General features: G+C 65.0%; 108 protein-coding genes and 4 tRNA genes (2 of these 112 only partly in view). 32 read left to right on the forward strand and 80 right to left on the reverse strand.

All coding sequences use genetic code 11. The annotated features are described in order from the left end of the window. Nucleotides 1–424 carry the 5' portion of a 23S rRNA (guanosine(2251)-2'-O)-methyltransferase RlmB gene (gene rlmB, locus ROZ37_RS10755; protein ID WP_312659472.1) on the reverse strand. Its footprint begins 299 nt before the window's first position, so only the first 424 of its 723 coding nucleotides appear in the window; its start codon is at nucleotides 422–424; its stop codon lies beyond the left edge, outside the window. A 208-nt stretch (nucleotides 425–632) separates the two neighbouring features. Next, nucleotides 633–3,797, reverse strand: a complete 3,165-nt coding sequence (rnr, locus tag ROZ37_RS10760) for a ribonuclease R (RefSeq protein WP_312659346.1) — start codon at nucleotides 3,795–3,797, stop codon at nucleotides 633–635. A 37-nt stretch (nucleotides 3,798–3,834) separates the two neighbouring features. On the opposite strand from rnr, the gene ROZ37_RS10765 reads away from it, so the two are divergent. Further along, nucleotides 3,835–3,919, forward strand: a tRNA-Leu gene (locus tag ROZ37_RS10765). A gap of 178 nt (nucleotides 3,920–4,097) precedes the next feature. Beyond that, nucleotides 4,098–4,182 (forward strand) — tRNA-Leu (locus tag ROZ37_RS10770). A 67-nt stretch (nucleotides 4,183–4,249) separates the two neighbouring features. On the opposite strand, the gene ROZ37_RS10775 is transcribed toward ROZ37_RS10770, so the two are convergent. From ROZ37_RS10775 to ROZ37_RS10865, 19 genes are all read right to left on the reverse strand, one after another. Continuing rightward, nucleotides 4,250–5,560 (reverse strand): adenylosuccinate synthase, encoded by a 1,311-nt coding sequence (locus ROZ37_RS10775; RefSeq protein WP_312659347.1) that lies wholly within the window; start codon nucleotides 5,558–5,560, stop codon nucleotides 4,250–4,252. Nucleotides 5,561–5,565: 5 nt separating this feature from the next. Further along, nucleotides 5,566–6,723, reverse strand: a complete 1,158-nt coding sequence (locus ROZ37_RS10780) for an ATP phosphoribosyltransferase regulatory subunit (protein ID WP_312659348.1) — start codon at nucleotides 6,721–6,723, stop codon at nucleotides 5,566–5,568. A 5-nt stretch (nucleotides 6,724–6,728) separates the two neighbouring features. After that, nucleotides 6,729–6,914 (reverse strand): DUF2065 domain-containing protein, encoded by a 186-nt coding sequence (locus ROZ37_RS10785; protein ID WP_312659349.1) that lies wholly within the window; start codon nucleotides 6,912–6,914, stop codon nucleotides 6,729–6,731. A gap of 4 nt (nucleotides 6,915–6,918) precedes the next feature. After that, nucleotides 6,919–7,800, reverse strand: coding sequence for a protease modulator HflC (gene hflC, locus ROZ37_RS10790; RefSeq protein ID WP_312659350.1), 882 nt, complete (start codon nucleotides 7,798–7,800; stop codon nucleotides 6,919–6,921). Beyond that, on the reverse strand, nucleotides 7,800–9,056 hold the full coding sequence (gene hflK / locus ROZ37_RS10795; RefSeq protein WP_312659351.1) for an FtsH protease activity modulator HflK: 1,257 nt from the start codon (nucleotides 9,054–9,056) through the stop codon (nucleotides 7,800–7,802). The genes hflC and hflK overlap by 1 nt, the downstream gene beginning before the upstream one ends. 14 nt (nucleotides 9,057–9,070) lie before the next feature. Then, nucleotides 9,071–10,225, reverse strand: a complete 1,155-nt coding sequence (gene hflX, locus ROZ37_RS10800) for a ribosome rescue GTPase HflX (RefSeq protein WP_312659352.1) — start codon at nucleotides 10,223–10,225, stop codon at nucleotides 9,071–9,073. A 44-nt stretch (nucleotides 10,226–10,269) separates the two neighbouring features. Then, on the reverse strand, nucleotides 10,270–10,515 hold the full coding sequence (gene hfq / locus ROZ37_RS10805; protein ID WP_312659353.1) for an RNA chaperone Hfq: 246 nt from the start codon (nucleotides 10,513–10,515) through the stop codon (nucleotides 10,270–10,272). 89 nt (nucleotides 10,516–10,604) lie between these two features. Then, on the reverse strand, nucleotides 10,605–11,933 hold the full coding sequence (der, locus tag ROZ37_RS10810) for a ribosome biogenesis GTPase Der (RefSeq protein ID WP_312659354.1): 1,329 nt from the start codon (nucleotides 11,931–11,933) through the stop codon (nucleotides 10,605–10,607). Between the two features lie 14 nt (nucleotides 11,934–11,947). Next, entirely contained in the window at nucleotides 11,948–13,087 is a 1,140-nt protein-coding gene (gene bamB / locus ROZ37_RS10815) for an outer membrane protein assembly factor BamB (protein WP_312659355.1), read from the reverse strand. 3 nt (nucleotides 13,088–13,090) lie between these two features. Continuing rightward, nucleotides 13,091–13,738 (reverse strand): tetratricopeptide repeat protein, encoded by a 648-nt coding sequence (locus ROZ37_RS10820; RefSeq protein WP_312659356.1) that lies wholly within the window; start codon nucleotides 13,736–13,738, stop codon nucleotides 13,091–13,093. Then, on the reverse strand, nucleotides 13,725–15,023 hold the full coding sequence (gene hisS, locus ROZ37_RS10825) for a histidine--tRNA ligase (protein WP_312659357.1): 1,299 nt from the start codon (nucleotides 15,021–15,023) through the stop codon (nucleotides 13,725–13,727). The genes ROZ37_RS10820 and hisS overlap by 14 nt, the downstream gene beginning before the upstream one ends. A gap of 28 nt (nucleotides 15,024–15,051) precedes the next feature. Beyond that, entirely contained in the window at nucleotides 15,052–16,308 is a 1,257-nt protein-coding gene (gene ispG, locus ROZ37_RS10830) for a flavodoxin-dependent (E)-4-hydroxy-3-methylbut-2-enyl-diphosphate synthase (protein ID WP_312659358.1), read from the reverse strand. 7 nt (nucleotides 16,309–16,315) lie between these two features. Further along, complete coding sequence (locus ROZ37_RS10835) at nucleotides 16,316–17,242, reverse strand: helix-turn-helix domain-containing protein (RefSeq protein WP_312659359.1); 927 nt, start codon at nucleotides 17,240–17,242, stop codon at nucleotides 16,316–16,318. After that, nucleotides 17,239–18,039, reverse strand: a complete 801-nt coding sequence (gene pilW / locus ROZ37_RS10840) for a type IV pilus biogenesis/stability protein PilW (RefSeq protein WP_312659360.1) — start codon at nucleotides 18,037–18,039, stop codon at nucleotides 17,239–17,241. Before pilW ends, ROZ37_RS10835 begins: the two co-directional genes overlap by 4 nt. After that, the gene (gene rlmN, locus ROZ37_RS10845) at nucleotides 18,036–19,262 is read right to left on the reverse strand and encodes a radical SAM protein (RefSeq protein WP_312659361.1); all 1,227 of its coding nucleotides are present in this window, start codon (nucleotides 19,260–19,262) and stop codon (nucleotides 18,036–18,038) included. Before rlmN ends, pilW begins: the two co-directional genes overlap by 4 nt. An 84-nt stretch (nucleotides 19,263–19,346) precedes the next feature. Continuing rightward, nucleotides 19,347–19,772: a nucleoside-diphosphate kinase gene (gene ndk / locus ROZ37_RS10850; RefSeq protein WP_312659362.1), complete on the reverse strand. Its 426-nt coding sequence runs from the start codon at nucleotides 19,770–19,772 to the stop codon at nucleotides 19,347–19,349. A 134-nt stretch (nucleotides 19,773–19,906) separates the two neighbouring features. Next, nucleotides 19,907–20,800, reverse strand: a complete 894-nt coding sequence (sucD, locus tag ROZ37_RS10855) for a succinate--CoA ligase subunit alpha (protein ID WP_312659363.1) — start codon at nucleotides 20,798–20,800, stop codon at nucleotides 19,907–19,909. Nucleotides 20,801–20,811: 11 nt separating this feature from the next. Then, nucleotides 20,812–21,972, reverse strand: coding sequence for an ADP-forming succinate--CoA ligase subunit beta (gene sucC, locus ROZ37_RS10860; RefSeq protein ID WP_312659364.1), 1,161 nt, complete (start codon nucleotides 21,970–21,972; stop codon nucleotides 20,812–20,814). A 244-nt stretch (nucleotides 21,973–22,216) separates the two neighbouring features. Beyond that, nucleotides 22,217–22,768, reverse strand: a complete 552-nt coding sequence (locus ROZ37_RS10865; RefSeq protein WP_312659365.1) for a DUF2889 domain-containing protein — start codon at nucleotides 22,766–22,768, stop codon at nucleotides 22,217–22,219. A 256-nt stretch (nucleotides 22,769–23,024) separates the two neighbouring features. Here ROZ37_RS10865 and ROZ37_RS10870 point away from each other — a divergent pair, with 256 nt between their 5' ends. Further along, nucleotides 23,025–24,692, forward strand: coding sequence for a hypothetical protein (locus ROZ37_RS10870; RefSeq protein ID WP_312659366.1), 1,668 nt, complete (start codon nucleotides 23,025–23,027; stop codon nucleotides 24,690–24,692). A 20-nt stretch (nucleotides 24,693–24,712) separates the two neighbouring features. Here the strand turns inward: ROZ37_RS10870 and ROZ37_RS10875 are convergent, their stop codons facing one another. Beyond that, nucleotides 24,713–25,459 (reverse strand): Nif3-like dinuclear metal center hexameric protein, encoded by a 747-nt coding sequence (locus ROZ37_RS10875; protein ID WP_312659367.1) that lies wholly within the window; start codon nucleotides 25,457–25,459, stop codon nucleotides 24,713–24,715. Between the two features lie 72 nt (nucleotides 25,460–25,531). Between ROZ37_RS10875 and ROZ37_RS10880 the strand changes: the two genes are divergently transcribed. After that, a complete protein-coding gene (locus ROZ37_RS10880; RefSeq protein ID WP_312659368.1) occupies nucleotides 25,532–26,704 on the forward strand; it encodes a Do family serine endopeptidase in 1,173 nt (390 codons plus the stop codon). Between the two features lie 135 nt (nucleotides 26,705–26,839). On the opposite strand, the gene tatC is transcribed toward ROZ37_RS10880, so the two are convergent. The 10 genes from tatC to hisB all read right to left on the reverse strand — a co-directional run bounded on the left by tatC (nucleotide 26,840) and on the right by hisB (nucleotide 32,424). Further along, nucleotides 26,840–27,622 carry a twin-arginine translocase subunit TatC gene (gene tatC, locus ROZ37_RS10885; protein WP_312659369.1) on the reverse strand — a complete coding sequence of 261 codons (783 nt, stop codon included), beginning with the start codon at nucleotides 27,620–27,622 and terminating at the stop codon, nucleotides 26,840–26,842. After that, nucleotides 27,619–28,170: a Sec-independent protein translocase protein TatB gene (tatB, locus tag ROZ37_RS10890; protein ID WP_312659370.1), complete on the reverse strand. Its 552-nt coding sequence runs from the start codon at nucleotides 28,168–28,170 to the stop codon at nucleotides 27,619–27,621. Before tatB ends, tatC begins: the two co-directional genes overlap by 4 nt. A 101-nt stretch (nucleotides 28,171–28,271) precedes the next feature. Next, entirely contained in the window at nucleotides 28,272–28,499 is a 228-nt protein-coding gene (gene tatA, locus ROZ37_RS10895) for a Sec-independent protein translocase subunit TatA (RefSeq protein WP_312659371.1), read from the reverse strand. An 11-nt stretch (nucleotides 28,500–28,510) separates the two neighbouring features. After that, complete coding sequence (locus ROZ37_RS10900) at nucleotides 28,511–28,858, reverse strand: histidine triad nucleotide-binding protein (RefSeq protein WP_312659372.1); 348 nt, start codon at nucleotides 28,856–28,858, stop codon at nucleotides 28,511–28,513. 7 nt (nucleotides 28,859–28,865) lie between these two features. Beyond that, the gene (locus ROZ37_RS10905) at nucleotides 28,866–29,192 is read right to left on the reverse strand and encodes a phosphoribosyl-ATP diphosphatase (RefSeq protein ID WP_312659373.1); all 327 of its coding nucleotides are present in this window, start codon (nucleotides 29,190–29,192) and stop codon (nucleotides 28,866–28,868) included. Then, nucleotides 29,189–29,590: a phosphoribosyl-AMP cyclohydrolase gene (gene hisI, locus ROZ37_RS10910; protein WP_312659473.1), complete on the reverse strand. Its 402-nt coding sequence runs from the start codon at nucleotides 29,588–29,590 to the stop codon at nucleotides 29,189–29,191. The genes ROZ37_RS10905 and hisI overlap by 4 nt, the downstream gene beginning before the upstream one ends. An 11-nt stretch (nucleotides 29,591–29,601) precedes the next feature. Next, complete coding sequence (gene hisF / locus ROZ37_RS10915) at nucleotides 29,602–30,363, reverse strand: imidazole glycerol phosphate synthase subunit HisF (RefSeq protein WP_409449957.1); 762 nt, start codon at nucleotides 30,361–30,363, stop codon at nucleotides 29,602–29,604. After that, nucleotides 30,360–31,109 carry a 1-(5-phosphoribosyl)-5-[(5-phosphoribosylamino)methylideneamino]imidazole-4-carboxamide isomerase gene (gene hisA, locus ROZ37_RS10920; RefSeq protein WP_312659375.1) on the reverse strand — a complete coding sequence of 250 codons (750 nt, stop codon included), beginning with the start codon at nucleotides 31,107–31,109 and terminating at the stop codon, nucleotides 30,360–30,362. The genes hisF and hisA overlap by 4 nt, the downstream gene beginning before the upstream one ends. A gap of 46 nt (nucleotides 31,110–31,155) precedes the next feature. Further along, nucleotides 31,156–31,794 (reverse strand): imidazole glycerol phosphate synthase subunit HisH, encoded by a 639-nt coding sequence (gene hisH / locus ROZ37_RS10925; RefSeq protein WP_312659376.1) that lies wholly within the window; start codon nucleotides 31,792–31,794, stop codon nucleotides 31,156–31,158. Nucleotides 31,795–31,836: 42 nt separating this feature from the next. Then, complete coding sequence (gene hisB, locus ROZ37_RS10930) at nucleotides 31,837–32,424, reverse strand: imidazoleglycerol-phosphate dehydratase HisB (protein ID WP_312659378.1); 588 nt, start codon at nucleotides 32,422–32,424, stop codon at nucleotides 31,837–31,839. A gap of 179 nt (nucleotides 32,425–32,603) precedes the next feature. On the opposite strand from hisB, the gene hisC reads away from it, so the two are divergent. Then, nucleotides 32,604–33,674, forward strand: coding sequence for a histidinol-phosphate transaminase (hisC, locus tag ROZ37_RS10935; protein WP_312659379.1), 1,071 nt, complete (start codon nucleotides 32,604–32,606; stop codon nucleotides 33,672–33,674). A gap of 185 nt (nucleotides 33,675–33,859) precedes the next feature. On the opposite strand, the gene hisD is transcribed toward hisC, so the two are convergent. Both hisD and hisG read right to left on the reverse strand, forming a co-directional pair. Beyond that, nucleotides 33,860–35,173, reverse strand: a complete 1,314-nt coding sequence (gene hisD / locus ROZ37_RS10940; protein ID WP_312659380.1) for a histidinol dehydrogenase — start codon at nucleotides 35,171–35,173, stop codon at nucleotides 33,860–33,862. Further along, complete coding sequence (gene hisG / locus ROZ37_RS10945; protein WP_312659381.1) at nucleotides 35,170–35,811, reverse strand: ATP phosphoribosyltransferase; 642 nt, start codon at nucleotides 35,809–35,811, stop codon at nucleotides 35,170–35,172. The genes hisD and hisG overlap by 4 nt, the downstream gene beginning before the upstream one ends. A 133-nt stretch (nucleotides 35,812–35,944) precedes the next feature. Between hisG and rnk the strand changes: the two genes are divergently transcribed. Continuing rightward, nucleotides 35,945–36,352, forward strand: a complete 408-nt coding sequence (rnk, locus tag ROZ37_RS10950; RefSeq protein ID WP_312659382.1) for a nucleoside diphosphate kinase regulator — start codon at nucleotides 35,945–35,947, stop codon at nucleotides 36,350–36,352. Nucleotides 36,353–36,525: 173 nt separating this feature from the next. On the opposite strand, the gene murA is transcribed toward rnk, so the two are convergent. The 11 genes from murA to ROZ37_RS11005 all read right to left on the reverse strand — a co-directional run bounded on the left by murA (nucleotide 36,526) and on the right by ROZ37_RS11005 (nucleotide 45,653). Further along, nucleotides 36,526–37,776, reverse strand: coding sequence for a UDP-N-acetylglucosamine 1-carboxyvinyltransferase (gene murA, locus ROZ37_RS10955; RefSeq protein WP_312659383.1), 1,251 nt, complete (start codon nucleotides 37,774–37,776; stop codon nucleotides 36,526–36,528). Nucleotides 37,777–37,783: 7 nt separating this feature from the next. Further along, nucleotides 37,784–38,041, reverse strand: coding sequence for a BolA/IbaG family iron-sulfur metabolism protein (locus ROZ37_RS10960; RefSeq protein ID WP_312659384.1), 258 nt, complete (start codon nucleotides 38,039–38,041; stop codon nucleotides 37,784–37,786). Nucleotides 38,042–38,053: 12 nt separating this feature from the next. Continuing rightward, nucleotides 38,054–38,824, reverse strand: a complete 771-nt coding sequence (locus ROZ37_RS10965) for an ABC transporter permease (protein ID WP_312659385.1) — start codon at nucleotides 38,822–38,824, stop codon at nucleotides 38,054–38,056. Next, a complete protein-coding gene (locus ROZ37_RS10970; protein ID WP_312659386.1) occupies nucleotides 38,817–39,713 on the reverse strand; it encodes an ABC transporter ATP-binding protein in 897 nt (298 codons plus the stop codon). The genes ROZ37_RS10965 and ROZ37_RS10970 overlap by 8 nt, the downstream gene beginning before the upstream one ends. Nucleotides 39,714–39,716: 3 nt before the next feature. Next, nucleotides 39,717–39,989, reverse strand: coding sequence for an STAS domain-containing protein (locus tag ROZ37_RS10975; protein WP_312659387.1), 273 nt, complete (start codon nucleotides 39,987–39,989; stop codon nucleotides 39,717–39,719). Beyond that, a complete protein-coding gene (locus ROZ37_RS10980) occupies nucleotides 39,986–40,618 on the reverse strand; it encodes an ABC transporter substrate-binding protein (protein WP_312659388.1) in 633 nt (210 codons plus the stop codon). The genes ROZ37_RS10975 and ROZ37_RS10980 overlap by 4 nt, the downstream gene beginning before the upstream one ends. Before the next feature lie 93 nt (nucleotides 40,619–40,711). Further along, nucleotides 40,712–41,464, reverse strand: a complete 753-nt coding sequence (locus tag ROZ37_RS10985) for a VacJ family lipoprotein (protein ID WP_312659389.1) — start codon at nucleotides 41,462–41,464, stop codon at nucleotides 40,712–40,714. 23 nt (nucleotides 41,465–41,487) lie between these two features. Next, entirely contained in the window at nucleotides 41,488–41,955 is a 468-nt protein-coding gene (mlaD, locus tag ROZ37_RS10990) for an outer membrane lipid asymmetry maintenance protein MlaD (protein WP_312659390.1), read from the reverse strand. Then, the gene (mlaE, locus tag ROZ37_RS10995; protein WP_312659391.1) at nucleotides 41,952–42,746 is read right to left on the reverse strand and encodes a lipid asymmetry maintenance ABC transporter permease subunit MlaE; all 795 of its coding nucleotides are present in this window, start codon (nucleotides 42,744–42,746) and stop codon (nucleotides 41,952–41,954) included. Before mlaE ends, mlaD begins: the two co-directional genes overlap by 4 nt. Continuing rightward, nucleotides 42,743–43,564 (reverse strand): ABC transporter ATP-binding protein, encoded by an 822-nt coding sequence (locus tag ROZ37_RS11000; protein ID WP_312659392.1) that lies wholly within the window; start codon nucleotides 43,562–43,564, stop codon nucleotides 42,743–42,745. Before ROZ37_RS11000 ends, mlaE begins: the two co-directional genes overlap by 4 nt. A gap of 118 nt (nucleotides 43,565–43,682) precedes the next feature. Continuing rightward, nucleotides 43,683–45,653 (reverse strand): cation:proton antiporter, encoded by a 1,971-nt coding sequence (locus tag ROZ37_RS11005; RefSeq protein WP_312659393.1) that lies wholly within the window; start codon nucleotides 45,651–45,653, stop codon nucleotides 43,683–43,685. Nucleotides 45,654–45,800: 147 nt separating this feature from the next. Between ROZ37_RS11005 and ROZ37_RS11010 the strand changes: the two genes are divergently transcribed. From ROZ37_RS11010 to ROZ37_RS11035, 6 genes are all read left to right on the forward strand, one after another. Then, a complete protein-coding gene (locus tag ROZ37_RS11010) occupies nucleotides 45,801–46,796 on the forward strand; it encodes a KpsF/GutQ family sugar-phosphate isomerase (protein ID WP_312659394.1) in 996 nt (331 codons plus the stop codon). After that, entirely contained in the window at nucleotides 46,796–47,317 is a 522-nt protein-coding gene (locus ROZ37_RS11015) for a phenylphosphate carboxylase subunit delta (protein WP_312659395.1), read from the forward strand. Before ROZ37_RS11010 ends, ROZ37_RS11015 begins: the two co-directional genes overlap by 1 nt. A 9-nt stretch (nucleotides 47,318–47,326) precedes the next feature. Continuing rightward, on the forward strand, nucleotides 47,327–47,908 hold the full coding sequence (gene lptC / locus ROZ37_RS11020) for an LPS export ABC transporter periplasmic protein LptC (protein WP_312659396.1): 582 nt from the start codon (nucleotides 47,327–47,329) through the stop codon (nucleotides 47,906–47,908). After that, nucleotides 47,905–48,480, forward strand: coding sequence for a lipopolysaccharide transport periplasmic protein LptA (gene lptA, locus ROZ37_RS11025; RefSeq protein ID WP_312659397.1), 576 nt, complete (start codon nucleotides 47,905–47,907; stop codon nucleotides 48,478–48,480). Before lptC ends, lptA begins: the two co-directional genes overlap by 4 nt. Before the next feature lie 29 nt (nucleotides 48,481–48,509). Further along, the gene (locus tag ROZ37_RS11030; protein WP_312659398.1) at nucleotides 48,510–49,286 is read left to right on the forward strand and encodes an enoyl-CoA hydratase; all 777 of its coding nucleotides are present in this window, start codon (nucleotides 48,510–48,512) and stop codon (nucleotides 49,284–49,286) included. A 345-nt stretch (nucleotides 49,287–49,631) separates the two neighbouring features. Next, entirely contained in the window at nucleotides 49,632–50,192 is a 561-nt protein-coding gene (locus ROZ37_RS11035; RefSeq protein WP_312659399.1) for a phasin family protein, read from the forward strand. A gap of 105 nt (nucleotides 50,193–50,297) precedes the next feature. On the opposite strand, the gene ROZ37_RS11040 is transcribed toward ROZ37_RS11035, so the two are convergent. The 11 genes from ROZ37_RS11040 to miaB all read right to left on the reverse strand — a co-directional run bounded on the left by ROZ37_RS11040 (nucleotide 50,298) and on the right by miaB (nucleotide 63,215). Beyond that, a complete protein-coding gene (locus ROZ37_RS11040) occupies nucleotides 50,298–51,515 on the reverse strand; it encodes a PilT/PilU family type 4a pilus ATPase (protein WP_312659400.1) in 1,218 nt (405 codons plus the stop codon). Between the two features lie 170 nt (nucleotides 51,516–51,685). Continuing rightward, a complete protein-coding gene (locus ROZ37_RS11045) occupies nucleotides 51,686–53,386 on the reverse strand; it encodes a histidine kinase (protein WP_312659401.1) in 1,701 nt (566 codons plus the stop codon). A gap of 102 nt (nucleotides 53,387–53,488) precedes the next feature. Beyond that, nucleotides 53,489–54,232, reverse strand: a complete 744-nt coding sequence (locus tag ROZ37_RS11050; protein WP_312659402.1) for a lysophospholipid acyltransferase family protein — start codon at nucleotides 54,230–54,232, stop codon at nucleotides 53,489–53,491. Between the two features lie 7 nt (nucleotides 54,233–54,239). After that, nucleotides 54,240–54,773, reverse strand: a complete 534-nt coding sequence (gene gmhB, locus ROZ37_RS11055) for a D-glycero-beta-D-manno-heptose 1,7-bisphosphate 7-phosphatase (RefSeq protein ID WP_312659403.1) — start codon at nucleotides 54,771–54,773, stop codon at nucleotides 54,240–54,242. Nucleotides 54,774–54,792: 19 nt separating this feature from the next. Beyond that, nucleotides 54,793–56,880: a glycine--tRNA ligase subunit beta gene (gene glyS, locus ROZ37_RS11060; protein ID WP_312659404.1), complete on the reverse strand. Its 2,088-nt coding sequence runs from the start codon at nucleotides 56,878–56,880 to the stop codon at nucleotides 54,793–54,795. Further along, nucleotides 56,880–57,800: a glycine--tRNA ligase subunit alpha gene (gene glyQ / locus ROZ37_RS11065; protein WP_312659405.1), complete on the reverse strand. Its 921-nt coding sequence runs from the start codon at nucleotides 57,798–57,800 to the stop codon at nucleotides 56,880–56,882. Before glyQ ends, glyS begins: the two co-directional genes overlap by 1 nt. 116 nt (nucleotides 57,801–57,916) lie before the next feature. After that, nucleotides 57,917–59,440, reverse strand: a complete 1,524-nt coding sequence (lnt, locus tag ROZ37_RS11070; protein WP_312659406.1) for an apolipoprotein N-acyltransferase — start codon at nucleotides 59,438–59,440, stop codon at nucleotides 57,917–57,919. Between the two features lie 85 nt (nucleotides 59,441–59,525). Next, complete coding sequence (locus tag ROZ37_RS11075; RefSeq protein ID WP_312659407.1) at nucleotides 59,526–60,362, reverse strand: transporter associated domain-containing protein; 837 nt, start codon at nucleotides 60,360–60,362, stop codon at nucleotides 59,526–59,528. 26 nt (nucleotides 60,363–60,388) lie between these two features. Continuing rightward, nucleotides 60,389–60,904 carry an rRNA maturation RNase YbeY gene (gene ybeY, locus ROZ37_RS11080; protein WP_312659408.1) on the reverse strand — a complete coding sequence of 172 codons (516 nt, stop codon included), beginning with the start codon at nucleotides 60,902–60,904 and terminating at the stop codon, nucleotides 60,389–60,391. Further along, nucleotides 60,894–61,877, reverse strand: a complete 984-nt coding sequence (locus ROZ37_RS11085) for a PhoH family protein (RefSeq protein WP_312659409.1) — start codon at nucleotides 61,875–61,877, stop codon at nucleotides 60,894–60,896. Before ROZ37_RS11085 ends, ybeY begins: the two co-directional genes overlap by 11 nt. Then, entirely contained in the window at nucleotides 61,878–63,215 is a 1,338-nt protein-coding gene (miaB, locus tag ROZ37_RS11090; RefSeq protein ID WP_312659410.1) for a tRNA (N6-isopentenyl adenosine(37)-C2)-methylthiotransferase MiaB, read from the reverse strand. Between the two features lie 52 nt (nucleotides 63,216–63,267). On the opposite strand from miaB, the gene ROZ37_RS11095 reads away from it, so the two are divergent. From ROZ37_RS11095 to ROZ37_RS11105, 3 genes are all read left to right on the forward strand, one after another. Continuing rightward, a tRNA-Met gene (locus ROZ37_RS11095) sits at nucleotides 63,268–63,344 on the forward strand. An 87-nt stretch (nucleotides 63,345–63,431) separates the two neighbouring features. Continuing rightward, nucleotides 63,432–64,883: a site-specific integrase gene (locus ROZ37_RS11100; protein ID WP_312659411.1), complete on the forward strand. Its 1,452-nt coding sequence runs from the start codon at nucleotides 63,432–63,434 to the stop codon at nucleotides 64,881–64,883. Nucleotides 64,884–65,384: 501 nt separating this feature from the next. Further along, a complete protein-coding gene (locus tag ROZ37_RS11105) occupies nucleotides 65,385–66,242 on the forward strand; it encodes a hypothetical protein (RefSeq protein ID WP_312659412.1) in 858 nt (285 codons plus the stop codon). A 101-nt stretch (nucleotides 66,243–66,343) separates the two neighbouring features. Here the strand turns inward: ROZ37_RS11105 and ROZ37_RS11110 are convergent, their stop codons facing one another. From ROZ37_RS11110 to ROZ37_RS11125, 4 genes are all read right to left on the reverse strand, one after another. Then, nucleotides 66,344–67,399 (reverse strand): AAA family ATPase, encoded by a 1,056-nt coding sequence (locus ROZ37_RS11110; RefSeq protein ID WP_312659414.1) that lies wholly within the window; start codon nucleotides 67,397–67,399, stop codon nucleotides 66,344–66,346. A 601-nt stretch (nucleotides 67,400–68,000) separates the two neighbouring features. Further along, entirely contained in the window at nucleotides 68,001–70,619 is a 2,619-nt protein-coding gene (locus tag ROZ37_RS11115; protein ID WP_312659415.1) for a S8 family peptidase, read from the reverse strand. Nucleotides 70,620–70,733: 114 nt separating this feature from the next. After that, a complete protein-coding gene (locus ROZ37_RS11120) occupies nucleotides 70,734–71,747 on the reverse strand; it encodes an AAA family ATPase (RefSeq protein WP_312659416.1) in 1,014 nt (337 codons plus the stop codon). A gap of 121 nt (nucleotides 71,748–71,868) precedes the next feature. Continuing rightward, nucleotides 71,869–72,183 (reverse strand): DNA-binding transcriptional regulator, encoded by a 315-nt coding sequence (locus ROZ37_RS11125; protein ID WP_312659417.1) that lies wholly within the window; start codon nucleotides 72,181–72,183, stop codon nucleotides 71,869–71,871. Nucleotides 72,184–72,653: 470 nt separating this feature from the next. On the opposite strand from ROZ37_RS11125, the gene ROZ37_RS11130 reads away from it, so the two are divergent. Beyond that, a complete protein-coding gene (locus ROZ37_RS11130) occupies nucleotides 72,654–73,247 on the forward strand; it encodes a recombinase family protein (RefSeq protein WP_312659418.1) in 594 nt (197 codons plus the stop codon). A 179-nt stretch (nucleotides 73,248–73,426) separates the two neighbouring features. Here ROZ37_RS11130 and ROZ37_RS11135 read toward each other — a convergent pair whose 3' ends face one another. The 10 genes from ROZ37_RS11135 to ftsY form a co-directional block, all read right to left on the reverse strand. Then, nucleotides 73,427–74,611, reverse strand: a complete 1,185-nt coding sequence (locus ROZ37_RS11135) for a GIY-YIG nuclease family protein (RefSeq protein ID WP_312659420.1) — start codon at nucleotides 74,609–74,611, stop codon at nucleotides 73,427–73,429. After that, nucleotides 74,604–76,658 carry a DEAD/DEAH box helicase gene (locus ROZ37_RS11140; protein WP_312659421.1) on the reverse strand — a complete coding sequence of 685 codons (2,055 nt, stop codon included), beginning with the start codon at nucleotides 76,656–76,658 and terminating at the stop codon, nucleotides 74,604–74,606. Before ROZ37_RS11140 ends, ROZ37_RS11135 begins: the two co-directional genes overlap by 8 nt. Next, nucleotides 76,655–79,420: a DNA methyltransferase gene (locus ROZ37_RS11145; RefSeq protein ID WP_312659422.1), complete on the reverse strand. Its 2,766-nt coding sequence runs from the start codon at nucleotides 79,418–79,420 to the stop codon at nucleotides 76,655–76,657. Before ROZ37_RS11145 ends, ROZ37_RS11140 begins: the two co-directional genes overlap by 4 nt. A gap of 58 nt (nucleotides 79,421–79,478) precedes the next feature. Then, on the reverse strand, nucleotides 79,479–79,679 hold the full coding sequence (mads1, locus tag ROZ37_RS11150) for a methylation-associated defense system helix-turn-helix domain-containing protein MAD1 (protein WP_010378957.1): 201 nt from the start codon (nucleotides 79,677–79,679) through the stop codon (nucleotides 79,479–79,481). Nucleotides 79,680–80,184: 505 nt separating this feature from the next. After that, a complete protein-coding gene (locus tag ROZ37_RS11155; RefSeq protein ID WP_312659423.1) occupies nucleotides 80,185–80,307 on the reverse strand; it encodes a hypothetical protein in 123 nt (40 codons plus the stop codon). Between the two features lie 137 nt (nucleotides 80,308–80,444). Next, nucleotides 80,445–81,452, reverse strand: a complete 1,008-nt coding sequence (locus tag ROZ37_RS11160; protein WP_312659424.1) for a nucleoid-associated protein — start codon at nucleotides 81,450–81,452, stop codon at nucleotides 80,445–80,447. Between the two features lie 73 nt (nucleotides 81,453–81,525). After that, on the reverse strand, nucleotides 81,526–82,656 hold the full coding sequence (locus tag ROZ37_RS11165) for a radical SAM/SPASM domain-containing protein (protein WP_312659425.1): 1,131 nt from the start codon (nucleotides 82,654–82,656) through the stop codon (nucleotides 81,526–81,528). 281 nt (nucleotides 82,657–82,937) lie between these two features. Beyond that, nucleotides 82,938–83,840, reverse strand: coding sequence for a permease-like cell division protein FtsX (gene ftsX, locus ROZ37_RS11170; RefSeq protein WP_312659426.1), 903 nt, complete (start codon nucleotides 83,838–83,840; stop codon nucleotides 82,938–82,940). Further along, complete coding sequence (locus ROZ37_RS11175) at nucleotides 83,837–84,499, reverse strand: ATP-binding cassette domain-containing protein (protein WP_312659427.1); 663 nt, start codon at nucleotides 84,497–84,499, stop codon at nucleotides 83,837–83,839. The genes ftsX and ROZ37_RS11175 overlap by 4 nt, the downstream gene beginning before the upstream one ends. Then, on the reverse strand, nucleotides 84,496–85,692 hold the full coding sequence (gene ftsY, locus ROZ37_RS11180; RefSeq protein WP_312659428.1) for a signal recognition particle-docking protein FtsY: 1,197 nt from the start codon (nucleotides 85,690–85,692) through the stop codon (nucleotides 84,496–84,498). Before ftsY ends, ROZ37_RS11175 begins: the two co-directional genes overlap by 4 nt. Before the next feature lie 133 nt (nucleotides 85,693–85,825). On the opposite strand from ftsY, the gene ROZ37_RS11185 reads away from it, so the two are divergent. Genes ROZ37_RS11185 through ROZ37_RS11205 form a run of 5 tightly spaced genes read left to right on the forward strand, consistent with a single transcriptional unit; the run spans nucleotide 85,826 to nucleotide 89,878 of the window. Beyond that, on the forward strand, nucleotides 85,826–87,199 hold the full coding sequence (locus ROZ37_RS11185; protein WP_312659429.1) for a pitrilysin family protein: 1,374 nt from the start codon (nucleotides 85,826–85,828) through the stop codon (nucleotides 87,197–87,199). 1 nt (nucleotide 87,200) lies between these two features. Further along, nucleotides 87,201–88,586: a M16 family metallopeptidase gene (locus ROZ37_RS11190; protein ID WP_409449955.1), complete on the forward strand. Its 1,386-nt coding sequence runs from the start codon at nucleotides 87,201–87,203 to the stop codon at nucleotides 88,584–88,586. Next, nucleotides 88,583–89,122, forward strand: coding sequence for a 16S rRNA (guanine(966)-N(2))-methyltransferase RsmD (gene rsmD, locus ROZ37_RS11195; RefSeq protein WP_312659431.1), 540 nt, complete (start codon nucleotides 88,583–88,585; stop codon nucleotides 89,120–89,122). The genes ROZ37_RS11190 and rsmD overlap by 4 nt, the downstream gene beginning before the upstream one ends. Beyond that, nucleotides 89,119–89,610 (forward strand): pantetheine-phosphate adenylyltransferase, encoded by a 492-nt coding sequence (coaD, locus tag ROZ37_RS11200; RefSeq protein ID WP_312659432.1) that lies wholly within the window; start codon nucleotides 89,119–89,121, stop codon nucleotides 89,608–89,610. Before rsmD ends, coaD begins: the two co-directional genes overlap by 4 nt. A gap of 13 nt (nucleotides 89,611–89,623) precedes the next feature. After that, nucleotides 89,624–89,878 carry a YfhL family 4Fe-4S dicluster ferredoxin gene (locus ROZ37_RS11205; RefSeq protein WP_312659433.1) on the forward strand — a complete coding sequence of 85 codons (255 nt, stop codon included), beginning with the start codon at nucleotides 89,624–89,626 and terminating at the stop codon, nucleotides 89,876–89,878. Between the two features lie 235 nt (nucleotides 89,879–90,113). Here ROZ37_RS11205 and ROZ37_RS11210 read toward each other — a convergent pair whose 3' ends face one another. Beyond that, the gene (locus ROZ37_RS11210; protein ID WP_312659434.1) at nucleotides 90,114–92,090 is read right to left on the reverse strand and encodes a dynamin family protein; all 1,977 of its coding nucleotides are present in this window, start codon (nucleotides 92,088–92,090) and stop codon (nucleotides 90,114–90,116) included. 177 nt (nucleotides 92,091–92,267) lie between these two features. Further along, the gene (gene mutM, locus ROZ37_RS11215; RefSeq protein ID WP_312659435.1) at nucleotides 92,268–93,083 is read right to left on the reverse strand and encodes a bifunctional DNA-formamidopyrimidine glycosylase/DNA-(apurinic or apyrimidinic site) lyase; all 816 of its coding nucleotides are present in this window, start codon (nucleotides 93,081–93,083) and stop codon (nucleotides 92,268–92,270) included. A 182-nt stretch (nucleotides 93,084–93,265) separates the two neighbouring features. Here mutM and ROZ37_RS11220 point away from each other — a divergent pair, with 182 nt between their 5' ends. From ROZ37_RS11220 to pth, 7 genes are all read left to right on the forward strand, one after another. Beyond that, entirely contained in the window at nucleotides 93,266–94,996 is a 1,731-nt protein-coding gene (locus ROZ37_RS11220) for a tetratricopeptide repeat protein (RefSeq protein ID WP_312659436.1), read from the forward strand. Further along, nucleotides 94,993–95,574, forward strand: a complete 582-nt coding sequence (locus ROZ37_RS11225) for an outer membrane lipoprotein LolB (RefSeq protein ID WP_312659437.1) — start codon at nucleotides 94,993–94,995, stop codon at nucleotides 95,572–95,574. Before ROZ37_RS11220 ends, ROZ37_RS11225 begins: the two co-directional genes overlap by 4 nt. Then, nucleotides 95,556–96,410, forward strand: a complete 855-nt coding sequence (gene ispE / locus ROZ37_RS11230; protein WP_312659438.1) for a 4-(cytidine 5'-diphospho)-2-C-methyl-D-erythritol kinase — start codon at nucleotides 95,556–95,558, stop codon at nucleotides 96,408–96,410. The genes ROZ37_RS11225 and ispE overlap by 19 nt, the downstream gene beginning before the upstream one ends. A gap of 45 nt (nucleotides 96,411–96,455) precedes the next feature. Further along, nucleotides 96,456–96,532 (forward strand) — tRNA-Gln (locus ROZ37_RS11235). A gap of 76 nt (nucleotides 96,533–96,608) precedes the next feature. Then, nucleotides 96,609–97,559: a ribose-phosphate pyrophosphokinase gene (locus ROZ37_RS11240; RefSeq protein ID WP_312659439.1), complete on the forward strand. Its 951-nt coding sequence runs from the start codon at nucleotides 96,609–96,611 to the stop codon at nucleotides 97,557–97,559. An 81-nt stretch (nucleotides 97,560–97,640) separates the two neighbouring features. Further along, nucleotides 97,641–98,252 (forward strand): 50S ribosomal protein L25/general stress protein Ctc, encoded by a 612-nt coding sequence (locus ROZ37_RS11245; protein WP_312659440.1) that lies wholly within the window; start codon nucleotides 97,641–97,643, stop codon nucleotides 98,250–98,252. A gap of 50 nt (nucleotides 98,253–98,302) precedes the next feature. Next, entirely contained in the window at nucleotides 98,303–98,923 is a 621-nt protein-coding gene (gene pth, locus ROZ37_RS11250) for an aminoacyl-tRNA hydrolase (protein ID WP_312659441.1), read from the forward strand. On the opposite strand, the gene ROZ37_RS11255 is transcribed toward pth, so the two are convergent. Next, a complete protein-coding gene (locus tag ROZ37_RS11255; RefSeq protein WP_312659442.1) occupies nucleotides 98,865–100,853 on the reverse strand; it encodes a diguanylate cyclase domain-containing protein in 1,989 nt (662 codons plus the stop codon). The two genes, pth and ROZ37_RS11255, sit on opposite strands and share 59 nt — an antisense overlap. Between ROZ37_RS11255 and ROZ37_RS11260 the strand changes: the two genes are divergently transcribed. After that, complete coding sequence (locus tag ROZ37_RS11260; RefSeq protein WP_312659443.1) at nucleotides 100,848–101,279, forward strand: hypothetical protein; 432 nt, start codon at nucleotides 100,848–100,850, stop codon at nucleotides 101,277–101,279. The genes ROZ37_RS11255 and ROZ37_RS11260 overlap by 6 nt on opposite strands. A gap of 322 nt (nucleotides 101,280–101,601) precedes the next feature. After that, complete coding sequence (gene ychF / locus ROZ37_RS11265; protein WP_312659444.1) at nucleotides 101,602–102,693, forward strand: redox-regulated ATPase YchF; 1,092 nt, start codon at nucleotides 101,602–101,604, stop codon at nucleotides 102,691–102,693. A 147-nt stretch (nucleotides 102,694–102,840) separates the two neighbouring features. Here the strand turns inward: ychF and ROZ37_RS11270 are convergent, their stop codons facing one another. Genes ROZ37_RS11270 through ROZ37_RS11280 form a run of 3 tightly spaced genes read right to left on the reverse strand, consistent with a single transcriptional unit; the run spans nucleotide 102,841 to nucleotide 105,958 of the window. After that, the gene (locus ROZ37_RS11270; protein ID WP_312659445.1) at nucleotides 102,841–103,257 is read right to left on the reverse strand and encodes a GtrA family protein; all 417 of its coding nucleotides are present in this window, start codon (nucleotides 103,255–103,257) and stop codon (nucleotides 102,841–102,843) included. After that, nucleotides 103,254–104,939 (reverse strand): hypothetical protein, encoded by a 1,686-nt coding sequence (locus tag ROZ37_RS11275; protein ID WP_312659446.1) that lies wholly within the window; start codon nucleotides 104,937–104,939, stop codon nucleotides 103,254–103,256. The genes ROZ37_RS11270 and ROZ37_RS11275 overlap by 4 nt, the downstream gene beginning before the upstream one ends. Then, the gene (locus tag ROZ37_RS11280) at nucleotides 104,936–105,958 is read right to left on the reverse strand and encodes a glycosyltransferase family 2 protein (RefSeq protein ID WP_312659447.1); all 1,023 of its coding nucleotides are present in this window, start codon (nucleotides 105,956–105,958) and stop codon (nucleotides 104,936–104,938) included. The genes ROZ37_RS11275 and ROZ37_RS11280 overlap by 4 nt, the downstream gene beginning before the upstream one ends. Nucleotides 105,959–106,056: 98 nt before the next feature. On the opposite strand from ROZ37_RS11280, the gene ROZ37_RS11285 reads away from it, so the two are divergent. Together ROZ37_RS11285 and gluQRS are read left to right on the forward strand one after the other, a co-directional pair. Further along, complete coding sequence (locus ROZ37_RS11285) at nucleotides 106,057–106,962, forward strand: ChbG/HpnK family deacetylase (protein WP_312659448.1); 906 nt, start codon at nucleotides 106,057–106,059, stop codon at nucleotides 106,960–106,962. Beyond that, complete coding sequence (gene gluQRS / locus ROZ37_RS11290) at nucleotides 106,959–107,867, forward strand: tRNA glutamyl-Q(34) synthetase GluQRS (protein ID WP_312659449.1); 909 nt, start codon at nucleotides 106,959–106,961, stop codon at nucleotides 107,865–107,867. Before ROZ37_RS11285 ends, gluQRS begins: the two co-directional genes overlap by 4 nt. A 52-nt stretch (nucleotides 107,868–107,919) precedes the next feature. Here gluQRS and ROZ37_RS11295 read toward each other — a convergent pair whose 3' ends face one another. The 4 genes from ROZ37_RS11295 to nadA form a co-directional block, all read right to left on the reverse strand. Next, the gene (locus tag ROZ37_RS11295) at nucleotides 107,920–108,630 is read right to left on the reverse strand and encodes an SDR family oxidoreductase (RefSeq protein ID WP_312659450.1); all 711 of its coding nucleotides are present in this window, start codon (nucleotides 108,628–108,630) and stop codon (nucleotides 107,920–107,922) included. Nucleotides 108,631–108,823: 193 nt separating this feature from the next. Continuing rightward, nucleotides 108,824–109,981, reverse strand: a complete 1,158-nt coding sequence (gene clsB / locus ROZ37_RS11300; RefSeq protein ID WP_312659451.1) for a cardiolipin synthase ClsB — start codon at nucleotides 109,979–109,981, stop codon at nucleotides 108,824–108,826. Continuing rightward, nucleotides 109,978–110,751: an endonuclease/exonuclease/phosphatase family protein gene (locus ROZ37_RS11305; protein ID WP_312659452.1), complete on the reverse strand. Its 774-nt coding sequence runs from the start codon at nucleotides 110,749–110,751 to the stop codon at nucleotides 109,978–109,980. Before ROZ37_RS11305 ends, clsB begins: the two co-directional genes overlap by 4 nt. After that, nucleotides 110,751–111,694 carry the 3' portion of a quinolinate synthase NadA gene (nadA, locus tag ROZ37_RS11310; RefSeq protein WP_312659453.1) on the reverse strand. The gene runs 160 nt beyond the window's last position, so the window shows 944 of its 1,104 coding nt (coding positions 161–1,104); the start codon falls outside the window, past its right edge; it ends in the stop codon at nucleotides 110,751–110,753. Before nadA ends, ROZ37_RS11305 begins: the two co-directional genes overlap by 1 nt.

Raw genomic sequence — 111,694 nt, forward strand, 5'->3', positions numbered from 1 at the left:
CCGCGCCGCTGGCGACTTTCGCCGCGGTCGCGTTGAGGCCGACCGCGCGGTCCTTCGGCGCGACGACCGCGTGCGCGCCCGCCGCATCGGCGACGCGCAGGCACGCGCCGAGGTTGTGCGGATCCTGCACGCCGTCGAGCACCAGGATCAGCGCGTTCTCGTCGAGGACTTCGAGCACGTCGGCAAGTTTCAGGTCGCGACTGCGCGCGTCGACGCGGGCGATGACGCCCTGATGCCGTCGCGTCCCGACCATGCCGTCGAGCCGGTCGGCCTCGGCCTGGATCAGCCGGACGTTCTGCGACTCGGCGAGATGGACGACGTCCTTCGCGCGCGCGTCGGTGCGCGCGGACGACAGATACAGCTCGAACACCGCGTCCGGATCGCGGCGCAGCTTGCCGAGTACCGCGTGAAAACCGTAGATCAGCCGCGATTCACTGCGGCTCTCACGGCCGGTGTCGCCGCTGGATGCGCGCGAGCCACGCGGCCGGCGCCGCTCGTACGGCTCGACGTCGTCGGGAACCGGGTCCGTTTCCCGCGGGTGCGGTTCCGGCGAGTCCCGCCGGGGTCCCCTGCCCGGCGACGCGCGCTTGCCGGGAGTCCTGTCGTTCGATGGTCTGTTGTTCGCAGGCTTGTTAGCCACGTTTTCCGCCTTTCTTGCTACGTGCTTTCGGCTCGTCGGACACCGGCGTACCGGTCGCCTTCCGGCGTGCCTTGGGTTTATCGGACACCGGGGTACCGGCCGCCTTCTTGCTGGTTGCGGATCGATCGGCGGACGCCGTGCCGGTCGACTTGCGTCGTGCCTTGGGCTTGTCGGCCGTCGGCGTATCGCTCACCTTGCTGCCGGCGTCGGATCGATCCGCGGACGCCGCCCCGGTCGACTTGCGACGTGCCTTGGACTTATCGGCCGTCGGAGCATCGCTCACCTTGCTGCCGACGTCGGATCGGCCGGAGGACGCGGCGGCGTCACTCGCTTTCCTGCGCCCCTTGGACCTGGTGGACTCCGCGATTCCTACGGCCTTCTTCTCCAGCTCGGTTTCGTTGGCGGAAGCCGCGGGCGCGGTCTTCCGGCGCGCTTTGGGTTTATCGGGTTCGGGGGTTCCGGGCTCCTTCCTGCTGGTTTCGGATTGCTTCGGAAGTGCCGAGCGAGTCGCCTTCGCGCGTACTCCGGGTTCGTCGGATACCGCGGCGCCGGACGCCTTCTCGCCCGTTTCCGGCTCGTCGGACGACGCCGCGCCAGACGCCTTCCCGCTCATTTTTGCCGACGCCTCCGCCGCAGCCGCCGAAACTTTTGCGCGCTTCGGCTTGCGCGGTTTCATATTGACGTCGGTCGCCCCGAGCTCGACGCCAGCGATCGGAACCTCCCGGACGCCGTCTTCGCCCGATTCGCCCGACACCTTTTCGCCCACGGCGACAACGGTCTCCGGCACCTCGAACTGCACCGAAGGCTCGAACACCGGGCCCCGCGCCTTCTTGCCACGACCGCGGCGCCGCGCCTCGCCCGGCTCGCCGGCGTGTACCGCAACTTCCGCTTCCGCCCGGTCCCGCTCGGTCTTTCCGACCCGTTCGGTCGCCCGCTGCGGCCCCTCGATCAGCCGGAAATCGATCTTCGTCGTCTCGAGGTCGACGCGCACGACCTGCACCCGCACCCGGTCCGACAGCCGGTAACGCGCCCCGGTGCGCTCGCCGGCCAACTCGTGGCGCGTCTCGTCGAAATGGAAATAATCGCTGCCGAGGTCCGAGATGTGGACCAGCCCTTCGATGAAGATGTCGTCGAGCGCGACAAAGAGGCCGAAGGGTACCACCGCCGACACGCTGCCGTTGAATTCCTCACCGACCTTGTCCTGCATGTAGTAGCACTTCAGCCACGCGACGACGTCGCGCGTCGCCTCGTCGGCACGCCGCTCGGTCGCCGAGCAGTGCAGCCCGATCTCGTCCCAGTCGCCGGCTTCATAGGTCCGGCCTTCGAGCGCCGCCTTGATCGAACGATGCACGAGCAGGTCCGGATAACGCCGGATCGGCGACGTGAAATGCGTATAAGCCTCGTACGCGAGGCCAAAATGGCCGACGTTGTCGGGGCTGTACACCGCCTGGCGCAGCGAACGCAGCATCACCGTCTGCAGCAGCTGCGCGTCGGGCCGGTCCTTGACCTTGTCGAGGAGCTTCGCATAGTCGCCCGCCTTCGGCTCGTCACCACCACCGATGCCTAGCCCGAACTCCGCGAGGAAGCCGCGCAGCTTCTCGAGCTTCTCCGGCGTCGGCCCCTCATGCACACGGTACAACGCCGGGTGCTCACGCGTTTGCAGGAAGTCGGACGCGCAGACGTTCGCCGCGAGCATGCATTCCTCGATCAGCCGATGCGCGTCGTTGCGCACTTCGGGCACAATGCGCTCGATCTTGCCTGCGTCATCGAAAATCATCCGCGTCTCGGTCGTCTCGAAATCGATCGCGCCCCGCTTCGCGCGCGCCTTCAGCAGCACCTGGAACAGTTTGTCGAGAGTCTCGAGCTGCGGGAGCAGCGCGCCGAGCTCTTCGCGCGCGCCGGCGTCCTGGTCGTACAGTGCCGCCGCCACTTTCGTGTACGTCAGCCGCGCATGGGAGAACATCACCGCCGGGTAGAAGCGATACGCCTTGACCGCGCCGGTCGGCGAGATGCTCATGTCGCAAGCCATGCACAGGCGCTCGACCTGCGGATTGAGCGAGCACAGCCCGTTGCTGAGCTTCTCGGGCAGCATCGGAATCACGCGCCGCGGGAAATACACCGAGTTCCCGCGGTCCTGGGCATCCGCGTCGAGCGCGCCGCCCGCCTGCACGTAGTGCGACACGTCCGCGATCGCGACGATCAGCCGGTAGCCACGCCCCTGGCGCTCGCAATACACCGCGTCGTCGAAATCCTTCGCGGTTTCACCGTCGATCGTCACGAGCGGCAAGCGCGTGATGTCCTCGCGCCCAGCCCAGTCCTTCTTGCGCACGTTCGGCGGCAGCTTGCGCGTCTCGGCCTTCGCCTCCGACGTAAACTCGTACGGCATTTCGTGCTTGCGCAGCGCGATCTCGATCTCCATGCCCGGATCTGCGTAATTGCCAAGGACTTCGATGACCTTGCCGATCGGCTGTGCGAACTTCGTCGGCTGGACCAGGAGTTCGACCGTAACGACTTGACCCGGCGCCGCCTTCTTGCCGCCGGGCGCGAGCAGGATGTCCTGGGCGATGCGGCGGTTCTCCGGCACGACGATCAGCACGCCGTGTTCGTTGAGCACCCGGCCGACGATGCGCGTATTCGCACGCTCGAGGATCTCGACGATCTTGCCTTCCGGGCGGCCGCGCCGGTCGGTGCCGGTGACGCGTGCAATCACGCGATCGCCGTGCAGCACCTCACGCATTTCCTTCGGCCCGAGAAACACGTCCGGCTGCTTGTCGTCGCGGATCAGAAATCCGAAGCCGTCGGCATGGCCCGACACGCGCCCGCGGATCAGGTCGGCCTTGTCCGGCAGCAGGAAAGCGTGCCGCCGGTTGCGGATGATCTGCCCATCGCGCTCCATCGCGCGCAAGCGGCGCTCGAATAACGGCGCCTCGTCGTCGGTGACGTCGAGCGCCTCGCAGATCTCATGGAACTCGAGCGGCACGCCGCGTTCCGCAAGGATCTGCTCGACGTATTCGCGGCTCGGCAACGGGTGTTCGTACTGCGTCGCCTCGCGCTCGTAGAACGGATCGGCGCAGCGGACCGCGCTCGGCTCGCGACGCTCGGCCTGTGACGGTGCGCCACTCGGCGCGGGGGTTTTGTTTTTTGGTTTTTTGCTCATTGACATTCTCTGATTCTTACTTATAATGCGCGCTCTTGCCCAGATGGCGGAATTGGTAGACGCACTAGTTTCAGGTACTAGCGCTGCGAGGCGTGGAGGTTCGAGTCCTCTTCTGGGCACCAGTTCTGCAGGAAAGCCGACCATGCGTCGGCTTTTTTGTTTTTCCGATCGTTTTTCTGCGCGATCGCTTTCTTTCGTTTGGCTCCCCGCGCTGCCGCAGCGTTGCTCGCGCAACGCGTCCTGCAGCCGATATCAATCTGCTTTTCCGCAGCACAGCTTGCCGGTATACTTCCATCGCTTGCCCAGATGGCGGAATTGGTAGACGCACTAGTTTCAGGTACTAGCGCTGCGAGGCGTGGAGGTTCGAGTCCTCTTCTGGGCACCAGATCAAAGCAAAAGCCGGTCATTCGACCGGCTTTTGCTTTTGGCGGATCGGGTTTATCCACCCGCTCTCAGACCCCGAACGGGTGACGACGCAGAATCGTCTCGTCGCGCTCCGGCCCGGTCGAGATGACGTCGATCGGGATCTCGCAAATTTCCTCGATCCGGTGCAGATAGGCGCGGGCCTCCTGCGGCAACGCATCCCAGCTCTGCGCACCGAACGTCGTGCCACTCCACCCCGCCATCGTCTCGAAGATCGGCTCGCAACGCACGACCTCTTCGGCGCCCATCGGCAGCAGGTCGATGCGCTGCCCGTCGAGCATGTAGCCGGTGCAGAGTTTCAGCTCGGCCAGGCCGTCAAGGACGTCGAGCTTCGTGATGCACAGCCCGGTCACGCCGTTGATGATGATCGAGCGCTTCAGCGCTGCGAGGTCGAGCCAGCCGCAGCGACGTTTGCGACCGGTCACCGTGCCGAATTCGCGCCCCTTCGTCGACATCTGCTGGCCCGGCGTACCGGCAGTTTCGATATCCAGCTCGGTCGGGAACGGCCCGCCGCCGACCCGCGTGCAGTACGCCTTCGTGATGCCGAGCACGTACTGCAGCCGTCCCGGCCCGACTCCTGCGCCAGCGGCCGCCTGACCGGCGACGCAGTTGCTCGACGTGACGAACGGGTAAGTCCCGTGATCGATATCGAGCAGCGTCCCCTGGGCACCCTCGAACAGCAGGCTGCCGCCCGACTTGTTCACCGCATACAGTTCCGCCGACACGTCGGCGACCATCGGCCGGATCTCTTCGGCATCGGCCATCGCCTGCTCGAAGACCGCATCGAAGCCGACCGGGTCGGCGCCGAGATGTTGGGTCAGCACGAAGTTGTGGTAGTCGAGGTTCGCACGCAGCTTTTCGGCAAACCGCTCGCGGTCGAACAGGTCATACACCCGCAACGCCCGCCGCGCGACCTTGTCTTCGTAAGTCGGCCCGATGCCCTTGCCGGTCGTGCCGATCTTGTCGCCTGCGCTCTTTGCCGCCTCGCGCGCCCGATCGAGCGCCGAGTGATAGCCGAGAATCAGCGGGCAGCCCGGGCTGATGCGCAAGCGGTCGCGGACCTTGATGCCACCCGCCTCGAGCGTACGAATCTCGGACAGCAGATGGTGCGCGTCGAGCACGACGCCATTGCCGATATAGCAGGCCACGCCCTCGCGGACGATCCCCGACGGAACGAGATTCAGCTTGTATTCGTTCTCGCCCACCACGAGCGTGTGGCCGGCATTGTGGCCGCCCTGAAAACGGACCACGCCGCGGGCGTGATCGGTGAGCCAGTCGACGATCTTGCCCTTGCCTTCGTCGCCCCACTGGGTGCCGACAACCACTACGTTCTTTGACATTTACCTCAATCTCCCTGCAGCGCCTCGACCGTCCAGCGGCCGTCGCGCCTGATCAGTTGCCGGTCGCAACCGGCTTCATTCCAGCTACCGTCGTGCCCCGGAAGCGCCGTCATGACGACCTCACCCTGCGCACGCAATTGGTTGATGATGGCCGCCAGTGCGTCGTCGGCCGCTACCTGCGGCGCGAGGATCGCGCCCGGTAGAACCGGATTGGGCAGGCGCATCGCGAGCTCGCGCAAATCGAGACTGAAGCCGGTCGCCGGCCGGCCGCGCCCGAAGGCATCACCGATGCGGTCGTAACGCCCGCCGAGCGCCAGCGCAGCCGGAGAGCTGCCCCCGTAAGCAGCGAAAACCACTCCCGTGTGGTAATGGTAGCCGCGCAGATCGGCGAGATCGAAGCTGATCGGCAAGTCGCCGAGCGCGCCGGCGAGCTGGCTCAGATCGTCGAGCGCCGCGCGGATCTCGCCGTCGGCGGGCAGCCGCGCCCGAGCTTCGTCGAGGATTTCGGCGCCGCCGTAGAGTCCGGGCAGCGCCAGCAGCGCCGAGCGCACCGGCTCCGCCACGTCCGCGACGAGTTCGCGCAGCCCGGGAAGATCCTTCGCCTGGAGCAAGTCGAAGAGGTTTTCTTCGCGCTCCGGCACCAGGCCCGCACGCGCAGCGAGCACACGGAACAGTCCCACGTGCCCGAGATCGATCCGGCTCGCCGGCACATCGGCGAGTCGCATGACTTCGGCCAGCAGCCGGACGATCTCGATGTCCGCATCGATGCCGGCGTGGCCATACAGCTCCGCGCCGAGCTGCAGCGGCTCGCGCGTCGCGGTCAGCGTCGAGGGCAAGGTGTGCAGGACGCTGCCGCAATAGCACAGTCGCGACACGCCGCGGCGATTGAGCAGATGTGCGTCGATCCGTGCGACCTGCGGCGTCATGTCGGCTCGCACGCCCATCGTGCGCCCCGACAGCTGGTCGATGAGCTTGAAGGTCCGCAACTTCAGGTCCTGCCCCGCCCCCGTCGTCAGGGAATCGAGATATTCGAGCAGCGGCGGCAGGACGAGTTGGTAGCCGTGCGCGCGGAACGCGTCGAGCAGCCTGCGGCGCAGACGTTCGATCTTGTCCGCCTCGCCCGGCAACACGTCCTGGATGTGATCAGGGAGAACCCAGCGCATGATAGTCAGGAAAACGTGAACAACAGCAGCGTGCCGATCAGCATGGACGCCAACCCGATGAATCGGATCTGACCGTCGGCGAGCTGGGCAAGCCGCAAAAAGGTGTCGCGCCAAGCTGCCGGCGCGATAAAGGGAAGAAGGCCTTCGATCACCAGCATCAGTGCGAAGGCCATCAGAAGGGTCTGGGCCATCCGGTCAGTTCTTCGTTCCGCCGCCAGAATTCTTCATGAACCTGAAAAATTCCGAGCTCGGGTCGACGACCATCAGATCGCTCTTGTTCGCGAAACTTTCGCGATAGGCCTCGAGACTGCGGTAGAACGCGTAAAAGTCGGGGCTCTGACCGTAGGCGTCCGCGTAGACGGCCGTCGCCTTCGCGTCGCCGGCACCTTTTGCGCGCTGAGCTTCGCGATAGGCTTCGGCAACGATGACCTCGCGCTGACGGTCCGCATCGGCGCGGATCTTCTCGGCGATCGCCGCGCCTTCGGAGCGCAATTCGTTCGCGACCCGCTTGCGCTCCGCCTCCATCCGGCGATAGACCGACTCCGACACTTCGAGCGGCAGGTCGACGCGCTTCAGGCGCACGTCGAGAATCTGGACGCCGATCTTGCGTGCATCCAGGTCAGCGCGCGTCCTCATGTCTTCCATGATCCTGTCGCGCTCGCCGGAGACGACGTCATGCACCGTGCGCCGGCCGAATTCCTCACGCAGCCCGGCATTCACCGTCTGCAGCAGCCGGGTGCGGGCACGGGCCTCGTCGCCGGCGACCGACACGTAATACAGCTTCGGGTCGACGATCCGCCACTTCACGAAGTGGTCGACGAGCACGTTCTTCTTTTCGGCCGTGATGAAGCGCTCGGGCTCGGGGGTATCCATGGTCAGGATCCGGCGGTCGAAATAGCGCACGTTCTGAATCATCGGCCACTTGAAGTTCAGTCCGGGCTTGTCGATGACATCCTTGACTTCCCCGAGCTGGAAGACGACGGCGAACTGGCGCTGGTCCACCGTGAACAGCGTCATCGACGTGAGCGCGATGAAAAAGAGCAGCACACCCGCAACGATCGGCATCTTGTCACGCATCACCGCTCTCCCCGCTCACGGTCGCGCAGCAGGTCGCGGCTACGCAAATCCAGCGAAACATCGGGGCGCGGACTCGGGGCCGGTGCCGCCGGTGCGGCCGCTGCCGGGGCCGACTCGGCCGGCGCCGGCGGATTGACCGTCGCCTGCATCAATTTGTCGAGTGGCATATACAGCAGATTGCCGCTGCCCTTCGTGTCGACCATCACCTTGCTGCTCCTCGACATCACTTGCTGCATGGTCTCCAGATACAGTCGCTCTCGCGTGACTTCCGGCGCGCGGCGGTATTCGGCGTAAACCTGGTTGAAGCGGCTCGCTTCACCTTCGGCATTCGCAACGACGCGTTCGCGATAGGCGTTCGCCTCCTCGATGAGGCGGGAGGCGGTGCCGCGAGCGCGCGGAATCACGTCGTTCGCGTAGGCCTCGCCTTCGTTGCGCAAGCGCTCGCGATCCTGACCGGCCTTCACCGCGTCGTCGAACGCCGCCTGCACCTGCTCGGGCGGCTGTGCGTTCTGCATCGTCACACGGCTGACCAGAATACCGGTGTCGTAGCGATCGAGAATCGTCTGGATCGACTCGTGAGCCGAAGCCGCGATCTGTTCGCGTCCTTCGTAGAGAACGAAATCCATCTTGCTCTTGCCGACGATCTCCCGCATCGCGGTTTCTGCCGCCTGGATCACCGATTCGTCGGGAAAGCGGTTGTTGAACAGGTAGTTTTCCGGGCTCTTCAGCACGTACTGCACGGCAAACTGGATGTTGATGATGTTCTCGTCATCGGTGAGCATCAGCGCCTCGCGCAGCACCTTGTTGCGCTCGGAGCCGCGGTAGCCGACCTCGACCGTCCGCACGCCGGTGAGGTCGACGATCTCGCTGCTCTCGACCGGATACGGCAGCCGCCACCGCAGGCCCGGCTCGGTCGTCTCGGCATACTGGCCGAACCGCAGCACGACGCCGCGCTGGTTCGCGTCGACGATGTAGAAGCCGCTCGCGAGCCAGACGACGAGGATCAGGACGAGCAGGGCGCCGATGCCGCCGCCGAACTGACGGAACGAGATCTGCGGCATCTGCGGACCGCCGCCGTCGCCTCCCCCGCCTGAGTTGCGCCCGCGACGGCCGCCGAACAGGCCGGCGAGCCGCTGATTGAAATCGCGCCAGATGTCTTCGAGATCGGGCGGCCCCTGATTCCCGCCGCGATTGCCATCGCCGCGCTTGCCGTCGTCGTTCCCCTGGTTGCCCCAGCGTGGGTCATTCAATGACATTAGAACGCCTGTAATCACGATTGAATAGGATTGATGTCGGTGGACTGCGGCGGCGACCGGCTGGAATCATCGGCAACAGCCGCTTCGCGGGCCGTTTCGGCCAGAGCGCCCCTGAGCAGCTCCAGTCCGTCCCCCGTCCTGGCGCTCAAAAAAACGCGAACGATCTTACCATACTCGTCCCGAATGACCGCCGGCGCCGCCTGGGTCAGGTCGATCTTGTTCATCACCATGATCTGCGGGACGTCACCGGCGCCGATTTCGGCGAGCACACGGTTGACCGCGTCGACCTGGGCCTCGCGATCTTCGCTCGCAGCATCGACGACATGCAGCAACAGATCGGCGCTCGCGGTTTCTTCAAGCGTCGAATGAAAAGCCGCGACCAGCGCGTGCGGAAGATCGCGGATGAATCCGACGGTGTCCGACAATACGACGTTCCCTGCCTCGCCCACGTACAACCGGCGCGACGTCGTGTCGAGCGTGGCGAAAAGCTGGTCGGCGGCGTACGCACCCGCCTTCGTCATCGCGTTGAACAGCGTCGACTTTCCGGCGTTCGTGTAGCCGACGAGCGACACGGAGAGCACGTCGCGACCCGCGCGGCCGCGACGGCGCACGCGGCGCTGCTTCTCGATGCGGGCGAGGCGCTCCTTCAGCACCTTGACGCGCTTGCCGAGCAGGCGACGGTCGGTTTCGAGCTGCGTCTCGCCGGGGCCGCGCAGGCCGATGCCGCCCTTTTGGCGCTCGAGGTGAGTCCAGCCGCGCACGAGGCGGGTCGACAAATGATCGAGCTGTGCGAGTTCGACCTGGAGCTTGCCTTCGTGGCTGCGGGCACGCTGAGCGAAGATGTCGAGAATCAGCGCGGTGCGATCGATGACACGGCACTCGAGCGCGCGCTCGAGGTTGCGCTGCTGGGCCGGCGACAGCGCATGGTTGAAGATCACGATATCGGCGTCATGGGCGCGCAATGCGGACGCGATCTCTTCGACCTTTCCGCTGCCGGCGAAGAGCGCGGGATCGGGCTTCGCCCGTCGCCCACCGACGACGGCCTCGACGTTCGCCCCCGCGCTTGCGGCGAGAAGCTTCAACTCAGAAAGTCGTTCGTCGAGCGCCCCTTGATTCAGGTCTAGCTGGACGAGAACCGCCCGCTCTCCCGACTCAGGACGCTCGAACATGAGTTCTCGATGCGGCCGGCCAATACCGGCCGGGGGGATGGCGGTCAGCTGTTGCCTTCACCCGGGTCCTGCTGCTGGATATTGACCGGGCGGGCCGGGACGACGGTCGAGATCGCGTGCTTGTAGACCATCTGGGTGACGGTGTTCTTCAGCAGGACGACGTACTGATCGAAGGACTCGATCTGGCCCTGCAGCTTGATGCCATTGACGAGATAGATCGCCACCGGCACGTGCTCCCTGCGCAGCGTGTTCAGAAACGGGTCTTGTAGAAGTTGCCCTTTGTTGCTCATGTTAAACCTCGGAAACTTATAGTTATGTGAATGTAAAGGATTTCATGCTGCACTGCCACATCAGCGAGCAGGTCCTCCCGGCATGGATATCATTCTTTCCCAGCGAACGGATTGTGCGCAGTTCGGAATTGTATCCGTAACGGCGTCCCCTGCAGTTTGAATGCCTCGATGAAGGTGCGTTCGAGGAAGCGGGTGTACGACGCGGGAATGTGCTCGAGCGCCGCACCATGGATCACGACAACGGGCGGATTGTTCCCGCCCTGATGTGCATAACGCATCTTCGGCCGGAAGATGCCGTGTCGCGGCGGCGCCTGTTTCGCGAGCGCAGCCTGCAGCGTGCGCGTGAGTCGCGGCGTCGACAGGTTGACCATTGCCGCAGCGTAGGCCGCGTCAACCGACTTCATCACGCTCGCGACGCCCGCGCCCTTGAGCGCCGAAATGTAGTGGAAGCGCGCGAACGACAGAAAGTTGAGCTTGCGCGCGATGTCCTGTTTGACGAGTTCGCGCCGGTAATCGTCGACGTCGTCCCATTTATTCACCGCGACAACGAGCGCGCGTCCGGCGTCGAGGATGAACCCGGCGATGTGGGCATCCTGCTCGGAAATGTCCTGCGAGGCGTCGAGCACGAGAACGACGACGTTCGACTGTTCGATCGCCTGCAGGGTCTTGATCACCGAAAACTTCTCGACCGCCTCGAACACCTTGCCGCGCCGGCGCAGGCCGGCCGTGTCGATCAAGGTGTAACGGCTGCCGGCGCGCTCGAACGGAATGGCGATCGCGTCGCGCGTCGTGCCGGGCATGTCGAACGCGATGACCCGCTCTTCGCCGAGCAGGCTGTTCACAAACGTCGATTTGCCGACGTTCGGGCGGCCCACGATCGCGATTCGCGGCGAACGCCCTTCATCGTCGTCCGCTTCGTCGTCCTCCGGGAAGGCGCCCAGTACCAGGTCGACAAGCTGCTTGATGCCGTCGCCGTGCGCGGCCGACACCGGCAACGGATCGCCGAGGCCGAGCGAGTGGAAGTCGGCGGCGACCATCGACCGCTCCATGCCTTCCGACTTGTTGACGACGAGATGGACCGGGCGGCCGGCACGACGCAGGCGCGCGGCGATCTGCTCGTCGTGGGGCGTCAGCCCGGCGCGGCCGTCGACCATGAACAGCAGCACGTCGGCCTCGGCGATCGCCTGCTCGGCCTGCCGCGCCATCTCGTGCATGATGCCGTCCTTGGCGACGGGGTCGAAACCGGCCGTGTCGACGACGAGGTAATCGCGCTCGCCCACGCGCCCGATGCCGTAATGACGGTCGCGCGTCAGGCCCGGCTGGTCGGCGACCAACGCGTCCCGGGTCTTCGTCAGACGATTGAACAGCGTGGATTTGCCGACATTGGGCCGGCCAACCAGAACGATGGTGGGTTTCAAGCGCTCATTCCCGCCTAGCGGGCCTCAAAAACGTGGATGTCGCCGTCGCGCGCCTGGACGACGAATCCGTGCGGGCCGAATCGGCGCGGGTCCGCGACGATCGCGTTCTTGCCGGCACGGGCCCGGGCGGCGAACGCTCCGGTCTCCCGATTCAGCAAATGGACATAACCTTCGGAGTCACCGACGGCAACGAAACCGTCGACGACGACCGGACGCGTGACGCCGCGGCGTGCAAGCGCGTCCTGTTTCCATACGCTCGCGCCGGTGGCGGCGTCGAGCGCATGCACCGCGTCGGCGTCATCGGTGATGAATACGAAACGGTCGTCCCGGTCCATGCCGACGCTGCTGGAGAACTCCCGCGACCATAGCGCGTTGCCATTGGAGGCATCGAAGCAGGCGGCGCGCCCCTGATACGCAACGGCGCAGATCTCGCGACGGCCGAGCACGGGCGTACCGGCAATGTCCGCGACGCGCTCGAGCTCGGTGGCACCCCGCGGAGTCGCGACGGTGAGTTCCCAAAGCTGGCCGCCGTTCGCGAGGTTGACCGCGACGAGCTTGCCGCCGGGATAGCCGACGATCGCCACGTTGCCTTCGACCGTGATCCCCGCATAGCTTCGCAGCGCGAGGGGCGGCACCGGGCGCTGGAATACCCAGCGACGCGTTCCGTCATTCGCGTCGAAGCCGATCAGCCGGCTGTCGGAGGCGCGGACGACGACGACGGAGTCACCGACCGCCGGCGGCGCGAGGACTTCAGCGCCCGCGGGGGCGTGCCAGCGCTCATTACCGGTCGCCGCGTCGAGCGCGATGATCTCGCCGCCGGTCGTCACCACGACCGCGAGGCGCCCGTTGCTGCCGACGCCCGCCGACAGCCGCTTCTCGCTTTTGACGCTCCAGACGGCGCGGCCGTTTTCGTACCGCGCGATGGTGCCGTCGTGAGCGGCGGCATAGACCGCCTCATCGACGATTGCCGACTGGAAGACGTACGGACCCGAGTCGCCGACGCGCACCTGCCACAGCGGCTGCAGCTGTGCCGTCGGTTCGATGGCCGCGAGCGGTGCCGCTTTCGGCTCCGATGAGGAAAAGGGATTCAGCGAGGAGCAGCCGGAGAGAACGAGCGCGCCGGCACACGCTACCGTGAAGACGACCTTCTTCATCGCTCAGCCTCCGAGCGCCTGCGACTTGACGCGCACGACTTCGCGCAGCGTCTGCCCGCCTTCGCTCCCGCCCTGCTCGATCGCATCCAGCGCCGCCTGGTAAGCGGCCCGCGCTTCGGTCGGCTTGCCGCTCGCGGCGAGCACGTCGCCGCGCAGATCTTCGAAACGCGCCTTCAGCGTCACGACCGGAGCCGCCTCGAGACGCGCGAGCGCCTCGGCGTACGCACCCTCGTCGAGCAGCACGGCCGCGAGACGCAAGCGGGCGATATCCTTGAACGCAGCGTCGTCACCGTTGGTGGCGAGCCACTCGAGCTGCGCGCGGGCGTTGCGACCGTCACCCTGCGAGAACTGAACGCCAGCCGACAGCAGGGCTGCCATCTCCGCGTACGCTGTGCCGGAATGTTTTTCGATGATCTGGCCGGCCGCTTCCCGCGCCTTCTGCGCATCGCCCTGCTCGGCCGCCTGCTGCACGACGAAATACAGCGCACCCGCTTCGGAAGCCTGCTTGTTCTGATACCAGCGGAACCCCTGCCAGCCGACCGACGCGACCGCGGCGGCAACCGCAAGCGCGGTCACGAATTTCCCGTTCTGCGCCCACCAGGCCCGGAGTTCGGAAATCTGTTCCTGTTCTTGCAGATCATAAACCGCCATCTTCTTCCTCTTCTTCTACGAACAGATATCCGGCCGCGGCAGCGGCGAGGCCGTCGAGCGAAACCCGCTGCTGCCCACCCGGCCCGCGCAGCGGCTTGAGACCGACTTCGCCCGCCGCCGCCTCGTCGTCGCCGATCACGACGGCAAGCGCTGCGCCGCTGGCATCGGCCTTCTTCATCTGGGACTTGAAGCTGCCGCCGCCGCAATGCGTCAACACCGCAAACCCGTGCCCGCGCAGCGCTTCCGCGGCACGGAACGCGAGCCGCTGCGCCGGCTCGCCGGCGTGCACGACATAGACATCGGGCTGCGCACGCTCGGGCTCGCCGCCGCTTTCACTCCAGAGCGCGAGAAGACGCTCGACGCCCATCGCGAAACCGGCGGCCGGCGCCGGCTTGCCACCGAGTTGCTCGACGAGCCCGTCATAACGGCCGCCCGCGCATATCGTGCCCTGCGCGCCGAGCCGCGTCGTGACCCACTCGAACACGGTGCGGTTGTAATAGTCGAGCCCGCGCACGAGGCGATGGTTGATGCGGAACGGGATGCCCGCGTCCTTGAGCAGAACCTGCACGCCTTCGAAGTGCGCGAGCGACTCAGCCCCGAGGAAATCGAGCAGCTTCGGCGCCTGGTCGACGAGATCCTGGAGATCGGGATTCTTCGTGTCCAGGATGCGCAGCGGATTCGTGTGCAGGCGGCGCTTGCCGTCCTCGTCGAGGCGCTCGCGATGCGCCTCGAGATAGGCGACGAGTTCGGCGCGGTGACGCGCTCGCTCATCCGACGAACCCAGCGAGTTGAGTTCCAGCCGGACGTCCTCGAGCCCAAGGTCTTCCCATAGCCGCGCGCACATCAGGATGTGCTCCGCGTCGATGTCCGGTCCGTCGAAGCCGAGCGCCTCGACCCCGATCTGATGGAACTGTCGGTAGCGGCCCTTCTGCGGCCGTTCGTGGCGGAACATCGGTCCGTGGTAATACAGCCGCTGCGGGCCGGCATGCAGAATCTTGTGCTGGATCGCCGCGCGAACGCACGACGCCGTCCCTTCCGGCCGCAAGGTCAGCAACTCGCCGTTCAATGCATCCTCGAACGAATACATCTCCTTTTCGACGATGTCGGTGACCTCGCCGATCGCGCGCTTGAACAGCGGCGTCGGCTCGACGATCGGCATCCGGATCGGGCGATAGCCGTAGCTGCGCAGCCAGTCGCGGACGATGTCCTCGAAATGCTCCCACGCCTCGGCCTCGTCGGGCAGGATGTCGTTCATCCCCCGCACCGCCTGCAGCGGCTGGTTCATCTGTTTCTTTTCTGTCATAACCGGACGGTCAGCCCGCCTTCCTGGTGTATCGCGTCGCGACGTAGTCGTCGACGATTGCCTTGAATTCCGCGCCGATATTGTCGCCGCGCAGCGTCATGCGCTTCTCGCCGTCGATGAATACCGGCGCCGCCGGACTTTCTCCGGTGCCCGGCAACGAGATGCCGATGTTCGCGTGCTTGCTCTCGCCGGGGCCGTTCACGACGCAGCCCATCACCGCGACCGTCATGGTCTCGACGCCGTCGTACTGCTCGCGCCACACGGGCATTTGTTCGCGGACATACGACTGGATGCCGGACGCGAGCTCCTGAAAGAACGTGCTCGTCGTGCGGCCGCAGCCCGGGCACGCGACGACCATCGGCGTGAAGGCGCGCAACCCCATCGTCTGCAGGATCTCCTGCGCGACGACGACTTCCTGCGTACGGCTGCCGTTCGGCTCCGGCGTCAGCGAGACGCGGATCGTGTCGCCGATGCCTTCCTGCAGCAGCACTGCGAGCGCCGCCGTGGACGCGACGATCCCCTTCGAGCCCATACCGGCCTCGGTCAGCCCGAGGTGCAGCGGATAGTCGCAGCGCCGCGCGAGCTCGCGGTAAACCGCGATCAGGTCCTGCACGCTCGACACCTTAGCCGACAGGATGATGCGGTCGCCGCCGAGGCCGTATTCCTCCGCCTTCGCCGCCGACTCCAGCGCGGAGACGATCAGCGCTTCGCGCATCACCGCGGTCGCGTCTCGCGGTTCGGCGAGCTGCGCGTTCGCATCCATCACCCGCGCGAGCACGGACGGATCCAGGCTGCCCCAGTTCACGCCGATCCGCACCGGCTTGTCGTACTTGCACGCGATATCGATGATCGCCGCGAACTGCGGGTCGCGTTTGGCTCCCGCGCCGACGTTACCCGGATTGATGCGGAGCTTCGCAAGCGCCTCGGCGCACGCGGGGTGATCGGCTAGCAGCTTGTGGCCGTTGTAGTGGAAATCGCCGACCAGCGGCACATCGACGTTCAGCGCGAGCAGGCGGTCGCGAATCTGCGGCACCGCCTTCGCGGCGGCCTCGTTATTCACCGTCAGACGGACGATCTCCGAACCCGCGCGCGCCAGCTCGGCGATCTGCATCGCCGTGCCGAGGACGTCCACGGTGTCGGTATTCGTCATCGACTGCACGACGATAGGAGAATCGGAGCCGATGTTCACTCGGCCCACCCGGACCTGACGCGTCGCGCGACGGGCCAGCGCGCCGGAGGCGGGCCCCGAAGAAAGGTTCGTTGCCAATTTCAACTCACTGCACGGTCAGTCTTGCGACACTGACGCGGATGTGGGGAGTCAGGTCGACCGCCTTCCCCTGATACTCGACACCGACCGCGCGCGCGTTGCCGATCACGAGGCCGAACGGAGGCTTGCCTTGCACGGTTCGCGACGTGCCGGCCGCGTTGACGCCCGAATAGAGCACCGAGCCACCGGCGCCCCGCACCTCGACCCAGGACTCGCCGGAGAAGCGGAAAGTGAGATGGGAGGCGTCCGTCGGAGCAGCGGGCGCGCCGGCTTCGGGCATCGCCGCAGCGGCCGGCGCTCCGGTCGCCGCACCCGCCGCGAGTTCCGGCGGAGGCGCAACACCGCGGACCGCTTCCGACGGCACGGCCGGGGCCGCCGCGGCGGGCTCCGCCGGCGGAGCCGGCACCTCTCCGGGAGCGAGGACATCCGACGCATCCGGTACCGGGGCGCTTTGCGGCGCCAGGACCGACGCGTCGCCTCCCGCGGGGTCGCCCGCGGGCGTCTCGAACCAATCGAAGAACCATCCGACGACGACGACCAGCAACAGGATCCCGGCCACCAGCGCGGCCGGCACATGGGCACGCCGCGATTGCCCGCCGCTCGGCATCACGCCGTCGGCATTCGACAGCGGCGCGAGCTCGATCGGCGGCGCCGCCAGGGCCTTGTCGAAACCGGCGAGCAGCGCAGCCCCGTCCATCCCGAGGTAGCGGGCGTAATTGCGAACGAAACCGCGAACGAAGGCCGGCCCCGGCAGCAGGTCGAAGCGGTCGCCCTCCATCGCCTCGACCTGCCGCGCCGTCAACTTCAGCGCATACGCGACGTCTGCGACCGTTTCACCGCGCCGCTCCCGCCCGCGTCGAAGCACTTCGCCCACGCTCGCCGCGTCGGCCGATTCGGTCGCGGGAACGCCCTGATCAAGCCGGACTTCACTCACTCGTAATTTCCCTGATTCATCGCCCGAAACTCCGCGCTGTCGGCGAAGCGCCCGCGCAGCTGTGCGAGGTAGCTCGATTCGGCCTCGTGATTGCCAAGCTTACGTTCGGTCCGCGCGCCAAGCCAGACCGATTCTGCGGTCGGCTCATTCCGCTGATGCAGCTGAATGAGATAGTCGCGCGCGACCGTGTAGGCGCCGCGGCGGTACGCGATCGCCGCGAGATGGTAAATCGCCTGCGCGTTGCCGGCATCGAGCTGGGCCGCCCGTCGAAACTCGGCTTCCGCCGCAACATCGTCGCCGCTCCGCAAATGGCACAGGCCGGCGTTCGTATAGGGCCGGGCGGGCGTCTGGTAATACGGGTTGCGCGCCGCCATCGCGAGCCGTTGCAGCCCTTCCTTTTCCTCGCCCGTCATGCACTGGAACCAGCCATAGCTGTTGTTGAATTCGGGATCGCTCGGCGCCATCGCCAGCGCACGCTGGAAATTTTCGCGCGCCGCAGCATGGTCGTCGATGTACATATAGACGAGGCCCATCAGGTGATACGCCGGCGAGTAGGAAGCGTCGCTCGCGAGCGCGGCCTTCGCCTCGTCGAGCGCAACGGCGTAGCGCCCGATCTGCAGATAGGCGAGCCCGAGGTCGACGTGAACCTTGGCGCTCGCGACGGCGGCGTTCGCCGGCGGGACCTGGGAAACGGGGCGCTCGGCGCTGGCGCCCCCGGCCCCGGGTGCGGTCGCACAGGCAGTGAGCAGAAGCGAAGACGCACAAACGAATGCGGCGACGACCTTCCCTTTCTTCACCGGCGAGCCTCCGTCGCATTCATCAGCCGCACCGTTCGGCGCGTCCGGTCCTTCACCTGTCCGGCCAGTTGCCCACATGCGGCGTCAACGTCCTCACCGCGGGTCTTGCGCGTCGTCGTGACGATGCCCGCATTCATCAGGATCTCGGCGAACCGCCGGATGACCGGCGTCGGCGAGCGGCCGAACTCCGAGTGTGGAAACGGATTGAACGGGATCAGGTTGAATTTGCACGGCACGTCGCGAACCAGTTCGACGAGCGCGCGCGCGTGCGCTTCCGAGTCATTGACGCCGTCGAGCATCACATATTCGAACGTCACGAAATCGCGCGGCGCCCGTTCGAGGTAGCGGCGGCATGCAGCCATCAGCTCCCGCAGCGGATACTTCCGGTTGATCGGGACCAGGCGGTCGCGCAACGCATCGTCCGGGGCATGCAGCGATACCGCGAGCGCGACGGGACATTCCTCACGCAACCGGTCGATCGCCGGAACGATGCCGGACGTCGAAACCGTGACGCGGCGCCGCGACAATCCGTAGGCGTGATCGTCGAGCATCAGCCGCAGCGCGGTGACGACGTTGTCGAAGTTGGCGAGCGGTTCGCCCATGCCCATCATCACGACATTGCTGATCACACGGCCGTCGTGATCCTCGTCATCCGAAACGGGGGATCGCAAGGACTCGGCAGCGACGCTCGCGCGATCGGAACCGCGACCATGACCGCGCCGAGACGGAGTGTCCGAACGGACATCCGCATCCTCCGCGCCGGCGGGCGCCGCCATGCCGCCGAGCAGCTTGTTCGCCAGCCACAACTGGCCGATGATCTCCGCCACCGAAAGGTTGCGATTGAAACCCTGCTTGCCGGTGGAGCAGAACGCGCAGTCCAGCGCACAACCGGCCTGCGACGAAATGCACAGCGTTCCGCGGTTCACTTCGGGGATGAACACCGTCTCCACCGCGTTGGCGCCGCCGACATCGAGCAGCCATTTGCGCGTACCGTCGGCCGACACCGAATCGCGAATCGCCTCCGGCGCGCGGATGCACGCCTCGGCGGAGAGCTTCCCGCGCAGGCTTTTCGCGACATCGGTCATCCGGTCGAAATCGGTCTCCCCGAAGCGGTGCATCCACCGCATCACCTGGCGCGCACGAAAGGGCTTCTCGCCCCGTTCGGCGAACCACTGGACGAGACCGTCAACGTCGAAATCGAGCAGATTGACCCGTGTAAGCATGTATTTCCTGTGTGCCGCCCAAATGCAATCGGCCCGCTATCCCTGAAGAAGCGCGGGCCGATGAGCGGGCTCTGCCCGAAAGGCTCAGCGGGCGTAGACGTTCATTCCCGGGAAGAAGAACGCGATCTCGACCGCAGCGGTTTCGGGCGCGTCGGAACCATGGACCGCATTCGCGTCGATGGATTCCGCAAAATCCGCACGAATCGTGCCGGCGTCGGCCTTCTTCGGATCGGTCGCGCCCATCAGGTCGCGGTTCTTCGCAATCGCGTTCTCGCCTTCGAGCACCTGGATCATTACCGGGCCCGAAACCATGAACGACACGAGATCCTTGAAGAACGGGCGCTCCTTGTGCACCGCATAGAACTGACCGGCTTCGCGCTCGGACAGATGCGCCATCTTCGATGCCACGATCTTCAGGCCTGCGTCTTCGAAGCGCTGATAGATCTTGCCGATCACGTTCTTCGCGACGGCGTCGGGCTTGATGATGGAGAGCGTGCGTTCGATAGCCATGTAGGAAAACTCCGGATTGGACGATAAGCGGAAAAAGCGCAGCGGAAGATTCTAGCAGCTTTTCCGGATAGGCTCCCAGCAACGAAAAAGCGCCGGACCGGCCGGCGCTTCGTTCGATCGTGGCAGCAAAAAGCTTACAGCATCGCCTTCAGCAGCTTGGCCATCTCGGACGGGTTGCGCGTCACGGTGAAGCCGCACTCTTCCATGATGGCGAGCTTGGCGTCGGCGGTGTCGGCGCCCCCCGAGATCAGCGCACCGGCGTGGCCCATGCGCTTCCCGGCCGGCGCGGTCACGCCGGCGATGAAGCCGACGATCGGCTTCTTCATGTTGGCCTTGCACCACTGCGCGGCTTCCGCCTCGTCCGGACCGCCGATCTCGCCGATCATGATCACCGCGTCGGTGTCCGGGTCGTCGTTGAACATGCGCATCACGTCGACGTGCTTCAGGCCGTTGATCGGGTCGCCGCCGATACCGACCGCCGACGACTGGCCCAGACCGATTTCGGTCAACTGCGCGACGGCTTCATAGGTCAGCGTACCCGAACGCGACACGACGCCGATGCGGCCCTTGCGGTGGATGTGACCCGGCATGATGCCGATTTTGATCTCGTCCGGCGTGATCAGACCCGGGCAGTTCGGCCCCAACAGCAGCGTTTCCTTGCCGCCCTTGGCAACCTTCTGCTTCATCTTGTTGCGCACCATCAGCATGTCGCGAACCGGAATGCCTTCGGTGATGCAGATCGCCAGATCCAGGTCGGCCTCGCAGGCCTCCCAGATCGCGTCGGCAGCGCCTGCCGGCGGCACGTAGATCACTGATACGGTCGCGCCGGTTTCAGCGGCAGCTTCCTTCACCGAAGCGTAGATGGGGATGTCGAAGATCTTCTCGCCCGCCTTCTTCGGATTCACGCCGGCAACGAAGCAATTCTTGCCGTTCGCGTATTCCTGGCACTTCTCGGTGTGGAACTGGCCGGTCTTGCCCGTAATGCCCTGGGTGATGACCTTGGTGTCTTTGTTGATCAGAATGGACATTCAAACTCTCCTTACTTGACCGCCGCGACGATCTTGGTCGCAGCTTCCGCCATCGTGTCGGCAGAGATGATCGGCAGACCCGAGTCGGCGAGGATCTTCTTGCCGAGGTCCTCGTTGGTGCCCTTCATGCGCACCACGAGCGGGACGGAGAGATTGACTTCCTTGGCAGCAGCGACCACGCCGGTGGCGATGGTGTCGCACTTCATGATGCCGCCGAAGATGTTCACGAGGATGCCCTTGACCTTGGGGTTCTTGAGCATGATCTTGAACGCTTCGGTGACCTTCTCGGTCGTCGCGCCGCCACCGACGTCGAGGAAGTTGGCCGGCTCGGCGCCGAACAGCTTGATCGTGTCCATGGTGGCCATCGCCAGACCGGCGCCATTCACCAGGCAGCCGATGTTGCCGTCGAGCGAGATATAGGCGAGGTCGAACTTCGACGCTTCGATTTCGTCCGCGTCTTCTTCGTCGAAGTCACGGTACGCGACGACTTCCGGGTGACGGTAGAGTGCGTTCGAGTCGAAGTTGAACTTGGCGTCGAGCGCCTTGATGTTGCCGTTGCCTTCGAGGATCAGCGGGTTGATTTCCGCCAGCGAAGCATCGGTTTCCATGTAGCAGGTGTACAGGCGCTTGAGCGTATCGACCGCCTTCGCGACCGAGGCCTCCGGCACGCCGATACCACGCGCCAGGTTCTCGGCCTGCGCGTCGGTCAGGCCGACCAACGGATCCACGAATTCCTTCAGGATCTTCTCGGGCGCGCTGTGCGCGACTTCCTCGATGTCCATACCGCCTTCGGAGGACGCCATGATCGCGACCTTCTGCGTGGCGCGGTCGGTCAGCGCAGCAACGTAGTATTCCTTCTTGATGTCGGCGCCTTCCTCGATCAGCAGGTTCCGCACCTTCTGGCCTTCCGGGCCGGTCTGGTGGGTGATCAGCTGCATGCCAAGGATATCGTTCGCGTACTGGCGCACTTCGTCCAGCGAGCGGGCGAGCTTCACGCCGCCGCCCTTGCCACGGCCGCCGGCGTGGATCTGCGCCTTCACGACCCAGACCTTGCCGCCGAGTTCTTCGGCTGCCTTCACTGCACCATCCACCGACACGGTGTGGAAACCGCGCGGCGTCACGACGCCATGCTTCCTTAGTAATTCTTTTGCCTGATACTCATGAATCTTCATGGTTGCCCTTCGTTCGAAGCCGCGACGCGGGGGGCGCCGCGAACAGGTTGATGGGACGCTTCGGAGCTTCGCTCCACGACGGGCACCGTCTCCCTCGTCCGACACCCGCCGCTGCCGGCCGGACAGTTTCAGCCCAGCCCCGTCTCATGACTCGCCCCCGAATCGGGCGCGCTCGCCGCAAGATCGCAGGATTATAACTGCACACCGCAACCCCCGGGGCTGCCGGCGCGGGGAGCGCAGAGCGTCACAACTTGCCGGGCTGCCGGTACCACTTGGGGTAGTAATTCCGCACCGCCTCGCCGGACGTCTCGAGCGCGTGGCAGCGGTCGAGCTGGAACGGCTTCTCGCCAGAGTCCTCGTTGTCGCGCCGAAACGTCGCTTCGGTCTGCACGGCCGCCGTGGGCAGACTGAGGAGCAATTCGGTCAGATGCGAACATCCGCGGACATCAGCGAACATTTCGTCGACGGTGCGGCGGAAGCCGCGCAAGAGGTTGAGGCCGATGAGTTGCTTGTAGGCGGGAGCGATCGTGTCGCAACTGCCCTCGTAAGGCACCCGCTCGGAACACGCTTCGACATCGACGATCACGAAAGCCGCGTCGAGGGTGACACGAACGTGCATCTCGTGCACCGGGTCGCCCGCCCGTCGCACGCCCGACGCAAGAACGTAATCGACGTCCTTCGTATCGCGCAGGCAGGCGTCGAGCTCGAGCATGCCGTCGTCACGGCGATAGCCCTCGACCGTGATCTGGCGGGTGTGCGCCTTGCGGCGGGGACGAAGTGGCGGAGACAGCGGCATTTACGTACGGGCCCGTATGGAAGGATTCCTCGATACTACCGCGGAGAGCCGCGGCAGCCGAAACGCTGCGACGGCGACGCGGCCAGATCCTCGCGCCTCCTTCGTTCCAGGGACCGCGTTGCCGTCGTCGCAATTTGCGCAGGGGCAAGACCGCAACGGCGGTCGCCCCCGAGCCCGGGCAAATTGTTTAGAATGCGACGATATTTTTGATACAAGACGTAAATTCTGCCTGGACGCGCGTTCTGGCGAACGGACCATGAGCACAATTCCGCGCCTGAAGATCCGGCTCTCCGCACGCCCGCTGTCCGCCCTGCTGTTGTTCGCTACCCCGCTGACGGCAGCAGCGCTCATGCTCGGCGAACCCGTTCGGACGTCTGCAGTAGGCGAACCGCTGCGGGTCGAGATCGCGGTCCGCGATGGGGACCTTTCCCGCGTGTCGGAGTGCCTGGGTGTCGCACCGGGGACGACCGAAGACGGCCTCCCCTGGATTCGCGACGCAAGGATCGCCCCGTCGGGTCGCGGCGCATCGGCTCGGATTACGGTCGAAAGCACAGCACCGGTATTCGAGCCGGTGGTGAAGCTCGCGATCGAAGACCACTGCGACACACAACTTCGGCGCGAGTACACCTTGCTGCTGTCGTTCCCGGATGCACCTCTCGCTCGCGCCGTTTCGCCCCCGCTGCCGATGGCACCGGCGACCGGGACCGATCGGCCGCCACCGATGGCAACCCCGCGCTCTGCCGCCGCGATGAGCTCACCGGAAGCACCCCGAAAAGAGCTCGCACGCACCGCTCCGACGCGGCGGCCGGCCGCCGGCCGGCCGCCGCCCCCAGCCGCCTCGGAAAGCGATCGCCTCATGCTCGGCGCTGGCGTGCCCTTTCCCGACGACCGCCTTCGACTGAGCACCGAACTCGAGAGCTTCGGACGCATCGGCAGCACCAGCGACGCGGAGCGGGAGCAACTGCGTCGGGAGCAGAACGTGCTGATGGCCGTCGACCGCACGATCGTCGCGCAACTCGAGCTGAACGAGCGCATCCGACAACTCGAAGACGCTCAGCGCCGGATGGTCGAGCAGGCCCGTGCGGAGGCCGGGGCGACGCCGGATGCGGTCGACGCGGCGGCGGCAGAACCGGATTCCGACGAACGCGAGTGGCTTTATCTCGCCGCGATGCTTGCCGGCCTGTCCCTGCTCCTCGCCGTTGCACTGCTCGCGCTGCGCCGGCGAACGTACCGGACGGTCGAGATCAACGAGCCTGTGGGAGCCGGGGAAACCGCCGCACCGCTTTCCAAGATCGAGCCCGCCGAGTCCGCGGAGACGCCGGCAACGATGGCGCAATCGGGAAGCGAGCCCTCGATATCGGCCACGGCGGCTGAACTGCGCGGAGCGGAAGGCGCCGTCGTCGCCGCACCGCAACCCGCCGTCCCGCTGCCCGACGAGGAGGCGGCCGAAGAGCACGAGTCGGCCATCGAACTAGCCGAAATCATGATGGGCTTCGGCCGCGTTCAGGGCGCCGCCGAGACCCTCGCGGAGTTCATCCAGTCGAATCCGAAGAAATCCGTTACGCCGTGGCTCAAGCTTCTCGAGGTATACCGCGCCGCGGGCCTGCGCAGCGACTTCGACGCCCTCGCACGGCAGTTGAACAAAACCTTCAACGTGAAGTCGGTCACCTGGGACACGTTCGACGAAGCTCGTGCGACGAGCAAATCGATCGAACAGATGCCTCACCTCGCGAAGACGCTGACCGAGCTATGGGGAACGCCGGCGTGTCAGGCCTACCTCGAAAAGCTGCTGCGCGACAACCGCGACGGCACGCGGGAAGGTTTCCCGTTGAGCGCGATCGACGAAATTCTCGTTCTTGCTGCGATCCTCGAAGAAGAACTCGGCCCCTATCGCGCTTCAGGGAATGCGGACGTGGCGCACTGATTCGCCGTCGTCCGACGCCGTCAAACCGGATTGTCGAGATCGACGAACTGCGCATCCAGCGCAAGACATTGGCGAAGATGTTCTGCGAGCGCATGGATGCCATAGCGCTCCGTCGCGTGATGGCCGGCAGCGATGTACGGCACGCCGGATTCGCGCGCCAAGTGCACCGTCGGCTCCGAAATCTCGCCGGACAGGTACAGGTCGGCGCCCGCCGAAATCGCCTGCTCGAAGTACCCCTGCGCCCCGCCGGTGCACCACGCGACGCGGCTCACGGGGCGCTCGGGGTCGCCGACCAGCATGGGCTCGCGACCGAGACGCGCCGCGAGCGAACGTGCCACGTGAGCCGCGGGGCAAGCGTGTTCGGGTCGCCCGATCCACCCGAGGTCCTGCTCGCCGAAACGGCCGTCACCGATCCACCCCATGAGCCGCCCGAGTTGCGCATTGTTGCCCAACTCGGGATGCGCGTCGAGCGGCAGGTGATATGCGAGAAGACTGATGTCGTTGCGCAACAGGCTCGCGAGCCGTCGCTTGCGAATGCCCGTGATGCGCCCGTCCTCGCCGCGCCAGAAGTACCCGTGATGAACGAGGATCGCGTCGAAACCGCCCTCGACCGCGCAGTCGACCAGCGCCTGGCTTGCGGTCACGCCGCACAGCACACGGCGCACTTCCGCCCGTCCTTCCACTTGCAGACCGTTTGGAGAATAATCACGAAACCGTGCGACATCCAGCAATTCATCCAGATGTGTTTGCAGCTCGATGAGTTGCATATGATCCCCACCCTATAATTATTCCATCCCCTTGCGGGAGCCTCCCGGGCACCCGCCGTACAGAGCAACATTATGCGCCGCCTGTGGCTGATCTTCGCGCAGGCCGTGACGGTCAGCGTCGCGGTGCTGTTCGTCCTGAACACGCTCAAACCGGAGTGGTTGAAAGGCGCCGCCCCCTCCTCGGTGGTCGCTATCCTCGAAGCGCCGGGAACCGGCTCCCTGCCGTCCGCCGGTGCGAGTTCCTATGCGGACGCCGCGAAGCGTTCGATGCCGGCCGTCGTCCATATCTACACATCGAAAGACGTCACGCGTCCACGCCACCCGCTGCTCGACGACCCGATCTTTCGCCACTTTTTCGGCGAACAGCGGGACACCGCTCCGACACAGCGCGCGTCCGGGCTCGGCTCGGGCGTCCTCGCGAGCCCGGACGGATTCGTTCTCACGAACAATCACGTCATCGAGGCAGCAGACGAGATCGAGGTGGCGCTGAACGACGGGCGGAAGTTTCCGGCAAAGCTCGTCGGCCGAGATCCTGAAACGGACCTCGCGGTCCTCAAACTCCAGGGCAACGGTCAGTTACCTGCAATCACGTTCGCAGCGAAGGATCAGGTGGAAGTCGGCGATGTCGTGCTCGCGATCGGCAATCCGTTCGGCGTCGGCCAAACCGTGACGATGGGCATCGTCTCGGCGCTGGGGCGCAGCCAACTCGGCATCAATACTTTCGAGAATTACATCCAGACGGACGCGGCGATCAATCCGGGCAACTCGGGCGGCGCGCTCGTCGACAGCCATGGCAACCTGGTCGGCATCAATACCGCAATCTACTCGCGCTCGGGCGGGTCACTCGGAATCGGGTTCGCGATCCCGGTGTCGATTGCCCGCAACGTGCTCGAGCAAATCGTCGCGACGGGCGAAGTGACCCGCGGCTGGATCGGCGTCGAGATCCAGGAAATCACCGCGGAGCTCGCCGAGTCGTTCGGACTTCCGGACGTCGAAGGAGCGCTGATCGCTGGGGTCCTTCGCGACAGCCCGGCCGAACGCGCCGGCATCCGGCCCGGAGATATCTTGATCGGCGTGGATGGGGCTCAGATCCACGATCCGAAAGGAATGCTCGAGATCGTCGCGGGACTTCCCCCCGGGCGCAGCGCGCATTTCCGTGTGCGCCGCGCCGAGGCCGAATTGGACCTGCAGGTGCAGATCGGCCGTCGCCCGACGCCGGCTGACCCTGCGCTCCCGGGCCGCTGAATTCAGTAACTGCTGGCAGAAAGCGCGGGGCGATTCGGATCCGAATCACGTGCGCCTGGAGTTTCACTACTGCGATTTTTGCCGGACGGGCGGTCGAAGTCCCAGCATTCGTCCCGGGCTACAGGCCCCGGACAGTCACTTTCCGTCCGGCTCCGGCGCTTCGAGCTGGTCGAGTTTGGCGGCGCCTTCGTCGGCCGAGCTCCGCGGTGCCGCGACGAACTTCGCGAGAAGAATGCCGACCTCGTACAGCAGACACATCGGCACGGCGAGCATGAACTGCGACACCACGTCCGGCGGCGTGATGATCGCGGCAATGACGAACGCGCCGACGATCACGTACGGGCGCGCTTCACGCAGCTTTTCGACGCCGACGACGCCGGTCTTCACGAGGAGAATGACCGCGATCGGAACTTCGAAGGTGAGGCCGAACGCGATGAACATCGTCATCACGAAGGACAGGTACTGCTCGATGTCCGGTGCAGGCACGATGCTCTTCGGTGCGAACTCGGCGATGAACTTGAACACCGTACCGAAGACGAAGAAGTAGCAAAAAGCCATACCGACGAGGAACAGGACCGTACTACCGAGCACTAGCGGCACACCGAGCCGGCGCTCATGGGCGTAAAGTCCGGGCGCAATGAAAGCCCAGGCCTGGTAAAGCACGATCGGCAGCGCGACGATGAATGCGACCATCATCGTGACCTTCACCGGCACGAAGAACGGCGTGACGACTCCGGTCGCGATCATGTGCGTCCCTTCGGGGAGCGTGTTCATCATCGGACGCGCGAGAAGGTCGTAAATGTCCGCTGCCCAAGGCATCAGGCAGACGAACACGACGGCAACGGCAACGATCGCCCGAAGCAGCCGGTCGCGCAGCTCGACGAGATGCGAGACGAAGGTTTCCTGCACTTCACTCATGCTTTTTCCGCGGGGGACGAGTTCACCGAGGGGCCGAGGTGCAGCGACAGTTGGCCGTCACGCTCCTCGCCCGGCTGCTGCGCTTCATGCGGCCCGGGCGCAACCGTCTGCTGCTGAGCCTCGGCCGGCGGCAGACGCGGCGACGCCGAACCCGCAGGCACTTCATCGCGGCCTGACGAGACGTCGGTAGCGGCGGCAATGGGAGTCGAAGGTGACGCCTCGGTGACGGGAGCAGGACGCTGAAGTCCGGACAAATCCGCCTTCACCTCGGCAGCGGTAGCGTCGACCTCCGCCTCGACCTTCGCCATCTGTCCGCGAACCGACGACTCGAGTTCGCGCGCCTGCTGCTCTACCTGCTGTTGCAGCTTCTTCAGGTCCTCGAGCTGCATTTCCCGCTGGATGTCGGACTTCACATCCGAAACGTAGCGCTGCAGCCGTCCGAGGATGTGGCCCGCGGTGCGCGCAACTTTCGGCAGACGCTCAGGCCCGACGACGATGAGCATCACGACCGCGATGACGACCAGTTCGGAAAAACCGAAATCGAACATGATTTACCTGCCTGTCCGGAGCGGCTCATCGCGCCGGCGGCGACAAAACGAAGGGGCGCACACAAGCCGCGCCCCTCTGACATGGATGAACCGGAAGCAGTTCAGGAATTGACCTTGCGAGTTCTTTCCGTGGCCTGCGCGTCGATCGTATCGCCTTCGATCTTCTGCTGGGGCGCTTCATCGGACTTCTCGGACTCCTTCATTCCGTCCTTGAACCCCTTCACGGCACCGCCGAGATCCTGGCCGATGTTGCGCAACTTCTTGGTGCCGAAGACCAGCACGACAATGACCAGCACGATCAGCCAGTGCCAGATGCTGAATGAACCCATTACTGCTCTCCTTAACGCTTCAACATCGCCGGTAGAACGTCCGGCCCGCCCACGACGTGGACGTGGAGATGATACACCTCCTGCCGTCCGACCCTGCCCGTGTTAACGATCGTTCGAAAGCCGTCCGTGCAATGAAGTTCCCGCGCAATGCGCGAGGCCGCAATCATGACCTTGCCCATCACGGCTTCGTGTTCCGGCTGCAGTTCCGCCATCGAAGGGATGTGCAGTTTCGGGATGACCAGGGTGTGGACCGGCGCGACCGGGTTGATGTCGTGAAACGCGAGGACGTGCTCGTCCTCGTAGATCTTTTTTGCCGGAATGTCGCCGGCGACGATCTTGCAGAAAATGCAGTCGCTCATAGTCGCCTCACACAGCCGTACGGGACTTCTTTTCGTCGATGCCGGAAACGCCTTCACGGCGCCGGAACTCGGCGAGCACGTCCTCGACCGAAAGGCCGAAGTGCGCGAGCAACACCATCGAATGGAACCAGACGTCGGTCACCTCCCACACTACATGGAGCATGTCCTTGTCTTTCGCGGCCATGATCGTCTCCGCCGCCTCCTCGGCGATCTTCTTGCAGATCGCGTCGGTGCCTTTCTCGTACAGACTCGAGACGTAGGAAGAATCCGGGTCCGCCTTCTTGCGCTCGGCAAGGGTCGCGGCGACCCGACGCAACACTTCGATGTCGATCATCTATAGATTTCCTTCGGATCCTTGACAACGGGGTCGACGGCCTGCCACGAGCCGTCGGCGAGATGTTTGCGGAAAAAGCAGCTATGGCGGCCGGTGTGGCATGCGATGCCGCCGATCTGCTCTACCTTGAGCAGAACCACGTCGTTGTCGCAATCGATGCGGATCTCGAGCACTTTCTGAACGTGCCCGGATTCTTCGCCCTTGTGCCAGAGCTTGCGGCGCGAGCGCGACCAGTAGACCGCTTCGCCGCTTTCGGCGGTGCGCTGCAGCGCTTCGCGGTTCATCCATGCGAACATCAGCACGTCGCCGGTCTTCGCCTCCTGTGCGATCACCGGGACGAGCCCCTGAGCGTCCCACTTCACGTCGTTGAGCCACCTGACGGGGTGCGGGCTGCTCACAGTCGGATTGCTCACAGTCTTACCTCGATACCCCGTTCGCGCATCAGCTCTTTTGCTTCACGGACGGTGTGTTCCCCGAAGTGGAAAATACTTGCCGCGAGCACCGCGTCGGCGCGCCCCTGCGAAACACCCTCGGCGAGGTGTTCGAGAGTTCCGACGCCGCCACTGGCGATGACGGGGATCGGCACCGCGTCGGCGACCGCCCGCGTCAGACCGAGGTCGAATCCCGACTTCGTGCCGTCGCGATCCATGCTCGTCAGCAAGATTTCGCCGGCACCGAGTGCCGCGACCTTCCGCGCCCACTCGACCGCGTCGAGCCCGGTGTTGTTGCGCCCGCCGTGGGTGAAGACCTGCCATTTGCCGGGGGCGGTCTGCTTTGCATCGATCGCAACGACGATGCACTGACTGCCGACCTTCGCGGCGGCGTCAGCGACGACCTGCGGATTGTCCACTGCCGCCGTGTTGATGCTCACCTTGTCGGCACCGGCATTGAGGAGCCGGCGCACGTCGTCGACCGTGCGCACGCCACCGCCGACGGTCAATGGAATGAAAACCTGCTCCGCGACCTGCTCCACGACATGCAGGATGATGTCCCGCGCGTCCGAACTCGCGGTGATGTCGAGGAACGTGAGCTCGTCGGCGCCCTGCTCGTCGTAGCGGCGCGCGATTTCGACCGGATCTCCGGCGTCGCGCAGTTCGACGAAGTTCACCCCTTTCACCACACGCCCGGCATTCACATCCAGGCACGGAATGATGCGCTTGGCGAGCATCAGGCTTCCGCGCCGCTGAGTTCGTCGGCCCGCGCTTGGGCGGCAGCGAAGTCCAGGGTTCCCTCGTAAATGGCACGACCGGTGATCGCTCCGGCGACGCCTTCGGCTTCCACTGCGCACAACGCATCGATGTCGGCAATGGTGGCGATACCGCCGCTTGCAATGACAGGAATGCGCAGTGCCTGCGCGAGACGGACGGTCGCTTCGATATTCACGCCCGACAGCATGCCGTCGCGACCGATGTCGGTGTAGATCACACCCTCGACCCCGTAATCCTCGTATTTTTTGGCGAGATCCACGACATCGTGTCCGGTCATCTTCGACCAACCATCGACGGCGACCTTCCCGTCCTTCGCATCGAGGCCGACGATGATGTGCCCCGGGAATGCACCGCACGCATCGTGCAGGAAGCCGGGGTTCTTCACCGCCGCGGTGCCGATGATGATGTACGTAATGCCGTTGTCGAGGTAGTGCTCGATCGTGTCGAGATCGCGTATCCCGCCGCCCAGCTGCACCGGAATGTCGTCGCCGACTTCATCGACGATGGCACGGATCGCAGCGCCGTTCTTCGGCTTGCCCGCGAACGCGCCATTCAGGTCGACGAGATGCAGGCGGCGCGCACCCTGCTCTATCCAGTGGCGCGCCATCGCGGCCGGCTCCTCGGAAAACACCGTGGCGTCGTCCATTTCGCCCTGCTTCAAGCGGACGCAATGACCGTCCTTGAGATCGATAGCGGGAATCAGCAACATACGAGGATCGCTCGAGTATCGGAAGATGAAAGGAGTCGGCGCCGCGTCAGGGCATCCAGGAGATGAAATTGGAAAGCAGTCGCAGCCCGGCCTGTGCGCTCTTTTCGGGATGACACTGCATCGCGAAGATGTTATCCCGCGCTACCGCACTGGTAAACCGCACGCCGTATCCGGTCTCCGCAGCCACGAGGGCAGCGTCCGACGGGACGACGAAATAGCTGTGCACGAAGTAGAAGCGCTCGCCATCGGGAATTCCTTCCCACATCGCGTGCGGCCGGCTTCGATACACCTCGTTCCACCCCATGTGCGGAACCTTCAGCCGGCTGCCGTCCGCCGCAACCATGTCGGCGGTCGGGAAGCGGACCACGCGCCCGGGAAGGATCCCGAGTCCGGCCACATCACCCTCTTCGCTATGTTCGAACAACATCTGCTGACCGATGCAGATGCCGAGAAAGGGTTTGGCCGCGGCTACGTCCTTGACGACCTGGCGCAGGCCGCGTCGGTCGAGTTCGCGCATGCAGTCGGGCATCGCCCCCTGCCCGGGGAAAACCACCCGTTCGGCAGCGGCCACGACGGCCGGTTCGGACGTCACGACGACCCGGCGGCCGGGCGCGACATGCTCGATCGCCTTGGCCACGGAGCGCAAGTTGCCCATGCCGTAGTCGATGATGGCTACGTGGCTCATCGCTGAATCGCTCTTGTCGGAATCAGTTGGATAGGAAAAGAGTCAGAGTGCGCCCTTCGTCGACGGAATCGTCCCCGCCGCGCGCTCGTCCCGCTCCGCGGCCATCCGCAGCGCCCGGCCGAAGGCCTTGAAGATCGTCTCGCACTGGTGATGAGCATTGTCGCCGCGCAGGTTGTCGATATGCAGCGTGACCCCCGCATGATTGACGAATCCCTGGAAAAACTCGCGTACGAGATCGACATCGAAGTTGCCGATGCGCGCGCGGGCATAGCTGACGAAATAGTGCAAACCCGGGCGACCCGAAAAATCGACGACGACGCGCGACAGGGCTTCGTCGAGCGGAACGTAGGCGTGCCCGTAGCGACGGATGCCCTTCTTGTCGCCGAGCGCCTTCGCGAACGCCTGCCCGACGGTGATCCCGACATCCTCGACCGTATGGTGGTCGTCGATATGCGTATCGCCGTCGGCCCGCACATCCAAGTCGATCGCGCCGTGCCGGGCGATCTGGTCGAGCATGTGATCGAGGAAGGGAACGCCGGTCGCGAAGTTCGCCTTGCCGCAGCCGTCGAGATCGACGCGCGCGGTTATCCGGGTTTCAAGGGTGTCGCGAGAGACTTCGGCGTGACGCATGGGAATATGGGGAAAAAAATGGGCAGCGGATGCCGGCGGGCATCGCTTTTGCGCATGATACCATCGCCGGCGAATCGCGCCGCAATGCCGCTCTTCCGGTAGCTGCACTCGCGCCCGCGTCCTACCGTCACGTCGTTCCGAGACGTGCCCCTACTGCAAATACCCGACCCCACGCGCTGATGAGCCAATACTGGAGCGCCGTCGTCCACGGCCTGACCCCTTACGTTCCCGGCGAGCAGCCGAAGCTCGCGAATCTCGTCAAGCTCAACACGAACGAGCACCCTTACGGGCCGTCTCCGCGTGCGATCGAGGCGATTCGTGCGGAAGCCTCCGACGCACTGCGCCTATATCCCGACCCGCGGGCGGACCTCCTCAAGGCCGCGATCGCGAAGCGCTTCGGCGTCGCCTCCGGCGAAGTGTTCGTCGGCAACGGCTCGGACGAAGTGCTCGCGCATGCTTTCATGGCCTTGCTCAAGCACAAGCGGCCGGTACGCTTCCCCGATATTTCGTACAGTTTCTACCCCGTCTATTGCGGACTGTATGAGATCGCGTTCGAGACGGTGCCGCTCGACGACTCGCTCGCGATCCGTGCGGACGATTATCTGGGTGGCGGCAGCGGAGCCGCTGGGGGGATCATTTTTCCGAACCCGAACGCACCCACGGGTCGGCTGCTTCCGCTGGCCGACATCGAGCGCATCGTTCGAGGCAACCCGCAGTGCGTGGTCGTCGTCGACGAAGCTTACGTCGATTTCGGCGGCGACTCGGCAGTCCCGCTCGTGCGGAACCATCCGAACCTGCTCGTCGTGCAGACATTGTCGAAATCGCGGTCGCTCGCGGGACTGCGCGTCGGCTTCGCGATCGGACACCCCGAACTGATCGAAGCGCTCGACCGGGTCAAGGACAGCTTCAACTCCTATCCGCTCGACCGGCTCGCGATCGCGGGCGCGATCGCCGCGATCGAGGACGAAGAATATTTCGAACGCACGAGGAAAGCCGTTATCGGCACGCGCGAACAGCTCACGTCGGAACTCGCGTCGCTCGGCTTCGAAGTGCTGCCATCGGCGGCCAACTTCGTGTTCGCTCGTCACGCCGGACGCGACGCGGGCGAACTCGCCGCGGAACTACGCGCGCGCTCGATCATCGTGCGCCATTTCCGTCAGCCGCGGATCGAGCAGTTTCTTCGCATCACGATCGGCACGGATGAGCAATGCGCGGTTCTCGTCGCGGCGCTGCGCGAAATCCTGCGCTGACTCCGACCGACTGCGCCGGGCACCGAGGAAAGCACTTCCGAAGCTAGCGAGCCGTGGGCGCGTCGCGCCCGCACGGCGCGCGAGGACCGGCACCCGCAACCTGCGGGGCAGCACTTGCCGCCTGAGCGACGAACGCTGCGGGAACAGCCGCAGCCCTCTCGCACCGGATCGACGATCGGCAGCCCTTACCGGCGCAACCGCATCTCCGCCGAACGCGCGTGCGCCTGCAAGCCTTCACCGTGCGCGAGGATCGACGCGACGCTCCCGAGCGTCTGGGCGCCGGCTTCCGAGATCTGGATGACGCTCGTGCGCTTCTGAAAATCGTAGACACCTAGCGGCGACGAGAAGCGCGCACTACGCATCGTCGGCAGCACGTGGTTCGGGCCCGCGCAGTAGTCGCCGAGCGCCTCGACCGCCCAGTGCCCGACGAAGATCGCGCCGGCGTGGCGAATGCGGTCGATCCACGTTTCCGCGTTTTCGAGCGCCAGTTCGAGGTGCTCGGGAGCGATCCGGTTCGCGATCGCGCACGCCTGTTCGAGACTCTCGACGTGGATGAGCGCACCACGGTTCGCAAGCGACGCGGCGATCGTTTCGCGCCGCGGCATAGTCGGCAACAGGCGGTCGATCGCGTCGGCGACCGCGTCGATGAAACTCGCGTCCGTGCACAGCAGGATCGACTGCGCGAGTTCGTCGTGCTCGGCCTGCGCGAAAAGATCCATCGCGACCCAGTCTGCGTGGCCGCTGCCGTCGGAGATGATCAGGACTTCGGACGGGCCGGCGACCATGTCGATGCCGACCGTGCCGAAAACCCGGCGCTTCGCTTCGGCGACGTACGCGTTGCCGGGGCCGACGATCTTGTCGACCTGGGGCAGCGTCTGCGTGCCGTAAGCGAGCGCCGCGACGGCCTGGGCGCCCCCGATCGTGAACACCCGGTCGACGCCGGTAATCGCCGCGGCCGCGAGGACGAGCGGGTTCTTCTCGCCGTTGGGCGTCGGCGCCACCATGATCAGCTCGCCGACCCCGGCGACCTTCGCCGGAATCGCATTCATCAGGACCGAACTCGGATAGGACGCGCGCCCACCCGGTACGTAGAGACCGACGCGGTCGAGCGGGGTGACTTTCTGGCCGAGCCGCGTGCCGTCGGCCTCGACGTAATCCCACGACTCGACGCGCTGCCGCTCGTGATAGATGCGCACGCGGTCGGCCGCGAATCGCAGCGCCTCGCGCTGCTCGACCGTCAAGCTGTCGAGCGCCGCCTTCAGCTCGGATTTCGGCAATTCGAGCGCGGCCATCGTCTTCACGTCGAGATGATCGAAGCGCCGCGTGTATTCGAGCACCGCCGCATCACCGGTCGTCCGCACGGCGCCCAGGATCTCGCTGACCGCCGCGTCGATGCGTGCGTCGGCTCCACCTTCGAACGCGAGCAGCGCGTCGAGCGTCGCGAGGAACTCAGGCTCGCGGGCATCGAGGCGGCGAATCTTTCCCGTTTCGGCACTCATTTCACGGCTCCTGCAAAGGCCTCCAGCAGCGGCTGGATCAGTTCGCGCTTGAGCTTGAGCGAGGCCTGATTGACGATCAGCCGCGAGCTGATCGGCATGATCTCCTCGACTTCCTCGAGATTGTTCGCACGCAGCGTGCCACCGCTCGACACGAGGTCGACGATCGCGTCCGCGAGTCCGACAAGCGGCGCGAGTTCCATCGAGCCGTACAGCTTGATCAGGTCGACGTGGACGCCCTTCGCGGCGAAGTGCGCCTTCGCACTGTTGAGGTACTTCGTGGCGACGCGGATGCGCCCGCCCGGACGTGTCGCGGCCGTGTAGTCGAAGCCCTTCTGCGTCGCGACGCACAGTCGGCACTTGGCGATAGCGAGGTCGAGCGGTTGATACAGTCCCGCCCCGCCATGCTCGAGAAGCACGTCCTTGCCCGCAATTCCGAGATCGGCTGCGCCATACTGTACGTAGGTCGGCGTGTCGGTCGCACGCACGATGACCAGGCGTACGTCGGGACGGTTCGTGCCGATGATCAGCTTGCGCGAGGTCTCCGGGTTATCCGTCGGCGTGATGCCGGCAGCCGCGAGCAGCGGCAGGGTTTCCTCGAAGATGCGGCCCTTCGACAGGGCGAGGGTGATGCTGGACACGAACGGCGCCTCGTGAAAAATCGGACTGACATTGTAACCCGCGCGGGCTTCTGTTAGCCTCCGGCCATTGGCTGAACCGGGTCGCGGTTCGGCCATTTTTTCTTTTTGTCCAATCACTTGAGAGCAAAACGACATGAAACCCGAGATCGTGGTCTCCTCACGGGACCTGGAACGCCTGGAGGGGATGCTGTTTTCCCCCGCCGCCCGCAATCGCAGGGACCTCGACGGCCTGCGCGACGAGTTGGAGCGTGCGGAAGTGCTCGAGCCCGAGCAGATGCCGGCAAATGTCATAACGATGAACAGCCGCGCGCGATTCCGCGAGCAACCCGGCGGGCGGGAATACGAACTGACGCTCGTCTACCCGCACGAAGCCGGGCAGGACGGCAGCAAGGTGTCGGTCTTTTCCCCGGCCGGGAGCGCGCTGCTCGGGCTCGCAACCGGGCAGTCGATCGACTGGAAGACCGATGACGGGCGCACGATCCATCTCGAAGTGCTCGAGGTCCTCTCGCAGCCGCAAGCGGAAGGCGAGCTCGGACAGTAAGCGTTCCTTCTCCCGCTTTCCGCGACGCACTCCGCGCGGGGAAAGCGGCGGCAGGTGGCGCCGCGCATACCGGTGTTTCACCGATGCCACCCGCTTCAAGGCCCTCGAGCCGAGCCGGCCCGGTGCCGGAAGCGGCACCGAAGGTCCGCCCCAGTCCGGATGCACAACGCCGGTCAGGCGAGCCGACGCACCCGCGCGCCGAGCGCGGCCAACTTCTCCTCCAGCCGTTCGTAGCCGCGATCGAGATGGTAGATGCGCTCGATGACCGTCTCGCCGTCGGCGACGAGCCCGGCGATCACCAGGCTCGCCGACGCACGCAGGTCGGTCGCCATCACCGTCGCCCCCTGCAGACGTTCGACGCCGTGCACGACGGCGGTGTTGCCGTCGATGCGAATGTCAGCGCCGAGGCGCTGCAACTCGACGGCGTGCATGAAGCGATTTTCGAAGATCGTCTCGCGGATCATCGCGGCGCCGTTCGCGACCGCATTGATCGCCATGAACTGAGCCTGCATATCCGTCGGGAACGCCGGGTACGGCGACGTGCGGATGCTCACCGACGTCAGGCGTGCCGGCGCCTTCAGCCGGATCGCGTCGCGTTCGGAGGTGACGTCGCAACCGGCGTCCATCAGCTTGTCGACGACCGAGTCGAGATAGGCGGTCGACGTGCCGGTGAGGCGGATTTCACCGCCGGTCGCCGCGGCGGCGCAGAGGTAAGTGCCGGTTTCGATGCGGTCGGGCATGATGCGGTGCGTCGTCCCGGAGAGGGATTCGACGCCGCGGATGCGGATCACGTCGGTGCCGGCGCCCGAGATCCGCGCGCCCATCGCGACGAGGCAGTTCGCGAGATCGACGACTTCGGGCTCGCGCGCCGCGTTCTCGATGACGGTCTCGCCGTCGGCAAGGCACGCGGCCATCATCAGGTTTTCGGTCCCGGTGACCGTCACCATGTCGGTGAAGAGGCGCGCGCCGGTGAGGCGCGGCACCATTGCCTGGACATAGCCGTGCTCGACCTTGACGTCGGCGCCCATCGCCTGCAGGCCCTTGATGTGCTGATCCACGGGCCGCGCGCCGATCGCGCAGCCGCCCGGCAGACTCACGCGGGCCTCGCCGCAACGCGCGACGAGTGGCCCGAGCACGAGGATCGACGCGCGCATCGTCTTGACCATATCGTACGGCGCGACGGGATTGTCGATGACCGACGCGTCGAGCGTGACGCGGTCACCGTCGCGGCTCACCTTGACGCCCATCTGACCGAGCAGCTTCAGCAGCGTGTCGATGTCGTTCAACTGCGGCACGTTCGTGAAGGTCATCGGCTCGCGCGTCAGGAGCGCCGCGCAGAGGATCGGCAGCGCGGCGTTCTTGGCGCCGGAAATCGCGGCTTCGCCGGCGAGGCGCGTGCCGCCTTCGATCAGGAGTTTGTCCATCGCCCGCTCAGAAACCGAGGTCGGAACGGACCTCCGCCCATTTCTCGGGCGTGAAGGTCTGCAGCTGCAGCGCGTGGATCTCGTTGCCCATCAGCTTGCCGAGCGTCGCGTACACGGTCTGATGCTGACGCACCTTGAGCTTGCCCTCGAACTCGCGGCTGACGACGATGCCGCTGAAGTGGACGCCGTCGTCGCCCTGGATCTCGACGAACTCGCAGGGCATGCCCTGCTCGATCAGCCGCTTGATTTCGCTTGCTTCGAACATTTTGTGTACCTCTCAGGCCCGCAGCTTGTAGCCCCGCGCGAGCATCGCGAGGGTCAGCACTGCGAGTAAAACGAAACAGATGCCCACGACCATCAGACTCAGCCACGGCGACACGTCGGATTGCCCGAAGAAGCCGTAGCGGAAGCCGTCGATCATAAAGAAGAACGGATTCACGTGGGACACGTCCTGCCATACCTGCGGCAGCGAGTGGATCGAGTAGAACACGCCCGACAGCATCGTCAGCGGCATGATCAGGAAGTTCTGGAACGCGGCGAGCTGGTCGAATTTGTCGGCCCAGATGCCGGCGATCACGCCGAGCGAGCCGAGAATCGCGCTCCCCATCACCGCGAACGCGATGACCCAGCCGGGCGACGCCACCGGCAGGTCGACGAACGGCACCGACACGAGCAGCACCCCCGTGCCGACGAACAGCGCGCGCAGCATCGACGCGAGCACGTACGCCGCATAGAACTCGCGGTAGGACAGCGGCGGCAGCAGCACGAAGATGATGTTGCCGGTGATCTTGCTCTGGATCAGCGACGACGAGCTGTTCGCGAACGCGTTCTGCAGCAGCGACATCATCACGAGGCCGGGCACGAGAAAGGCGGTGTAGGCGACGTCGCCATAGACCGTGACGTGGCGATCGAGCACGTGCGAGAAGATCAGCAGGAACAGCACCGAGGTCAGCACCGGGGCGGCGACGGTCTGGAAGCCGACTTTCCAGAAGCGCAGCACTTCCTTGTAGAAGAGCGTGCGAAAGCCGGTGAGGCCGCCCTCACGCATGCTGCATCACCTCGACGAACACGCGCTCGAGGTCGGCGTCGCCGAGCTGCATCTCGACGATCTTCGCGCCCGCCTGACGCAGGCGCGCGAGCGCAGGCTCGACGTCGTCGAAAGTCTCGAGCGCGAATTCCGCCCACCCGCCCTCGCCTAGCGTCGCGCCGAGCCCGACCGCGAGCTCCGAACGATCGAGGCGCACGCGCAGCGAATGCGTCGCGAAGCGGCGGAGCAGGTTGTCGGTGGTATCGAGCGCTACGATGCGGCCGGCCTTCAGCATCGCGATCCGCCCACACAATGCCTCGGCTTCCTCGAGGTAGTGGGTCGTCAGCACGATCGTGTGGCCGTCACGGTTGAGTTTGCTGACGAAATGCCACAGCCCCTGGCGCAGTTCGACGTCGACGCCGGCGGTGGGCTCGTCGAGCACGATGACCGGCGGGCGATGCACCAGCGCCTGCGCGACGAGCACGCGTCGCTTCATCCCGCCCGACAGCATCCGCATGTTCGCGTGAGCCTTGGCGCTGAGGTCGAGGTTCGCGAGAATCTCGTCGATCCAGTCGTCGTTGCGACGGATGCCGAAATAGCCGGACTGGATCCGCAGCAATTCGCGCACCGAGAAGAACGGGTCGAAGACGAGTTCCTGCGGCACCACGCCGAGATTGCGGCGGGCGTTCCGGTAATCGGACACGACGTTGTGGCCCATGACTTCGAGCGTGCCGCGATCGACGCGAACCAGCCCGGACAGCGCCGAGATCAGCGTCGTCTTGCCGGCACCGTTCGGACCGAGCAGGCCGAAGAATTCGCCCTGGGCGACCTCGAGATCCACACCGGCGAGCGCCTGCAGACTGCCATAGTGTTTCGTCGCCGAGGCGATGCGGATCGCGGGCAAACCCATCGTTCAGTTTTTTGCCGGGAGTAGCTCGTCGACGCCATAGAGGGCAGCGAGAGTGCGCAGCTCTGCCGACACGCCTGTCACGCTCAGCGTGTGGCCGCCCTCGCGGGCCGCGCGCATCCAGTCGAACAGCAGCGCGAGCGCGGCCGAATCGGCCTCGCTGACCGCCGACAGGTCGACCGTCAGCTCGCCGGCCGCAGCCTTCGCATGCCCGGCCGCGACACGCGCACCGACGGTGGACATCGTCAGCGCGCCGGCGAGGCGCAGGACCTCGCTCACGTGCGCACTCCGGCGTGCTGCTGAGCGTCGCCGAGTTGTCGGGTTTTCGCCTGCAAGGAGCGGATCAGCCCCTCGATCCCGCCGGCGCGCACTTCCTGGGCAAAGCTGCCGCGATAGTTCGTCACGAGACTGACACCGGCGACGATCACGTCGAAGACCTTCCAGCCATGCTCGGTCTTCTCCAGCGCGTAGTCGATCTGGACCGGTTGCGCGCCGGCCTGCCGGATCTCGGTCTGCACGCGCACCGTCGTGTCGGACGGGCTCACGCGCAAGGGCTTGTACTCGATAGTCTGGTCGCGATACTGCGTCAGCGCGTTCGAATACGTTCTCACGAGCAGCGTGCGGAACGCTTCGATGAGCTTCGCCTGCTGTTCCGGCGTCGCCTGACGCCAGTCCTTTCCGACGGCAAGCATCGTCATGCGGCGGAAATTGAAGTGCGGCAGTACTTTCGCCTCGACCAGATCGACGACGCGGCGCGTGTCCCCAGCCTGGATCGCCTCGTCCTTGCGCACGATCGTCAGCACGTCGTTGCTGACGTCGCGCACGAGCAGATCCGGCGCCTCGATACCCGCAGCGGCGGCGGTACTCAGAAAAAGGACGAAACACAGCGAAAGAAAGTGTCTTTTCATCGTTTTAACAAATCCGTGTTGGTGAGCGGGCCCACCGGCGCCCGTTGCCGCCTCGACGAGGATTGCGTTGCCGACAGCCGGGCACCGGGACTATCACTCGGCCGCGGGCGGTGCGGCCTGGCCGTCATCGAAATCCTCGTAGGCGTCCGGAGGACTGCCGTCGTAGACCCGGTAGCGCCTCTGCTGCAGATAGAAATCGCGCGCATAGGCGTATTTGTCGAGCGTCCCCTCCTCGAGCGTCTTGTCGATACCGAGCAGATTCGCGCGCGTATTGACGATGCGCAGGCCGGTCAGGCTGTTACGCGTCGAGATGTCGCTGATCGCCCAGAGGGGGTCGCCGTAGAGGTCGATCGGCAGCACCGCGGCGTCTCGCACGGTGCGCGGACCGAAGAACGGCAGGACGAAATACGGGCCTTCGCCCACGCCCCACCATCCGAGAGTCTGGCCAAAATCCTCATCGTTCTTGCGCAGCCCGGTCTCCGTCGCGACGTCGAACAATCCGAAGATGCCGACAGTCGTATTGAGGCCGAAGCGCCCGAGGTCCGAGAGGCCGGCGCTGAACTTGCCCTGCAGCAGGTTGTTGATCCCGATCCAGATGTCGCCGAGATTGCCGAAGAAATTGCCCACCCCGGTGCGTACGGGCGTCGGCGTAACGTTGTCATACGCTTCGGCCACCGGCTTCACCACGGCCTTGTCGAGCCGTTCGTTGAAGCTGAACATCGCTCGGTTGTAGCCTTCGAGCGGGTCGTCGGGATTGGCGGGCCGTGACGCGCAGCCGGCGACAAGAACCGCAGCGACGCTCAGCGCCGCAAACGTCCGGCACGGCCGGGAAAGCGAAGTTCTCATCGTCGTCTCCTTTGCCATCCAGCTCACTTGGCCGGCGTCTCCGCGGCCTTGTCGAACATGAACTGACCGATCAACTTCTCGAGCACGACCGCCGACTGCGTCATCTGCACGACATCGCCCCCTTTGAGCATCTCGACGTCCCCGCCCGCATCGAGCCCGACATACTGCTCGCCGAGCAGGCCTGAAGTGAGGATCGTCGCGATCGTATCCTTCGGAAAGTGGTAGCCGGTGCCGAGCGAGAACGTCACTTCGGCCCGATAGCTCTCGGTATTGAATCCGATGTTCGTGACACGCCCGACGACGACACCGGCGCTCTTCACCGGCGCCCGGACCTTGAGCCCGCCGATGTTGTCGAACTGCGCCTTGAGTTCGTACGTCTCTTTGAAATTCGACGTGCCGACGTTGCCGACTTTCATTGCGAGGAACAGCAGCGCCGCCATGCCGATGACGACGAAAAAACCGACCCAAAGGTCGAGCGTGGTACGGCTCATGACTGGCCCCGGAACATGAAGGAAGTGAGCACGAAGTCGAGCGCCAGGATGGCCAGCGCCGAACTGACGACGGTGCGCGTGATCGCACGCGAGACGCCTTCGGCCGTCGGTGTGCAGTCGTAACCCTCGAACACCGCGATCAGCGCGACCGCGATGCCGAAGACGAAACTCTTGATGACGCCGTTCAGCACGTCGAAACGGAAGTCGACGGCGGCCTGCATCTGCGACCAGAACGCGCCTTCGTCGACCCCGATGAACACGACGCCGATCAGCCAGCCGCCGAATACGCCCATCGCGGAGAACAGCGCCGCGAGCAGCGGCATCGAGATCACGCCGCCCCAGAAGCGCGGCGCGACGACGCGGGCGATCGGATTGACCGCCATCATGTCCATCGCCTTCAGCTGCTCGGTGGTCTTCATCAGGCCGATCTCGGCGGTAACCGCGGAGCCCGCGCGGCTCGCGAACAGCAGCGCCGCGACGACCGGCCCGAGCTCGCGCGTCAGCGACAGCGCGACGAGCACGCCGAGCGCCTCCGACGACCCGTAACGCTGCAGCGTCTCGTACCCTTGCAGCCCCAGCACCATGCCGACGAAAAGTCCGGACACGACGATGATCAGCAGCGACAGAACGCCGCTGAAATAGATCTCGCGAATCGTCAAATGCAGGCGCAGCAGCGACTGCGCGGAGTAGCGCAGCAGCAGCAGGAAGAAGCGTGTCGCGAAACCGATTCGCCAGACGCCTTCGACGACGCCGGCGCCGAGCCGGCGAACGAGGTTCAGCACGCCCGTCATGCGGAACTCCGGCCGATCAGACTGTCCGCGAGCGGCGCAGCGGGGTAATGGAAAGGCACCGGCCCGTCGGCTTCGGCATGGATGAACTGGTGCACGAACGGGTCGCGGGATGCGCGGATCTCGTCCGGCGTGCCCTGCGCAACGATGCGACCGCTGGCGATGAAATAGATGTAGTCGACGATCTGCAACGACTCGACGATGTCGTGCGTCACCATGATCGTGCTCGCGCCGAGCGCGTCGTTGAGCTTGCGGATCAGCTGTCCGATGACGCCGAGCGAAATCGGATCGAGGCCGGCGAACGGTTCGTCGTACATGATCAGCGCCGGATCGAGCGCGATCGCCCGCGCGAGCGCGACGCGACGCGCCATGCCGCCCGAAAGCTCGGCCGGCTTCAGCTTCGCGGCACCCCGCAGACCCACCGCGTTGAGCTTCATCATCACGAGGTCATGGACCAGAGCAGGCGGGAGATCGGTGTGCTCGCGCAGCGGAAACGCGACGTTGTCGAACACCGACATGTCGGTGAACAGCGCGCCGAACTGGAACAGCATTCCCATTCGCCGGCGCAGCGCGTACATCTCGCCGGTCGACAGGCCCGCGAGGTCCTGCCCGGCGACGCTGACCGTCCCGCCGCTCGCGCACAGCTGCCCTCCGATCAGCCGCAGCAGCGTCGTCTTGCCACAGCCGCTTCCGCCCATGATCGCGACAACCTGCCCGCGACGAACGCTGAAATCGATGCCCGACAGGATTTCCCGCTCGCCATAGGCGAAGCGGACGTCCTGCAAGCGAACCAGCGCGTCGTTGGAATCGAGGGGAGTCAACGGAAACGTTCCGGATAATTTCTGAAACGTGGGAGTTTAACAGACCGACTCCCGCCGGGCATCGCCATTGCAAGCAGTGTTGCAGGACTGACACGCGCCACTCATTTCAGGACGTCCGTCAGCTCCCGCCGAGCAGCCGCCCTTCCGCGCGCTCGAGGCCCGCGGGAACACCGACGAGAACGACGACATCCCCTTCCATCAACTGCATTTCCTGCCCCGGCGACGCCCCCCGTATGCGGCGGCGGCGCACCGCGGACACCCCGACCTGCAATTCGTCGAAACCCAGTTCGGCGATCGTTCTGCCGACAGCGTAAGCTCCCGCGGGAAGGGTCACCGAGCGCAGGCGCGGCTGACTCGCATCCGGGCCTTCGGATGCGTCGGTGGTGCCGTGGAAAAACCCTCGCATCAGCGCGTAACGCTGATTGCGGATGTCGCGGGTGCGCCGCACGACGCGGTTCAGCGGGACGCCGATCAGCGCCAGCGCGTGCGACGCGAGCACGATGCTGCCCTCGAACGCTTCGGGCACGACCTCGGTTGCGCCGCCGTCGGCGAGCCTCGCCATGTCCTTCTCGTCGCGGGCGCGCACGACGATCGGCAAGCCGGGCCGCAGCGCATGCGCGCGATGCATCACGCGCAGCGCCGCTTCGATTTCGGCGAACGAGATCACCAAGGCGCTCGCACGCATGATGCCCGCCGCGAGCAGCGTCTCCTGCCGCGCGGCGTCGCCATAGACGACCGTGTCGCCCGCGGCACCGGCTTCGCGGACGCGCTCCGGATCGAGATCCAGCGCGACGTAGCTCACGTCCTCCTGCTCCATGAACCGCGCCATGTACTGTCCGCTGCGGCCGTAGCCGCAGATGATGATGTGCCTGCTCGTGTTCATCGATTGCGCCGCGACGCGGGTCAACTCCATCGAGCGCAGCAGCCACTCCGACGCGACAAAGCGCAGCACCAGCTTGTCGCTGACTTGCACGATCAGCGGCGCAACGAGCATCGACAGCACGAGCGCGGCGACCGTCGTGTGCAGCAGCGCCGGCGCGATAAGCTCCAGACCATCGATCTGCGATACCAGCACGAAGCCGAACTCCCCGCCGGCACACAGCCACAACCCGCTGCGCAGGGCGTTGCCGCTCGACTCGCCGAACATGCGCGAAGCCGCGAAGACGATCACACACTTGACGACCAGCAGCCCGACCAACATGCCGATCACGACCGGCAGGTTCGCCGCGATGATGTGCACGTCGAGGAACATTCCGACCGTGACGAAGAAGAGCCCCATCAGCATGTCGCGGAACGGCTTGATGTCCTCCTCGACCTGGTAGCGGTATTCGGTTTCGGAGATCAGCAGCCCGGCGAGGAAGGCGCCGAGCGCGAGCGACAACCCCACCTGCGCCGACAGCCACGCCAGCCCGAGCGTGATCAGCAGCACGTTCAGCATGAACAGCTCGCCCGAGCGCCGTCGGGCGACGACCGTAAACCACCAGCGCATCAGCCTCTGGCCGAAGCCGAGCACCAGCGCGAGAAGCGCTGCGGCCTTCAGCGCAGCGAGGCCGAGCGTCGCGGCGAGGCCATCCCCTGCGCCAGCCAGCGCCGGGATCACGATCAGCAGCGGGACGACCGCAATGTCCTGGAACAGCAGCACACCTATCGTTTCGCGACCGTGCGGGCGATCGAGCTCGAACCGGTCGGCAAGCAGCTTCGACAGGATCGCAGTCGAGGACATCGCCAGCGCGCCGCCCAAGGCAATGCCAGCGACCCAGCCGAGGCCGAATGCCCGGCCGACCAGCGTGACGACCGCCATCGTGCCCAACACCTGCGCGGCGCCGAGTCCGAACACGATGCGTTTCATTGCGACCAGCCGCGGCAGCGAGAACTCGAGGCCGATCGAAAACATCAGGAACACGACGCCGAACTCGGCGAGATGGACCGCCCCGTCCGAGTCCGCGACCAGATTGAGCGCATGCGGGCCGAGGCCCGCGCCGACGAGCAGATAACCGAGCACCGCCGGGAGGTTCAAGCTGCGAAAAATCGCGACGATGACGACCGCCGCCGCGAGGAGCACCAGGACCAGATCAAGGGTGTCGTGCATGAAATACGCGGCGGTGGATTGAATTCGGGCGGCGCGGAGCAATCTCACCCGTCTGCTATACTCGATCGCTTCGATTCGCGCCCCAGAGCCGTCATTCGCGACGAATCGCGCAGGTCTCGCCCTCAAAGTCTAACCGCTTCGACCTCTATGGCCCCAGCTTCCGCCGACTCCGCCGCCCCCTCCCCGATCGTGGCGCTCGCACGTCGCGTCCTTCACATCGAAGCCGACGCCGTCGCCGCGCTGGCGCAGCGCATCGGAGCCGAGTTCGAGCACGCCGTCGAGCTGATCCTGAAGCGGCGCGGCCGGGTCATCGTCACCGGGATCGGCAAGTCCGGCCATATCGCGCGCAAGCTCGCCGCGACCCTCGCGAGCACCGGCACGCCGGCCTACTTCGTCCACGCGGCCGAAGCCGCCCATGGCGACCTGGGCATGATCACCGCTGAAGACGTTGTCATCGCGCTGTCCAATTCCGGCGCGAGCGAGGAGCTTCTGACGATCGTGCCGCTCGTCAAGCGCCAGGGCGCGAAGCTGATCACGATGACCGGCAAGCCCGACTCCCCGCTCGCCCGCGAAGCCGACGTGCACCTCGACGCGGCTGTCGACGAGGAAGCCTGTCCGCTGAACCTCGCGCCGACGGCCAGCACAACCGCCGCGCTCGCCCTCGGCGACGCACTCGCCGTCGCCTTGCTCGACGCGCGCGGCTTCGGCACCGAGGATTTCGCGCGCTCGCACCCGGGCGGCAGCCTTGGCCGGCGTCTCCTGACCCACGTCAGCGACGTGATGCGTGCGGCCGATCACGTGCCGCAGGTCACCGAGAACGTCTCGATGACCGCCGCGCTGCTGCAGATGACACGCGGCGGCATGGGCATGACCGCCGTCGTCGACGCGAACGGCACGCCGATCGGCATCTTCACCGACGGCGACCTTCGCCGTGCGCTCGAGCGCGGCTGCGATGCGCGCCATGCGACGCTCACCGAAGTCATGACCCGCAATCCCCGTCACATCGGTCCGGACGCCCTCGCGGTGGAGGCGGCGGAAATCATGGAGCGACTGCGCATCAGCCAACTCCTTGTCGTCGATGCCGACGGCGCGCTTGCGGGCGCGCTGACGACACACGACCTGATGCTCGCGAAGGTGATCTGATGAGCGCCGTTTCCGCCGCTGCGCAGGTCCGGCTGATGGGCTTCGACGTCGACGGCGTGATGACCGACGGCAGCCTGTATTTCACTCCGAACGGCGAAGAGCTGAAGGTGTTTTCGAGCCTCGACGGTCACGGCCTGAAGATGCTGCAGACCGCGGGCATCGAAGTCGCCATCATCAGCGGCCGCAGTTCGCGCGCGCTCGAACTGCGCGCCGCGAACCTCGGCATCCGCGAACTGCACATGGGTGTCGAGGACAAGCGCGCGTGCATGCAGTCGCTGCTCGAAGCGCGCCGCCTTCCGGCGAATGCCGCCGGCTACATGGGGGACGACGTCGTCGACCTGCCGATCCTGCGCGCGTGCGGCTTTTCGGCAGCGCCTTCGGACGCGCATGAATTCGTGCAGCGTCACGTCTGCCACGTCACACGCAACTCCGGCGGACGCGGCGCAGTGCGCGAAGTCTGCGATTTTCTGCTCGCGTCGCAGGGCCGCCTCGACGCGATGCTCTCCGCCTATCTCGCCTGAAGGGTCGCGATGCGCTCCTCGCTGCCGCGGCTTTATCCGCTCATCGTGCTGGTCGTGCTTGCCGGCGCGACGGTGTGGCTCGAACGGGCGACGCGGGAAGATGAAAACGTGCGCTCGGCCGAATCGAGGAGCGAGCCCGACTTCACCGCCGAGCGCGCCCGGCTGATCAGCTTCGACGACCAAGGGCGGCAGCGCTACGAGCTACTCGCCGACCGGATCACGAATTACCCGCAGCCCGCGGTCACCGAACTGGAGCGGCCCCGACTGCGGTACGACGTCGAGGACCGCGAATTGCGGCTCGTCGCCGACAAGGGCGAAGTCCTCGACGGCGGCACCGAAGTCCTGTTGACCGGGCACGTCCGTGGCGTCCGCATCGCGGCGCCGGACAGCCCGGAAATGACCTTCACCTCCGAAACCCTGCGTATCTGGCCCGATGACCAGCGCGCGGAAACCGATGACCCGGTCGTCCTCACCCGGGGCGCCGCCACTGCGCACGCCCAGGGCATGAAATCGGACAATCTCTTCGGCACGCTCGACCTGATCGGATCGGTCCGCGTGCGTATGCCCAGCTCAGCCCGGAACAAGCCATGAAGCCCCCGTCCCGAATCGTTCTCGTCTCCCTCGCGCTCGGATTGCTGGCGACTTCGGCTTCGGCCGAGCGAGCCGACCGCGACAAGCCCGTCAACATCGAAGCCAACCGCATGACGGTGGACGACCGCAACAAGGTGCATGTCTTCGACGGCGACGTCGTGCTCACGCAGGGCACCCTCGTGATCAAGGCACCGCGGCTCGTCGTCACGCAGGACGCCGACGGCTTCCAGAACGGCGTCGCGACCGGCAACGAAAAACGGCTCGCGACGTTCCGCCAGAAGCGCGACGGCAGCAACGAGTACGTCGAAGGCGAAGCCGAGCGCATCGAGTACGACAGCCGCAACGAGCGCGCGCGGCTCTTCAATCAGGCGCACGTGAAGTCCGGCGGCGACGAAGTGCGCGGACGCTACATCGAATACGATGCGCTGACCGAAAACTACGTGGTGACGAACCAACCCGGCACCGCTGCGACTTCGGCTCCAGGCGAAGGCCGTGTGCGGGCGACCATCCAGCCCAAAAGCTCCGCGACCGGGCAGGAAGCGCCGGCCCAAGCCCCGAGCAATCCCCGATGAACTCTTCAATCCGCAGGAGATGAGCCCGCATGAGTTTTCAAAACATCATCGTCGAAACGCGTGACCGCGTCGGCCTGATCACGCTGAACCGTCCGAAGGCGCTCAACGCGCTGAACGACCAGCTGGTGGACGAGCTCTGGGAAGCGCTCGACGGCTTCGAAGCAGACGAACATATCGGCGCGGTCGTCATCACCGGCTCGGACAAGGCGTTCGCCGCAGGGGCCGACATCGGCGCGATGGCGAACTTCTCCCACATGGACGCCTACAAGGGCGACTACATCACGCGCAATTGGGAGCGCGTGAAGACCTGCCGCAAGCCTGTCATCGCAGCGGTGGCCGGCTACGCGCTCGGTGGCGGCTGCGAACTCGCGATGATGTGCGACATGATCATCGCCGCGGACACGGCGAAGTTCGGCCAGCCCGAGATCAAGCTCGGCATCCTGCCCGGGTCGGGCGGCACGCAGCGGCTGCCGCGCGCCGTCGGCAAGGCGAAGGCGATGGATCTGTGCCTCACCGCGCGCACGATGGACGCCGCCGAGGCCGAGCGCGCCGGCCTCGTCGCCCGCGTCGTTCCGGCCGAGCGCGTGCTCGAGGAGGCCCTCGAGGTCGCATCGACGATCGCCGGCTTCTCGCTGCCGGTGGTGATGATGATCAAGGAATCGGTCAATCGTGCGTTCGAAGGCAGCCTCAACGAAGGCCTGCTGTTCGAGCGGCGCGTCTTCCATGCCGCGTTCGGCCTCGACGACCAGAAGGAAGGAATGACCGCCTTCATGGAAAAGCGCAAGCCTGATTTCAAGCACAGCTGATCCGCGCCGCGCCGCCGCAATCGATTTCGGCGGCGCGGTGTCCGACCCTCCTCGCACCACCCTTCCCCGCCTTGCTGCACGCCGCTCCCACGGCGCATTTCCGCAGCTCACACGTGCTTTACCACGTTTCCTGTCACGAAGAAAACGCGAATGGAAACCGGGCCTTACCGGTAAGCCGCAAGAGCTAATACCATAATTCCATTAGTATTGTGCAACGCACAAAGATCAGTTGACACGAGAACTTTCGCCCCTATAATTCGTAGCGTGTTGCGACGCATCATGTACAGCGAAGTGCTGCGGAGCAGACTACTTCCGTGAAGTACCCACTACATCAGGAGATCAACAATGTTTGCGACCCCCGAGCAATTCGCCGCGACCAACAAAGCCAACATCGAAACCCTGCTGACCCTGGCCAACAGCACCTTCGCCAGCGCCGAGCGTTTCGCCGCCCTGAACCTGAACACCGCCCGTTCGATCCTCGAAGACAGCATCGCCAATGCGAAGTCGCTGCTCGGCGCGAAGGACGTCCAGGAGCTCCTGAGCCTGCAGAGCGCGCTGGCCCAGCCGCTGGTCGAGAAGGCCGTTGCGTACAACCGCAGCGTCTATGAGATCGCCTCGCAGAGCCAGGAAGAAGTCTCGAAGCTGGTCGAAGCGCAGATCGCCGAACTGAACAAGAACCTGGCCGTCGCGCTCGACAAGGCCGCGAAGTCGGCTCCCGCCGGTTCCGACGTCGCCGTTGCCGCCGTGAAGTCGGCGATCGCCGCCGCGAACAGCGCCTACGACAGCGTCAGCAAGGCCGCCAAGCAGGTCGCCGAAATCGCCGAAGCGAACGTCGCCGCCGCGACCAACGCGACCGTCAAGGCCGTCACCGCGACCGCCAAGGCCGGCGCGAAGAAAGCCGCCTAAGTTCTCGGAACAAGGCGGGGCCGCACGAGGCCCCGAAGCAAAAACGCCCCGCTCGCGGGGCGTTTTTTTGTCCCGTCGCACGGTTTTCCATGCCCGAAGCAAGCGTCAGGCCCTCGCAGGCGCTTTCGCCGTCGCTCCCGGATCCTCGACCGCCTCCTCGGGTTCCGGCTCGTCCTCCTCGATCGAAAGGCTGAACTCGCCCGTCGAACCCGACTTGGGCTGACCGCGTTCGGCCTTCAGCTTGATCTGCAGGCGCAACTCGTTCGCCGAATCCGCGTTGCGGATCGCTTCTTCGTAGCCGATGTGATGCGCGTCGTACAGCGCGAACAGCGCTTGGTCGAACGTGCACATCCCGAGTTCGCGCGACTTCGCCATGATCTCCTTGATCGACTGGAACTGGCCCTTGAAGATCATCTCGGCGATCGTCGGCGTGTTCAGCAGGATCTCGATCGCCGCCTTGCGGCCGTTGCCGTCTTCGGTCCGGATCAGCCGTTGCGAGACGATCGCGCGCAGGTTCGACGACAGGTCCATCAGCAACTGGTTGCGCCGCTCTTCCGGAAAGAAATTGATGATCCGGTCGATCGTCTGGTTCGCGTTGTTCGCGTGCAAGGTGCCGAGGCACAGGTGACCGGTTTCGGCGAAGGCGATCGCATGCTCCATCGTTTCGCGATCGCGGATCTCGCCAATCAGGATCACGTCGGGCGCCTGGCGCAGCGTGTTCTTCAACGCGTGCTCCCACGAATGCGTATCGACGCCGACCTCGCGATGCGTGATCAGGCAGCCCTTGTTCTTGTGCACGTATTCGACCGGATCCTCGACCGTGATGATGTGGCCGGCAGAGTTCGTGTTGCGGTGATCGATCATCGCCGCAAGCGTCGTCGATTTGCCCGAGCCGGTCCCGCCGACGACCAGCACGAGCCCGCGCTTGGTCATGATGATGTCCTTGAGGACATCGGGCAGGCCAAGCTTGTCGAGGCTCGGAATCTCCGACGCGATGGTGCGGATCACCATCCCGACCTGCTGCTGCTGGACGAAGACATTGACGCGAAAGCGGCACACGTCCGGCAGCGAGATCGCGAAGTTGCATTCCATCTCGGCTTCGAACTCCTGCCGCTGGCGGTCGTTCATCAGGCTCAACGCCAGCGACCTCGTCACGTCGGCGGAAAGCCGTTGCTGGCTGAGCGGCTTCATTCCGCCGTGGGACTTCACGCTCGGCGGGAAGTCGGCCGACACGAACAGGTCCGAGCCTCCCATCTGATGCATCGCCCTGAGTAGCTTGTGCATATACGTACGGGCTTCATCGGGACCGAATACCGAGGCCATGCTGAGTCCTTTGACGGGATTGGGAAGAAATCGCGCCCGGAACCGGAAAACGTCCTGCGCGAGTCCGAATTCTAATCGGCCGTGGCGCAACGACCACGGCGGTTTCGCACGTTGCGCGCAAGGTGCACGCGGGTCGACGCAGATGGTCAACCGAGAGCGCGCTCGATCGATTACGCGGAAGCGGACGCCGTTTCGTTGGCGGGAAGCACGATTTCGACGGTGCCTGGGGAGCGCGTCAGCTCGCCGCCCATGCTCGCGATCCGGCGCCGCATCGCCTCGAAGCGCGCGTCTCCGAACGGGTCGTGGCCGGCGCAGACCCCCTCGCCCCCCGCGCACTCACAACCGACTCGGATGACGACTCCGCCGGCGCGCGCGTGAGTCTCGATGCGGATCCGCCCGCGAGGCCCTCCAAGGCCGGCATCGCATTCGGCACAGCCCTGCAACAGATTCATCAGGACTTCGTTCAGCTTGTCGGGTACGACCGAGTGAGACGGAAGGTCGTTGTCCGGGCGAAAGTCGATTTGCATCGAGCTGAAGCGCCGGTCGAAGCAAAGAAAGTCGAGAACCGCCTTGACCATCTGATTGATGTCCACCCGCTCCTGGGTTTCGCGGCGAGCCGCGGCAAAGTCGGCGATCTGCCGCGTCATGTTCCCGATGCGGCGCGCCTCCTCGACGATCCGCGCCGGTTGACAGCCAACACAGCCGTTTTTCGCCTGCTGCAACGCGATCTCCTGCGCCAGCATCGAGATCGTCGCGAGCGGATTGCCGACCTCGTGTGAAACGTTCGCCGCCATCGCCGCCAGCGCCGCCATCTTTTCGCGGTGCCACCGCTCCTCTCGCCGCGTGGCCGCTTCCTGCGCGCGCGCCTGCCGATCGATGATGCGCTGACCGTTACGCACGAGCAGCAGCAAGGCGACGTAGAACAGCGCAAGCAGCCCGCCGACGATGAGCATCAGGCGCTGCGAACTCGAGTCGACCGCCAGCTGGTTTTGCGCCGCGGTCCGTTGCAGACGCTCGCGGTTCGCGGCGGCGAGGTTTCCCGCTTCGGCGGCGGCCCCCTCGAGTTGGGCGAGAAGGTCCGTCGCGTCGGAGTAAATTTCGAAGACCCCGACGATCGCATTGCTCCCCGGCGCGCGCACCGGAACGTAACTCGACAGCAAATCCCGATTCTCGACGACGCCCTCAAAAGTGCTGAACCGATCGCGATGCGTCAGTTCGCTTGCCGCGCGCCCCTCCACCGCACTTCGCCAGCCCTGATTCTCCGAGGCGTCTCCGCCGATCTGGCCGTGGTCGGACGAATAGACGATGACTCCTCGCAGATCGAAAACCTTGATCTTGAACACGCTGCTCGAGCGCATCGTCGCGTAGGCCCGCTGGTCGAGTGCGGCAAAGCCGGGAAGGCTCCGGATCTGCTCGCCGAGCTCGGCGAAACAGGCATTCCGCGCGTCCGACTGCGCTGCCCCCACCGCAGCTGGTTTCGGAAGCGCACGACAGCGATCGACGGGCAGCGCCTGTGCGCGCGCGACAAAGGGGGCGAAATCGGAGTCCCACAGGACATTCGCGAAGACGCGCGTGAGGTTCACATGGGCGACCTCGTGCACCGCGATCAGGTTGCGCCGCGCGGACTCTTCCTGCTTGCGCGCGAGGTCGAGTTGGGCGCGGGAAAAGAAGCTGCTCTGGTCGCGCTGGACGTCGGCGAAAAACACACCCTCCCGCCACTGCAGGAAAGCCAGCGCGAGCACGACAGCGACGAACGCGACGAGACTCGTCAGCGTGAAATAGCGCATCAGGCGGAAGCCGCGAACATCGACGTCGTCCTCGGAGGCCGGGGGCTCCAGCCGATCTCGTCGTCGTTCGATGCGCTCGCTCATCCGGTCCTTCCATTTGCCGCATCAACGCGGCGCCAGTTGCGGTCCAAGCGATCCGTCCCGCGCTTCTTTAACCCCTTCGCGCTGCAGCCCCTGCGATTCCGGTCAAGCAACGGCCGGCGAGGGCTCGCGGCGATAATGGTGCGGAAAGAGCCGTCGCATTTCGTCCTCGACCCACGCCTCCGCCCTCGCGTTGACCTCCGCGGCCTCCAAGCCGGTCGGATCGATCACCGGACCGACGCTGACGGTGATCTCGCCGGGACGCTTCAGGAACGCGTTCCTGCGCCAGAATTCGCCTGCATTGTGCGCGACCGGCACGACCGGCACGCCGGCCTTCTGCGCGAGCCACGCGCCCCCGGGCTTGTAGCGCCGAGTCGTCCCCGGCGCGACACGCGTCCCTTCGGGAAACACGACGACCCAGAAACCTTCCGCCAGCCGTGCACGGCCTTGCTCGACAACCTGCGCCAGCGCATCCTTGCCGGCTTTGCGGTCGATCGCGATGCCCGGAATCTGCGCGAGCCCCCAACCGAAGAACGGAACTTTCAGCAACTCGCGCTTCAGTACGAAACACAGCGGCGGAAAGATCACCTGCAGCGCCATCGTCTCCCACGCCGACTGGTGCTTCGACAGGATCACCGCCGGCCCGGCCGGGATGTTCTCGCGGCCGAGCACCTTGTAGCGGATGCCGAGCAGATGCCAGACGAACCACATCACGAGAGGCGCCCAGGACGTGATGATGCGATGACGCACGCGGGGCGGCAGCGGAAAGGTCAGGAAGCCGAAGATCGCGTAAGGGGGCGTCACAATCGCGAGGACGATCGCGAAAAGCAGGGAACGGAGGAGGATCACGGCAGATTCAGGCGGTGAGATCGGCGACGACGGTCGCCAGATCGGGATAGATGAGCGTGCCTTCGGGCAGCGCCGGATCCTCGCGCGTCTTCTGGCCTTTGCCGGTGAGCACGAGATAAGGTTTGCAGCCCACCGCCGCGCCGGCCAGCAGGTCGCGCAAGCTGTCGCCGACCGACGGCACGCCGGCGAGGTCGACGTTGAAGCGTTCCGAGATCTGGTAGAAGAGCCCCGGCTTCGGCTTGCGGCACGTGCAGGTCGAGTTCGCGGGGTGCGGGCAGAAGAAGATCGCGTCGAGCCTCCCGCCGACCTGCGCGAGGCTCTTGATCATCTTCTCGTTGATCGCGTTCAGCGTGTCCATGCCGAACAGGCCGCGCCCGATCCCGGACTGGTTCGACGCGACGACGACGCGCCAGCCCCACTGGTTCAGTCGCGCGATCGCTTCGAGCGAGCCGGGAATCGGCTTCCACTCGTCGGGCGACTTGATGAACTGGTCGGAGTCGTAGTTGATGACGCCGTCGCGGTCGAGAATGATCAGTTTCATCGGCACAGCGTCTCTCCCGTCACGCGGAGAGCCGTGAAAGATCGGCGACCTGGTTCATCAGACCGGCAAGCTGGCGCAGCAGCGCGAGACGGTTGTTGCGCGTCAGCGGCTCTTCCGCCATCACCATCACTTCGTCGAAGAAGCGGTCGACCGCAGCGCGCAGCCCAGCGAGCGCACATAGCGCGTCGGTGTAGTCCTCGTTAGCGACGTGCGAGCGCACGAGCGGCGCGACCTCGACGACCGCGTGGAACAGCGCCCGTTCGGCGTCTTCCTGCAGCAGCGCGACGTCGGGCTCCGGCAGCTCTCCCTCCGCCTTCTTCAGGATGTTGACGATCCGCTTGTTCGCCGCGGCGAGCGCCTCGGCCTCCGGCAGACCACGGAAGGTGCGCACGGCGTCGAGCTTCGCCGGCACGAGATCCATCCGCAGCGGGCGCAACGCGAGCACGGCGTCGACGACATCCACCGCGTGGCCGGCGTCCCGCAACAGGTTGCGCAGCCGTTCGAACATGAAGTCGAGCAATTGCGCTTCGGATCCAGGCGCGGGCAGCAGTCCGGGCTTGAAGCCGTCGACCGTGTCGGCGATCAGCGCGGCAAGGTCGAGCGGCAGCGGCGTCTCGATCAGGATGCGCAGCACACCGAGCGCAGCGCGGCGCAGGCCGAACGGGTCCTTGTCGCCGGTCGGCAGCTGACCGATGCCGAAGAAGCCGACGAGCGCGTCGAGCTTGTCGGCGAGCGCGACCGAGCATGCAACGTTCCCGGCAGGCAACGCGTCGCCGGCGAAACGCGGCTGGTAATGCGACTGGATCGCGTCGGCGACGACATCGCCCTCACCGTCATTGAGCGCGTAATAGCGCCCCATGACGCCTTGCAGCTCGGGGAATTCGCCGACCATGTCGGTGACGAGGTCCGCTTTCGCGAGCCGTGCCGCGCGCGCGGCCGCGGCGACGTCGCCGTGCAGTTTCGCGGCGATGTTCCCGGCGAGGCGTTCGAGCCGTTCGACACGTTCGAGCTGGTTGCCGAGCTTGTTGTGATAAACGACCGGCGCGAGCCGCGGCAGGCGGCTCTCGAGCGTGTGCTTGCGATCCTGCTCGAAGAAGAAGCGCGCATCGGACAGGCGCGGACGGACGACGCGCTGGTTGCCGGTGACGATGTTCGACGGATCCGCGAGCCGCATGTTCGAGACGATCAGGAAGCGGTTCAGCAGCGTGCCGCCCGCATCGAAAAGCGGGAAGTATTTCTGGTTCGCGCGCATCGTCAGGATCAGGCATTCCTGCGGGACCGCGAGGAATTCGGCTTCGAATTCGCCGACGTAGACGGTCGGGTGCTCGACGAGCGCGGCGACTTCATCGAGCAGGTCGGCGTATTCGCCGAGGCTCGCACCCTGTGCCAACGCGGTTTCGACGAGCTGGCGCTCGATCTCGGTGCGTCGTTCGGCGAAATCCGGGATCACCTTGCCTTCGGCGAGCAGCGTCGGCTCATAGGCTTCCGCGGTCGCGAGCGCAATGTCGCCGCGGCTCATGAAGCGGTGGCCGCGCGTGACGCGATCCGAATCGAGGTCGAGCACGCGCCCGGGCACGACCCGCGCGCCGTGCAGCATCGAGAGCTTGTGCACCGGGCGCACGAACTGGGCATCTCCCGCGCCCCAGCGCATCAGCTTCGGAATCGGCAGCGCCTTGACGGCGTCCTGGACGATCGCCGCGAGCACGTCGTCCAGCGCGGCGCCCGCCTCTTCCCGCGTGTAGAACAAGGCCTCGGCCTTGCCGTCGATGCGGCGCTCGAAGTTTGCGACCGCTTCCGGTGCGATCCCTTTAGCGTCGAGCTTCTTCAGCAGCGCCGGCGTCGGGCGGCCTTCGGCGTCAAGCGCGACCTGGACCGGCATGATCTTCTCGGTAATTTCCCGGGCTGGCGCCCCTTCGCGCACCGCCGGCACCGTGACTGCGAGCCGGCGCGGCGCCGCAAACCAGCGGAATCCGCGGTCTTCGCCGACGAGATCGTGCGCCTTCAGGCCTTCGAAGATTTTCGCAGCAAAGGTTTCGCCGAGCCGCGGCAGCGCCTTCGGCGGCAGTTCCTCGGTCAGGAGTTCGACAAGCAGGGTCGCAACGGTCATCACGCGGCCTCCTGCGACGGATTCTGATTCAGCATCGGGAAACCCAGGCTCTCGCGGGATTCGAAATAGGCTTGCGCGACCGCGCGCGACAGGTTGCGGATGCGGCCGATGTAAGCGGCGCGCTCGGTGACCGAGATCGCCCCGCGCGCGTCGAGCATGTTGAAGCTGTGTGCCGCCTTCAGCACCATCTCGTAGGCGGGCAGCGCGAGGCCGACGTCGATCAGGCGCTTCGCCTCGGATTCGCAGTTGCCGAACAGCGAAAAGAAGAAGTCGACGTTTGAGTGCTCGAAGTTGTACTTCGACTGCTCGACTTCGTTCTGGTGGAAAACGTCGCCGTAGCGGACCTTCGAACCGTCCGGGTACACCGCCCAGACGAGGTCATAGACGTTCTCGACACCCTGCAGGTACATCGCGAGCCGCTCGAGGCCGTAGGTGATCTCGCCCAACACCGGCTTGCAGTCGAGGCCGCCGACCTGCTGGAAATACGTGAACTGCGTGACCTCCATGCCGTCGAGCCACACTTCCCAGCCAAGACCCCACGCGCCGAGCGTCGGGTTCTCCCAGTCGTCCTCGACGAAACGGATGTCATGTGCGTTGGTGTCGATGCCCAGCGCGCGCAACGAGTCGAGGTAGAGCTCCTGGATGTTCAGCGGCGACGGCTTCAGCACGACCTGGAACTGGTAATAGTGCTGCAGGCGATTCGGATTCTCGCCGTAGCGTCCGTCCTTCGGGCGGCGCGATGGCTGCACGTAGGCAGCGTTCCACGGCTCCGGGCCGATCGCGCGCAGGAAGGTCGCGGTGTGCGACGTGCCCGCACCGACTTCGAGGTCGTACGGCTGCAGCAACACGCAGCCGCGTTCGCCCCAGAACTGCTGGAGCGTAAGGATGACTTGCTGGAAAGTGGGTTTCTGCGGGGACATGGTCTCGGGCGGCTGGGCCGGCGGCGTGCGGGGCCGCCCGGCAAACGCAAAGAACCGGATTTTACTGGCATTCCGCGCGGCGGGCGAAGTTTGCGCCGAAATGTCGCCGGCCCGGACTATCCCGAGACCGTTTTCGCCGCCCCGACTGGCCGCGGGCGCCGTGCTCCGGCGACTCCGGCGGCGACCGCGAGCAATGCGACGAGCATCGCAGCGCGATCGCCCCAGCGCGCGTACGGCGTCAGCCCGGCGTAGCCCTGCACTTCGAGACGCAACGCACCGCGCGTGAACGCGGGCAGCGCGCCGACGACGCGGCCGTCGGGATTGACGACCGCCGTCATGCCGGTATTCGTCGAGCGCAGCATCGGCCGCCCCGTCTCGAGCGCCCGCATCCGCGCGATCTGCAGATGCTGCGGCTGCGCGAACGAATCGCCGTACCACGCGAGGTTAGAGATGTTCAGCATCAGCGTCGCTTCGGGCAGACTGCGGATCAGTTCGCGGCCGAACACGTCCTCGTAGCAGATGTTGACCGCAACGCGCTGCTCGCCGAGCGCCATCGGGGGCTGGTTGGCCGCGCCACGCGTCTGGTCCGACATAGGGATGTCGACGAGACGGTAGAACCAGCCGAAGAGCGGCGGCGAGTATTCGCCGAACGGCACGAGATGCTGCTTCGCGTAGACCTCGCTCCGCGAGGCGCCGACACTGATCGCGGCGTTGTAGATGCCGCCGTCGGCGTCGCGGACGAAAGCTCCGAGCACGAGGTCCCCGCCGCGCGCGCGTGCCGGTGCAGCGAGCATGTCGAGGTAGCCGGCCGGCAGCCGGTCGGCGAGAATCGGCAGCGTCGTCTCCGGCAGCACGACGAGGTCCGCGAGGTGCTCGCGCGCGAGCTGCGCGTTCGTTTCGAGCCACTCGGAGAGCCGCTCGGGACGCCACTTCAAGTCCTGCTCGATGTTCGTCTGGATCAGCGCGACCTCGATCGGGTCGCCGGAAGGCTCGGTCCATGCGACGCGCGCAAGGCCGGCACCTCCGCCGGCGACCAGCACCACGGCGACCGCACCGACGAGCGCCGGGCCGGCGCGACGCCAAGGCGTGAAGACGAGGAGCGCGCCGACGAAAGCGACGAGGCCACCGACGCCATACACGCCGAGGACCGGCGCGAAGCCGACGAGCGGGCTCGGCGAGGTCTGCGAATAGCCGACGGCAAGCCACGGAAACCCGGTGAAAAGCCATCCGCGCAGCCATTCGCTCGCGACCCACAGGCCTGCGAACAGCAGCGCCTGCCGCAACGCACCGCCGCGCGCGAACCGGGCGAACAGCGCACCGGCGAGCGCCGGAAAAAGCGCGAGATAGGCGCAGAACAGCAGAATCGCGAACGCCGCGAGCGGCATCGGCATGCCGCCGTAGCGGTGGAGCGCAACGTACAGCCACGACACGCCGGCGAGAAAGGCGCCGAGCCCCCACGCAAAGCCGAGCCTGAAACCTCCGCGCCAGCCGCTGGCACGCTGCGACAGCGCCGCGAGAACGACGAGGCTCGCGAACGCGAGCGGAAAGATTTCGAACGGCGCGAAGGCGAAGACGGACACGCTGCCGGCGCCGAACGACAGCAGCGTCTGGAGCAGCGCGGCGCGCCTCCCGGTGCTCACGAACGCGATGCGCCGCAACGGGCCGTCCGTCGCAGGAGCAGGCGCCCGGCGCGTTCGCGCGCCGGCAGGCAGCGCTTACCTGCGATCACGCCTGCGCCGCCGGCGCCGCGCGCTCGACGATCAGACTGTGGACACGCCGGCTGTCCGCGCGCAGGACCTGGAATTTCACCCCGTCCATCACGAGCGCCTCACCGCGCTTCGGCAGTCGGCCGAGCTCGCTGATGACGAGTCCGCCGACCGTATCGACGTCCTCGTCGCTGAAATGCGTCGCGAACGCGTTGTTGAAATCCTCGATCTCCGTCGTCGCCTTGACGCGGTAGCGTCCATCCTCGACGAGGCGGATGTTGTCGCCGACTTCCTCGAAGTCGAATTCGTCCTCGATGTCGCCGACGATCTGCTCGAGCACGTCCTCGATCGTCACGAGACCGGCGACGCCGCCATATTCGTCGACGACGATCGCCATGTGGTTATGGCTGACGCGGAACTCGCGCAACATCACGTTCAGCCGCTTCGTCTCCGGCACGAACACCGCCGGCCGCAGCGTATGGCGCAGGTCGAACTCGCGCCCGGCGTAATACCGCAGCAGATCCTTCGCGAGAAAGATGCCGATCACGTCGTCCTTGCCGTCGCCGACCGTCGGGAAGCGCGAATGACCGGTGTCGATGACGAAGGCGGTGATCCGTTCGAGCGGGTCGTCGAGACGAATGACCTCCATCTGCGAGCGCGGCACCATCACGTCGCGGACCTGCAGATCGGAAATCTCCAGCGCCCCTTCGATCATCGACAGCGCGTCGGCGTCGAGCAAGTCGCGCTCGAAGGCGGCGTGCAGCAGCGCCATCAGTTCCCCGCGGTCTTCGGGTTCGCGCGACAGCAGCGCCGAGATTCGTTCGAGCAATGAGGGTTTGACTGGGGAACTGTCCATGAGATCGATATAGTCGAGAACGCGGCTCAAGCGTATGGATTCGCGTAGCCGAGCATCGCGAGGATCTGCGCCTCGCGGCTTTCCATCTCTTCCGCTTCGTCGGCCGCCTCGTGGTCGAAGCCCTGCAGGTGGAGCATGCCATGCACGATCAGGTGTGCGAAGTGCGCTTCGAGCGCCTTGCGCTGCTCGGCCGCCTCGCGCGCGACGACCGGGACGCACAGCACGAGGTCGCCGACCAGCGGCGCGGCCTCGACTTCGGCTCCCGCGCCCGGCCCCTCGTCCACCCCTGCGAACAGCGCTTCGCCCTCGCCATAGACGAAGGTCAGCACATTCGTCGCGTAGTCCTTGCCGCGATAGTCGCGATTCAGGCACCGCCCTTCACGGGCGCCGACCAGTCGCACGGTAACTTCGGCGTCGCCTGCGAGTGCCGCCGACGCCCAGCGCCGGATGCTCGCGGTGTCCGGCGAAAGCGCACGGCTCGCACTGCCGAGCGCGCGCTGGACCGCGAGGTCGAGCCGCGGTGACGCAGTGTCAGGATCCATGCTCATCCTTGCGGACGAGCGCCGCCTGCGCCTCGCGCGCAGTGCGATTGTCGTACGCCTCGACGATCCGCGCGACGAGCGGATGGCGCACGACGTCTTCCTTCTGGAACTCGGAGAATGCGATGCCGCGCACGCTGGCGAGCACTTCGCGCGCTTCGAGCAGGCCGCTGCGGTTGCCGCGCGGCAGATCGACCTGTGTGAGGTCTCCGGTGACGACCGCCTTCGCGCCGATGCCGATCCGCGTCAGGAACATCTTCATCTGCTCGGGGGTGGTGTTCTGCGCCTCGTCGAGGATGATGAACGCGTGGTTCAGCGTGCGCCCGCGCATGAACGCGAGCGGCGCAATCTCGATGCTGCCGCGCTCGAAGAGCTTCGCGACGCGGTCGAAACCCATCAGGTCGTAGAGCGCGTCGTAGAGCGGACGCAGGTAGGGATCGACCTTCTGCGCCAGGTCGCCCGGCAGGAAGCCGAGCCGCTCGCCCGCCTCGACCGCGGGCCGCGTCAGGATGATGCGCTCGACGAGCTGGCGCTCGAACGCGTCGACTGCGCTCGCCACCGCGAGGTAGGTCTTGCCGGTGCCGGCCGGGCCGATGCCGAACGTGATGTCGTGCGCCTGGATGTTGCGCAGATAGTCGACCTGGCGCGGCGTGCGGCCGTGCAGCTCGGTCTTGCGCGTCAGCAGCGCCGGCGCGGGTTGGTCGGATTGGCGGCGGTTCGCCAGTTCGATCAGGCCGAGCTGGATGTCGTCGACGCTGATGTGCTCGTCCGCCTGCTCGTAGAACTCCCGCAAGGCGTTCGCGGCGAGCTGCATCTGGGACGGATGCCCCTGCAGCGTGAAGCGCTCGCCGCGTCGCGCGATCGTGACGTCGTACGCGGTTTCGATCTGGCGCAGATTCTCGTCGAGCACGCCACAGAGGTTGGCGAGCCGCTCGTTGTCGAGCGGCTCGAGGACGACTTCCAGCGCACGCGCCATTCAGATCTCCCGCACCAGTGCTTCGCCGCGCAGGCTGTGCGGCAGCGCTGCGGTGATCGTGACGTCGACGAACTGCCCGATCAGGCGCGAATTGCCGACGAAATTCACGACGCGGTTGTTATCGGTGCGCCCCGCCAGTTCGTCGGCGTTCTTGCGCGACAAGCCTTCGACGAGCACGCGCTCGACGCGGCCGACCATCGCCTGGCTGATCGCCTGTGCCTGCTCGTCGATGCGTTTCTGCAGTCGCGCGAGCCACGCGAGCTTCGTCTCCTGCGGGACCGGGTCGGCGAGATCGGCGGCCGGCGTGCCGGGGCGCGCGCTATAGACGAAGCTGAACGACGCGTCGAAGCCGACCTCGTCGATCAGCTTCATCGTCTTCTCGAAATCCTCCTCGGTCTCGCCCGGGAAGCCGACGATGAAGTCCGACGACAGCGACAGGTCGGGGCGCGCCGCGCGCAGCTTGCGGACGACCGACTTGAACTCGAGCACCGAGTAACCGCGCTTCATCGCCGCGAGGATGCGGTCCGAGCCCGACTGCACCGGCAAGTGCAGGTGGCTCACAAGCTTCGGAATGTTCGCGTACGCGTCGAACACCCGCGGCGTCATCTCGCGCGGGTGCGACGTCGTGTAGCGCAGGCGCTCGATGCCGGGGATCTCGGCGACGCATTCGAGCAGGAACGCGAAATCGCCGAGGTCCGCGCCGTCCTTCGTGATCGGCCCGCGCCACGCATTGACGTTCTGGCCGAGCAGCGTGACCTCCCTGACACCCTGGTCCGCAAGGCCGGCGACCTCGGTCAGGATGTCGTCGAGCGGGCGCGAGACTTCTTCGCCGCGCGTATACGGCACGACGCAGAACGTGCAGTACTTCGAACAGCCTTCCATGATCGACACGAACGCACTCGCGCCGTCGACACGCGCGGGCGGAAGATTGTCGAACTTCTCGATTTCGGGGAACGAGATATCCACCTGCGACCGCCCGCTGTAACGCCGGTCGGCAATCAGTTGCGGCAGCCGGTGCAGCGTCTGCGGCCCGAACACAACGTCGACGTACGGCGCCCGCGCGACGATCGCCTCGCCTTCCTGGCTCGCGACACAGCCTCCGACGCCGATGATCAGATCCGGCTTCGTTTGCTTCAGGTGCTTGACCCGGCCGAGATCATGGAACACGCGCTCCTGCGCCTTCTCGCGCACCGAGCAGGTGTTGAAGAGGATCACGTCCGCCTCTTCCGGATTGTCGGTCTTGACCAGCTCCTCGGTCGCCCCGAGCACGTCCGCCATCTTGTCGGAGTCGTACTCGTTCATCTGGCACCCGAAAGTGCGGATGTAGAGTTTCTTCATCAACGCGTCTTGACGCCTCAATTCCCAAACCGATATATTAGCAGGCTCGCGTGGTGATGTAGCTCAGACGGTTAGAGCGACGGATTCATAACCCGTAGGTCGGCGGTTCGATTCCGCCCATCACCACCACCGCATTTGGAAAGCCGTTGATCCGCAAGGTTCAGCGGCTTTTTTCTTGGGGTCGGTCGGCTGAGGTGGTGCACGAGGGTGCTACACATGGCCATCACCCACCTCTCTCGGTCGCGGCACAAGACGCAGTACTACTTCCGCCGCCGGGTCCCCGGCGACCTGCGGGACTGCTTCGAGCACGCCACCGTGATCGAATCGCTTGGCACGTCCGACCGCCGCACCGCTATCATCCGCGCACGCGTCCTCGCAGCATTCACTGACGCGCTCTTTCATCGATTGCGCACCATGCCTCCTCTAGACCGCTCAAGGTTCCTTGCCCTCACGATAAAAGCCAAGCTTTCCGACGTGGGCGTCGTACAAGAGCTCAGCATCGAGGCGGAACCGCATGAAACGGAAGCGGCCGCACGACTTACCGAAGTTCTGCTCACTACTCAGGCGGCCCAACGGTCCGTTCGGCCCAGCGCCGGGCGGCTGCCCGGACTGCCTACTCCCGCCGGGAAGAGCATCACGGAGACGTTCGCGGAATACAAAGCGGAGAAGATAAAGGGCGGCAACTGGAAAGACGGCGAGGATACGGCGAAGTACGATCATTGGCCACACGTACGCGCATTGGTCCAACTTATCGGCGACAAGCCGATCAACATGGTAACGGCAGACGAGATCGAAGAGTTCCAGTCTGAGGTGCTCACGGCGCCCGACGGGGGATCCCCGCGAAACCGTAAGAAACGGATAGAACGCGCCGGCGCGGTTTTCCGGTGGGCAAAATCGAAGCGTCGAATCGCGGATGACTTCCACGAGCTGTTCCGTTTCTCCGGAAGGCTCGAAGAAAGCCCCTACTTGAAATTTGACATCAGTGACCTGAAGGCACTGTTCGAGTCCGACGAATACCGTAACGCAGAGTTCGGAACCCCGTCCGAGTACTGGCTTCCAGTTCTCGCCTTGTACACCGGCGCAAGACTCAATGAATTGTGTCAGCTTCAAGCCGATGACATCTCCATGCACGACGAGATCCACACAATCTCGATCCTAGACGGTGATTTCAAGCGACTCAAGACGCGGTCCTCCCAACGAATAATTCCAATTCACTCCAAACTTATCGAAATCGGCTTTCTTGACTACGTCTCGTCAATTCGATCCGGCCGCATCTTTCCAGAACTCCCCGAGAACCCTGCACGCCCCGGCGATTTCGCAAAGGAACCCAGCCGCAAGTTCACCGCTTACCGCAGAAAGTGCGGCGTCGGCTCCGATATCACCGACCGAATCACTGACTCTCGGGTGGGCCGCAGCAACAAGACTTTCCACTCATTCCGATCGACGTTGATCTCAACTATGCGCCTGCTGGACGTCCCGAAAGATCGACGTACGCGCCTCGCCGGACACGAGTATGACGACACGCAAGACCGCAACTACACGGGCGGCGATGTGTTGACGATGTTCTCGTTCAAGACATTGAAAGCCGATATCGAATCGGTGAGCTTCGACATCCAATTTCACCCCTACAAGCGTTCGGTCGCTCGAATTCGGCGCCCACGCGTCTGATCGCCTGCCTCGGTTTCGTCGATGCTTTACCGACTAGCAGGTGGAGATGAGCGTCAGTAATCCCGCAGTTCACCGAACCCTGTGAATTCTCCCTCGGCTTTGTCCAAGCTACGGGCGACGTCGGCGCGAGCACTTGTTTGCATGAAGACACTCGCGACACAAAGAAGAACTCGTCTCATGAAAATTCACAACGGTGAATAGCGCCGCTCTTACGGACTTGAAGACGTCACTGCTATTGTTCCGATTACATACTGACATCGGCCCCTGTCGCACCGGAGGGTGCGGCCTACCTTGGAAAGCAGCTCCTTTGTAGGTTAACGGACTTGCATGACCTTCATTCGGATCGAGAGGTCTGGCCGGCGGAAACAACCGCCGACTGCAAGAACGGGGGAAGAAAATGCGGGCACAACCCCGTCTTCGCCTCTCGCAGCTGCGAGGTGACGACTGCTGCGGAGATCCTCCCTTGCCACGGTTTCGCGCCGGGCCCGTTGGAGTTTGTCCGTGCAGACCATCAAGATCGCTTCCCCGATCAACTCGCTCCTTAACTTGTCATCCGGCAGCATCTCAAACACTGTTGAAAAGATCGCAATTTTTCGCGTCCGGAAAACCACTTTCGCGAGTGGCGGGTATGAAGTGGACATGCGAAGAACGCAGAGCCGCCGGAAGCCGCAGGAGGTGGAGGAGCGGCGCGGTCGGGATTTACAGCGTGAATTCGAGCGAAAAACGGCATTAGCTCGCAAAGAGGTTCGTCAAAAGGTCAAGAATTGGGGCTGCGACAGGCTGATCACACTGACTCGAATATCCGCCTCCGATGAGCCCTACTGGAACATCTCTCATTGGCAAGACGCCGTCGCCCGGTTCTTAGCGACGCTTCGCCGCAGTGGATACCGGTTTCAATACGTCGCCGTGCCGCAACGGCACCAGTCCGGGCATTGGCATGTGCACATCGCAATTAACGCGAGCGTCAAGCACTCGGATGCCTACGAGGCCTGGTCGCGCGAAGCGGGACGGCGCTCCACGGTCAACATTCGACGGCATATTCGGAACGATCGATTGACTCGAGTTGCAAAGATCGGCTCCTACATTACAAAGACCATCGCAGCTGACTGGGGCGCATTCAAACCGCAGTCCAAGCACTATTGGTCGTCACTGATTTCCCGGCCAAAGCGCACTTGTTGGTACATCAAGGCACCTTCTTTCAACGCAGCGCTTTCGATCCTCGCTGGTCAGCTGGGGCTTGACCCCGCCAAAATCCTCGAACATGAGGCGTCGAGGGTGATTTACCCGAACGACGCGGGAATTTTCCTCAACTTTCTTCCCATCCTTGATCCCACGCGGAAACGACGGCGAGCGTCTTGACGCCGCAGAAGTACTCGTTCTCCGTAGAAGTCGGTGAACTCTGCGTCGATGAAAACCCTCACGCCATTTCCATTCCGTCACAACCACTAATAGAAAGAGCGTCAGCGAAGTGAGATAAATCCGATTCCACGTCTCGATGCGTGTTCGCTGAGCTCAACGTCTTCGACGGCAAGTTCGCGGCGACCTTGACGTGCCGCCCGACCACAGGCCCGCTCGAGCTGCACGCGAATCGCGCGAGGAGTCGAGTCGCAGAGAAGCTGGGCCACTGAATCAGGCAGCGTCGTGGACATGGCCTGCGCCCACGGACGTGCCTTCCGGAAAGAGGCATAAATACGGTGCGCAATTCTGACGACCTGTTCGCGTGTGGGCGACGGGACGCTCAGCTCAACGAAGCGGGATCGAATCGGTTGAGGAACCCTCGTCGTATCATTGGTAGTTGCGATCCAAAGAACATGGCTCGCATCGAGCGTGACTTGGGGCGCAGAGAGATCCCGAAACCGCGCGGCGGATCTCGGCTCGAGGAGTTGGTATAGGGCGGAGTCGGGTCGATGCCGGCCGTCCTCCGACACTTTATCGAGTTCATCGAGCACGACGATCGGATTCGCGGTCGCACCTCCCGCAAGTACGTCGAAAAGCTGACCCGGCTGGCTATTTGACCAAAACGTATCAGAGCCCGAAAGCGCGGCACCGGACTGCGCCGAAGCCATATCGAGGACCAGTGCGCGCGTTCCCAACCACTCCCCCAGCGTAAGTGCGATATCGGTCTTCCCAATACCGGGGGGACCATCAAGCAACACGGGCGGCAAGACTACACGCCCGTCTCCGAGTACCGACGAGAGCGTGAATTGGTCACGCAGGAGTTCGACAAAGTCGCTGAAGTTCGGGTAAGAATATGCGAGCTGGTCCACGAATACGGACCAATTCGGAGGGACGACGGCCAAAGGCTTCCTACCACCCGACGCCTTGAGCTGTCGGACGACGGTCATGATTCGGCTGCGCGTCTCTTGATCCTTTCCGTCTGCCGATTGTGCAAGCGCGCGCACGTCCTCGTTTTCGTAGACGACAACGGTGGGTTTGGCGCGCCCGAACTCGGGCACGGATTCAGACGGCAGCTCGCTCTCGAGCGCAACAGTATGGGATAAATTCGGGGTGCACATAAGATCTCCGTGATAGCGAAAAATTCGGTATCAAGGAGATCCCAGGGCTTGACTGAACACCGCTAAGGTAAGGGTGCCCCAGTTGATCTACTGACGATGAAACATCGACACAGCCGCTGCCGACGGGCGAATTTGAGCAGGAGTGCTTCTTTGCGTCAAGTACGTTTATTGCCCCCTGCTAGGAGTGCGGCTTTGACGCCTCAGCAGTCGTGCAGAATCCGCGCACCAAGGAAGCATTGCACAAACTCGAAGAGCAGCTTCGGGCATGAGGCATGACCGACTCCATCCGCCTGCGGGCCCTGCGTATGTGCAGCCGCTCAGACAAGGCACCCCGCTTCTCGGGGCTAGCCATCGATACGGGGCTGCTTTTGGCCGACGCCCCACGATATACCGTGATGGTGACCTCTCGCGGTTGCAGAAGTCGAACAGGGCCAATGGTGGCGACTGGCTGGCAAAGCGGTGCCAACGGAGTACGAGATTGACGGATACCGCGTGGTCGAGCACCGCATCACCGGGACACGCCGAGCTGCTACCCCCCAATGGGGAGCACCACGCCCAGTTGTTGGCGACCAGCCTTGCGTTTCCGGGCGAGGAATGACCGCTACCCTGGCAGTCCTGCCCGAACAACCCATCGCTCGGTCGCTTCAATTTCCACCTCAACTTCGTCTGCCTCGATCTCGGCTTCGGTTTCGGCTTGGAGTTCGGCGATCGCCGCGCGAAGTGGTCCGTAGATCGTGATTTCGCCACCTAAAACTTCGAATGTCACGGCGAGCACATAGCGTGCAGTCGAGTCCGGATCATAGCTCCAACCTTGATGGCCTACGACAGCGATGCAGAAGTGGTCCGGTAGGCTGTTCGAACGGACGACGGCCCAGTCCTTCTGTACCGTTCCGCTATTGCGCTTGAACTCCCGGATCAGGCCATCCTGCGGCTTGTCGTGTAGCGCCCAGGGTAATGTCGAGCCGGGCAGCGGCGCCTCCCCGTTTGTCGCGTCTTTCATAGCGCGCACCCGGAAATCATGCAGCCCTTCGCCCAGCTTACTTGCCTTCCAATCAACCCACGTGGAGAGATAGCGGCGCAGGTTCCGCCTCGTACGTCGCGGCTGCGCAACGTAGGACATTGTCACATCGATGCGAATGTCGAATTCGTCGGCCTGCTGGCGCAGCTCAGCCGGAATCGGCACTTGGTAAATCTGGCATTCGCCAGCGCGAATTTCGGCGTCACCGCTGGTGATGAGCGTCGTTCGATGATCCGTGTTTGCGGTGGCCCGTGCTTCATCCGGTACGCCAAAACCCAGTGTTCTAAAGGCACTTGACGCCGCCGCGATCAATGCCTGCTTTTCTGCTGGTGTCATGCTCGGTGCCGGATTCCGAAGGCGCGACAGAATGTCCTCGGCCCAAGCGGGCCATTGCGCCGATTGCACGATAAGGGCGCGATAGAGGAGCGCGGGCTCCGCCGGCAAGATGCGCTGCACTTGAGCCGCAATGCGCGCAACCTTCGGTGCCGCATAGGACGTGCCAGCGGTGTCGCGATCTGTCGCGGGGCCGGTGCTACTCAGTGTCGATCGGACGAGGTTCGGGCAAGCAGCGGGTATACGGCCGCCAGCCTGAATGTCTGGGGGGACATTGTTGGTTCGAACTGCATCCCCGCCATACTCCACAACTTCGGGCTTGATGACATTCCAGATGCCGGGCCCTGACCGTGAAAACGCCGAAGGAGCTGACGGGTGTGTGGCAAAGGTTCGCCATGCGCCAAGCTCGGCGAAACCGTAGGCGATCGAACCGACCGTCAGTGCTTGCAAGCTCTGGCCCGGATTGGCAATCCGGGCCGAGTTCTCGTTGAGATAGGCTGGATAGTCTCTGCCTGCGTTCAGGTGGTCAGCGAGTCCCAAAAGTGGAGACGTGCCTTGAAGCGGAAGATTGCCGGCGCTTTGCACAACGAGAATATCTCGCTCGTTGCACAACTGGTCGATTTCCGCCGCCCAAGAAGACATGTAGCGAGTTCGGCAGTATCCGCGCGCATTAATCGAGTGATTGAAGATGCGAGTCTGACGTGGGCCGTCATTGAAGCGTTCAACTGCTTTGCGCAGTGCTTCTGGCGGAAACAAATCGACGGGCATCGTATTCTGTGCGTCGAGAACGCGCGCGTTTTGGACCCAAAACAGCAGTTGAGGCGTGCCTTCCGTCGGCACATCCTCTCCGTACAGCACCGCGCCCGCCACGCGCGTCCCGTGCCCGCCCGGCACGACCTCATCGGCAACTGCTGTCGCGGCCTCGCCTGGTAGAAAACAGTGCGACGTGGCCTGGTCAATGCCGGGCTGAAGCAGGACATGGGCTTCCTGAATGCCGCTGTCGATAACGCAGACGGCGGGCGCATCGATCTCAGGCGCCATGGGTGCAACTGCCGTCGCAACTTGAGCGGCCTCTCCACCTGGGTTCTGTGGCAGGGCAATGTCTTCCGGCTCAACGACCTCGAAGATGAAAGGATAGTTGAGGACAAAGTCCTTGAGCCCCTTCCCCGAAATCTTCAGTCTTACCGTAAAGCTGTCCGGAAGAACACCTGCTTCAAAGTCGCTAGTGTCCGTGAGATGTAGGATTTCCGCTTGATAGAACTCGGCGAACTTCTGAATTGAAGTTTCGCGCTCCATCTTGATGTCGTCCCACTCGTTGTAGGCACTGGCACGTTTTTCCGACCATTCGAACTCTTTGGCCGCCCACTGCGCATCGGTCACTCGTCTGCCCCGAATGGGGCGGGGCGGAATCTCCTGAGTGCCGGTACATGCAATGCCGAAATCGACAATGTAGGGTTGGTCTTCGTCGATATTCCCCCATAAGTTCATGAGGTGTTCGGAGAGGATTCGTCCCAGCCTGTCGGTTTGATTGGGATCGTCGAACAGTGTGTGGACCTGAGCGATCGTCGCCGATCCTCGCAGAGACACGGCGAAACCTTGGGCCAGGGCGCGGAACGAGGCGAGCTGAATGTCTTCAGAGGCCACGATCACATAGCCATCTTCCTGCTCCGCAACAATCTCGAATTCGAACTTATCCCTGAGAGCATCTAGGTCAAGGCCAGGGTCGACCTGCATCAAGATAGGCAGGCCCGCTGGGACGTCAGGCAAGGCCTGCTCGGTCGTGCGACGTTGCGCCATGCGAGCCTGCCAATTCACGCTCAGCGCCTTAGCCGCCGTATCGAGCGTGACGCTGTGCGCCTGGCGCTGCACGCCTTTATTGGCTAGCGTTTGCGGTGAGGGGTCGCCTCCCCCGCGCAGTCGTGCCCTACCTTGATAGCGGAGGAGTAGCGGAAGATGTTCAAAGTTATGCCCTCCCGCCATGTGCTACGCCTTTTGCCCAGTATCGTGCCGTTGCAACTCTTCCACTGCCTTTAGGAGTTTGTCTTGCGACAAGGATGAATGGCCGCCCAGCACGGTGGCTTTCGCGGCGTCCTGCGCTGCCTTCACGACCATCGCTGCCGATGAACCTTGAAGCTCAGCGACCAAGTGCTTCCAATCGATGGAATTGTCCATCCGCATGCTTGATAGCGCGAGCTTCAATAGCTTCTCAATCTCGGTTGGGCCTGGCAATGGGACGGAGAAAACATCATCGAAGCGCCTGAAAAGGGCGGGGTCCAACGCGGACTCCAAGTTCGTCGTTGCCACTAGCAAGCCAGGAGCCTCGTAATCCTCCATCAGCTGTAGCAGCGAGTTAACGATGCGCGCAACCTCGCCGATGTCCTTGGAGGCCGTGCGCGATCGTGCAATGAAGTCGCATTCGTCGAGCAGCAGTACGCATGGCTTTTCACGGGCACTGCTGAAGATCGATCGCAAGTTCTGAGCCGACTCGCCAAAGAACGAAGAGATCAGAACGTCAAAGCGCACCTTCATAAGCGGCAAACCCGTGTTCCAGGCGAGCCGCTTGGCCCCTAGGGATTTGCCGCAACCAGGCGGACCGTAGAGCAATACGGTTTTGCGAGGCTTGAGTCCAAAGATGCGAAGCCGATCACGAGCAGCGTACTCCGCTTCAATGCGTGCGAACCGCTGTTCGACTGCTTCAGGCAGCACCATGTGATGCTCCAGGCGCTCGTGCGGTATGAGCGTGGCAAGGGTCTCGCCATGCCGCCGGCTAAGTGGAAGCTCTTTGAGCGTGCGCTCAATGTCGGGCGCCGACAGCGGAGCGACAGGCCGTTTAGGCTTTGGCTTGGGCTGCTTCAGGATCGCTTCAAGCTGATCGGCAAGCCGAACATGTCCGGTCTTGCGCTCCGCTTCAACTATTTTCCCTGCTAGCCGGTCCAAGTCCGGTTGTGAACCATTGGCAATCGCTCTTACCACTCTCTTCAGAATATCGGCGTTCATGCAATATCACCTTTTCTTGCGAGCCGTCGGACAAACGCTAGCGAGTCGGCAGGCTGGACTCCGTTACCACTGGTTGGTTTGCTCGTTTGCGCCTCAATCGGGCGTTGCCGGGGTAACGCCGTCACACAATGACCCCCAAGCCGCGCTTCTGAACCAGATGTAGCAATTTAAGAGCTGTGCCCGTTGGCTTCTTCTGGCCGATCTCCCACTTCTGAACGGTAGAGAGGCTTGTGTTCAACAGGCGCGCAAACACAGCCTGGCTGACATGTTCGCCTTCACGGATGCGCTTTATCTCGGCAGGCTCCAACGGCTCAACTGGCGGCAGACCACGCGGGTCGAATTCGCGCAGCGTAACCTGATTAAGCAGGCCCGCCTTGCCTAGACCCGTGGCCATGTCGCGCACGGTTTCGATGCTAGACAATCTTGTCTTGCGCATTTAGATCCACCTTTTTGGCGCACTGCCAGATTCGGTAGTTTATAGCACCTAGTGCTACGGGGCCACACGGAGTCCGATGTCCGTCGCGTCGATCCTCGTCAGCCGCGTGCCCATTCGCCCCGTCAAGGCGGACAAGCGTGGTTCCTACGTTTACGACAAGGGTGGCACGCAGCTAGCCCAGCATCCTGCTAGCGATACTGCTGCTCGTCGAGGCGTTACCTTCTACCGTTACACGAAACCAGCAACGCCTTCCACCTTGTAACGGACGCGTTCGACAGGTTTCGGCTTGTTGAGCAGCATCGCATTATCGTGCTGCGCTCGGTGGCTTTGGACAACGACGAAAAGGACTCTGCTAGCGTCCGAAACTGACCCTTTTTGAACACCTCAGGTTGCGATGTCCAAAAACTAGATTGTGCTACTTTTGGACATGCGTATAATTTGGACATCTTTTTCGTACACTCTTAAAAACCATGACGCGCGTCTTTGCATACTGCCGAGTCTCGACTGCCAGCCAAACGACGGACAACCAGGCGCTGGAAATTAGCTCCGCAGGTTTCGTGATCGAGGCGCAGCGCATCATCACGGAATGCATCAGCGGCTCAACGCAAGCTCTACGTCGCCCCGGTTTCAAACGGTTGCTCGATCGATTAGAGCGCGGTGATGTGTTGGTCGTAACAAAACTCGACAGGCTCGGGCGCAACGCGATGGATGTCAGAGCATCGGTGGAGTGGCTGGCAAACGCCGGCGTGCGAGTCCACTGCCTGGCATTGGGCGGGGTCGACCTGACGAGCTCGGCCGGGCGCATGACAATGCAAGTGATCGCAGCGGTCGCCGAGTTCGAACGCGATCTGCTGGTGGAGCGCACCCACCAAGGCCTGGCCAGAGCACGCAAGCAAGGGAAGGCGCTTGGCCGACCTGCAGCTTTGTCGGAAACCGAGCGTTTCGAGGCGATTGAGAAACTAAAAGCCGGTGTTTCGGTTGCTGAGATTGCACGCACTCTGAAGACAAGCAGGCAGACCATCATGCGGCTCCGCGCCACCCAAGGCGCACAAGGCCCCACATAGCTTCAGGCCGATCGGGTACATTCCGCCAGCCGAAGCCGAGGCAAACTATTACCGCAACCTGAGCGAGCAGGCGGTCATCACCTGACTCAAACAAAACGGCCTCCGCGAAACCCGGGGCGATTCATTCCCTGGCGTTCATCCTGGCCGGCAGCCAGGGCTATTCATGCATCTGAGCTGTCCTATGCCTTCACCAATTTCGCTGCGCTGGGATCGTAGATGTGGCCGGTGATGCTGCCATCCTTGAGGCGCGCGACGGCCTCGTCGATCACAAACAGCGGAACGAGAAACCATTCCTCTGGCTGCACGGGATGACCGAAGCGGTCGTTGATGGTGATGTTCAACCGCGCGGGTGCGAACAGCTTGTGGAACAGGCTCTCCATCCTGGTGCGATTGATCCCCGCGAGCTTGTAGGTCGCAACGACCTCGACTTTTGCCAGCAGGTAGGTTGCCTCGTTCTCGGCGTTGGCGATGCGCGTCTCCACCCTGCCCCCGGTCACGCCGACCTTGTGGATGATCTCGCGGTGCTGCGCGACATAGGGATGATCGGAGAGGGAGCGCAGGACGTAGATTGTGCCGCTTTCGACATCATCCGCCTCAAGTTCGCCGCCGAAGGAGAGTTGTCCGCTCTCGGGCGAGGCCAGCCGCCGCGCGGCGGGGTCGTTGTAAAACGCACGCTGGAGCGAGCGCAGCAGCAAATTGCTCTCGGTGCCGTTGGAGAAGACGAGGCGCAGGCGGCGGTCCACCTCACCGGCGGTGGTTTTCAGCGGCTCGCCGACCTCTGCGACGAAGAGCGTAAGGCCATCAAGAACGAAAAAGTCCCCAGCTTCAATCGCGCGGCGGCCCGCTTCGATGGGTTGGGACTGGCGCATACCGGTTTTGACCTCCGCTTGCACGCGCTCGAACAAGGGTCGAAAGGTCTCGAAGTCCTCGCAGGGCTTGCGATCCGCGATCTCCTCGGCAGCGCGCTTTTCGGCGCTCGTGCGGACATGGCGCAGGACCGTGATGTCGTCCGCGCCGGCAACATCCGCCAGCTCTGCAGCCAACTCGTCGATGTCGATGGTTTCGTCCTCCGAAGGGGCAACGGTCGGCGCCCCGGCGAGTAAGCCCTGATGGTCTAGCGGCTCAAGCAAGGCGCGGCAATCTGGGAGCGCGCGTAGCCGGTCGAGTCGAACCGCATATAGGCGCTCGAATATGTTGCGGTCTTCGCCATGTTGCGGCGCACGTCCGTGCTGCTCGGTGAAACGTTGGATTTCCTCGAAGCCAGCGATGACACGCTCCTCGCCGGCTGGGCGTCCATTTTTCTTCTCAGGCGGTGCGAACTCGGCCAGCTCTGCCGCCAGGTCGTCAAGTTCGGAGTTACTCATAGCGCCCCTCCGCCTTGAAACGCATAAATGCGGCCGCGCCTTCGGCAAGGTGCTTTTCCCAGGCATCCTGCGAGGTAACCGATGGAGCCCGCCCGCGCTCGCGCTTGAACTCAACCGCACGCTTGGCGATCACTTTGGCATCTTCGGGCGTTATTGAGGTGCGTTTGGCCGAGATGGCCGCCGCGACCTGCTTCAAGCTGTCCTCGCTCATGGTCTTGGCGAGGATGGCGTAGGCTTCTCCGAAGGGATTGATGCGGTCGATGAGGTCGATGTCCAGCTCGCGCACGTCCATCGCGAAGCGGCGCACGCCGTCGATCAGGGCGGTGTTGGGCGACCCGTCGCTCTCGCCTTCGGTAACAAGCCGCTTGGCCTGTTGCGTGAGGTTAAGGGCGGCGATGGCGTGCTGGCGCACGGCCTCCTGATCTTCGGCGTCAAGCTCGGGATACTTGTCCTTAATGATTTTGCCCATGCGAACCTGGGTCAGCTCCTCGGGCACCAGCTCCTCATCGAACAGGCCGCGCTCGATGGTGGGCTTGTCCTGCACGAAGGCCGCGATAACTTCGTTCAAGTCTTCCTGGCAGATGCGCACTGCCTCTTTGCTCTTGGGCTCGGCGAGGCCCTTGATCTCGATCTGGTAGGCCCCTGTCTGCTCATTGACTCCGATATTGCAGCGGTCTGGGTCATAGCCACCCTCGCCATAGTTAAAGCCTGGCGTCGGGCCGTTGTCGGGATTCTTGGGCTTGAACTCGAAGCGCGGAGCTAGAACCTGCTCCATCAGCAGACTCGCCGCGATGGCCTTCAACGTATCGTTGATCGCCTCGGTCACCGCTTCCTCGGTCGCGTCCGGCTCGGCGATCAGATTGGTGAACTTCGCGCGGGTCTTGCCCGGCGCGTCGCGGGTGGCACGGCCGATGATCTGCACGATCTCGGTCAGGCTAGCGCGGTAACCCACGGTCAGCGCATGTTCGCACCAAATCCAATCGAAGCCTTCCTTCGCCATTCCCAGCGCGATGATGATGTCCACATGGTCCCGGTTGTTCTTCTGCGCCGGGTCTTTGAGCGCGGCGGACACGCGGTCGCGCTTGGCGGCATCGTCATCGACGAGATCGGCGATCCGCAGCACGCGGCCATCGGAGCGCTTGACACGCTGGAAGCCGGTTGCAGGGTCGATGCCTTGCCATTCACCCAGCGCCTCGATGATGTGTTCCACCTCCCGCATCTTGTCCTTCGTGCTTTCACGCGAATTGACGTTGGGGATGTGGATGATGGTCTTCTCGTCGGGATCGAGGACGTTGAGGATGTCATCGACGTAAGGCCCACTGTAGAAGAAGTAACCGATGTCGAGTTGCTTAAGGTACTCGTAGCCGTTGAGCTGTTCGTAGTAGGTGTAGGTGACGGTATCAAACTTCGACTCGTCCTGCGGGGCGAGGACGGCCTCCGCGTCGCCCCGAAAGTAGGAGCCCGTCATAGCGACGATGTGCGTCTTGCCCCGCGCGATAAATTGGCCCAGGTGCGTGCCGAGCTTGTTGTCGGGGTTGGCCGAAACATGGTGGAACTCATCGACAGCGATCAGGCAGTCGTCAAACGCTTCTACGCCATAAGCATCGACAGCGAAGCGGAAGGTCGCGTGGGTGCAGACCAGCACTTTGTCGTCGCCTTCGAGGAACGCGCCTAGCGACTTGACCTTGCCGCCGTTATCGTTGCCCGGCGCGTTGCACAGGTTCCACTTGGGTTCGACGTGCCAGTCGGACCAGAAGCCGTACTTCGACAGCGGCTCGTTGTTGAAGCTGGCCCCGATGGACTTCTCGGGCACGACGATGATGGCCTGCTTGATGCCCTGATTCTTGAGCTTATCGAGTGCCACGAACATCAGCGCCCGGCTCTTGCCCGATGCGGGTGGCGACTTGATAAGCAGGTATTGTTCGCCTCGCTTCTCGTACGCCCGCTCCTGCATGGGCCGCATCCCAAGCGCATTGGCTTTAGTCGATGCGCCGTTGCGGGCGTAGGTGACGGAAACCGACGGTACGGACTTGATTTTTTCGCTCATGCGTTGGCTCCCGCCTTGCGCTTCTTGCCCTTAGCAGGTGCAGCCGAAGCGATCATCTTGGTGTAGAGGTCGAACAGCTTCTCAAGCCGCTCGGTATCGTTCTTGAAGCGACGACCGACGTAGATCCGCTCCAGCACTTCGTCGTTGCGATCATGCGCCGCCCGCAGGTCGGCGGGCATGTTCTTAGGGTCGTACAGGTCCGCGATGGTCGCGGGGAAGTGATGCTCCCGCGCCAGCAGGATGTCCTCCGCGCAGCGCGTGAGATCAGCCTTGTTCTTCTCGGTCAGTGTCGGCGCCGGGAACGTGTTCCAACCGAGGGTGTTGGAGTACGAGAAGTCTGAACGCAACCTGCCGCAGATTGCCGCAATCCAAGCGAGGTGAAGTCGAGAGGCGAGGATAGATAAGCACCACAATGGGCTGTTACCCATATAGAAGGCTTTGTTGGTCGGAATGACAGCCCCGTCTGCCAATCCGACCGGGAAGTACTCGCGGTTTTCGGACGAGACGATGGGCACGAAAATCTTCGTTGCTTCGTCGCCTTTGCGTTCTCTGAACTGATGCGGTCGAGTAGCGAGCTTGTTGACGGCCTTGTCTTCTGTTGCCAAGCGATCCCTGCGAACGGCATCAATGCGGGATGCGACGCTCGGATAGCGGCGAGCCAATGCCACATCATCGTCTCCGAGCCACAAACAATAGCGGGGTTCACCGTTTATGAACTCGGTTGACCCAAGGAAGCTCTTGACAAGATTCGCAGGGAACCCCTCTTGAAGCAGCGCCTCCTTTTCCGGCGGTTCAAGAATCAGTCCAGCGGACTTTGAGTAATAGACGCCATAGTCCATGACTGGCTCAACGAAGAGGGGGCGGCGCGAAGCCTCAACGATCTTGATGCGATGCTCAGTCAGGTATGGATTGATGTGAGTAACCGTGCGACGGCTGTCGCCGGTCAGGATGGTTCTGGCACCCGACTCGTCAAAGTCCAAGCCGACAATAATGACGGTGACACCAGCTCGGTTCTTTGCGAGGTTCGACCAGACAAACGATGTGTGCGCAAAACGAATGTGACATCCCATTTCGCCGAGAATCGACCAAGTGATAGGCACCTGTTGACCTTGGCAGAGGCTGTTTGTAGCCACGAAGGCGAAGCGGGCATTGCAGTGCTGGTTGTAGAGCGCGGCCTTGAGTAGCCAGGCACCAACGTAGTCCACGTTCTTCCATTTGGAAGTGATGTTGGCGAAGACTGCTTCGAGGTCAGCCTTCTGCTCATCCGTCTGCTTTCTGGTTCCTGAAAACGGCGGATTGCCGCAGATGTACGTCTCGCCCCCTTCGTTCTCAAAGTCGATTTCCGCTTGGTCTAGAGGCGTCTCAAAAAAGTCATCGGCCTGTACCTTCACGCCCGTCCCCGCCGGTGGGCAAATGCCCAACCAGTCCAACCGTAGTGCGTTGCCACAGGTGATCCAGTTCTCGTTGCGCAGGGGCAGAAACTCGGCCAGCGCCAGCTTCTGGCCCCGGTACAGCACATCGCACTGATACTCGGCGATGACCAGCGCAAGGCGGGCGATCTCCGCCGGGAAGTCACGTAGCTCGATCCCGCGAAAATTGGTGACCGGGATTTCTGATGCTCGATCCGGCTCGCCGCGCCGCTGGTTGACTTCGGCCTCGATGGCGCGCATTTCCTTGTAGGCGATGACCAGGAAGTTGCCCGACCCGCAGGCCGGGTCGAAGACCCTGATCTTAGCGATGCGCTTGCGTAGGTTGAGCAACATGCGCGCGTTATTCCCTGCTTCCTCCAGCTTCTCCCGCAGGTCGTCGAGAAAAAGCGGATTCAGCACCTTCAGGATGTTGGGGAAACTGGTGTAGTGCATCCCCAGTTCGCCGCGCTCCTCGTCCTCGGCAACGGCCTGGATCATCGAACCGAAGATGTCAGGGTTGATCTTGGTCCAGTCCAACCCGCCGACGTGCAACAGGTAGGACCGGGCGATCTTGCTGAATCGCGGCACCTCGTCGCCGCCGGAGAACAACTGCCCATTGACGTAGGGGAAGTCTTCAGCCCATCGGGGAATCTTGGCGACAGTCCGGTCCTCGCGCTTGGTGTTCATGGCGCGGAACAACGTGGCGAGGACTTCGTGCGTGTTCGAAGAGTCCCTGGCGCTCATCTGCGCGAGGGTATCGGTGAAGCGTCCCTTGCCGACGAAGATGTCGGTGTCCTCGGCGAAGAAACAGAAGATCAGCCGCGCCATGAGCTTGTTCATGTCGTGGCGACGCTCTGCCGTGCCCCATTCAGGGTTGTCTTTCAGCAGTTCGATGTACAGACGGTTCAGGCGGCTGGTGGCCCGGATGTCGAAGGCGTTTTCGCTGATCTGGCGGACGGTGCTGATGTCCGCCAGCGGCAGGAAGAAGCCGAAGTGGTCCGGGAAGTCCTTGAAGGCACAGGCAACGGTCCCGCCGCTGGTCAGGTCTTCGGCCTCGAAGTTCGCGCCGTCCGTGGCGAGGATGAACTTGGCCTTGGCCTTGGCCGTCGCCGGACTGGCCTTGAGGGCGGCCAGCGTCTGCGTCACCCGCCCCACATCGCAGGTCAAGATGTGGACGTTGCTGGTCTGGAGAACACCCCCAAGGTCCGACTTGTTCGACGCCCCCGCGCGAAGGCGTTTGATGGTCGTTGCCTTGTTGCCGAAGGCCTCAAGGAAGGCATAGGGGAACTCTGCGGGGTCGAAGGGCTGCTCCGCAAGGTCTGTGATGGCTTGTTCGATTTCTACGGCGTTCATGGGCGCGCGGCCCCCACTTGGGACGAGGCCGCCTGGCTGCTATCGTTTTTCGGGGTGCTCATGTCTTATCCTGCGTCTTCTCGGCAATCTGCGCAGCAATCCAGCGATCCAACTCGCTGCGACGAAACCGCCAGGTGCCGCCCAGCTTGAATCCCGGTATCTCCCCCTGCTGGGCCAGCCGGTAAACGGTCTTCTTCCCTGCCTTGAGGTAGACCGCCACTTCATCCAGCGTGAGAATTTCGCTATCCGGTTGGTTCATGTCAGGCGGCTCGCTTGGTGTCGCGCGGCGAAGTATTCCAAAGTTTGGCCATGTTTACCATCTGATCCGCCCGAAGGAGCCCCGAATCTCATGGGCGCGAAGCTTTCGGTTCGGCCGTCGCCCCGCTTTACATCTTTCATCAACCGCTGTCGTTCGACCTCCGCACCTGAATAGTCGAACCCAGCCTGAACCACCCAGAGAAGCTTGACCGACGAACGACTCCTGATGGCCGGCAGGGGTAAATCACCAACGGCCGCCTCGGAGCGTCATTGTCTGCATAACGAAGGGGTCGGCGAACGACTGCTTCGGAGAACACTGGGAGACAGCAGTGGGGTCGAGTCCGGCCAATGGGTTGTTGATGTCTCGAGCAGGCCTTCCTTATATTCAATCGAAATAAAGAAGTGAGGTCCACACTGCTATTGACGTCGCCCAGCGAACAGCGCAAATTACGCGACAGGAAGTGCATCACCTAGGTGATGCACTAACATGACAAATCACCACCCTGTCAGCAAAAAAGATCCATAAAACTCAGCGGCTTGCGTTTTTTTGGTGTCGATCGGTCGATTCCGCCCATCACCACCACGTTTTCGAGAAGCCGTTGGGCCGCAAGGTTCAACGGCTTTTTCATGTCCGGACCGACTCACGCCTGTCGCCGTCCGATCAACCCGACGGAACGCCGAGGAACGTTCCGTTCCCACCGGCAGCTCCTGCGGCTCGCCGAGTCGGTCCGACCCCTCGCGGTCGCCCCGTCGAACGCTCCCCCCCTCACTCTTCCTGCAGCATCTTCTTCAAATACTCGGGCAATCCGGAAAGCACCAGCGTGTCCGACGCGCGGTCGTAGTGCACCGCCCCCGAGCGCAGACCGCTGCGGTCGAATTCGAGCTTCCACTGCTCGCCGGCGGCGCGAAAGCGCACGAGCGGGCGGATCGCGCGGCGGTCCGGGACGAAGCCGCCGGTGAGTTGCGACTCGTCGGCGTTGAGAGCGGCGTCGAGGCGCTCGGGCTGTTCGGGCCAGACCTGGCGGGCGACTTCGTCGAGTGCGAGGGGCGCGCGGCTCTCGCCGAGACCGTCGAGGTAGTCGTGCGCGCGTTCGAGCATCGCGTCGCGCACCGGGGTTTCGAGGCGCTGGGTCTCGGCGAAGTCGTTGAGTGCGCGCACGAGCTTCTTCGTTTCCTTCAGTGCAATGACCAGATCGCTGCAACCGAGGAAGCGCTTGAACCACGGCGCGACGTCGCCGCGCCCCTTCAAGAAGCTGATGTAGCGCTCGTCGCCGCGCTGCCAGCCGCCGAGGTCGATGCGACCGGCAGCGCGCAGATGGGCGAAGTCGAGGTAGGCGCAGTCGACGACGTCGAGCGCGCCCGTGATCGCGCTGCCGAGCGCCTCGTCGACGACGGCGACCCACAGGCAATCGTGCGAGTCTTCGAGAATGCGGGCGATGACGACATGGCCGCCGGCCTCCGCCCCTTCCTCGTCGGCGCAGGCCTGCAGGAGCCGCATCATCCGTTGCGACAGCTCGACAAAATCGAGACTGCGATCGACGACGTGCTCGCGCACGAGGCGCGGCATCGGGAAGGCCTCCTCGTCGTCCTCGAAGCGGCCGTAGCCCTTGCTGCTGCGCGTCGCGTATTGGGTGCAGAGGCGCTCGACGAGGCGTACCGCGGCGTCGTCGAGCGGACAGCCACCGGCGCGCAGTTCGACACCGGCGGCGCTTTCGGCCTCCTTGACGAGCTTGTGGACGACGAGGTGCGAGATGGTGTGCTGGACTTGGCTCATGTGGGGCTTTCGCGGCGAACGGGGGCGCGATTCTCGCACGGCCGTGCACTCGCTGGTCCTCGACGGTCCGTCGTTACGGCATCACTTCGACGTATTCGTAGATCTCGCAGTCCGAAATCTCGCGCCGCACCGGGATCGACGCGTTCGCGTACCACGCATGCGGGTCGCGGCGGTCGATCTCGGCGCCCATGAACTTCACGAGCTCGCAGATCGGCTCAACGACCCGCTCGCGGTACGGCGCGTCATCGAGCACGTAGCCGACGTAGAGGTTCTTCATGCAGTTGCGGCGGCAGAACGGCAGCGCCTCGCAGCCCTCGCACGGCATTTGCGGCGCCGGCTGTAGCGGACTCGGCTTGAGCCAGTTCGCTTTGAGGTCGCCCGACTGCAGTTCGGGCAGGTGGGTCAGGTCGGGGCATGGGAATATGCGCCCGTCCGGCAGGATGTTGAGGATGTGCGTCGACGAGCGGCACTGTGTCTGCCCCGCACAGGTTTCACGCGCGCGCGACGGCAGCACCTTGTTGCGCACAGTGCCCATCAGCGGAATGAACGGGTAGAGGCCGTCGGTCGCGAAGAACTTGTCGATCAGCTTTTCGAGTGCCTCCTTCTTGCGGCGCATGTGCTCGGGGCGATAGAAGCCGTGCGCCTGTGCGAACTGCCAATAGACGTAGTCGAAGGTCGGCACGAGGCTGTCGAGCTCATCGAAACTGATGTCCTCGTGGCCCCAGGTCACACGCGCAGTGAGCTTGCCGCCGAGCTTAGAGCGGATTCTCTCGAGGTTCGACGTGACCTTGCGATAGACGCCGCGACCGCGGTAGTGGTCGGTCGTATGCTCGGCGCCGTCGACAGAGACGAGGATGTTCGACAGCTTCGCGAGCACCGCGTCGGGCAGCCGGTGCAAAAGGGTGCCGTTCGTCTGCAACTGGTAGCGCCAGGTCGGATGGCGCGTCATCAGGTCGACGATGAACGGAATGTTCAAGGTCGGCTCGCCGCCGTAGAACGTGACGTAGATCTCCTTGTCCGCGAGATGCGTCGCCACGAAGGTGTCGAGCGTGTCGAGCGAGTATTCGGCCTTCCCTTGCGAGCCGACGACATCACCGACCGCGATCGAGCAGTACGAACACTTCAGGTTGCAGGTGAGCGTCGTGAAGATGTTGAGTTCGACGCGGTGGCCGACAATCGGCGAGCGGAGTTCGGGAGCGTTCATGGCGGGCGGGGAATGTCATAACTGCAAGATATGGCGGCGGATTATAGCCGCCGCCGCAGCCCGCGAGCGGCAGGACCGGCAATAGGCGGTCTTCCGCCCCAGCGCCGCCTGCTTCCGCGTATCAAGGCGGGGTGCGAAAGGAGCGAGGCATCTCCGCCGTCGCTGGCCGTCACTCGCCTCGGCGGCCGCCGCGCTCACGCGGGCGGGGAGCCCTCACTCCGCTGCCTTCCCCCGCGGCGGCCCGACTGACTCGACCGCGGTTAAGGCCCGGAAAGATGCCACTAGCTCAACCGTTCGGCGAGATGTCGACGCACCGAGATCGCGCTGCCGAGCCAGCCGAGAAAGGCAGCGAAGCCGAGGATGGCCGCGCTTTCACGCAGGCCCGGGCCGGCCAGCGAGAACACCGTACCGTAGGTCTCGGCAAGGCTTGCGACCGGTCCCGCGAGCGCCTGCACCGTCGCCCACACCGTTGCGAGTGCAACGACACCGCCGAGCAGACCCTGCAGCGTGCCGAACCAGTAGAACGGGCGGCGGATGAAGCGATCGGTCGCGCCGAGCAACCGGCTCACGTCGATCTCGTGGCGCTGCGTGAGGATCTGCAGCCGGATCGTGTTGAAGGTGACGATGACGAGCGCGAACCCGAGTAGGCCGGCGAGCAGCAGCACCGCCGACTGCCCGAGCCCGAGCAGCGCGTGCAGGCGCTTGACCCACGCCGAGTCGAGCTGCACGTGCGCGACGCCCGGCCACGCAGCAAAGCGCGCATGCAGCGCTTCGTACAGCGCGGGGTCGTCGCCGAGCGGCATTGCGATGAACGCATCGGGCAATGGATTCGAGGTCAGAGCGCCGAGCACGTCTCCGATTCCGCTCTCTTCGAGCTGCCGCAAGGCTTCATCCTTCGGCACGTGGCGAAAGCCGGCGAGGTCGGTTTCGGCGCGCAGCCGCTGCTCGACCGCGGCGATCTCGGCCGCGGTCGCCTCCTGCGTCATGAACACGCTGATTTCCGGCGTGCCCGAGACGCCGCGCGCCAGCGACGCGACATTGTCGAGCAGCAGGTAACCGGCTGCCGGCAACGACAGCGCGATGCCGACGACGAGCGCCGAAAGCAGCGTGCCGAGCGGCTGCGAGGCGAGGCGCTTCAACGCAAGCGAGAACGCACGCAGATGCAGGTAGAACCAGTTCGTCATGCCGGCGCTCCGACGAGCTGGCCCTTGCCGAGGATGAGGCGGCGCGGCTTGTGCTCCGCGAACAGCCCCTCGTCATGCGTCGAGACGAGCACGGTCACACCCGCGGCGTTGAAGGATTTGAAGAGGTTCGCGATTTCGCTCGCGTACGCGGCGTCGAGGTGCGCGGTGGGCTCGTCGGCGATCAGCAGCGATGGGCGGTTGACGATTGCGCGCGCGATCGCAACCCGCTGCTGCTCGCCGCCGGACAGCCCCGCCGGCATCTCGCGGTCGCGTCCTGCGAGCCCGACGCGTTCCAGCGCCGCTGCGACGCGCTTCACCGCATCGCGCGGCGGATGGCCGGTGATAACGAGCGGCAGCATCACGTTGTCGAACACGCTGCGGTCGTAAAGCAACCGGCTCTCCTGCAGCACGAGGCCGAGGTTGCGTCGCAGGTACGGGACCGCGCGCGGGCGCAGGCGCGCGACGTCCTGGCCGTTGATCCGCACCGAGCCGCTGGTCGGGCGCTCGATCGCGGCAATGAGTTTGAGCAGCGTGCTCTTGCCGGCGCCCGAGTGGCCGGACAGCACTGCGAGCTCGCCGTGGCGGATCTCGAAGCTCACGCCAGCCAGCGCCGTGTAACCACCGGGGTAACGCTTGACGACCTCTTCGAAAACGATCATGCCGCGCCGCGGGCTCCGTTCGCGCCATTGACGTCGAAAAGCGCGTCGACGAATTCGCGCGCCTTGAACGGCTGCAGGTCGTCGATTCCCTCGCCGACACCGATGAAGCGCAGCGGACGCGGATACTGGCGCGCAATCGCCGCGACGACGCCGCCCTTGGCGGTGCCGTCGAGCTTCGTGACGACGAGGCCGGTAACGCCGATCGCCGCGTCGAACGCCTTCACCTGCGCGAGCGCGTTCTGACCGATGTTCGCGTCGAGCACGAGCAGCACTTCGTGCGGTCCCGTCGGCACGGCTTTCCCGATCACGCGCCTGACCTTCGCGATCTCGTCCATCAGGTGAAGCTGGGTCGGCAGACGGCCTGCGGTATCGGCGAGGACGACGTCGATGCGCCGCGCCTTCGCTGCGTTGATCGCATCGAAGATCACCGCGGCCGAGTCGCCGCTTTCCTGCGCGACGACGGTCACGTTGTTGCGCTCGCCCCAGGTCATCAGCTGCTCGCGCGCCGCCGCGCGGAAAGTGTCGCCTGCCGCGAGCAGCACGCTCTTGCCATGCGACTGGAAGTACTTCGCGAGCTTGCCGATCGACGTCGTCTTGCCCGATCCGTTCACGCCCGCGATCATGATGATGTAGGGACTGTGGCCGGATACGTCGAGCGGCTCTTCGAGCGGCGCGAGCACCGCGAGAAGCTCTTCGGCGAGCGCCTTCTGCAGCTGGTCTGCGGTTTCGAGCCGGTCGCGCTTCCAGCGCTTGCGCAGTTCGGTCAGCAGGTGCTGCGTCGCCTCGACACCGCAGTCGGCCATCAGCAGCGTCGATTCGAGCTCCTCGAGGAGGTCCTCGTCGATCTTGCGGCGACCGAAGAGGTTCGCGAGCCCGCCGCCGATCTGCTGCCGCGTGCGGCTCAGGCCGGCCTTGAGCCGGTCACCCCACGACCGCTTCGCGGGCGCCTCGGCGGGTTGCGGCTCGACTGCCGGCAGGGAGGGCTCGACGGTCGGCGCAGCCGGGACCGCCTCGAGCGCAAGGTCGGGGGGCTCGGCGGCTTCGACGGGAGCGGCGCGCTCGACCTCCGGCAGCGCCTCGGGCTCGGGCTCGCGAGCCTGCTCGATCGCGGAGGCGGCCGCGTCGGCGGCAGGCTCGACCTTCGCTTCGGCCGCGTCGGGCTTCGGCGGCTTCTTTCTCAGAAAACCAAACATGAGTATTCGGGTCTTTGATGACGTTCGAACTTCGGCCGGCGCCGAAATCCCAATAACGCTAAGATGCTGCTGCTCGATCGGCCGGACTTCCCCTGCCGCAAGCCGCGAATTCTACCAGATGCAGGACATCCCCATGTTTCGTCTGACCTTTCCCCGCACCACCGTGCTGGCCGCGACGCTGCTCGCCGCGGCCGGGCCGCTTCACGCGAACCCGTTCGAGACGACGCTCGAGAACGGCATGAAGATCATCGTGAAAGAAGACCGTCGCGCACCGTCGGTCGTTCATATGGTCTGGTATGGCGTCGGCTCGATGGACGAACCCTCCGGCGTCTCGGGGATCGCGCACCTGCTCGAACACATGATGTTCAAGGGCACCGAGAAGGTCGGACCGGGCGAGTTCAACAAGCGCGTCGCCGCGGTCGGCGGACGTGACAACGCCTTCACGTCGCACGATTACACCGCGTACTTCCAGCAGGTCCCGCCCGACCGCTTGGGCGAGATGATGATGCTCGAAGCCGACCGGATGGCGAACCTGAAGATCACCGATGCGCTGTTCGCACCGGAACTCGAGGTCGTCAAGGAAGAACGGCGGCTGCGCACCGAAGACGAGCCGCGCTCGCTCGTGCATGAACAACTGATGGCCACGTCCTTCCAGGCCAATCCATACGGCCGCCCGATCATCGGCTGGATGACCGATCTCGACTCGATGACCGCGGCGGACGCGCGGGCGTGGCACAAGACCTGGTACGCGCCGAATAACGCCCGCCTCGTCGTCGTCGGCGACGTCGCCCACGAAGCGGTTTTCGATCTCGCGCGCAAACATTACGGCGCGCTCGCGGCCCATACCCTGCCCGCGCGGCGGATCTCGGTCGAACCCGAGCAGCGCGGCCCGCGCGAGAGCGTCGTGAAAGCCCCCGCCGATCTGCCGTATGTCGCAGTCGCGTGGCGGACGCCGACACTGCGCAATCCCGACGACGACCGCGACGTGTTCGCGCTGCAGGTGCTGGCCGCGGTGCTCGACGGCTACGACGGCGCGAGGCTGCCGCGACGCCTCGTGCGCGAGACCCGCGTCGCCGTGGCGGTCGGCGCCGGGTACGACGGCACCGGCCGCGGCCCGTCGCTCTTCACCCTCGACGCGTCGCCGGCCCCGGGCAAGACGGTCGCCGACGTCGAGGCGGCCTTGCTCGCCGAAATCGCCCGCATCCAGACCGACGGCATCGACGAGGACGAATTGCAGCGCGTGAAAACGCAGACGATCGCCGGACAGGTTTATAAGCGCGATTCGCTGATGGGCCAGGCGATGGAGATCGGCTTCCTCGAATCCACCGGGCTTTCGTGGCGTGACGAGCCGAAACTGCTCGAAGGCGTCCGCCGCGTGACCGCGGCGGAAGTGCAGGCCGTTGCACGCAAGTATTTCGTGGACACCACGCGCACCCGCGCCCTGCTCGATCCGCTGCCGCTCGCCGATCAACCGCCCCGCCCTGCGAAACCGGGGATGAGGCACTGACATGAACGAAAACATGACCGCGAAAATGCGCCGTTTTGCTCACGCTCTCGTTGCCGTGGCCGCCGCCGCGTGCGCCGCGTCGGCCGTCGCCGGCCCCGACATCCAGAACTGGACCGCGGCCAGCGGGGCGCGCGTGTATTTCGTCGAAACCCGCGCGCTGCCCCTCGTCGACATCCAGGTTGCGTTCCCGGCGGGCGGCGCGTATGCGCCCGAAGACAGCGCGGGAGTCGCCGGCCTCACCCGCAGCCTGCTCGACGCCGGAATCGAGGGCATGGACGAACAGCAGATCGCCGAGGCGATCGCCGATACCGGCGCGCGCGTCGGGGGCGGAGCCGACCTCGACATGGCGACGCTATCCTTGCGTACGCTGTCGAGCGACGCCGAGCGCGAAGCGGCGGTGGGGCTCGCGGCGCGGCTGCTGTCCACCCCGACCTTCCCCCCCGAAGCGCTCGAACGAGAACGCGCCCGCTCCATTGCCGCGCTGCGCGACGCGCTGACCCGGCCCGACACGATCGCCTCGCGCGGTTACACGAGCGCGGTCTACGGTGACCATCCCTACGGCAAGCTCGTGACGATCGAGTCGCTGCAGCGGATCACGCGCGATCAACTCGTCGCGTTCCATCGCGCGCGCTACACGGCCGGTGCCGCATCCGTTTCGATCGTCGGCGACGTCGGCCGCAGCGAGGCCGAACGCATCGCGAACCGCCTGACCGAAGGCCTGCCGCGCGGAGCCGCGTCGGCGGCGTTGCCCCCGCCGCAGATGCCCGCGCGCGTGACACGGCACATCGAGCATCCGTCGGCGCAGGCCCACATCGCAATGGGAATGCCGGGCATCTCGCGCGACGACCCCGATTATTTCCCCTTGCTCGTCGGCAACTACGTCCTCGGCGGCGGCGGTTTCGTGTCGCGGCTCACCAAGGAAGTGCGCGAAAAGCGCGGCTATGCGTACAGCGTATACAGCTCCTTCCAGCCGCAGCGGGTCGCGGGCCCGTTCGAGATCGGCCTGCAGACGCGCGGCAGTCAGGCCGACGAGGCGCTGAAGCTCACGCAGGCGGTGCTCGACGAATTCGTCGCGCAAGGACCGACTTCGGACGAACTGCAGGCGGCCAAGGACAACATGGTCAACGGCTTCGGGCTGAGGCTCGACTCGAACCGGAAGATTCTCGATTACGTGTCGATGATCGGCTTCTACGAGCTGCCGCTCGACTGGCTCGACACTTATCCGCAGCGCGTCGCGGCGGTGACGGTCGGGGCCGTGCGCGATGCGTTCTCGCGGCGCATCCGCGACGAGAACCTCGTCACGATCGTCGCCGGTGGCGATGGCGACACGGGTGCGAACGGCGCGGCCCCCACTCCTGCGGCACCAAAGGCGGGACACGGCAATTGAGCCGGGTTCGCATCGTCGGCGGCGAGTGGCGCTCACGCCTCATCGACGTCGCGAAAGTCCCCGGTTTGCGGCCGACGCCAGACCGGGTCCGCGAAACGCTGTTCAACTGGCTGGGCCAGGATCTCGACGGCCTCACCTGCCTCGACCTCTTCGGCGGCTCGGGCATCCTCGGCTTCGAGGCCGCATCCCGCGGCGCCTCGGCAGTGACGATCGTCGAGCACGACCCGCGGGCGTTTGCCGCGCTCCGACAAGCCGCAATAACCCTCAACTCGGCGCGGGTAGAGGTGATCCGGGGCGATGCGGTAAGATTCGCGCAAAACGCGTCGGAGCAGTTCGACGTATTGTTTCTCGACCCTCCCTACAAGCAAGGCTGGCTCGCCCGGCTCGAACCGTGGCTGGAGCGGGTTCTCAAGCCGGACGGGTGGCTCTACGCCGAGTCGGAAGCCCCGCTCGCGGGACTGGGCGCCTGGCGGACGACGAAGCAGGGCCGGGCCGGCCAGGTCCATTTCCATCTACTGGAGCGGAGGCAGGAATGAAGGAAGGGGTCGCGATTTATCCCGGAACGTTCGACCCGTTTACGCGCGGTCACGAAGATCTCGTGCGACGGGCGTCGCTGCTGTTCGACAAAGTCGTCGTCGCGGTCGCCGAGAGCAGCGGGAAGGCGCCGATCTTCACGCTCGAGGAACGCGTGGAGATCGCGCGGCAAGTGCTCTCGCCGTTCCCGAACGTCGAAGTCACCGGCTTCAACGGGCTGTTGATGAATTTTCTGAAGATGCGCAACGCGCGCCTGATCCTGCGCGGGCTGCGGGCGGTGTCCGACTTCGAGTACGAATTCCAGATGGCCGGAATGAACCGAAAACTATTCCCGGACGTCGAAACCGTGTTCCTGACGCCGTCCGACGAATACATGTTCATCTCGGCGACTATGGTTCGAGAAATCGCCCGCATGGGCGGGGATGTCAGCAAGTTTGTACAGCCGGCGGTCAACGAAAGGCTGCTGCAAAAAGTATCTTTGAAGCGATAGTGAGGAAGTAGAGATGGCCCTGATGATCACGGACGAATGCATCAACTGCGATGTGTGCGAGCCGGAATGTCCCAATGGCGCGATTTCCCAGGGGGACGAGATTTACGAGATCGATCCGAACAAATGCACCGAGTGCGTCGGCCACTTCGATGAGCCGCAGTGCCAGCAGGTCTGTCCGGTCGACTGCATCCCGATGAATCCGGATGTGGTCGAAACGAAGGAACAGCTGATGGAGAAGTTTCTGCGCCTGACGAGCGAAAAGGCCTGAGGACGGTAGAGGCTCGCACCCGCACTGGGGCGAGCCTGGCTGGAACAAAAACGGACCGCGAGGTCCGTTTCGCGTTTACCGCCCCCTCAGGTCGAGCGCGAATTTCAACGGCGGCGCGCCGTAAGAGGCCGGGATGCAGCGGCGCGGTCCCTGCCGCGACGGTGCGCTGGCGCGCCCCTTCCGGAACCGGACTCGCACTGTCGCCGCTGCCTTTGCCCTGCCCGGCGCGCCCCGGTCACGCGGCGCGTGCGCTGCCTTTGTCGGCGGCATCTCCGGCTGCCGGAACCATCGCCGCACCGAGCACCGCGCGAATCGCGGCCTCGAGTCCCGCGAGTTCGTCGAGTTGCGCAAGCATCGCCGCTTCGGCTTGTTCCAGTTCGGCGACGCGGTCTTCGAGCGTATCGGTCGCCTGGTGGATCCGCTTGACGCTTTCGAGACGTCGCTTGAGCTGCAACTGATACTCCCGTACCTGCGTCTCGAGCGGCGACATCACCGCGCGCAGCCAGTGTTCGACATCCCGGTTCGCAACTTCGAACGTGCGACGGGCCTCGACCGCGACCGTCTCGAAGAACTTCTGCGTCAGCGCGTGCTTTTCGGTCGTCACGAGCGCCAGCGCGGTATTGATCTGCCGGTTGAATGCGGCTTCGAGCCGGTCGAGTTCGCGTTCGTAGCGTAGCGTCGAAAACGCCTCCGGCGCCGTCAGCTTGAGGCCATGCTCGACGCTGAAGCGCTTGTACATGCTGTCGAGCATGCACGTGATCTCGGTGATCTCGTCCGACGAGCGCGCGAGGTTGCTGCGCAGATGCTCGAAGAAGCCTTCCATCGCGGCCCGGAGCCCCTTCGAGAATGTCGACTCCAGCATCGCCTCGCGGGTGCGGCGCGTCTCGTCGCGCAGCGCGTCCATGCCGAGGTGCGCGAGCAGATTGTTCGTGAGATTCGAGAACACGCTGCGCACCGCGTAATACTTCTGCAGCCCCTGCTCAAACTCGGTCTTTTCCGAACGGATCTTGCGCATCATGTACTCGATGACGCTCTGGTTCTTGCCGCGCAGGTCGGTCAGTTCCTGCAACTGCTCGCGCAATCCGGCGAGCCGCGCGTCGAGCAGCTCGCGCGTCTGTGCGATCAGATCGTCGGTTTCGGCGAGCGTGCTGTCGCGCACGATCTCCTGCTTCGTCGGCAGCAGGTCTTCGGTCAGCGCGCGCTCGAGCTCCGTCAGGCGGCTGCGTTCGAGCAGCGCCTGCTCGCGCTGGATGCGCGCGACCAACCCCTTTTGCGCGGACACCGGAAAGACGTGCCGGGCGTCGATGTCGAGCGTTTCGGCGACGGAAGCGACCTGCCGATCGATCTCGTCGCAGATCCGCGCGTCGTCGCGCAGACCATCCCACAGCCCGTCGATCTTGTTCAGCACGACGAGTCGCCCCTTACGGCGCGCCGGGCCGGTGTGCACGTATTCGCGCCAGATCGCGAGATCGCTCTGCGTGACCCCGGTGTCGGCGGCGAGGATGAACAGGACTGCGTGCGCATTCGGCAGCAACGACAATGTCAGTTCCGGCTCCGCGCCGATCGCGTTGAGGCCCGGCGTGTCGAGCACGACGAGCCCCTGTTCGAGCAGCGGGTGCGGGAACTGGATCACTGCGTGGCGCCAGCTCGGAATCTCGACGAGCCCGTCGGCGCCCGGCCTGAGTCCCGTTTCGCCTTTCGGATCGACTTCGAAGCCGAGCTGTCGCGCCTCATCCCGCGACACGCGCTCCGTTTCGCCGACGCGCGAAAAAGCCTGCTGGAGCGCCGTGACCGAGCCGGATTCGAGCGGCAGCACGAGCCATTCGCCCGGCATCCGCTTCAGATCGGAGACGCTCGCGTGAGTCGCGCGCGAGCGGATCGGCAGCATCCGGATCTCCGGCTGCGCGCCCGCGCTCCATTGGAGTTCGGTCGGACACATCGTCGTGCGGCCCGCGGCCGAAGGCAACACGCGGTCGCCGTAGTCGGAAAAGAAGATCGCGTTGATCAGCTCGGACTTGCCGCGCGAGAACTCGGCGACGAAGGCCACCGTCAGCTTGTCGTCCCGGAGCCGGTCGAGCACGTACTGCAGCCGCAGGTCGCCCTGCGCATCGCCGATCTCGTTGCGGGCCAGCCACTGCCGCAGACGCGCGACCGCCGACGACGCACCGGCTCTCCACTGACTGTAGGCCGAGAATTGATCCACCAGGCTCATGACCGTCTCACACTTCGCGCCGCATGCCGGCACAACCTGTTACAAACGGGATCAGCATAACCGCCTTTTCGACGCCGACCAATCCGGAGCGCCCGCAGCGCGATGGACGGCGAATCGGGCGCGACGAGCGTCGACACGACAGCCATTTTCCCGGCGGAAAACCGCGCCGCCGACGCCTCAAAGTCGCTGGCAGCGCGGACAGAAAAATGTCGAACGCTGTCCGACGACGATTCGTCGTATCGGTGACCCGCAGACTCGACAGGGCTCGCCTTCGCGCCCATACACGAAATAATCCTGCTGAAAGTAGCCCGGCCGCCCGTCGCCGCCGACGAAGTCGCGCAAGGTACTTCCCCCTGCGGCGATCGCGGCGACGAGGGTCGCGCGGATTTCGGCCACCAACCGCGCCGCCCGTCGCGGCCCGATCTTCCCGCCGGCTTCGAGCGGATGGATCCGGGCGCGAAAGAGGCTCTCCGACGCATAGATGTTTCCGACGCCGACGACGCGCCGTGCATCCATCAAGGCCTGCTTGATCGGCGCACGCACCCCGTGCATCAGCGCATGGAGCTTCCCGCCGGTGAATTCGTCATCGAGCGGTTCGCAGCCCAGATTCGCGAGCAAGGGGTGCGACAGTGCGTCGCCGGGTTGCCACAGCACGAGCCCGAAGCGCCGCGGATCCCGCAGGCGCAAGGCCTCGTCGCCGAAGACGAAATCGACATGGTCGTGCCGCCCGGCCGGCTCGTCGGCGCGGACGAGGCGCAGGCTGCCGGACATTCCGAGGTGCACGATGACGCTCCCGTGCGCGAAGTCGAGGAGCAGGTATTTCGCGCGCCGCCTCACCGCATCGACCCGCTCGCCGACGACGTGGGCGGCAAGATCCGGCGGCACGGGCTGCCGCAAGCTCGGATTGCGCACGCGCACTTCGGTCACCCGCCTACCGCAAACATGCGGGCGGATACCGCGACACGTGGTTTCGACCTCCGGGAGCTCCGGCATCGGGATTCCGTACTTAATACATCGGCAAGCGGCGCGCTTGCCGATGCGAGGTGAAACTGCATAACATCGGGCGAACGCAATCCCGTCCAGCCCTTCTAACCGACTTTCAGGCCACAGCACCCAGTCCGCCAGAGCCTCGGCAGCCGGCCTGAAGTTTCTCGGAATCCCCCAGGGCCATCAACATGAATCGACACCTTTCCCTGCTGACCGCCTGTCTCGGGCTCAGCGTCGCCCTTACCGTCCCGGCTTTCGCTCAGACGGACGACGCGGTCGGCGAGGAACGCCCGACAAGCGCTGCAGCAGACGCCTCCCTTCCTGCGCAGGATCTTACGCCGCGCGTGCTGTACACCTTCCTGCTCGCCGAGATCGCGGGAGCACGCGGCCAGATCGACGTCTCGCTCCAGGCCTATCTCGATCTCGCGCAGCGCACCCGCGACCCTCGCATCGCCAAGCGTGCGGTCGAAGTCGCGCTGTTCGCACGCGATACGCAGGCGGCGACCGAAGCCGCTCGCATCTGGGCCGAAGCCGAGCCGGAGTCCGCCGAGGCGCGCCGGGTCCTCGCGAACGTCCTTTCGGGCGGCGCTGGCGAACTCGACCAGGTGCAGATCCAGCTTGCCCGGCTGCTCGCACAGTCGCCCGAGCAGATCGAGAATCACCTAATGAGCCTGAACCGTGCGTTCGCGCGTGTGCCCGACAAGGCGGCGGTGAAAGAAATCATCCATCGTCTGACCGAGCCCTATTCCGACCGTCCCGAGGCGCATTTCGCCCGCGCGCAGGCGGCGATCGCGATCGACGACGAAATGGAGGCGCTCGCGGCGATCGAAACCGCATTGAAGCTGCGCCCGGACTGGGAACCGGCGATCCTGTTCAAGGCGCAGTTGCTCGCGCAGCGCGACGCGCCCGACGAAGCGATCGCCCTCCTCAAGGCGCATCTCGACCGCAACCCCGAAAGCCGGAACACGCGGCTTACATACGCCCGCGCACTCGTGTCCGCGCGGCAGTTCGACGCCGCACGCGATCAATTCCGCGCGCTCCTCGACGCAGCACGCGATGACCGCGACCTGATGTATGCGGTCGGACTGCTGTCGGCGCAAGTCGAGGATTACGACGCCGCGGTGCCGTTGCTCGAACGCGCGCTGGACGCAGGCCACCCCGAGGCGGACGGCATCCGGCTGAACCTCGGCCAGATCGCCGAGCGCCGCAAGGACCCGGAGCGCGCGCTGCAGTGGTATCGCAGCGTCGAGCAGGGGCGGCACTATCTCGACGCGCAGGTACGTATCGCGTCGGTGCTCGCCGAGCAGGGCAAACTTAAGGAGGCGCGCGAATATCTGCAACGCATCGACGCTGACGCAGACACGCGCAAACGCCTGCGTATCGCCGAAGCGCAACTCCTGCGGACCGCCGGCCACAGCGCGGAGGCGTTCGCGCTGCTCGACGAGGAACTCCAGCGCGCGCCGGACGACCAGGACCTGCTCTACGAATCGGCGATGCTCGCCGAACAGATGGGCAAGATCGATGTCATGGAGAGCCGGTTGCGCAAGCTGATCGCGCTCAAGCCCGATCACGCCCATGCGTACAACGCACTCGGCTACTCGCTCGCCGACCGCGGCGAACGGCTCGAGGAGGCGGAGTCGCTGATCACGCGCGCGCTCGAGCTGACGCCCGGCGACCCGTTCATTCTCGACAGCATGGGCTGGGTCCGCTTCCGGCGCGGCAATCCCGAAGAGGCGCTGCGTCATCTCGAACGCGCGTACGGCATGCGACCCGACCCGGAAATCGCCGCACACCTGGGCGAAGTGCTGTGGGCGATGAAGCGGGAAGCGGACGCGGCACGAGTCTGGAACGAAGCGCTGCGCGCGCACCCCGACAATTCGGTCCTGAAGAACGTCATGCAGCGCTTCGAGAGCCGATGAACCGAAGTCTCCGGCTTGCGCTCGTCGCTGCTCTCGGCTCAGGCACCCTTCACGGCTGCGCGATCCAGCCACCCGCCGCTGACGTCGCGCACGTCGCCCGCAGCGCGGCCGCCGCGTTCGAACTCGAGGGCCGGATCGCCGCGAGCGACGGCGAGCGCGCCGCCAACGGCGGGCTGTTGTGGACGCATTCGCCGACGATGGACGAATGGACGGTCCTGAGCCCGCTGGGCCAGATCGTCGCTCAGCTCGTCAGCACGCCGCGTGGGGCACGCCTGCTCACCGCGGACGGAACGGTCCAGGAAGACGAAGACGCCCACGCGATGCTGCCGCGCCTGCTCGGCGTGTCGGCGCCGCTCGACGGGCTCGCCTCCTGGGTGCAGGCGTCGCCGCGCCCGGGCGCGCGCGTGCTCAGCGTCGATGCGGTCGGCCGTCCGGCTCGCGTTTCAGACGCAGGCTGGATCATCGAATACGCCGAATACCGCGACGCGAGCCCCGGCGCCGCGCCGCGGAGAATCGATGCGACCTGGGGCGACACGCGCATCCGCCTGATCATCGACCAATGGACACCACTGACCTGACCCGCCTCATCGACTGCTCCGCTCCGGCCAAGCTCAATCTTTTCCTCCACGTCATCGGACGTCGGGCCGACGGCTATCACCTGCTGCAGACCGCGTTCCGCCTGCTCGACTGGGGAGATCGGCTGTCCTTCGAACTGCGCGAAGACGGCCGCGTGGAGCGCGTTTCCGACATTCCGGGCGTTCCCGCCCAGCAGGATCTCGTCGTTCGCGCCGCCGACGCGTTGCAGTCGGCCACCGGCTGCCGCCTCGGCGCGAACATCACGGTCGACAAACAACTCCCGATGGGCGGCGGCCTCGGCGGCGGCAGCTCGGACGCTGCGACGACGCTTATCGCGCTCAACCGGCTGTGGCGCACCGGACTTGATCGCGAGCAACTCGCGACGCTCGGCCTTCAGCTCGGCGCGGACGTGCCGTTCTTCATCTTCGGTCGCGACGCGTTTGCCGAAGGCGTCGGCGAGGAATTGAAGGCAATCGAGCTGCCGCCGGCGTGGTACGTCGTCGTCGCACCCCCGGTCACCGTGCCGACCGCCGAAATTTTCTCCGCGGAAGAGTTGACGCGGGATACGGAACCCCTCAAACTTACGGACTTCGCAGCAAGCACCACCCGAAACGACTTGCAGGCAGTCGCTTGCAATCGGTATCCCGAGGTGAGTGCGGCAATCGACTGGCTATCGCAATTTGCGCCGGCCCGCATGACCGGATCAGGCGCCTGCGTCTTCGCGCAGGTGGCAAGCGGAGATGATGCACAGCGCATCGTCGAAAGCTGTCCCGAACGGTTCCGGGCCTGGAAGGCACGAAGCCTCGCGCGGCATCCGCTGCACGACTGGGTCGATTGAGCGGGCGAAAAGGTTTTGATTGGTTGTACTGAAAACAGGTTTTACTGGGGAGTCGCCAAGTTGGTCAAGGCACCGGATTTTGATTCCGGCATTCGAAGGTTCGAATCCTTCTTCCCCAGCCAGCATTGATACGGGCAGGCCACGGGCCTGCCCGTATTGTTTTTATCAAGCCATTCTATCGGCATCGGAGCTTCGGACATGGCCTATGGCAGCCTGATGGTCTTCACCGGCAACGCCAACCCCAAACTCGCGGCGGATGTCGTGCGCAGACTGGGCATTTCCATCGGGTCGGCCACGGTCGGTCGTTTCTCCGACGGCGAAGTGAACATCGAACTGCTGGAAAACGTCCGCGGCAAGGACATTTTCGTCCTGCAGCCGACCTGTTCGCCGACCAACGAAAACCTCATGGAGTTGCTGGTCCTGGTCGATGCGTTGAAGCGCGCGTCGGCCGGCCGCATCACCGCCGCGATTCCCTACTTCGGCTACGCCCGCCAGGACCGCCGGCCCCGTTCGGCGCGGGTGCCGATCACCGCGAAGGTCGTCGCGAACATGCTGCAGGCCGTCGGTGTGCAGCGTCTTCTGACGATGGACCTTCACGCCGACCAGATCCAGGGGTTCTTCGACATCGCGGTCGATAACGTCTACGCGGCGCCGGTACTGCTCGCGGACCTCGATAAGCAGAAGTACGACGACCTGCTCGTCGTCTCCCCCGACGTCGGCGGCGTCGTGCGCGCCCGCGCGTTCGCGAAGCGCATGGAGTGCGACCTCGCGATCATCGACAAGCGGCGCCCGAAGGCGAACGTCTCCGAAGTCATGAACATCATCGGCGAGGTCAAGGACCGCACCTGCGTGATCATGGACGACATCGTCGATACCGCCGGCACGCTGTGCAAGGCCGCGACGGCGCTGAAGGAAAACGGCGCACGCCGCGTGCTGTCGTATTGCACCCACGCGGTGCTGTCCGGCTCGGCGGTCGCGCGGATCGGCGAATCCGACCTCGACGAGCTCGTCGTCACCGACACGATCCCGCTGCGCGACGACGCGAAAGCCTGCCCGCGCATCCGTCAGGTATCGGTCGCCTCACTGCTCGCGGACACGATGCTGCGCATCAGCAACGAGGAATCCGTCAGCTCGCTGTTCATGGAATGAATTTCGTCCCCGGCGCAAGCCGGGGACTTCCCCCTCCGCCTGGTCGCGGGCGGATCTTTGTTTCAACCAGGAGCCATTGCAATGCAAATCGAATTCAAGGCCACCAAGCGCGTGGAACAGGGCACGGGTGCGAGCCGCCGCCTGCGTCGCGCCGGCCGGATCCCGGGCATCATCTACGGTGCCGACACCGGCGCGCAGGCGATCGCCGTCGACCACAACGAGCTGTATCACCTGCTGAAGAAGGAAACGTTCCACGCTTCGGTGCTGTCGATCGACCTCGAAGGCACGAAGCAGACCGTGGTGCTGCGTGACACGCAGTGGCACCCGTTCCAGCAGCAGGTCCTGCACCTCGACTTCCAGCGCATCGACGCGGGCCAGAAGCTGCACCTGAAGGTGCCGCTGCACTTCGTCAACGCCGAAGTCTGCCCTGCCGTGAAGCTCGGCGGCTGCATGATTTCGCACACGATTACCGAACTCAACGTCGAGTGCCTGCCGGCCAACCTGCCGGAATTCGTCGAAGTCGACCTGAAGGACCTCGAGGCCGGCGCGTCGGTCCACGTGTCGCAGCTCAAGCTGCCTGAAGGCGTCGCGATCGTTCAGCACGGCGAAGGCGATCCGGTCGTCGCGACCGCGCTGACCGTGAAGGGCGCCGCGGCGGAAGAAACCGCCGAAGGCGAAGGCGAAGCGGCCTGAGGTTGCAATTTGCGTCCCAGGCATGACGCAGCCGGGCGGAGGCCGATTCGATGAGCACCGCGACACCGCGCCTCGTCGTCGGCCTCGGCAATCCCGGCGCCGAATACACCGGAACCCGGCACAACGCCGGGTTTTGGTTTTGTGAGCAGCTCGCCGACAAGCTCGGCATCCGCTTCAGTCACGAATCCCGCTTTCATGGCTTCGTCGCGAACGCGCGCGAGCTCGGGATCTGGTTGCTGATGCCGCAGACCTACATGAATCGGTCGGGACAGGCGGTCGGTGCGTTGGCGCGGTTTTACCGCATCGCCCCCGCCGAAATCCTCGTCGTCCACGACGAACTCGACATCCCGCCCGGCCAGTTACGCCTGAAATTCGGCGGCGGCCTTGGCGGCCATAACGGCCTCAAGGACACTTCCGCGCACCTCGGCACGAACGATTATTGGCGCCTGCGCGTGGGCATCGGCCACCCGGGCGACCGCAACGAAGTCGCCAATTACGTTCTCAAGCCCGCGCGCCGCGAAGAACAGACGCAGATCGACGAGGCGCTCGAGCGGGCTCTCTTGGCGTGGCCGACGATCGCGCGCGGGGACTGGAACTCGGCGAGCACTCGGCTCAACGCGCGACCGGCTCCGCCGAAGCCGTCGAAACCGAAGGAGCCTCCGGCTCCGTGACGCAGGAATGGAACCGGTACGCGCAGCGGCCGGATTCCTTCGCCCGATACATCGCCGCGTCGGCGCTTTTCAGCAAGGTTTCGCCATCGCTTCCGTCGTCCGGATAGCACGCGACTCCAATGCTGGCACTGATCGATACCAGGCGGCCGGCGAGCTCGAAGCTCGCCGCGAGCTTGCTTACGAGCTTCTCGGCGACCGCCGCGGCGTCTCCACAACTGTCGAGTTCGTCGAGGATGACCGCAAATTCGTCACCCCCCAGTCGCCCGACCAAGTCGCTCGCGCGCAGGCAAGACTTCATGCGTGCCGCCGCGGCTTTCAGCAACAGATCGCCGGCTTCATGCCCGAACGTGTCGTTGACGGCCTTGAAGCGGTCGAGATCGATGAACATCACGCCCACCCCGCAGTTGTTGCGTTTCGCCCGCAGTAGCGTTTCGTCGAGTTGCGCCTTGAACAGGACATGGTTCGGCAACTGGGTGAGGGCATCGTGGTGTGCCTGGAACTCGAGCCGCGATTCGTATTGCTTGCGTTCCGAAATGTCGTTGCCGACCGACACGAAGTGCGACACCTTGCCGAGCTTGTCGCGGACTTCGCCGATGCTCACCCACTGTGGATAGACCTCGCCCGAGCGGCGCCGCTCCCAGATCTCGCCGTGCCATTGGCCCAAGGCGCGCACGCTGCGCCAGATTTCCTCATGGAAGGCCCTGTCGTGCCGGTCCGAACGCAGCAGATCCAGCGTCCGGCCGACGACTTCCTCGCGTCGGTAGCCAGTCATCGTCGAAAACGCGCGATTGACCGAGACGACGCGGCGCCGGGAATCGAGGATCGCGACCGCGTCGCCGATACTTTCGAGCGCGTTCGCGGCGATTCTCAACTCCTCCTCGGATCGCGCGCGCTCGCTGACGTCCTGCACCGAACCGGCGAACCGCAGGATCTTGCCCATGCCATCGACGCTCGCCTCTCCCCGCACCTGGACATGACGCCCGCGGTCGGCAGCGAGTCGATGCTCGAGGTCGAGCGCGCCGCCTTCCGCTAGCGCCGAGAACGCGCCTCGCACACGCTCACGGTCCTCGGAATGGACGCATGCGAGGAAGGTTTCAAGATCCGCGCGCGCTGGCAGTCGGTCGAGGCCGAGGATTTCGCAGGCCTGCATCGATAGCGCCATCCGCCCGCGCGCGACGTCCCACTCCCAATTGCCGAGTCGCGCGATCCGCTGGGCATCTTCGAGCTGGCGCCGATGGTGCGCGAGCTTCTCGTCCCGAACCCGGATCTGCGCCAGCATGTCGTTGAAACCTTCGATCAGCGTGCCGATTTCGTCCTGACCGGCGGGCTCGACACGCGCCGAGTAATCCTGCACGCGCGACACATACTTCATCGCGTGCGCGAGGCGGATGATCGGTTGAGAAATGATTTTTTGCAGCCGCGCCGACAGCATCAGCGCAACGAGACCGGCGGCGGCAATGATCAGCGAGAACATGCCCGCGTCGTGCAGGAGCGCGACGCGCAGCGGGCGCAGATCGACGTCGATCAGGAAGGAGCCGATCGTCTCCCCGTCAACGACGATAGGCACGGGGATACCCAGCCGGTCGTCGAGGTCGCGGTCGTCACTTGCATCGGCCATCCCGCGCACGACGAAGTCCGCCAACGGGGAACCGTCGCGGTCCCGCACCGCGGCCGCGAGTATGCTCGGCTCCACGGCCAGCGCTGCGAGCGTCTCCTGCGCGGCCGCGCGGTCACCGGAAGTCACCGCGGCGGCAACATTCGCCGCGCCGATTTTCGCCAGTACGGTCATCCGCGCGCAGAGCTTCTGCTGTTCGGTCGCCGCATAGCGCGCCGTCAGCGCGAGGCCGCCGAGCACCAGCACGACGCAACAGACCGTCATGATGATGACGGTGAGCTTGCTGCGCAGCGGGAGATCGCGGAACGGGTGCATGACGTTCGCCGTTTTAATGTGATGGATCGACGTGATCGTATCGATGCAGGTGCTCCGCTTCATGGATTGCCGCGCGGGAACCCGAGGCCCGCCGCAGCGATCCTGCACGGCGCGACCGCGGTCGCGGAAACCTGGAATTGCACCGACGAAGACAGCGGCGGCAGCTCGGTCGACCTCAGCTCTTCGAGGCTTGATTCGATGAGATCAGGCACCGAAGCCGCAAACGTGCGCGCCGATGCAGCGACGACCGCGATCGGGACGCTCGCGCATGCGAGCCTCCGTGGTTTCCTGTTGCCTGTCGACCGAGAGTTCATGAGATTTCCCGCCGCACCGTCGTCAATAGGCCACCGTGACCACGATCGTGTCGGTATACGTGCCGGCAGAATGATTTTGCCCGGCCCGGATACGCCGGGATATGGAATATGACCGGATCGTGACGATAAGGCCCCGATCGAAGCTCCGAAGCCCACCAGTCACCCCGTCCCCCGGCTCCTCGTCGGCTTGAAATCCTTGTCGCATTCTCGACCGTCATCGATTCCGAGCAGCGAAAATCGCGGCTGTGATCGAATTCACAGCCCGATAAGGTCGGGAGTTACAATCGCGGCTTTCCGGGCGAAGACCGGTCGATTTCGTCGGCGTCGACGAAGCCCTGCCTTCGCACCCGGCTTCACTCACCAGCTGCAAAGCGCAGTCGTTCCGCCGACGGTTCAAACCTCGACTCCACGGCGCGCAGAACACAAGGAATTGCATGAGCCTCAAATGCGGAATCGTCGGTTTGCCGAATGTCGGCAAGTCGACCCTCTTCAACGCGCTGACGAAATCCGGCATCGCGGCCGAGAACTATCCCTTCTGCACGATCGAGCCGAACGTCGGCATCGTCGAAGTGCCCGATCCCCGTCTCGACGCGCTGTCGACGATCGTGAAACCGCAGAGGGTTCAGCCTGCAATCGTCGAGTTCGTCGACATTGCGGGCCTCGTCGCCGGCGCCTCGAAAGGCGAAGGCCTCGGGAATCAGTTCCTCGCGAACATCCGCGAAACCGACGCGGTCGTGCACGTCGTGCGCTGCTTCGCCGACGAGAACGTCGTCCACGTCTCGGGCAGCGTCGATCCGATCCGCGACATCGAGGTCATCGACACCGAACTCGCGCTCGCCGACATGGCGACCATCGACAAGGCCCTCGCGCGCTACAAGCGCCCCGCGGCGGCCGGCGACAAGGATGCGAAGGCGCTCGTCGCGGTGCTCGAAAAATGCGTCGCGCAGCTCGATCAGGCGAAGCCGGTGCGCGGGCTCGATTTGTCGAAGGAGGAATGGGCGAGCCTGAAGCCGTTCTGCCTGATCACCGCGAAACCCGTGCTGTATGTAGCCAACGTCAAGGAAGGCGGCTTCGAGAACAACCCGCACCTGGACGCGGTTCGCGCGCACGCAGTGGCAGAGAAGGCGGAGGTCGTCGCGGTGTGCGCGGCGATCGAAGCCGAGATCGCCGAGCTCGACGACGCCGACAAGAAGGAATTCCTCGCCGACCTCGGCCTCGACGAGCCGGGGCTGAACCGACTGATCCGCGCCGGCTACAAGCTCCTCGGCCTGCAGACCTACTTCACCGCCGGCGTCAAGGAAGTGCGCGCGTGGACGATCCACGTCGGCGATACGGCGCCGCAGGCGGCCGGCGTCATCCACACCGACTTCGAGCGCGGCTTCATCCGCGCGCAGACGATCGCCTACGACGACTTCATCGCGTACAAGGGCGAACAGGGCGCGAAGGAAGCCGGCAAGATGCGCGCCGAAGGCAAGGAATACGTCGTCAAGGACGGCGACGTGCTGAACTTCCTGTTCAACGTCTGACGTCCTGATCCCGCCTCACGGGAGACGCGCTCCGCCGCGCGCCCGCGAGGCATCGTCTCGCCGCCCCCGGGCGTCCCGGCCCGTTTTTCAGGCAATACGACATTCACGCTGCCGGCGCGACACGACGGCGAGACGGACGGCCGCCGTTCAGCGCTTCATCGCGTCGCTCGCGGCGTCGGACTTGCGGAAAGTCCACCGCGCGTTGCCGGTGTAGTGCCAGATCAGCAGCAGACCGGTCGTCACGACCTGCGCGAGCAGGTAATGCAGGCCGAGCGTCACGGTGAAGCCGTACATCAACAACGCGTTCCACAGGAGGCCGACGCCGGCCACGGCGAAGAAGCGCGGCAGCGCTTCGACGTGGGCGCGATCGGAGCGGAACACGAGGCGGCGATTGAGCGCGTAATTCACCAGCGCGCCGAGCACGAAACCCGCGACCGAGCCGAAGACGGGGCGGACGCCGCCCCCCTCGACGAGTGCGAGCAGCAACGCATAGTGAGCGAGCGTGCCGACCGCGCCCGCGGCCGCGAAGCGTGCGAGGCGGCCGACGAGCGATCGGTGGCTCATTTCGGCTCGCGCTCGTGCCCGACGAGCGCACGCCGGTCGCGCACGATCGCGAGCACGACGCCGTCGCGCACGATTTCTCTGACGATCTTCCCCTTCACCACCGCGTCGCAATTCATATGAGTCGCCGACAGGAAGAAATCGGCCGCGCGCCAGTTGCGCGTGACGTCGAGCCCCGGGGCGAGCCACGCCGCCGCTTGCAGCGACTCGGCGCATACCGCCACAGTGTGGCGCCGATGCGGCCTGCCCTCGGCGGCGACGTAGGCGTTCAGCAGTCCCACGGCTTCGCGCAGGCTGCTCGACCAGTAGTCCTGCTCCCAGCGGTCGACGCTGCCATGCACGCCGCCGGCGAATGCGTTGTAGAAAACGTACTCGTACGGATGCAGGCGTGCGAGGCTCACCACGTGCGTGAGCGCGAGCAGGAGACAGCCAGCGGCGGCCGCGAGACGCGTACGCGGCCAGGGCGCGCCGTGCCTCCACGCACTGTGAAAACCGGCAGCCGCGATCACGGCGAGCGGCGGAAGCACGAACGTGAAGTGACGGATTCCGTTGTAGAGCGGCGGCGCCGCGACGAGCGTATAGACGACCGGAAACGCGGCGGCGAGAGCGACCGGCAGCAGGATCAGCGTCGATTGCCGGCCGTCGCGGGACGACAGGATCGGGAGCGCACGCAAGCCCGCCGGCAGCGCGAACGCGATGCCGAGCAGAAACAGTTCCGGCAGGCGGACCAGGAGGTAGCTCAGCAGGTAGTGCCCCGGCACCTCCCCGTTCTTCATTACGACGCCGTCGAGAATCGTGTCGAGCGGGAACGAGAAATGCGAAAAGGTCGTCATCGCGCGGAACAGGTTGCCCGGCGACAGGACTGCCCATGGCCAGAACACGGCCATCAGCGCGAACGCGACGGCCCCCGCCGGCAGCAGTGCCAGCAGCGCGCGCCGCAGGATCTTCAGCCGCGCAGCCGCGTCGTCGCCGCCGATCCACGCTGCCGCAAGCACCGCGACGCCGAGATAGAACACCGCGAACACCGCGCCGACGCGCAGCCCGAATGCGGCGCCGATCGCAACCCCGAGCCCGATCGCGTCGCCGACACGTACCGCCGGCAGGCGTATCGCGAAGCGCGTCGTGAAGTACAAGGCCCAGGTCATCATCGCTGCGAAGGGCACGTCCTTCGTGTGCGTGAACATCGCCCCCGACCATCCGCCGGTCAGCAGCAGCAGCACGAGTGCGACGAGGCCGCCGCGCTCGCCGACGACGAGCCGCGCGAGTTGCCATGTCCCCGCGAGACCCGCGAGGCCGAACGCGCCGGACAGCAGGTGGCGCAGATCCCAGACGTTCATCGGCACGATCTGTTCGAGCGTTGCCGCGATCAGATCGAACAGGCCACCGTAGAGATACAGGTTCTTGTACGCGAACGCCGCACGCTCGACGAAGCCCGACGCGTAGAACTCGACGAGCAGGCGGCCATAGACGTGCTGCACTTCCTCGTCGTTGCTGATGCCGTATTGCCTGAACGTGAAGACGATGAAGACGCCGGTCGCGACGAGCAGCGCCAGCGCGACGTGCTGTGCGCGGACCGCCGAGAGCAGCGCCTCGCCCCTCGGCCACGCTGACGCCGCACCGGTTGCCGTCTGCCCGGGAGCGGGCGCGTGGCTTTCGCGCGCCCCTGCATGCTCCGCCGCGCTCATCGCTCTTCCTCGGGGAAACCGGCCTGCTCGGCGACGAGGTAAAGCGGCCGCCCCTTGACTTCGGTGAAGATGCGCCCGACGTATTCGCCGAGCACACCGAGGCTGATCAGCTGGATGCCGGACAGGAACAGCGTCGCAACCATTACCGACGCATAGCCGGGCACATCGATGCCCCAGATGATCGTGCGGATCACGAGCCACGCGCCGTAGGTGCTGGAAAGCGCCGCCATGCCGATGCCGACGAGCGACCACACGCGCAGCGGCAACGTGCTGAACGCCGACAGACCGTCAATCGCATAGCGCAGCAGGCGCAGCAACGACCACGCGGACGCGCCGGCTGCACGCTCGGCCGGTTCGAACGCGATCTCTTCCTGACGGAAGCCGACCCAACTCGTGATGCCCTTCATGAAGCGCGTGCGCTCCGGCAAGCTGTTGATCGCCCGGACGACCGCGCGATCGAAGAGTCTGAAGTCACCGCCACCCTCCGCGAGCGCGACCTCGGACACGCGCTTGAACAGCCCGTAAAACCCGCGCGACAGCTGGCGCCTCAGCCACGGATCGGTCTCGCGCGAGCGCCGCACCGCGGTCACCATCTTCGCGCCCTGACGCCACCGCTCGAGCATCTCGGGGATCAGCTCCGGCGGATGCTGCAGGTCGCCGTCCATCAGCACGACGACGTCTCCCGTCGCGGCCCGCAAGCCCGCGGCCATCGCCGCCTCCTTGCCGAAATTGCGCGCGAAGCGGATCGCGCGCACCGCCGGATCGCGCTCGCACAGCGCGGCCGCTTCGGAATACGTGCTGTCGCGGCTACCATCGTCGACGAACACGATTTCATGGCTGTCGATCGCGACGCGCGCGAGCACTGCCGCCAACCTCGCGTGCAATTCGCCGAGCGAACCGCTCTCGTTGAAGAGCGGGATGACGACGGACAGCTTTGGTCGCAGGAGCGCGACTTCGGTGAATGACTCGGGAGAAGGACTCGTTTCGATCTTCGGTTCGGGGACTGGGGCGGGGGACACGGTTTTACATTCGGCAAGGCCTCCGGGGCCGGAGACTTGTGCCGTAAACGCAGAACCCCGCTCGCGCGTTGACGGCAGACTCGTCTGAACAAGTCATCATGAAAAACTCCCTCGAAAGCCGACCGGTGATTCTGTGCGCGGACGACTTCGGGCTCGCGCCCGGCGTCAGCGACGCGATCTGCAGCCTGATCGCGGCGGGCCGGCTGTCGGCGACGAGCTGCATGACCGCGCTGCCGGGCTGGCGCGTGCACGCGTCCGACCTGCAAAGCGTCGTCGCCCGGGCGCCGGCCGACGTCGGGCTGCATCTGACGCTGACCGATCAGCCGCCGCTGACCCGCGCATCGGGACTGTGCGAAGGCGACCGGTTGCCGGCGCTGTCGCGACTGCTGCCGCGCGCGCTCGCGCGGCGCCTCGACCGCCGGGCCGTGCTCGGCGAGCTTCGGGCGCAACTCGATGCGTTCGAGGACGTCTGGGGCGCGCCGCCGGATCATCTCGACGGCCATCAGCACGCGCATGTCCTTCCCGACGTGCGCGAAGCGGTCGTCGACGAGCTGCTGCGCCGCTATCCGGTCGGGCGCGTGTGGGTACGCGATTGCCGCGAGTCGCTCGGGTGTTCCTTCGCGCGGCGGGTCGCGCTGCCGAAGGCGCTGCTGATCGGGACGCTCGGCGTCGGTCTGCATCGCTTGCTGCGCGCGTCCGGCTTGCCGGCAAACGACGGATTCGCCGGATTGCACGATTTTTCCGGCCGTGTGCCGTTCCGCCGCCTGATGCAGGCTTTCCTCGCGCACTCCGGCCCGCGCCCGCTCGTCCACGTCCATCCCGGCCGGGTCGACGCGGCGCTGCTCGCGTGCGACAGCCTGACCGCTCCGCGGGAGGTCGAACTCGACTATCTCGCATCGGCCGGCTTCGCCGCCGACCTCGCTGCCGCCGGCCTGCATCCGGCGCGCTACGCGGATTTCCGCGGCGCTGCGTTACATCCCGCAGCCGCCCGCCCCGTATCGTGACAATCGCCCGCCGTCCCTACGTCGGCCGCTTCGCGCCGTCGCCGACCGGCCCGCTGCATTTCGGTTCGCTGGTCGCCGCGATCGGCAGCTTTCTCGACGCCCGCTCGCGTGCGGGCCGGTGGCTGCTTCGCGTCGAGGATGTCGACGCCCCGCGCACGGTCCCCGGTGCCGCCGACGGCATACTGAAGACGCTCGAACGCTTCGGCCTGGCGTGGGACGACGAGGTCGTCTGGCAAAGCACGCGGCTGGACCTTTACCGCGACGCGTTCGACCACCTGAAGGCCGCCGGCCACGTGTTCCCGTGCGCTTGCACGCGCCGCGAAATCGCGGACTCGGCGCTTGCGCGCGACGGCTCGCGGATCTACCCCGGCACCTGTCGCGACGGACTTCCCCCCGGACGCACCGCGCACGCCTGGCGCGTGCGCGTCGCAGGACGAATCGCCTTCGACGACCGCATCCAGGGCCACCAGGAAGAGAACCTGGAGACCGAGGTCGGCGATTTCGTCGTGCTGCGCGGTGACGGGCAGTTCGCGTACCAGCTCGCGGTCGTCGTCGACGATGCCGCGGCCGGTGTCACCGACGTCGTGCGCGGCGCGGATCTCCTCGGTTCGACGGGCCGGCAGATCCACCTCCAGCATCTGCTCGGCCATCCGACGCCGACCTATGCGCACCTCCCGGTCGTGGTAAATGCGGCCGGCGAGAAGCTGTCGAAGCAGACGCTCGCGCTGCCGGTCGATGAGCTCGGGGCTGCGGACGGGTGGTTCGCGGCGCTCGAGTTTCTCGGCCAGGATCCGCCGGAAGCGCTACGTGGCGCCGGCTTGACCGACGTGCGGCAATGGGCGCTCGAGCACTGGTCCACCGACATCATCCCGCGCAAAGCGGCAGGAACGGCCGGCAAAATGTGAGCGCTCGCCTCGTATCCGCGAAACGCGCTGATCAGATACACTGAGTCGCCCTTCACCACGGAATGGGCTCGCGGTCGCGGAAAAACCCGCCGCTCGGACCGTCCTCGGGCAAGGTCGCGAGCCAGATGACGGTGTCGATGCCCTCCTCGGGGGAACGCGGCGCCTCGGCCCCGCCAATGTTCGTCCGGCACCAGCCCGGGCAAACGGAATTCACCTTGATGGCAGTGTCTGCCGTCTCCACCGCGAGGATCCGCGTCAGCGCGTTCAGCGCCGTCTTCGAGATGCGGTAGGCGGGCGAACCGGCGTCCATCTCCGCGAGCTGCCCCATCGATGACGCGAGATTCACGACCCGCCCGGCGCGGCTGCTGCGCATCAGTGGCAGCAGCGCCTGCGTCACCCGCAACACCCCGAACAGGTTCGTTTCGAGTGTCGCGCGCAGCGTGTCGAGCGGCAGGTCGAGGATGCTCGTGGAATGACGGTCGAGAAGGATGCCGGCGTTGTTGATCAGCACATCGATGCGGCCGAAGCGCTGCGCGATCCAGTCCCGCAACCCGGCAACCGAAGCGTCGTCGGTGACGTCGACCCGGCGCGTCTCGATCCGGTGCCCGCTCATTTGCAGCTTGGCGCGCAACGTTGCGAGATCCTCGTCCCGCCGCCCGGTCGCGACCACGAGCTGGTCTTCCATCGTCGCAAGGCGATGCGCCGCGGCGCGGCCGAGACCTCGGCTCGCTCCGGTAATCACGGAAATCTTGGGGCTATCCATCGCGCGGACTCCGTTACTATCGCCGCAGCGGGACGACGCGCGGCGACGGCGCGGTCCCATCGCTATCCGGCCGCCGGTTGGGGAGCCCGCGATCGGCCGGGTGCCCCGAAAACATCCTGCCGGGGCCGGCGGCGGGGTTGGCCAACGAAACGTAGAGTACGGAAGAGACGCGGGAGTTCAGGCAACGCCGGTGTCAGTGCTTGCCGCGATAGCCGGCGACGCCGATGGCGAGGCGGACGGCCTGGTACGCGAGCCAGCTCGCGATGCGGCGCACCGCCGGCAGACGTCGCCAGCCCTCGTGACACAGCTCCCTCCCCCCGGTCGCCATGCCGCGGGCGAGGCTCTCGCGCAGCTGCGTCGCGAAGTCCGCATCCTCGACGACGACGTTGGCTTCGCGCGCGAGCAGCAGGCTGAACGGATCGATGTTGCTCGAACCGACGGTCGCCCAGCGGTCGTCGACGACGGCCACCTTCGCATGGAGTTCGCTGTCGTGATATTCGTAGAGCCGGATGCCGTGGTCGAGAAAGAAGGGATACAGCGCGCGCGTCGCGTAGCACAGCATCGGATGGTCGGAGACGCCCTGGAGGAGCAGCGACACTTCGACGCCGCGATCGGCGGCGTCGACGAGCGCTTGCCGGAACCGGCGCCCGGGAAAGAAATACGCGCACGCGATCACGACTTCGCGCTTCGCACCGGCGATCGCAGCGAGATACGCGTCCTCGATTTCACGCCGCCGGCGGAAGTTGTCGCGGGTGACGAAGGCGGCGCGTACCGTTCCCGCCGGCGTCACCCGCGCCGGAGCGACGAGCGGTTCGCGCAAGCGGCGTCGCAACCGGGCCCACGACACGATCCGCCACAGGTGGTGTACGGACTCGAGGATCGGCCCGAGCAGCGGACCTTCGACGCGCACCGCGTAGTCGTAGCGGGGCTGCGCGAGATTGCCGCTTTGCAGATCATCGACGATGTTGATCCCGCCGACGAACGCGACCGCGCCGTCGATCACCGCGAGCTTGCGGTGCATGCGCCGCAAGCGGTGACGCCGCAGCGGAAAGGCGCGGAGCTCCCGCCGGTAGATCAGCACGCCGACGCCGTCCGGAATCATTTCGGGCATCAGATCGCGGACAAACAGGCGTCCGCCGAAGCCGTCGACGAGCAGGCGCACGGCGACCCCGCGCCGCGCGGCTCGCCGCAGCGACGCGGCGATGCAGCGCCCGGTCTCGTCGTTTTCGAAGATGTAGGTTTCTAGGAAGACTTCCTTCGACGCGCCGTCGATCGCCTGTTGCAGCGCCGGGAAGAAGTCTCCGCCATTCTCGAGCAGCGTGACTGCGTTGCCCTCGAGAAACTCGCTCACACGCGAGGCTCCAGCTCCGCGGTCAGTGCCGAGTGATCGGAAATTTGCGACCACGGCAGACCGCAGTGGACCTGCGCATGCCGCACGCCGAAGCCCCGGACGTAGATCCGGTCGAGCCGCAGCACCGGAACAGTGCTCGGGAAAGTGCGCGCCGGCCGGCCGCGGCCCTTGTCGAACGCCTCGCGCATCCCTAGCCGCCGCGCGAGCAGGTTGTCGGCGCGATTGCGCCAGTCGTTGAAGTCGCCACAGATGATCAAGGGCGCGCCGGCGGGCGCCAACTGCTCCATCCGGTCGGCGATGACCTCCATTTGCCGGCGCCGACTCCCGGACGTCAGCCCGAGGTGCGCACAAACACAATGAATCGGCGTGGGGAGGTCGGGCACCTGGACTTCACAGTGCAGCAGTCCGCGACGCTCGAAGCGGTGGTCCGAGACGTCGGTATTGGTCGAGTACGTGATCGGAAAGCGGCTGAGGATCGCGTTGCCATGGTGGCCGTGGTCGTAGATCGCATTGCCCCCATACGCGGTCTGCTGCCAGACGTCTTCCGCGAGGAATTCGTGCTGCGGCGCCCCCGGCCAGTCGGCGTGCCGAGTCGCATGGCCGAGGTGCAGCCCCTGCACTTCCTGCAGGAAGACGAGATCGACGTCGAGACTGCGCAGCCGCTCGCGCAGTTCGTGCACCACCATGCGGCGATTGAACTGCGAGAAGCCTTTGTGGATGTTGTAGGTGCAAACGCGCAGACCCCGTCCCGCGCCACGCGCCGCGCCCATCACGACACCGCCAGCATCCGGTCCAGCGCGACTTTCGCGAGTTCGGCCTCGTGCGGCGGCACCTGGATGTGATTGACGACATTGCCGTCCGCCAGATTCTCGAGCGTCCACGCGAGGTGCTGCGGGTCGATACGCTGCATCGTCGAGCACATGCAAACGGTCGGCGCCATGAATTGCACGATCTTGCCTTCCGGCTTGACCTCCTCGGCGAGACGATCGACGAGGTTCAGCTCGGTGCCGACGAGCCAGCGCGTATTCGGCGCCCCGGCCTTGATCGTGTTGATGATGTACTCGGTTGAGCCGACGTAGTCGGAGTTGATGCACACCTCGAGACTGCTTTCCGGATGCGAGATCACGAAACCGTCGGGGTGCTGCATCCGCCAGCGCCGGATATGGCTTTCCTGGAACATCTGGTGCACCGAGCAGTGCCCCTTCCACAGCAGGATCTTCGCGTTGCGGATTTCGTCCGGCGTGAGGCCGCCGTGCTCGAGGTCGGGGTCCCACACGACCATCTGCTCGAGGGGAATGCCTTTCTTGTAGCCGGTCCAGCGACCGAGGTGCTGATCGGGGAAGAACAGCACCTTCTCGCGCTGAGCGAATGCCCAATCGAGGATCTTCGGCGCATTCGTCGAGGTGCAGACGATGCCGCCGTGCTCGCCGCAGAACGCCTTCAGGTCCGCCGCCGAGTTGATGTACGTGACCGGCGTGATCAGCGAATCGGGCGTGCCGAGCACTTCGGCGAGCTCGCGCCAGCAGCGCTCGACCTTCGCGAGGCTCGCCATGTCGGCCATGGAACAGCCGGCCGCGAGGTCGGGCAGGATCGCCTTCTGGTGCGGCTTCGACATTATGTCCGCGACTTCGGCCATGAAATGCACGCCGCAGAACACGATGAACTCGGCCTCGGTCTGCGATGCGAGCTTCGAGAGCTTCAGCGAGTCGCCGG

It is taken from the genome of Aromatoleum sp. (assembly GCF_032027225.1).
Classification (GTDB): domain Bacteria; phylum Pseudomonadota; class Gammaproteobacteria; order Burkholderiales; family Rhodocyclaceae; genus Aromatoleum.

What these genes read in the sequence shown, in the direction of transcription:
- ROZ37_RS11190 (WP_409449955.1), top strand. Translation starts at nt 87,201, where the DNA reads ATGAACGAAAACATGACCGCGAAAATGCGCCGTTTTGCTCACGCTCTC.
- ftsX (WP_312659426.1), bottom strand. Translation starts at nt 83,840, where the DNA reads ATGACGAACTGGTTCTACCTGCATCTGCGTGCGTTCTCGCTTGCGTTG.
- ROZ37_RS10905 (WP_312659373.1), bottom strand. Translation starts at nt 29,192, where the DNA reads ATGATCGACATCGAAGTGTTGCGTCGGGTCGCCGCGACCCTTGCCGAG.
- ROZ37_RS11305 (WP_312659452.1), bottom strand. Translation starts at nt 110,751, where the DNA reads ATGGGCGCGGCGCGTGGCGCGGGACGGGGTCTGCGCGTTTGCACCTAC.
- pth (WP_312659441.1), top strand. Translation starts at nt 98,303, where the DNA reads ATGAGCACCGCGACACCGCGCCTCGTCGTCGGCCTCGGCAATCCCGGC.
- ispE (WP_312659438.1), top strand. Translation starts at nt 95,556, where the DNA reads ATGGACACCACTGACCTGACCCGCCTCATCGACTGCTCCGCTCCGGCC.
- hflX (WP_312659352.1), bottom strand. Translation starts at nt 10,225, where the DNA reads ATGTTCGAGCGTCCTGAGTCGGGAGAGCGGGCGGTTCTCGTCCAGCTA.
- lptC (WP_312659396.1), top strand. Translation starts at nt 47,327, where the DNA reads ATGCGCTCCTCGCTGCCGCGGCTTTATCCGCTCATCGTGCTGGTCGTG.
- hflK (WP_312659351.1), bottom strand. Translation starts at nt 9,056, where the DNA reads ATGTCATTGAATGACCCACGCTGGGGCAACCAGGGGAACGACGACGGC.
- ROZ37_RS11155 (WP_312659423.1), bottom strand. Translation starts at nt 80,307, where the DNA reads ATGAAAAAGCCGTTGAACCTTGCGGCCCAACGGCTTCTCGAAAACGTG.
- rnk (WP_312659382.1), top strand. Translation starts at nt 35,945, where the DNA reads ATGAAACCCGAGATCGTGGTCTCCTCACGGGACCTGGAACGCCTGGAG.
- ROZ37_RS10865 (WP_312659365.1), bottom strand. Translation starts at nt 22,768, where the DNA reads ATGCCGCTGTCTCCGCCACTTCGTCCCCGCCGCAAGGCGCACACCCGC.
- hisC (WP_312659379.1), top strand. Translation starts at nt 32,604, where the DNA reads ATGAGCCAATACTGGAGCGCCGTCGTCCACGGCCTGACCCCTTACGTT.
- lptA (WP_312659397.1), top strand. Translation starts at nt 47,905, where the DNA reads ATGAAGCCCCCGTCCCGAATCGTTCTCGTCTCCCTCGCGCTCGGATTG.
- ROZ37_RS10820 (WP_312659356.1), bottom strand. Translation starts at nt 13,738, where the DNA reads ATGGCGGTTTATGATCTGCAAGAACAGGAACAGATTTCCGAACTCCGG.
- ROZ37_RS11225 (WP_312659437.1), top strand. Translation starts at nt 94,993, where the DNA reads ATGAACCGAAGTCTCCGGCTTGCGCTCGTCGCTGCTCTCGGCTCAGGC.
- ROZ37_RS11295 (WP_312659450.1), bottom strand. Translation starts at nt 108,630, where the DNA reads ATGGATAGCCCCAAGATTTCCGTGATTACCGGAGCGAGCCGAGGTCTC.
- ROZ37_RS10960 (WP_312659384.1), bottom strand. Translation starts at nt 38,041, where the DNA reads ATGTTCGAAGCAAGCGAAATCAAGCGGCTGATCGAGCAGGGCATGCCC.
- hisD (WP_312659380.1), bottom strand. Translation starts at nt 35,173, where the DNA reads ATGAGTGCCGAAACGGGAAAGATTCGCCGCCTCGATGCCCGCGAGCCT.
- glyQ (WP_312659405.1), bottom strand. Translation starts at nt 57,800, where the DNA reads ATGTCCCCGCAGAAACCCACTTTCCAGCAAGTCATCCTTACGCTCCAG.
- ROZ37_RS11045 (WP_312659401.1), bottom strand. Translation starts at nt 53,386, where the DNA reads ATGAGCGAGCGCATCGAACGACGACGAGATCGGCTGGAGCCCCCGGCC.
- ROZ37_RS11210 (WP_312659434.1), bottom strand. Translation starts at nt 92,090, where the DNA reads ATGAGCCTGGTGGATCAATTCTCGGCCTACAGTCAGTGGAGAGCCGGT.
- ROZ37_RS10970 (WP_312659386.1), bottom strand. Translation starts at nt 39,713, where the DNA reads ATGGGTTTGCCCGCGATCCGCATCGCCTCGGCGACGAAACACTATGGC.
- ROZ37_RS10780 (WP_312659348.1), bottom strand. Translation starts at nt 6,723, where the DNA reads ATGCGCTGGGTTCTCCCTGATCACATCCAGGACGTGTTGCCGGGCGAG.
- bamB (WP_312659355.1), bottom strand. Translation starts at nt 13,087, where the DNA reads ATGAAGAAGGTCGTCTTCACGGTAGCGTGTGCCGGCGCGCTCGTTCTC.
- ROZ37_RS11255 (WP_312659442.1), bottom strand. Translation starts at nt 100,853, where the DNA reads ATGCACCCGTTCCGCGATCTCCCGCTGCGCAGCAAGCTCACCGTCATC.
- rnr (WP_312659346.1), bottom strand. Translation starts at nt 3,797, where the DNA reads ATGAGCAAAAAACCAAAAAACAAAACCCCCGCGCCGAGTGGCGCACCG.
- ROZ37_RS11085 (WP_312659409.1), bottom strand. Translation starts at nt 61,877, where the DNA reads ATGGCGCGTGCGCTGGAAGTCGTCCTCGAGCCGCTCGACAACGAGCGG.
- ROZ37_RS10900 (WP_312659372.1), bottom strand. Translation starts at nt 28,858, where the DNA reads ATGAGCGACTGCATTTTCTGCAAGATCGTCGCCGGCGACATTCCGGCA.
- ROZ37_RS11040 (WP_312659400.1), bottom strand. Translation starts at nt 51,515, where the DNA reads ATGGCCTCGGTATTCGGTCCCGATGAAGCCCGTACGTATATGCACAAG.
- hisB (WP_312659378.1), bottom strand. Translation starts at nt 32,424, where the DNA reads ATGCGTCACGCCGAAGTCTCTCGCGACACCCTTGAAACCCGGATAACC.
- ROZ37_RS11015 (WP_312659395.1), top strand. Translation starts at nt 46,796, where the DNA reads ATGAGCGCCGTTTCCGCCGCTGCGCAGGTCCGGCTGATGGGCTTCGAC.
- ROZ37_RS11120 (WP_312659416.1), bottom strand. Translation starts at nt 71,747, where the DNA reads ATGAACGCCGATATTCTGAAGAGAGTGGTAAGAGCGATTGCCAATGGT.
- ROZ37_RS10875 (WP_312659367.1), bottom strand. Translation starts at nt 25,459, where the DNA reads ATGCAACTCATCGAGCTGCAAACACATCTGGATGAATTGCTGGATGTC.
- ROZ37_RS11110 (WP_312659414.1), bottom strand. Translation starts at nt 67,399, where the DNA reads ATGTGCACCCCGAATTTATCCCATACTGTTGCGCTCGAGAGCGAGCTG.
- ROZ37_RS10980 (WP_312659388.1), bottom strand. Translation starts at nt 40,618, where the DNA reads ATGAAAAGACACTTTCTTTCGCTGTGTTTCGTCCTTTTTCTGAGTACC.
- mads1 (WP_010378957.1), bottom strand. Translation starts at nt 79,679, where the DNA reads ATGAACCAACCGGATAGCGAAATTCTCACGCTGGATGAAGTGGCGGTC.
- glyS (WP_312659404.1), bottom strand. Translation starts at nt 56,880, where the DNA reads ATGACCGTTGCGACCCTGCTTGTCGAACTCCTGACCGAGGAACTGCCG.
- ROZ37_RS11270 (WP_312659445.1), bottom strand. Translation starts at nt 103,257, where the DNA reads ATGAGCCACCGATCGCTCGTCGGCCGCCTCGCACGCTTCGCGGCCGCG.
- ROZ37_RS11010 (WP_312659394.1), top strand. Translation starts at nt 45,801, where the DNA reads ATGGCCCCAGCTTCCGCCGACTCCGCCGCCCCCTCCCCGATCGTGGCG.
- rlmN (WP_312659361.1), bottom strand. Translation starts at nt 19,262, where the DNA reads ATGCTTACACGGGTCAATCTGCTCGATTTCGACGTTGACGGTCTCGTC.
- ROZ37_RS11275 (WP_312659446.1), bottom strand. Translation starts at nt 104,939, where the DNA reads ATGAGCGCGGCGGAGCATGCAGGGGCGCGCGAAAGCCACGCGCCCGCT.
- murA (WP_312659383.1), bottom strand. Translation starts at nt 37,776, where the DNA reads ATGGACAAACTCCTGATCGAAGGCGGCACGCGCCTCGCCGGCGAAGCC.
- ROZ37_RS11245 (WP_312659440.1), top strand. Translation starts at nt 97,641, where the DNA reads ATGCAAATCGAATTCAAGGCCACCAAGCGCGTGGAACAGGGCACGGGT.
- ROZ37_RS11145 (WP_312659422.1), bottom strand. Translation starts at nt 79,420, where the DNA reads ATGAACGCCGTAGAAATCGAACAAGCCATCACAGACCTTGCGGAGCAG.
- hisA (WP_312659375.1), bottom strand. Translation starts at nt 31,109, where the DNA reads ATGTTGCTGATTCCCGCTATCGATCTCAAGGACGGTCATTGCGTCCGC.
- gmhB (WP_312659403.1), bottom strand. Translation starts at nt 54,773, where the DNA reads ATGAAACTGATCATTCTCGACCGCGACGGCGTCATCAACTACGACTCC.
- ROZ37_RS11030 (WP_312659398.1), top strand. Translation starts at nt 48,510, where the DNA reads ATGAGTTTTCAAAACATCATCGTCGAAACGCGTGACCGCGTCGGCCTG.
- sucC (WP_312659364.1), bottom strand. Translation starts at nt 21,972, where the DNA reads ATGAAGATTCATGAGTATCAGGCAAAAGAATTACTAAGGAAGCATGGC.
- ROZ37_RS11140 (WP_312659421.1), bottom strand. Translation starts at nt 76,658, where the DNA reads ATGAGCGAAAAAATCAAGTCCGTACCGTCGGTTTCCGTCACCTACGCC.
- ychF (WP_312659444.1), top strand. Translation starts at nt 101,602, where the DNA reads ATGAGCCTCAAATGCGGAATCGTCGGTTTGCCGAATGTCGGCAAGTCG.
- hisH (WP_312659376.1), bottom strand. Translation starts at nt 31,794, where the DNA reads ATGAGCCACGTAGCCATCATCGACTACGGCATGGGCAACTTGCGCTCC.
- tatC (WP_312659369.1), bottom strand. Translation starts at nt 27,622, where the DNA reads ATGAGTGAAGTGCAGGAAACCTTCGTCTCGCATCTCGTCGAGCTGCGC.
- ndk (WP_312659362.1), bottom strand. Translation starts at nt 19,772, where the DNA reads ATGGCTATCGAACGCACGCTCTCCATCATCAAGCCCGACGCCGTCGCG.
- ROZ37_RS11005 (WP_312659393.1), bottom strand. Translation starts at nt 45,653, where the DNA reads ATGCACGACACCCTTGATCTGGTCCTGGTGCTCCTCGCGGCGGCGGTC.
- ROZ37_RS11075 (WP_312659407.1), bottom strand. Translation starts at nt 60,362, where the DNA reads ATGGACAGTTCCCCAGTCAAACCCTCATTGCTCGAACGAATCTCGGCG.
- coaD (WP_312659432.1), top strand. Translation starts at nt 89,119, where the DNA reads ATGAAGGAAGGGGTCGCGATTTATCCCGGAACGTTCGACCCGTTTACG.
- sucD (WP_312659363.1), bottom strand. Translation starts at nt 20,800, where the DNA reads ATGTCCATTCTGATCAACAAAGACACCAAGGTCATCACCCAGGGCATT.
- ROZ37_RS11240 (WP_312659439.1), top strand. Translation starts at nt 96,609, where the DNA reads ATGGCCTATGGCAGCCTGATGGTCTTCACCGGCAACGCCAACCCCAAA.
- ROZ37_RS11100 (WP_312659411.1), top strand. Translation starts at nt 63,432, where the DNA reads ATGGCCATCACCCACCTCTCTCGGTCGCGGCACAAGACGCAGTACTAC.
- miaB (WP_312659410.1), bottom strand. Translation starts at nt 63,215, where the DNA reads ATGAAGAAACTCTACATCCGCACTTTCGGGTGCCAGATGAACGAGTAC.
- mlaE (WP_312659391.1), bottom strand. Translation starts at nt 42,746, where the DNA reads ATGACGGGCGTGCTGAACCTCGTTCGCCGGCTCGGCGCCGGCGTCGTC.
- ROZ37_RS11185 (WP_312659429.1), top strand. Translation starts at nt 85,826, where the DNA reads ATGTTTCGTCTGACCTTTCCCCGCACCACCGTGCTGGCCGCGACGCTG.
- ROZ37_RS11165 (WP_312659425.1), bottom strand. Translation starts at nt 82,656, where the DNA reads ATGAACGCTCCCGAACTCCGCTCGCCGATTGTCGGCCACCGCGTCGAA.
- hfq (WP_312659353.1), bottom strand. Translation starts at nt 10,515, where the DNA reads ATGAGCAACAAAGGGCAACTTCTACAAGACCCGTTTCTGAACACGCTG.
- tatB (WP_312659370.1), bottom strand. Translation starts at nt 28,170, where the DNA reads ATGTTCGATTTCGGTTTTTCCGAACTGGTCGTCATCGCGGTCGTGATG.
- ROZ37_RS10785 (WP_312659349.1), bottom strand. Translation starts at nt 6,914, where the DNA reads ATGGCCCAGACCCTTCTGATGGCCTTCGCACTGATGCTGGTGATCGAA.
- ftsY (WP_312659428.1), bottom strand. Translation starts at nt 85,692, where the DNA reads ATGTTTGGTTTTCTGAGAAAGAAGCCGCCGAAGCCCGACGCGGCCGAA.
- ybeY (WP_312659408.1), bottom strand. Translation starts at nt 60,904, where the DNA reads ATGGATCCTGACACTGCGTCACCGCGGCTCGACCTCGCGGTCCAGCGC.
- tatA (WP_312659371.1), bottom strand. Translation starts at nt 28,499, where the DNA reads ATGGGTTCATTCAGCATCTGGCACTGGCTGATCGTGCTGGTCATTGTC.
- ROZ37_RS11175 (WP_312659427.1), bottom strand. Translation starts at nt 84,499, where the DNA reads ATGATCGTTTTCGAAGAGGTCGTCAAGCGTTACCCCGGTGGTTACACG.
- ROZ37_RS11035 (WP_312659399.1), top strand. Translation starts at nt 49,632, where the DNA reads ATGTTTGCGACCCCCGAGCAATTCGCCGCGACCAACAAAGCCAACATC.
- ROZ37_RS10880 (WP_312659368.1), top strand. Translation starts at nt 25,532, where the DNA reads ATGCGCCGCCTGTGGCTGATCTTCGCGCAGGCCGTGACGGTCAGCGTC.
- ROZ37_RS11205 (WP_312659433.1), top strand. Translation starts at nt 89,624, where the DNA reads ATGGCCCTGATGATCACGGACGAATGCATCAACTGCGATGTGTGCGAG.
- ROZ37_RS11130 (WP_312659418.1), top strand. Translation starts at nt 72,654, where the DNA reads ATGACGCGCGTCTTTGCATACTGCCGAGTCTCGACTGCCAGCCAAACG.
- hisS (WP_312659357.1), bottom strand. Translation starts at nt 15,023, where the DNA reads ATGAACCAGCCGCTGCAGGCGGTGCGGGGGATGAACGACATCCTGCCC.
- hflC (WP_312659350.1), bottom strand. Translation starts at nt 7,800, where the DNA reads ATGCGTGACAAGATGCCGATCGTTGCGGGTGTGCTGCTCTTTTTCATC.
- ROZ37_RS10775 (WP_312659347.1), bottom strand. Translation starts at nt 5,560, where the DNA reads ATGTCAAAGAACGTAGTGGTTGTCGGCACCCAGTGGGGCGACGAAGGC.
- ROZ37_RS11125 (WP_312659417.1), bottom strand. Translation starts at nt 72,183, where the DNA reads ATGCGCAAGACAAGATTGTCTAGCATCGAAACCGTGCGCGACATGGCC.
- mlaD (WP_312659390.1), bottom strand. Translation starts at nt 41,955, where the DNA reads ATGAGCCGTACCACGCTCGACCTTTGGGTCGGTTTTTTCGTCGTCATC.
- ROZ37_RS10985 (WP_312659389.1), bottom strand. Translation starts at nt 41,464, where the DNA reads ATGAGAACTTCGCTTTCCCGGCCGTGCCGGACGTTTGCGGCGCTGAGC.
- mutM (WP_312659435.1), bottom strand. Translation starts at nt 93,083, where the DNA reads ATGCCGGAGCTCCCGGAGGTCGAAACCACGTGTCGCGGTATCCGCCCG.
- ROZ37_RS11285 (WP_312659448.1), top strand. Translation starts at nt 106,057, where the DNA reads ATGAAAAACTCCCTCGAAAGCCGACCGGTGATTCTGTGCGCGGACGAC.
- ROZ37_RS11160 (WP_312659424.1), bottom strand. Translation starts at nt 81,452, where the DNA reads ATGAGCCAAGTCCAGCACACCATCTCGCACCTCGTCGTCCACAAGCTC.
- ROZ37_RS10870 (WP_312659366.1), top strand. Translation starts at nt 23,025, where the DNA reads ATGAGCACAATTCCGCGCCTGAAGATCCGGCTCTCCGCACGCCCGCTG.
- ROZ37_RS11135 (WP_312659420.1), bottom strand. Translation starts at nt 74,611, where the DNA reads ATGAGTAACTCCGAACTTGACGACCTGGCGGCAGAGCTGGCCGAGTTC.
- ROZ37_RS11220 (WP_312659436.1), top strand. Translation starts at nt 93,266, where the DNA reads ATGAATCGACACCTTTCCCTGCTGACCGCCTGTCTCGGGCTCAGCGTC.
- ROZ37_RS10965 (WP_312659385.1), bottom strand. Translation starts at nt 38,824, where the DNA reads ATGCGTGAGGGCGGCCTCACCGGCTTTCGCACGCTCTTCTACAAGGAA.